The 115,343-nt window shown below is 63.8% G+C and carries 93 protein-coding genes, 2 tRNA genes and 1 pseudogene (1 of these 96 cut by a window edge); 45 read left to right on the top strand and 51 right to left on the bottom strand.

The features are described 5' to 3' along the window. Positions 1 to 76: 76 nt before the first annotated feature. The gene (locus RMET_RS23820) at positions 77 to 1,048 is read right to left on the bottom strand and encodes a quinone oxidoreductase family protein (RefSeq protein WP_017515032.1); all 972 of its coding nucleotides are present in this window, start codon (positions 1,046 to 1,048) and stop codon (positions 77 to 79) included. A 325-nt stretch (positions 1,049 to 1,373) separates the two neighbouring features. On the opposite strand from RMET_RS23820, the gene RMET_RS23815 reads away from it, so the two are divergent. The 3 genes from RMET_RS23815 (at position 1,374) to RMET_RS23805 (ending at position 5,798) form a co-directional block, all read left to right on the top strand. Then, positions 1,374 to 2,024: a response regulator transcription factor gene (locus RMET_RS23815; protein ID WP_011519065.1), complete on the top strand. Its 651-nt coding sequence runs from the start codon at positions 1,374 to 1,376 to the stop codon at positions 2,022 to 2,024. Beyond that, positions 2,021 to 4,972, top strand: coding sequence for an ATP-binding protein (locus RMET_RS23810; RefSeq protein WP_011519064.1), 2,952 nt, complete (start codon positions 2,021 to 2,023; stop codon positions 4,970 to 4,972). The genes RMET_RS23815 and RMET_RS23810 overlap by 4 nt, the downstream gene beginning before the upstream one ends. A gap of 328 nt (positions 4,973 to 5,300) precedes the next feature. Next, positions 5,301 to 5,798, top strand: coding sequence for a YMGG-like glycine zipper-containing protein (locus RMET_RS23805; protein WP_011519063.1), 498 nt, complete (start codon positions 5,301 to 5,303; stop codon positions 5,796 to 5,798). A gap of 58 nt (positions 5,799 to 5,856) precedes the next feature. Here the strand turns inward: RMET_RS23805 and RMET_RS23800 are convergent, their stop codons facing one another. The 3 genes from RMET_RS23800 to RMET_RS23795 form a co-directional block, all read right to left on the bottom strand. After that, positions 5,857 to 8,091, bottom strand: a complete 2,235-nt coding sequence (locus RMET_RS23800) for a phosphocholine-specific phospholipase C (protein ID WP_029310198.1) — start codon at positions 8,089 to 8,091, stop codon at positions 5,857 to 5,859. 35 nt (positions 8,092 to 8,126) lie between these two features. Then, complete coding sequence (locus RMET_RS32775) at positions 8,127 to 8,327, bottom strand: hypothetical protein (RefSeq protein ID WP_080710395.1); 201 nt, start codon at positions 8,325 to 8,327, stop codon at positions 8,127 to 8,129. A 157-nt stretch (positions 8,328 to 8,484) separates the two neighbouring features. Next, the gene (locus RMET_RS23795; protein ID WP_029310199.1) at positions 8,485 to 8,931 is read right to left on the bottom strand and encodes a hypothetical protein; all 447 of its coding nucleotides are present in this window, start codon (positions 8,929 to 8,931) and stop codon (positions 8,485 to 8,487) included. 222 nt (positions 8,932 to 9,153) lie between these two features. Here RMET_RS23795 and RMET_RS23790 point away from each other — a divergent pair, with 222 nt between their 5' ends. From RMET_RS23790 to RMET_RS23770, 5 genes are all read left to right on the top strand, one after another. Then, a complete protein-coding gene (locus RMET_RS23790) occupies positions 9,154 to 9,489 on the top strand; it encodes a hypothetical protein (RefSeq protein ID WP_011519059.1) in 336 nt (111 codons plus the stop codon). 53 nt (positions 9,490 to 9,542) lie between these two features. Continuing rightward, positions 9,543 to 9,935 (top strand): DUF3302 domain-containing protein, encoded by a 393-nt coding sequence (locus RMET_RS23785; RefSeq protein ID WP_011519058.1) that lies wholly within the window; start codon positions 9,543 to 9,545, stop codon positions 9,933 to 9,935. Continuing rightward, positions 9,936 to 11,114, top strand: coding sequence for an HlyD family secretion protein (locus tag RMET_RS23780; RefSeq protein WP_011519057.1), 1,179 nt, complete (start codon positions 9,936 to 9,938; stop codon positions 11,112 to 11,114). Between the two features lie 18 nt (positions 11,115 to 11,132). Further along, entirely contained in the window at positions 11,133 to 12,563 is a 1,431-nt protein-coding gene (locus RMET_RS23775; protein WP_011519056.1) for an efflux transporter outer membrane subunit, read from the top strand. 89 nt (positions 12,564 to 12,652) lie between these two features. Continuing rightward, the gene (locus RMET_RS23770; protein WP_011519055.1) at positions 12,653 to 13,048 is read left to right on the top strand and encodes a hypothetical protein; all 396 of its coding nucleotides are present in this window, start codon (positions 12,653 to 12,655) and stop codon (positions 13,046 to 13,048) included. Between the two features lie 53 nt (positions 13,049 to 13,101). On the opposite strand, the gene RMET_RS23765 is transcribed toward RMET_RS23770, so the two are convergent. From RMET_RS23765 to RMET_RS23755, 3 genes are all read right to left on the bottom strand, one after another. Beyond that, positions 13,102 to 15,327: a TonB-dependent receptor gene (locus RMET_RS23765; RefSeq protein ID WP_011519054.1), complete on the bottom strand. Its 2,226-nt coding sequence runs from the start codon at positions 15,325 to 15,327 to the stop codon at positions 13,102 to 13,104. A gap of 327 nt (positions 15,328 to 15,654) precedes the next feature. Further along, a complete protein-coding gene (locus RMET_RS23760; RefSeq protein WP_011519053.1) occupies positions 15,655 to 16,500 on the bottom strand; it encodes a DUF3626 domain-containing protein in 846 nt (281 codons plus the stop codon). A 176-nt stretch (positions 16,501 to 16,676) separates the two neighbouring features. Then, entirely contained in the window at positions 16,677 to 17,333 is a 657-nt protein-coding gene (locus RMET_RS23755; RefSeq protein WP_035822587.1) for a GntR family transcriptional regulator, read from the bottom strand. Between the two features lie 150 nt (positions 17,334 to 17,483). Here RMET_RS23755 and RMET_RS23750 point away from each other — a divergent pair, with 150 nt between their 5' ends. Genes RMET_RS23750 through RMET_RS23740 form a run of 3 tightly spaced genes read left to right on the top strand, consistent with a single transcriptional unit; the run spans position 17,484 to position 20,345 of the window. Beyond that, the gene (locus RMET_RS23750; protein ID WP_011519051.1) at positions 17,484 to 18,236 is read left to right on the top strand and encodes an SDR family NAD(P)-dependent oxidoreductase; all 753 of its coding nucleotides are present in this window, start codon (positions 17,484 to 17,486) and stop codon (positions 18,234 to 18,236) included. Positions 18,237 to 18,250: 14 nt separating this feature from the next. Beyond that, positions 18,251 to 19,444, top strand: coding sequence for an acyl-CoA dehydrogenase family protein (locus tag RMET_RS23745; RefSeq protein WP_011519050.1), 1,194 nt, complete (start codon positions 18,251 to 18,253; stop codon positions 19,442 to 19,444). 43 nt (positions 19,445 to 19,487) lie between these two features. Next, entirely contained in the window at positions 19,488 to 20,345 is an 858-nt protein-coding gene (locus RMET_RS23740) for an IclR family transcriptional regulator (protein ID WP_011519049.1), read from the top strand. On the opposite strand, the gene RMET_RS23735 is transcribed toward RMET_RS23740, so the two are convergent. The 3 genes from RMET_RS23735 to RMET_RS23725 are packed head-to-tail and all read right to left on the bottom strand — an operon-like array spanning position 20,255 to position 23,022. After that, positions 20,255 to 20,605, bottom strand: a complete 351-nt coding sequence (locus RMET_RS23735) for an AtuA-related protein (protein WP_011519048.1) — start codon at positions 20,603 to 20,605, stop codon at positions 20,255 to 20,257. The genes RMET_RS23740 and RMET_RS23735 overlap by 91 nt on opposite strands. 29 nt (positions 20,606 to 20,634) lie before the next feature. Beyond that, positions 20,635 to 21,990, bottom strand: coding sequence for an acyclic terpene utilization AtuA family protein (locus RMET_RS23730; RefSeq protein ID WP_011519047.1), 1,356 nt, complete (start codon positions 21,988 to 21,990; stop codon positions 20,635 to 20,637). A gap of 45 nt (positions 21,991 to 22,035) precedes the next feature. Further along, positions 22,036 to 23,022: a Bug family tripartite tricarboxylate transporter substrate binding protein gene (locus RMET_RS23725; protein WP_011519046.1), complete on the bottom strand. Its 987-nt coding sequence runs from the start codon at positions 23,020 to 23,022 to the stop codon at positions 22,036 to 22,038. A 448-nt stretch (positions 23,023 to 23,470) separates the two neighbouring features. Here RMET_RS23725 and RMET_RS23720 point away from each other — a divergent pair, with 448 nt between their 5' ends. Together RMET_RS23720 and RMET_RS23715 are read left to right on the top strand one after the other, a co-directional pair. Then, the gene (locus tag RMET_RS23720) at positions 23,471 to 23,839 is read left to right on the top strand and encodes a DUF2946 domain-containing protein (RefSeq protein ID WP_011519045.1); all 369 of its coding nucleotides are present in this window, start codon (positions 23,471 to 23,473) and stop codon (positions 23,837 to 23,839) included. An 85-nt stretch (positions 23,840 to 23,924) separates the two neighbouring features. Next, positions 23,925 to 26,060 (top strand): TonB-dependent copper receptor, encoded by a 2,136-nt coding sequence (locus RMET_RS23715; protein ID WP_035822590.1) that lies wholly within the window; start codon positions 23,925 to 23,927, stop codon positions 26,058 to 26,060. A 78-nt stretch (positions 26,061 to 26,138) separates the two neighbouring features. Here RMET_RS23715 and RMET_RS23710 read toward each other — a convergent pair whose 3' ends face one another. Then, positions 26,139 to 27,434, bottom strand: a complete 1,296-nt coding sequence (locus RMET_RS23710; protein WP_011519043.1) for an O-acetylhomoserine aminocarboxypropyltransferase/cysteine synthase family protein — start codon at positions 27,432 to 27,434, stop codon at positions 26,139 to 26,141. Positions 27,435 to 27,845: 411 nt separating this feature from the next. Here RMET_RS23710 and RMET_RS23705 point away from each other — a divergent pair, with 411 nt between their 5' ends. Continuing rightward, the gene (locus RMET_RS23705; protein WP_029310200.1) at positions 27,846 to 31,853 is read left to right on the top strand and encodes an ATP-binding protein; all 4,008 of its coding nucleotides are present in this window, start codon (positions 27,846 to 27,848) and stop codon (positions 31,851 to 31,853) included. A gap of 650 nt (positions 31,854 to 32,503) precedes the next feature. Then, on the top strand, positions 32,504 to 32,662 hold the full coding sequence (locus tag RMET_RS33715; RefSeq protein WP_155877862.1) for a hypothetical protein: 159 nt from the start codon (positions 32,504 to 32,506) through the stop codon (positions 32,660 to 32,662). A gap of 35 nt (positions 32,663 to 32,697) precedes the next feature. Here RMET_RS33715 and RMET_RS23700 read toward each other — a convergent pair whose 3' ends face one another. From RMET_RS23700 to RMET_RS23685, 4 genes are all read right to left on the bottom strand, one after another. After that, positions 32,698 to 33,534: a FadR/GntR family transcriptional regulator gene (locus tag RMET_RS23700; protein ID WP_011519040.1), complete on the bottom strand. Its 837-nt coding sequence runs from the start codon at positions 33,532 to 33,534 to the stop codon at positions 32,698 to 32,700. Between the two features lie 464 nt (positions 33,535 to 33,998). Next, positions 33,999 to 34,334: a TraR/DksA family transcriptional regulator gene (locus RMET_RS23695; protein ID WP_011518936.1), complete on the bottom strand. Its 336-nt coding sequence runs from the start codon at positions 34,332 to 34,334 to the stop codon at positions 33,999 to 34,001. Between the two features lie 16 nt (positions 34,335 to 34,350). Beyond that, a complete protein-coding gene (locus RMET_RS23690; protein ID WP_011518937.1) occupies positions 34,351 to 35,214 on the bottom strand; it encodes a universal stress protein in 864 nt (287 codons plus the stop codon). Between the two features lie 14 nt (positions 35,215 to 35,228). After that, entirely contained in the window at positions 35,229 to 36,707 is a 1,479-nt protein-coding gene (locus RMET_RS23685) for a SulP family inorganic anion transporter (RefSeq protein WP_011518938.1), read from the bottom strand. Between the two features lie 413 nt (positions 36,708 to 37,120). On the opposite strand from RMET_RS23685, the gene RMET_RS23680 reads away from it, so the two are divergent. Both RMET_RS23680 and RMET_RS23675 read left to right on the top strand, forming a co-directional pair. Then, the gene (locus tag RMET_RS23680) at positions 37,121 to 37,681 is read left to right on the top strand and encodes a recombinase family protein (RefSeq protein WP_003124096.1); all 561 of its coding nucleotides are present in this window, start codon (positions 37,121 to 37,123) and stop codon (positions 37,679 to 37,681) included. 2 nt (positions 37,682 to 37,683) lie between these two features. After that, positions 37,684 to 40,650 carry a Tn3 family transposase gene (locus tag RMET_RS23675; RefSeq protein WP_001138070.1) on the top strand — a complete coding sequence of 989 codons (2,967 nt, stop codon included), beginning with the start codon at positions 37,684 to 37,686 and terminating at the stop codon, positions 40,648 to 40,650. On the opposite strand, the gene RMET_RS23670 is transcribed toward RMET_RS23675, so the two are convergent. The 3 genes from RMET_RS23670 to czcI form a co-directional block, all read right to left on the bottom strand. Further along, entirely contained in the window at positions 40,647 to 40,988 is a 342-nt protein-coding gene (locus RMET_RS23670) for a hypothetical protein (RefSeq protein WP_029309750.1), read from the bottom strand. The genes RMET_RS23675 and RMET_RS23670 overlap by 4 nt on opposite strands. 11 nt (positions 40,989 to 40,999) lie before the next feature. Further along, complete coding sequence (locus tag RMET_RS23665; protein WP_011519039.1) at positions 41,000 to 42,295, bottom strand: TolC family protein; 1,296 nt, start codon at positions 42,293 to 42,295, stop codon at positions 41,000 to 41,002. A gap of 97 nt (positions 42,296 to 42,392) precedes the next feature. Beyond that, positions 42,393 to 42,770 carry a cation efflux protein, CzcI family gene (gene czcI, locus RMET_RS23660; RefSeq protein WP_011519038.1) on the bottom strand — a complete coding sequence of 126 codons (378 nt, stop codon included), beginning with the start codon at positions 42,768 to 42,770 and terminating at the stop codon, positions 42,393 to 42,395. A gap of 146 nt (positions 42,771 to 42,916) precedes the next feature. On the opposite strand from czcI, the gene RMET_RS23655 reads away from it, so the two are divergent. Beyond that, positions 42,917 to 45,289 (top strand): heavy metal translocating P-type ATPase, encoded by a 2,373-nt coding sequence (locus RMET_RS23655; protein WP_029309749.1) that lies wholly within the window; start codon positions 42,917 to 42,919, stop codon positions 45,287 to 45,289. A 53-nt stretch (positions 45,290 to 45,342) separates the two neighbouring features. Here the strand turns inward: RMET_RS23655 and RMET_RS23650 are convergent, their stop codons facing one another. From RMET_RS23650 to RMET_RS23620, 7 genes are read right to left on the bottom strand one after another with little or no spacing between them, the layout of a single operon-like run. Further along, positions 45,343 to 46,233: a polysaccharide deacetylase family protein gene (locus RMET_RS23650; RefSeq protein WP_011519036.1), complete on the bottom strand. Its 891-nt coding sequence runs from the start codon at positions 46,231 to 46,233 to the stop codon at positions 45,343 to 45,345. A 7-nt stretch (positions 46,234 to 46,240) separates the two neighbouring features. Continuing rightward, entirely contained in the window at positions 46,241 to 47,293 is a 1,053-nt protein-coding gene (locus tag RMET_RS23645; RefSeq protein ID WP_011519035.1) for a bifunctional UDP-4-keto-pentose/UDP-xylose synthase, read from the bottom strand. Between the two features lie 11 nt (positions 47,294 to 47,304). Beyond that, a complete protein-coding gene (locus RMET_RS23640; RefSeq protein WP_011519034.1) occupies positions 47,305 to 48,231 on the bottom strand; it encodes a formyltransferase in 927 nt (308 codons plus the stop codon). Next, positions 48,219 to 49,220: a glycosyltransferase gene (locus RMET_RS23635; RefSeq protein WP_011519033.1), complete on the bottom strand. Its 1,002-nt coding sequence runs from the start codon at positions 49,218 to 49,220 to the stop codon at positions 48,219 to 48,221. Before RMET_RS23635 ends, RMET_RS23640 begins: the two co-directional genes overlap by 13 nt. Beyond that, positions 49,199 to 50,374: a DegT/DnrJ/EryC1/StrS family aminotransferase gene (locus RMET_RS23630; protein ID WP_008648543.1), complete on the bottom strand. Its 1,176-nt coding sequence runs from the start codon at positions 50,372 to 50,374 to the stop codon at positions 49,199 to 49,201. Before RMET_RS23630 ends, RMET_RS23635 begins: the two co-directional genes overlap by 22 nt. 5 nt (positions 50,375 to 50,379) lie before the next feature. Next, the gene (locus RMET_RS23625) at positions 50,380 to 50,751 is read right to left on the bottom strand and encodes a DMT family transporter (protein ID WP_008648542.1); all 372 of its coding nucleotides are present in this window, start codon (positions 50,749 to 50,751) and stop codon (positions 50,380 to 50,382) included. Next, positions 50,748 to 52,490 carry an ArnT family glycosyltransferase gene (locus RMET_RS23620; protein ID WP_011519032.1) on the bottom strand — a complete coding sequence of 581 codons (1,743 nt, stop codon included), beginning with the start codon at positions 52,488 to 52,490 and terminating at the stop codon, positions 50,748 to 50,750. The genes RMET_RS23625 and RMET_RS23620 overlap by 4 nt, the downstream gene beginning before the upstream one ends. A gap of 347 nt (positions 52,491 to 52,837) precedes the next feature. Here RMET_RS23620 and RMET_RS23615 point away from each other — a divergent pair, with 347 nt between their 5' ends. Both RMET_RS23615 and ilvD read left to right on the top strand, forming a co-directional pair. Further along, a complete protein-coding gene (locus tag RMET_RS23615; protein WP_008648539.1) occupies positions 52,838 to 53,698 on the top strand; it encodes a hypothetical protein in 861 nt (286 codons plus the stop codon). Between the two features lie 331 nt (positions 53,699 to 54,029). After that, positions 54,030 to 55,892: a dihydroxy-acid dehydratase gene (gene ilvD / locus RMET_RS23610; RefSeq protein WP_011519031.1), complete on the top strand. Its 1,863-nt coding sequence runs from the start codon at positions 54,030 to 54,032 to the stop codon at positions 55,890 to 55,892. A 140-nt stretch (positions 55,893 to 56,032) separates the two neighbouring features. Here the strand turns inward: ilvD and RMET_RS23605 are convergent, their stop codons facing one another. From RMET_RS23605 to RMET_RS23595, 3 genes are all read right to left on the bottom strand, one after another. Further along, positions 56,033 to 56,332 carry a hypothetical protein gene (locus RMET_RS23605; RefSeq protein ID WP_008648536.1) on the bottom strand — a complete coding sequence of 100 codons (300 nt, stop codon included), beginning with the start codon at positions 56,330 to 56,332 and terminating at the stop codon, positions 56,033 to 56,035. Positions 56,333 to 56,487: 155 nt separating this feature from the next. Next, positions 56,488 to 57,402, bottom strand: a complete 915-nt coding sequence (locus RMET_RS23600; protein WP_011519030.1) for an amino acid ABC transporter substrate-binding protein — start codon at positions 57,400 to 57,402, stop codon at positions 56,488 to 56,490. 193 nt (positions 57,403 to 57,595) lie between these two features. Next, entirely contained in the window at positions 57,596 to 59,686 is a 2,091-nt protein-coding gene (locus tag RMET_RS23595) for a 3-hydroxyacyl-CoA dehydrogenase NAD-binding domain-containing protein (RefSeq protein WP_011519029.1), read from the bottom strand. A gap of 324 nt (positions 59,687 to 60,010) precedes the next feature. On the opposite strand from RMET_RS23595, the gene RMET_RS23590 reads away from it, so the two are divergent. Further along, positions 60,011 to 61,243, top strand: a complete 1,233-nt coding sequence (locus tag RMET_RS23590; RefSeq protein ID WP_029309893.1) for a TetR/AcrR family transcriptional regulator — start codon at positions 60,011 to 60,013, stop codon at positions 61,241 to 61,243. Between the two features lie 47 nt (positions 61,244 to 61,290). Here RMET_RS23590 and RMET_RS23585 read toward each other — a convergent pair whose 3' ends face one another. The 8 genes from RMET_RS23585 to RMET_RS33710 all read right to left on the bottom strand — a co-directional run bounded on the left by RMET_RS23585 (position 61,291) and on the right by RMET_RS33710 (position 70,157). After that, positions 61,291 to 62,268: an ABC transporter ATP-binding protein gene (locus RMET_RS23585; RefSeq protein WP_011519027.1), complete on the bottom strand. Its 978-nt coding sequence runs from the start codon at positions 62,266 to 62,268 to the stop codon at positions 61,291 to 61,293. Between the two features lie 112 nt (positions 62,269 to 62,380). Further along, positions 62,381 to 63,358 (bottom strand): ABC transporter ATP-binding protein, encoded by a 978-nt coding sequence (locus RMET_RS23580; RefSeq protein WP_008648527.1) that lies wholly within the window; start codon positions 63,356 to 63,358, stop codon positions 62,381 to 62,383. Positions 63,359 to 63,398: 40 nt separating this feature from the next. Beyond that, entirely contained in the window at positions 63,399 to 65,126 is a 1,728-nt protein-coding gene (locus RMET_RS23575) for an ABC transporter substrate-binding protein (protein WP_011519026.1), read from the bottom strand. Between the two features lie 74 nt (positions 65,127 to 65,200). After that, complete coding sequence (locus tag RMET_RS23570; protein ID WP_011519025.1) at positions 65,201 to 66,127, bottom strand: ABC transporter permease; 927 nt, start codon at positions 66,125 to 66,127, stop codon at positions 65,201 to 65,203. Next, the gene (locus RMET_RS23565) at positions 66,127 to 67,083 is read right to left on the bottom strand and encodes an ABC transporter permease (protein WP_008648520.1); all 957 of its coding nucleotides are present in this window, start codon (positions 67,081 to 67,083) and stop codon (positions 66,127 to 66,129) included. Before RMET_RS23565 ends, RMET_RS23570 begins: the two co-directional genes overlap by 1 nt. A 210-nt stretch (positions 67,084 to 67,293) precedes the next feature. After that, positions 67,294 to 68,433, bottom strand: a complete 1,140-nt coding sequence (locus RMET_RS23560) for an acyl-CoA dehydrogenase family protein (RefSeq protein WP_011519024.1) — start codon at positions 68,431 to 68,433, stop codon at positions 67,294 to 67,296. Between the two features lie 83 nt (positions 68,434 to 68,516). Beyond that, entirely contained in the window at positions 68,517 to 69,701 is a 1,185-nt protein-coding gene (locus RMET_RS23555; protein WP_011519023.1) for an acyl-CoA dehydrogenase family protein, read from the bottom strand. Positions 69,702 to 69,959: 258 nt separating this feature from the next. After that, on the bottom strand, positions 69,960 to 70,157 hold the full coding sequence (locus RMET_RS33710; RefSeq protein WP_152560216.1) for a hypothetical protein: 198 nt from the start codon (positions 70,155 to 70,157) through the stop codon (positions 69,960 to 69,962). 307 nt (positions 70,158 to 70,464) lie between these two features. Between RMET_RS33710 and RMET_RS23550 the strand changes: the two genes are divergently transcribed. The 10 genes from RMET_RS23550 (at position 70,465) to RMET_RS23505 (ending at position 80,843) form a co-directional block, all read left to right on the top strand. Beyond that, on the top strand, positions 70,465 to 71,565 hold the full coding sequence (locus RMET_RS23550; RefSeq protein ID WP_011519022.1) for an acyltransferase family protein: 1,101 nt from the start codon (positions 70,465 to 70,467) through the stop codon (positions 71,563 to 71,565). A gap of 206 nt (positions 71,566 to 71,771) precedes the next feature. Next, complete coding sequence (locus tag RMET_RS23545) at positions 71,772 to 73,010, top strand: GTP cyclohydrolase II (protein WP_008648510.1); 1,239 nt, start codon at positions 71,772 to 71,774, stop codon at positions 73,008 to 73,010. Next, complete coding sequence (locus RMET_RS23540; RefSeq protein WP_011519021.1) at positions 73,007 to 74,314, top strand: URC4/urg3 family protein; 1,308 nt, start codon at positions 73,007 to 73,009, stop codon at positions 74,312 to 74,314. Before RMET_RS23545 ends, RMET_RS23540 begins: the two co-directional genes overlap by 4 nt. A 149-nt stretch (positions 74,315 to 74,463) precedes the next feature. Next, entirely contained in the window at positions 74,464 to 75,156 is a 693-nt protein-coding gene (upp, locus tag RMET_RS23535; RefSeq protein ID WP_029309611.1) for a uracil phosphoribosyltransferase, read from the top strand. Beyond that, on the top strand, positions 75,156 to 75,818 hold the full coding sequence (locus RMET_RS23530; protein ID WP_035821386.1) for a TetR/AcrR family transcriptional regulator: 663 nt from the start codon (positions 75,156 to 75,158) through the stop codon (positions 75,816 to 75,818). The genes upp and RMET_RS23530 overlap by 1 nt, the downstream gene beginning before the upstream one ends. A gap of 83 nt (positions 75,819 to 75,901) precedes the next feature. Next, entirely contained in the window at positions 75,902 to 77,182 is a 1,281-nt protein-coding gene (locus RMET_RS23525) for an amidohydrolase family protein (protein WP_011519018.1), read from the top strand. 107 nt (positions 77,183 to 77,289) lie between these two features. Beyond that, positions 77,290 to 77,376, top strand: a tRNA-Leu gene (locus RMET_RS23520). A 372-nt stretch (positions 77,377 to 77,748) separates the two neighbouring features. After that, complete coding sequence (locus RMET_RS23515) at positions 77,749 to 78,639, top strand: hypothetical protein (RefSeq protein ID WP_011519017.1); 891 nt, start codon at positions 77,749 to 77,751, stop codon at positions 78,637 to 78,639. A gap of 118 nt (positions 78,640 to 78,757) precedes the next feature. Further along, positions 78,758 to 78,834 (top strand) — tRNA-Arg (locus RMET_RS23510). 596 nt (positions 78,835 to 79,430) lie between these two features. Further along, on the top strand, positions 79,431 to 80,843 hold the full coding sequence (locus RMET_RS23505) for a DUF1254 domain-containing protein (protein WP_011519016.1): 1,413 nt from the start codon (positions 79,431 to 79,433) through the stop codon (positions 80,841 to 80,843). Between the two features lie 70 nt (positions 80,844 to 80,913). Here the strand turns inward: RMET_RS23505 and RMET_RS23500 are convergent, their stop codons facing one another. Beyond that, positions 80,914 to 83,013: a TonB-dependent receptor family protein gene (locus RMET_RS23500; RefSeq protein ID WP_029309959.1), complete on the bottom strand. Its 2,100-nt coding sequence runs from the start codon at positions 83,011 to 83,013 to the stop codon at positions 80,914 to 80,916. A 133-nt stretch (positions 83,014 to 83,146) separates the two neighbouring features. Next, positions 83,147 to 85,558 carry a 5-methyltetrahydropteroyltriglutamate--homocysteine S-methyltransferase gene (metE, locus tag RMET_RS23495; RefSeq protein WP_011519014.1) on the bottom strand — a complete coding sequence of 804 codons (2,412 nt, stop codon included), beginning with the start codon at positions 85,556 to 85,558 and terminating at the stop codon, positions 83,147 to 83,149. Between the two features lie 121 nt (positions 85,559 to 85,679). On the opposite strand from metE, the gene RMET_RS23490 reads away from it, so the two are divergent. Then, positions 85,680 to 86,603: a LysR family transcriptional regulator gene (locus RMET_RS23490; RefSeq protein WP_011519013.1), complete on the top strand. Its 924-nt coding sequence runs from the start codon at positions 85,680 to 85,682 to the stop codon at positions 86,601 to 86,603. 16 nt (positions 86,604 to 86,619) lie between these two features. On the opposite strand, the gene RMET_RS23485 is transcribed toward RMET_RS23490, so the two are convergent. Beyond that, positions 86,620 to 86,925 carry a hypothetical protein gene (locus RMET_RS23485; protein ID WP_011519012.1) on the bottom strand — a complete coding sequence of 102 codons (306 nt, stop codon included), beginning with the start codon at positions 86,923 to 86,925 and terminating at the stop codon, positions 86,620 to 86,622. 168 nt (positions 86,926 to 87,093) lie between these two features. Here RMET_RS23485 and RMET_RS23480 point away from each other — a divergent pair, with 168 nt between their 5' ends. Then, entirely contained in the window at positions 87,094 to 87,564 is a 471-nt protein-coding gene (locus RMET_RS23480) for an Lrp/AsnC family transcriptional regulator (protein WP_008649534.1), read from the top strand. Positions 87,565 to 87,577: 13 nt separating this feature from the next. On the opposite strand, the gene RMET_RS23475 is transcribed toward RMET_RS23480, so the two are convergent. Beyond that, entirely contained in the window at positions 87,578 to 88,516 is a 939-nt protein-coding gene (locus RMET_RS23475) for a DMT family transporter (RefSeq protein WP_011519011.1), read from the bottom strand. A gap of 126 nt (positions 88,517 to 88,642) precedes the next feature. Here RMET_RS23475 and RMET_RS23470 point away from each other — a divergent pair, with 126 nt between their 5' ends. Next, positions 88,643 to 89,113 (top strand): Lrp/AsnC family transcriptional regulator, encoded by a 471-nt coding sequence (locus tag RMET_RS23470; protein ID WP_008649536.1) that lies wholly within the window; start codon positions 88,643 to 88,645, stop codon positions 89,111 to 89,113. A gap of 16 nt (positions 89,114 to 89,129) precedes the next feature. On the opposite strand, the gene RMET_RS23465 is transcribed toward RMET_RS23470, so the two are convergent. Next, complete coding sequence (locus RMET_RS23465) at positions 89,130 to 89,735, bottom strand: uracil-DNA glycosylase family protein (RefSeq protein ID WP_011519010.1); 606 nt, start codon at positions 89,733 to 89,735, stop codon at positions 89,130 to 89,132. 66 nt (positions 89,736 to 89,801) lie between these two features. Between RMET_RS23465 and msrA the strand changes: the two genes are divergently transcribed. Beyond that, positions 89,802 to 90,308, top strand: a complete 507-nt coding sequence (msrA, locus tag RMET_RS23460) for a peptide-methionine (S)-S-oxide reductase MsrA (RefSeq protein ID WP_011519009.1) — start codon at positions 89,802 to 89,804, stop codon at positions 90,306 to 90,308. Between the two features lie 291 nt (positions 90,309 to 90,599). Here the strand turns inward: msrA and RMET_RS23455 are convergent, their stop codons facing one another. The 5 genes and pseudogenes from RMET_RS23455 to RMET_RS34465 all read right to left on the bottom strand — a co-directional run bounded on the left by RMET_RS23455 (position 90,600) and on the right by RMET_RS34465 (position 96,864). Then, positions 90,600 to 91,064 (bottom strand): tyrosine-type recombinase/integrase, encoded by a 465-nt coding sequence (locus RMET_RS23455; protein WP_267880296.1) that lies wholly within the window; start codon positions 91,062 to 91,064, stop codon positions 90,600 to 90,602. A 41-nt stretch (positions 91,065 to 91,105) separates the two neighbouring features. Further along, positions 91,106 to 92,635: pseudogene (locus tag RMET_RS32765) on the bottom strand (IS3 family transposase). A 129-nt stretch (positions 92,636 to 92,764) separates the two neighbouring features. After that, complete coding sequence (locus RMET_RS23440) at positions 92,765 to 95,323, bottom strand: pre-peptidase C-terminal domain-containing protein (protein ID WP_011519008.1); 2,559 nt, start codon at positions 95,321 to 95,323, stop codon at positions 92,765 to 92,767. A gap of 1,023 nt (positions 95,324 to 96,346) precedes the next feature. Further along, the gene (locus RMET_RS34470; RefSeq protein ID WP_322790415.1) at positions 96,347 to 96,493 is read right to left on the bottom strand and encodes a hypothetical protein; all 147 of its coding nucleotides are present in this window, start codon (positions 96,491 to 96,493) and stop codon (positions 96,347 to 96,349) included. A 71-nt stretch (positions 96,494 to 96,564) separates the two neighbouring features. Next, positions 96,565 to 96,864: an SOS response-associated peptidase family protein gene (locus tag RMET_RS34465; RefSeq protein WP_322790416.1), complete on the bottom strand. Its 300-nt coding sequence runs from the start codon at positions 96,862 to 96,864 to the stop codon at positions 96,565 to 96,567. Between the two features lie 695 nt (positions 96,865 to 97,559). On the opposite strand from RMET_RS34465, the gene uvrA reads away from it, so the two are divergent. Next, positions 97,560 to 103,439, top strand: coding sequence for an excinuclease ABC subunit UvrA (gene uvrA / locus RMET_RS23420; RefSeq protein ID WP_011519005.1), 5,880 nt, complete (start codon positions 97,560 to 97,562; stop codon positions 103,437 to 103,439). 40 nt (positions 103,440 to 103,479) lie between these two features. On the opposite strand, the gene RMET_RS23415 is transcribed toward uvrA, so the two are convergent. After that, positions 103,480 to 104,223 (bottom strand): TetR/AcrR family transcriptional regulator, encoded by a 744-nt coding sequence (locus RMET_RS23415; protein WP_011519004.1) that lies wholly within the window; start codon positions 104,221 to 104,223, stop codon positions 103,480 to 103,482. 292 nt (positions 104,224 to 104,515) lie between these two features. Between RMET_RS23415 and RMET_RS23410 the strand changes: the two genes are divergently transcribed. From RMET_RS23410 to RMET_RS23400, 3 genes are all read left to right on the top strand, one after another. Continuing rightward, positions 104,516 to 105,673, top strand: coding sequence for a porin (locus tag RMET_RS23410; protein ID WP_011519003.1), 1,158 nt, complete (start codon positions 104,516 to 104,518; stop codon positions 105,671 to 105,673). A 179-nt stretch (positions 105,674 to 105,852) separates the two neighbouring features. Next, the gene (locus RMET_RS23405; protein WP_049799842.1) at positions 105,853 to 106,407 is read left to right on the top strand and encodes a winged helix-turn-helix transcriptional regulator; all 555 of its coding nucleotides are present in this window, start codon (positions 105,853 to 105,855) and stop codon (positions 106,405 to 106,407) included. 104 nt (positions 106,408 to 106,511) lie between these two features. Next, positions 106,512 to 106,925 (top strand): hypothetical protein, encoded by a 414-nt coding sequence (locus RMET_RS23400; protein ID WP_011519001.1) that lies wholly within the window; start codon positions 106,512 to 106,514, stop codon positions 106,923 to 106,925. Between the two features lie 34 nt (positions 106,926 to 106,959). On the opposite strand, the gene RMET_RS23395 is transcribed toward RMET_RS23400, so the two are convergent. Then, positions 106,960 to 107,724: an SDR family oxidoreductase gene (locus RMET_RS23395; protein ID WP_011519000.1), complete on the bottom strand. Its 765-nt coding sequence runs from the start codon at positions 107,722 to 107,724 to the stop codon at positions 106,960 to 106,962. Between the two features lie 103 nt (positions 107,725 to 107,827). On the opposite strand from RMET_RS23395, the gene RMET_RS23390 reads away from it, so the two are divergent. The 3 genes from RMET_RS23390 to RMET_RS23380 all read left to right on the top strand — a co-directional run bounded on the left by RMET_RS23390 (position 107,828) and on the right by RMET_RS23380 (position 111,057). Next, positions 107,828 to 108,742: a LysR family transcriptional regulator gene (locus RMET_RS23390; protein ID WP_011518999.1), complete on the top strand. Its 915-nt coding sequence runs from the start codon at positions 107,828 to 107,830 to the stop codon at positions 108,740 to 108,742. Positions 108,743 to 108,940: 198 nt separating this feature from the next. After that, entirely contained in the window at positions 108,941 to 110,308 is a 1,368-nt protein-coding gene (locus RMET_RS23385) for an MFS transporter (RefSeq protein WP_035821629.1), read from the top strand. Between the two features lie 191 nt (positions 110,309 to 110,499). Beyond that, on the top strand, positions 110,500 to 111,057 hold the full coding sequence (locus tag RMET_RS23380; RefSeq protein WP_011518997.1) for a hypothetical protein: 558 nt from the start codon (positions 110,500 to 110,502) through the stop codon (positions 111,055 to 111,057). Here the strand turns inward: RMET_RS23380 and RMET_RS23375 are convergent. Together RMET_RS23375 and RMET_RS23370 are read right to left on the bottom strand one after the other, a co-directional pair. Then, positions 111,046 to 111,513, bottom strand: coding sequence for a hypothetical protein (locus RMET_RS23375; protein ID WP_011518996.1), 468 nt, complete (start codon positions 111,511 to 111,513; stop codon positions 111,046 to 111,048). The two genes, RMET_RS23380 and RMET_RS23375, sit on opposite strands and share 12 nt — an antisense overlap. Before the next feature lie 102 nt (positions 111,514 to 111,615). After that, positions 111,616 to 112,044 carry a RidA family protein gene (locus RMET_RS23370; RefSeq protein WP_011518995.1) on the bottom strand — a complete coding sequence of 143 codons (429 nt, stop codon included), beginning with the start codon at positions 112,042 to 112,044 and terminating at the stop codon, positions 111,616 to 111,618. Positions 112,045 to 112,166: 122 nt separating this feature from the next. Between RMET_RS23370 and soxR the strand changes: the two genes are divergently transcribed. Then, a complete protein-coding gene (gene soxR / locus RMET_RS23365; RefSeq protein ID WP_011518994.1) occupies positions 112,167 to 112,676 on the top strand; it encodes a redox-sensitive transcriptional activator SoxR in 510 nt (169 codons plus the stop codon). 24 nt (positions 112,677 to 112,700) lie between these two features. Here soxR and serA read toward each other — a convergent pair whose 3' ends face one another. Continuing rightward, positions 112,701 to 113,906, bottom strand: coding sequence for a phosphoglycerate dehydrogenase (serA, locus tag RMET_RS23360; protein WP_029309631.1), 1,206 nt, complete (start codon positions 113,904 to 113,906; stop codon positions 112,701 to 112,703). A 291-nt stretch (positions 113,907 to 114,197) separates the two neighbouring features. Between serA and RMET_RS23355 the strand changes: the two genes are divergently transcribed. Then, positions 114,198 to 115,154 carry a SphA family protein gene (locus RMET_RS23355; RefSeq protein WP_011518992.1) on the top strand — a complete coding sequence of 319 codons (957 nt, stop codon included), beginning with the start codon at positions 114,198 to 114,200 and terminating at the stop codon, positions 115,152 to 115,154. A 110-nt stretch (positions 115,155 to 115,264) separates the two neighbouring features. After that, positions 115,265 to 115,343, top strand: the 5' end (the start) of a protein-coding gene (locus tag RMET_RS34255; protein WP_231138570.1) for a phage integrase family protein. It continues 629 nt past the right edge of the window; only the first 79 of its 708 coding nucleotides appear in the window; its start codon is at positions 115,265 to 115,267; its stop codon lies beyond the right edge, outside the window.

Here is a 115,343-nt window from a genome sequence, read left to right as displayed (position 1 = left end):
CGCCCGAGCCTCAATTTGAGCACACCTGAAGGCCGTGTTGGGTGGCGTGGCAAACGCCGGACGCCACCCCGTACGGCTACGGCACCAGCACCGTGGCGCCACTGGTCTGGCGCGATTCCAGCGCCTGGTGGGCCAGCGCAGCCTCTGCCAGAGCGAACGTCTGGCGGGGCTCGTTGTGGATCTTGCCCGCCATGACCATGTCGAACACCTCCGCCGCCATCGCCAGCATGTGGGAGCGCGGCGTGGCGTAGTGGATCATGGCCGGGCGCGTGACCCAGAGCGAACCCTTGCGGGCGATCACCCGGCTGTCGATCTCGACCGGGCCCGAGGTCGTGCCATTGCTCACCAGCGTGCCGCGCACCTGCAAGCTGTCGAGCGACGCCTCGAGCGTGGATTTGCCGATGGAATCGAACACCACCGGCACACCCTTGCCATCGGTGAGCGCCTTGACGCGCTCGGCGATGTTCTCCCGCGAGGTGACGATGGTATGTGTGCAGCCATTGGCCTTGGCGATCTCGGCCTTTTCGTCGGAGCTGACGGTGCCGATCATCGTCACGCCAAGCGCGCGCGCCCACTGGCAGGCAATCAGACCCACGCCGCCGGCTGCGGCGTGATAGAGGATCGTCTCGCCACCCTTGAGGGGATAGACCTGGCGGAACAGGTACTGCGCGGTCATGCCTTTCATCATCAGCGTGGCGGCCGTGCGGTCGGCAATGCCATCCGGCAGCGGAATCAGCACGTCGGCAGGCATCACGCGCACGTCCGAGTAAGCGCCCTGCGGCCCGAGCAGGTATCCGACGCGGTCACCAACGCGAATATCGGTCACGCCGGGACCCACCGCCTCGACTACGCCCACAGCGTCGGAGCCCAGTCCGTTCGGCAGCTCCAGCGGGTAGTGGCCGGTGCGGAAGTAGATGTCGATGAAGTTCACGGCGATATAGGTGTGCCGCACCCGCGCCTGACCGGGACCCGGGTCTCCGACTTCGACGTTCTCGAACTTCAGGACTTCGGGACCACCGGTCTCGTAGAAACGAACAGCCTTTGCCATCTTGATGTCTCCTGTGAATCGCCCACCGCGCGGCCCATTAGCGGCCCATTGCCGGTGCCATCGAGCCGGCGGTTTGAACGCGATTGTCCTGCCCTGGCGGGTCCACTGCCTGACAATGCGCGACAGAATCGTGCAAAACGCGCCAGCGCCAGGTGTGGGACGAATGGTCAAGCGACTGCCCCCATCCATCAAATGGGCGCACCCGCCACTTGGTAAAATCGGGAGCCCCATGTGGGCGAGGTGCCGAACCGGACCGCGCTCCCGCATGTTGTAGACGCAGAAACCCTCCCGGATCTTGTCCGGGGTGCGGAAAAACCCAACGTACATGCCACCAGACACCATCTCCGTCGTGATCGCGGATGATCACCCGGCGATTCAGCTAGCCGTCAAATCCACCCTTACCGAGATTCCGACCGTCCAGATTGCCGCGATGTGCGCGTCCGGCGGAGAGCTTTTCGCGGCTGTGGAAGCACATCGGCCCGATCTCATTGTTACGGATTTCACAATGGGCCGTTCCGAAGGCAACGATGATGGCCTTCGCCTGATCCAGCGGCTGCGCCAGTCCGGCCCCGACACGCCGATCGTCGTCTTCACCATGCTGACCAACGGCGGCCTGCTCACGCGCATACAGGAATCAGGCGTCGCGGGCATCGTGGGCAAGGACGAGGAGCCGGCCATCCTGAGGCAGATCTGCATGGATGCGGTTTCCGGAAATGGGCTGCGCCTGTCGCCAGGTATCTCGGCGAGGATGGCAAGTGCCGGCGCAATGGCCGGCGGCGGTATCAGCCCGCTCTCGCCCAAGGAAATCGAAGTGGTGCGGATGTTCGCCGCTGGCAGCCCACTGACCGAAATTGCCGGATACCTCCATCGCACGCTGGCCACGGTGGCAACGCAGAAGCGTTCGGCCATGCGCAAGCTGAACATCACCAGTAACGCCGACCTCGTCACGTACGCGCGCGACAACGGCCTGACATGACACCGGACACCGTCGAGCCGAACCGGAACCCGGACGCAGACTCGACCCGGCCTGCGCCGCCAGACCTCCGCGCCGTCAAACGCAATCTCCAGCGGGAACGCCGCGTATTCTCGATGGTGGTGCTGCTTCTGGGGCTGCTGGTCGTTGCCATTGCCTCGACAGCCGTGCTCGTGCGATTCAATGGCTCGCTGCGCGCCCAGGAGCAAATGACCCGCCTGTACGAGCAGGGCGTGGTCGATGCGGTACTGGAGCGCCGGAGCACGCTGGCCGCGAGCAACCTGATTCTGGAACTGCGTGCCAACGGCACGCTTCCCGTTGCAACGGGAGGGCGAACCGGTCTCTGCGCGAAGGTGGATGCGTCCGCACCATCCGACGACGTGCTGCAGCAAAGCTGCGACCAGTCCGTCCGCGCATTGCTCGCCGCCAGCCAGCGGCCCTCGATCGAGATGATCTCGATCGGCAGCGGCGCTACGTATCGCTATGAAGCCCCAGATGCATCGGGCGCGGCATCGCAGACGGTGTTGCCACCGATGTCTCCGGGGGCCATCACGCAAACGGTCCTCACCAGCTTTCGTGATCGCGATATCGATGTCCTGCAGGCGGCCCGGGAAAAGCGTGTCGAATGGTTCGGGGTACCCGGCAGTGCACCGGGCGCCGATCCGGAGATGGTTGGCGCATCGCTGGTGGCGAAGGGTAGCCAGCTTTACGCGATCGCGCTCACTCGTATCCCGCTGCACGTGCTGCTGCGCGATGCCGGGCCCAACCTTCCGATCCCGGAACCGATCGTGTTCGACGGCGTCGGTGCGCCGCTGGTGCCGGCCGCTGCCCGGACCAACGCGCAACGGCTCGACGCCCGGCTGGAGTCGAAGGCGGACGGCATGTTCCACTGGGTCCCCGGCTACGGCTGGGCGCTGCGCCGGCCGCCGCTCGTATCCGACGTCGGCCACCTGATCTTCGCGCTCCCGATCGGGCATCAGCTTCAGGGCATGGCCGACGAACTGATGGTGATTGGCGCGATCGCCGGCGCGCTGCTCGCCTTGCTGTTTGCGATGTACCGCTACTGGAACTATCGCTTCCTGACCGGCACCTATGCCGAAGCAGCGCGTGCCCAGCGGCTGCTGCACCAAGCCCGCCTTGCCAGCGACGCTGCCGCCAGCGCCCGGGTGGCGTTCTTCGCATCGATGAGCCACGAGATACGGACACCGCTTGCCTCGCTGCTGGGCAACATGGAACTCGTTGCCAGAGGCCCACTGCCGCCGGATCAACGGACACGGGTCGGCGCCATGCAGGTATCGGCCGAAGGGTTGCTGCAGATCGTCAACGACGTGCTCGATTTTTCCCGAATCGACGTGGGCGAACTAAGCATCGAGCCGCAACCGATAGCCGTGACCGATTTGCTCTCGCGTATCGCCGTCGCCCATGCGCCGCTGGCCGCCGGGCGCGGCTTGCGCTTCATCACGGTGTACGGCCGGGACATCCCCGCGCGGCTCGACCTTGATCCCGTGCGGCTGACCCAGATCGTCAACAACCTGCTTGGCAATGCGTTCAAGTTCACGCAGGCCGGCAAGGTAGTTCTGCGCGCGCGCTGGGCAGATGGGGCATTGGAAATCATCGTCGCCGATACCGGCATCGGCATTCCGGACGAGTACAAGGACCGCCTGTTCCAGCCGTTCTCACAGGTGGCTGACAATCGGCTCGCCCAGGCCCGTGGAACCGGGCTCGGACTGTCCATCTGCTCGCGGCTTGCGGAACGGATGGGCGGGCGTATCTCGCTCGACAGCATTCTGGGCGTGGGCACGCGTGTGACGGTTTGCGTGCCGCCACGCATCGCCGACGCAGCGCCAATGGCACGGCCGGGCCTGCCGCCGAGCCGCACGCTGGTGCTGTCGCGCGAACCCGAATGCCTGGAGGGAATGCTCAACCAGATCGACTGGGGCACCTGCCAGCCATCGGCCAGGATGGATCTGGACCGCCCGGTCGACGCGGAGAGCTATGACTGTCTGCTGGTCGCCGACGGCTTCGATCCGGATCGGGTGCTGGCCTGGTGGCCAAGGCCGGCTTCGATCGTCTGGCTGAAGCAGTTGGGCCCGGTGGTGGCCACGGTGCGACCCGATGGCGGGCGCGAGGTGTCCGCCTACAGTCTTGTCGGTATCCATGCGGCTGCGTGCGCGGTCATCACTGGCCTCCACCCGGTCACGTCTGACGATGACGGGGGTACGGGTCAATTGCTGTCGCCACTGGCTGGCCGTCTGTTGCTGATTGCCGAGGACAATTTGCTGAACCGCGATCTACTGCGGGACCAGCTTCTCGCGCTCGGTGCCAGGGTAATTGCCACCGGCGACGGCACCGAAGCCATGGCGGCGCTCGCGGAGCATCGGGTGGATGCCGTGCTGACCGATATCGACATGCCCGGCATGAGCGGCTTCGATCTATTGCGCGAGATACGGCAGGCCAGCATCGACATTCCGGTCTATGCCGTCAGCGCAAGCGCGCGGCCAGAGGACGTTGCCGCCGGGCAGGCCAAGGGCTTCACGGGCTATCTGACCAAGCCTGTCTCGCTTGCCATGCTCGCCTCGGTTCTTGCACGCGCCGAATGGCCCCGCGATGGCCAGGGCAACGACGCGCCCAATGACGAGGGGCTCCCGGAACTGCCCCGGATTCCCGGGCCCCATGTCGAGGCGTTCCTCGCGCAGACCCAGGCTGATCTCGATGACCTTGACGAAATCCTCGCGACGCAGGACCTGGCAGCGCTAACGCGCCTGCTGCATCGGATCTCGGGAGGGCTGGCGGTGCTCGGTCGTTCGCAACTGGCCGAACTGTGCGAAGACCTGCGCGGCTACGTTGCCGATGCGCCTGGCTGGAACGAAGAAATCGCGCTCCAGTCCGAGTACCTCGCCACGCAACTCAGACTGATCCGGCAAAGGCACCAGCGCTTGCCCATGGGTTGACCACATGGGTTGACCACATCGGTTGAACACATCGGCTGCCCCCATCGGCTGATCACTTTCTAATTTCTATGATTGTGACCCCGTCGCCGCGACGCCACTATTAAGGGGACGGGTGACGGCCTCCTCTTGCTGCCACCCGTTTTGGGTACTTCCCCAAGCAAGACCTCGCAGTTTGCCCGCCCCCCGGCGGGCATTTTTTCTTTCAGCCTGGAACGGGCGTGGTGGATTGCCGCAGGATGGCGCGACTTTCGGATTTGAGGCGTGCAGCGTCAAGACTCCCTCGACGCCCCCCCGACGGCCCGAACCCGGCACCTGATCAGGAGAGTTCATGAGCAATCGTCCAGACTTCGCGCTGGCCGCGTGTACGGCAATCGTTCTGATATCAGGCGCGCTACCCGGCCTGGCGCGCGCGCAGATGATCCCGCAGAAACCCATCGCCTATCCGGCGAGAGGGCAATCGTCCTATCAGCAGAGCAACGACGATGGCGCGTGCTATAGCTGGGCAAGACAGCAGACAGGCATTGATCCGCTCCAGATCGCAAGCTCGCCGGTGCCGGTCATCGTGCCCGGTGGCGAGCGCGTGCGCGGCGCGGCCGGTGGCGCTGCCGCGGGTGCGGTCGTGGGTGCGATCGCCGGTGACGCGGGGAAGGGCGCCGCGGCGGGTGCGGCGGCAGGGACAATCGCCGGTGGCGTGGCGCATCGCCAGCAACGCCGTCAGGCGGTAGCCACCAGTGCGCAGATTCAGGCGAACAATGGCTGGGCCGTGACGTCGTACTGGCAAGCGTGGCGCGCCTGCATGACGGGCCGCGGGTACTCGGTGCAGTAACTGGCGCGGCGGCGTGCGTTGGCAAGCGGCGGCTTACGGACCACCGCTTGTCGACGCGTTACGCCTCGCTCATGGCCGGATCGCTGGTGGCGTGCTTGCCAGTCTCCACACGGCCAGAGAAGCGGCGATAGAACGACGCATCACTGCTGCACGTCACGGCGAAGTCATACCACTGCCCGCTGGCCTGCAGCTCCCAGTGCTGGGTGGTGCTGGCGCCGGCGGCCACATTCGCGGTCCACGGACCGTCCTGGCGGTAGGCCACTGGCGTCACGGTGAACACGCACGGCTGGCCGCCCTTGTTCATCAGGTCCACGTAGACATTGCCATTGGCTACGTCGTAGCACACGCGGACTTCCGGCGCGGCCTGCGTGCCGGTCAGGCGGTTCAGGTCGCCCTTGAAATGCCGATGGAAGCCGTTCGGGCCCAGCACCCATAGGTCGTACTTGCCGAAGTTGTCACGTGCGGCGTCCCAGGTGTCCGACAAGGTCTTGCCCGCCTCGATGGCATAGCGGCGCGGGATGCGATCAAGCTTGAAACCGTCGTACACGTGGAAGACGGCAGCCTGCGTGCCCGAGTTCGCGAATACCAGTTCGACCTGACCGGAAGCACGGCAACGCGCGCTGGTATGCAGCTCATACGGCAAGGCCCGCGACGGACGCGCACCGGCGGCCTGCAGCGGCAACTGCATGTCGCGTGGCACCGGCACCTGCTGCAGCTTCTGCTGGTCCGCGCGCAGCTTGTCGGCAAGCTCTCGCGTGGTGCGGCCGCCCAGCGTGGGCATGGGCTCGTTGTTCGGCGTCTTGAAGTTGAACGCGCTGGTCAGGTCGCCGCAGACCGCGCGGCGGAACGGGCTGATGTTCGGCTCGCGCACGCCGAATCGGGCCTCAAGGAAGCGCAGCACCGACGTATGATCGAACACCTGCGAATTGACCCACCCGCCGCGGCTCCACGGCGAGATCACATAAAGCGGCACCCGCGGACCGGGGCCGAAGACGCGGCCATCCGGCGCGGGCTGGCCCGTGCTGCCGGCCGGCGCGCCTTGCGTGAAGTACTCGGCGGTCAGGTCCGCATCCGCCAGCGTGGTCTTGCCCGCATAGGTGCCATCCGGGTTCTTCGACGGTGCCGACGGCGAGGGCACATGGTCGAAGTAGCCGTCGTTCTCATCAAAGTTGATCAGCAGAACGGTCTTGCTCCAGACGTCCGGATTCGCAGTCAGGGCGTCCAGTACCTCCTGCAGGAACCACGCGCCTTGCACTGGGCTGGATGGCGACGGATGTTCGCAGTAGATCGACGGTGCGTTGATCCACGACACCTGCGGCAGCTTGTTGTCGAGAACCGCCTTCCTGAAAGCGTCCAAATACTGGTCCGGCTTGTCGCCCGGCAGCGTGTTCGCCACGCCCTTGTACAGCGGATTGGCGGTATTGTCGGTGGCGGCGTCATAGGCGTGATACGGCACTGCCTGGCCGGTATTGGTGTAGGGCTTGCCCGGCGAGCCGCCGCTGGAGACCGGAAAGCCCGATGCCAGGTTCGCGCGCCGGAACGTCTGGAACGCGCCAAGCATGTTGTCGCCCCATTCGTCGGGCATGTTCTGGTAGCTGATCCAGCTCACGCCGGCTTCTTCCAGCCGCTCGGCATAGGTCTTCCACGTATAGCCGATGTTTGCGTCGGCCGGCACGCCATTGATCGCATCCCACTCGTTGTTGACGAAAGCCACGTTCTGCGGCGTCGCGCCGTTGGTCCCCGAGATATGGAACGAGCGGTTCGCGTCGGTGCCGGTGTGCATCGAGCAGTGATATGCGTCGCAGATCGTGAAGGCATTGGCCAGCGCGAACTGGTACGGGATCTCTTGCTCCTTGAAGTAGCCCATCGACGTGTCGGTTTTGGCCACTGGCCAGCGGGACATGCGACCGTTGTCCCAGGCCTGCTGGCTGTCCGCCCACGCGTGCGGCGTGCCCGACGTGCGTTGGGCGTTGTTGGCCGTGCCATCGAGGTGGTAGGGCGTGATGACGGTGCCGTTAGCGCGCTCCTGCTGCCAGACCTTGCGGCCATTGGGCATCGGAATCGTGATCCGGTCACCGAAGCCACGCACACCGTTGAGCGTGCCGAAGTAGTGGTCGAACGAGCGGTTTTCCTGCATCAGGATCACCACGTGCTGAACGTCGTTGATCGTTCCCGTGACGTTGCTGGCGGGAATCGCCAGCGCACGGCGGATGCTCGGCGGAAATGCAGCGAGGGCGGCGGCGGAAAAGGCGGCACCGGTGCTGGCCTGCAAGAACTTGCGGCGCGAATTCATCATGTCATCGAGTGAGGGTTGAGCCGTGCGCGCGTTCAGGGCGCGCAGCGCATGTCCGGCTTGGCCGGCTCGGTGGGGTTGGGAGCGCCGTCGGGTGTAGAGGGCTGCTGAGGGGGCGAGACAGGCTGCTGAGGCGAGCTGGCTGGCGGGCTGTCATCGTTACCGCCGCAGGCGACAGTGCCGATGGCCACCAGGCTGGCGACCAGCAGCGCCCGGATCAAACGCATACGTTGCATGGGGTCCTTGGCATGAGGAATGTCTGGGGTGCTTTGAAAGCCCCGCAAGCCTAAGGACCGAAGATGACGCTACCGTGACTACATGTGTGTCAGGCAGGGCGATGCATCGATACGGCGATACGCCGCGTCGATGCATCGGGAAGGCACGTGGTTCGTGCTAGAGCACCGCGCACGCTTCCGGCGTGGCAACGATGGTCATGCTTGGGCGCGCATCCTCGCGCAACAGCACGCACAGATAGCCCGTCGTGAGGTCATCGGGTCCAGGCTTCTCGCGCCACAAGGGCGGCAGCGCCACGGCGGTAGTGTGCGGCGCGCCAGTGTCGCTGTCGCTCCACGTAATGGCAATGGGCGCTTCCGGCTTCTTGCCGAGGAAGCAATAGGCTGGCATCGATTGCGATTGGCGGGGTGCGGGTCCGGTCTCACACTGGCCGGCGTGCACGGCCAGCACGTCGTGATTGGTGCGATTGACGAGCACGACCTTGGTCCAGGGCCAGGGCTCCTGGAACGGGCTCAGGGTTTCGGCGGTTGGCACTGCGCACGCGGACAGGGCGCCGATGGCTGCCACGGCCATCAGGCGCGTGGCGATCGAGCGGAAAGCATTCATTGGGCGCTGCATATCGGGGGGAACCTGGGCTACACCCGAGCGAGTTACGACGGCGCACAGGGTAGGCCGTACCACCACGCCACGACTATCAAAGAAATTAGAAAAACAGCGCGGCACCGGTGTCCAGTCAATGTCGCGCCCACGCACTTTCTAAGTTCTTTGATAGCCGAGATCGGCACGTCGCCCCTAAGGTGTGCGCTTCTTCCGAACGAACCTCCAGACATGATCAATCACTGCCGTCCGGCCGTCCGGGTCTTTGGTATTGCGCTGCTGATCGCGGGCGCTGGCCATGCTTATGCGCAACTCGCGAGCGACATGGCATCGCCAGCATTGCCTGACTGGTCGCACGTATGCCAGGGCGCCGGAGTGGCCGCGAAACCCGCTGGCTGCCATGCCTCCGATGCGCCCGCCGGCAGCAAGTACAACCTGCTCTACGCAAACGACACATCAGAGGGCGATGAAGGTGAGGCCCCCTACCTCCCCGCCAACCAGCCGCCCCGGCACGCGCACGAAGATGCCAGCCGGGACGCGCCGCGTGACAACGCCTCCGGCAACTGACCGGTCGGCGCATCGCGCCCGAGCTTTCGAGCTTCAGACAACAAGACGATTCGATGAAACTGCGCCCCTATCTGTTGGCAGGCATTCTCCTGCTTGCATCGACCGAACCTGCTTTTGCGTCCGCGCTCCGTGGCAAGACCCTGGAGACCGTGGCGAATGCCATTTCCTGGGTGGTACTGATCTTCGTGCCGATGGCGGGGATCTACCTGTTCTGGATGCTGCATATCTGGCCCGAGAAGATTGCGCATCGCAAGCGGCATCCGCAGAAGGAGGCGATCCATTCGCTATGCCTGCTTTCTCTGTTTTTCGGGGGCCTGCTGTGGCCGCTGGCCTGGCTGTGGGCCCATACCAAGCCCGTGTTCTACCGGGCGGCCTACGGCACCGACCAGGCGCCGGAAGACACTGAAGCGCCCGGCGAGATTCGCGCCGGAAAGGAGCCGATCTGAATGGATGCGCTGATACTCGGTGTCTACGCGCTGGCCGTCTGGCTGGTCTTCTTCAAGTTCAAGTGGCTGCCGTGGAACACCCCGACCATGGTGATCGTGGTCACCATCCCGGTGGTGGCGATGACGGTGCTGGTCCTGACGCTGAACGTGGTGGCGCCGTCCTCGCATGACGTGCGGGTGGTCGGCAAGGTCCTGCAGGTGGTGCCGCAAGTGAGGGGCCGCATTGTCGAACTGCCGGCCGAAGGCAACCGAAGCTACAAGAAGGGCGACGTGCTGCTGCGTATCGATCCAACGCCATATCAGGCGTCGGTCAGGCAGCTCGAAGGCAGGCTGATGGCCGACGATGCGGCGCTCGCCGAAGCCGAAGCGGCGGCACGTCAGCTAAGTGAATCGGTGCGTGGCGCTGCGGGGCGGGTGAGTGCCGTTCAGGCCAGGCTGTCGCTGGCCCGCAGGCGGGTCAGCGAGCACGATGCGCTGCTTTCCGCCGGTGCCGGGTCGAAGTTCGACCGTGAGGAAGCCAGCGCTCGCGAGCATGAACTGGAAGGCGATCTGCTCAGTGCCCAGGCCGCGGAGGAAGAGGCCCGGCAGAAGCTATCGGCCAAAAGCCAGGGAGAGTTTGTCGCGATCGCCACCGCGCGCGCCAAGCGCGCCGAGACCGAAGTCATGCTCGAGAACGCCCGCTGGGAACTGGAGCAGACGGTCTATCGGGCGCCGTCGGACGGCCGCGTCGTGAACTTGCAGGTGCGCGTCGGCACTATGCTCGTGCCGTTCCCGTTCTCCCCGGCATTCAGCTTCGTGGAGGATCAGCAGGAGGTCCTGGCCTTCTATCATCAGAACGAGCTCTACAACGTCAAAACGGGCGATCTCGCTGAAATCTACCTGCCAACGGCCCCGGGCGAAATCATCAAGGCCCGCGTCGATTCGATCGTCTGGGCCCAGTCGCAAGGCCAGTTCGCACAGGGCGGCATGATTCCGAACACCGGGGCCACGGATGTGGTGCCGAACCGGTTCGCGGTCAAGCTTGCGCTCCGCGACGAATCGAGCGGACTGACGCTACCCGTCGGCGCGGTGGGTGCTGGCGCGATCTACACGGAGCGCATGGAGATGTTCCATATCATCCGCATGGTCTTCCTGCGCGTCAGTTCCAAGCTGAACTACCTCGTGTTCAAGCTGCACTAGGCCACGGGAGACAAGCTTATGTCGTCATCTCAGATCAAGAAGTCCCTGCTGCTGGCGCTGCCGGTTGCCATGCTTGCCGGGTGCGCCCTGCAGACCCCGCCAAAGGGCGAGGACCTTCGCCAACAAACCGTTCCCTCGCTCGAAGGGCGGGCCGGGTGGGCGAACCCGACCTCGGGCGACGCTGTCGCCGATGGCTGGCTTGCCGCGTTCGACGATGCCGAACTGCAACGGCTCGTGCGGGAAGCCATCGCGCACAACGGCGATCTGCGACTTGCGGAGGCGCGTGTGCAGCAGGCGCAGGCGCTCGTTGCCATCGCACGGAGCGGGCTGCTGCCAAGCGCTGGCGTGAAGGGCAGGGCGGGCAACTCGGAAACGCAGATCCTCTCCATCGGCGCAAGCTGGGAGGTGGACCTCTGGGGGCGCATTCGCGCGGAGTCCCGCTCGGCCGAATCGCAGTACGCCGCCACACAGGACGACTATCTCTGGGCGCAGCGCGTGATTGCGGCGACCACTGCCAAGGCATGGTTCTCGCTGATCCGATACACCGTGCTCGAAGACCGGTTGCGGCAATCCGCCACCATTCAGGAGGAGCTGGTGCGAATCGTCGGCCAACGGGTGACCATCGGCATTGCGCCGGAGACCGACCTGCTGGAAGCCAGGAACACCCTGCACGCACAGCGCGACGGCATCGAGAAGACCGCACTGGCCAGGAGCCAGGCCGCGCAGGCGCTGGAACTGCTGCTGGGCCGCTACCCGGCCGGAGACATCGCGACGGCGCCGACCCTGCCTGCCATGCCGCCCGCGCCGAACGCGAGCCTGCCGGCGAATGTGGTCGAGCGTCGCCCCGACCTGACTGCCGCCGCGCATCGCGTTGCGGCGGCGTTCGATATGCGGCAATCGGCGGAAGCGGCACGTCTGCCACGCATCTCGATCAGCGCAGCCGTTACCGGTATCCGCAGCGATGTGTTCCTGCTCAATCAGGCCGGTAGCCCGGTCAAGGGTCTGAACGGTGCCTTCTTTGCCCCGATCTTCATGGGTGGCGAGCTGAAGGCCCGTGTGGACTACTACACGGCAGAGCAGAAGGCGGCACTGATCGCCTATGGCAACAGTGCGCTGCGGGCACTGGGCGAGGTCGAAACCGGGCTACGGGCAGAGTCTGGCTATGCCGAACGCACCAGGCAACTCCGCGAGCGCGTGAACGAGCGTCGGGTGCTGGTGCAGCGAGAGGAAACACGCGTGACGATCGGCGCGTCGGACACACGGAGTCTGCAGCAGCAGCGGCAGACGCTGGTGGCGGCCGAGATGGATCTCGTGAACGTGGAGGCCGATCACCTTGATCAGCGCGTGGCGTTGTTGCTGGCGCTGGGCGGGGACTGGAGGCCGGAAACCACAGCCACAGCTACAGCTACAGCTACAGCTACAGGTACGGGGACGGGGACGGGGACATAAGAACCTGGGCACTGTGACTAGTCACAGTAGACGCCTTCACGGCGACCTTTCATCATGCGGGCAGGTTTCCAGACGACGAAGTCACCCCCATGCACCCCCGCAAGTGGCACACCAATCTGCTGATCCTGTTCCTGGCAGGCTGGTCGCTGGTATCGCTCGTCGGGGTATCGGTCCTGATGATCCGCGCCCCGGTGCCGGTCGATCCGGCCGATTGCCTGTTGTTTCTCTGGACGCCGATCCTGATCGGCTGGGCGTCCTGGCTGCTGTTCCGGCAGCACCGCTATCAGGCGCTGCCGCTATGCATCGTGCCGGCGATGTACATCATGACGGCCGTTCGCTTGTCGCAGGGCCGGCTAAGCTTCGTGAACTGGCGCGTCAACGTGTGGAACCTGACCAGCTTTCCCCTCGGCTATGGCCTGTGCGCGGCGTTCTTCCTGGCCTGCGCGTTCTATGCCGCGCACCTCGCGGCCAGGGCCTCCGCCTGAATCCATTGCGGGTCAGGCGGAGACGACTGGCGAAGCAAGCCGTGAAGGGCAGCTTACATGTGGACGTTGAGGGTCAGCACTGCCGAGCGCCCCGGTGCCCACGTGGCGTAGATCGGGTAGGCCGACGAGTAGTACTTCTTGTCGAAGATGTTCTGCAAGTTCAACTGCAGGTCCATGGTCTTGTCGAGGCGATACGTCGCAACGGCATCGAAGCGGGCGTACCCCGGCGTCCACTTGCGCGTGGTCGCCGTGACGGACGCGTAGGTCAGGCTCGAGAACGTGGCGCCACCACCGATCGACAGCTTGGGCAGCACGTCGTAGTAGGTCCACAGCACGAAATTGTGCTTGGGCACCATCACCATCGGCAGGCCCGAGGCGGTCGGGTTCGCCGGGCCGGCGTCGGTCGTGATCGCGTCCAGGTACGAATAGCCGCCGAACACGCGCCACTGGTTGGTCAGGTTGCCGGCAAAGCCGAGTTCGGCGCCGCGCACGCGCTGGCTGCCAGCGTTGACCGTGCCACCCAGGCCATCGCTGACGCGCGCGTTGGTCTTGTCGGTCTGGAACAGCGCGGAAGTCAGCGAGAGGCGGCGGTCCAGCACATCCCACTTGGCGCCCACTTCGATATTGCGGCTGCGTTCCGGCGACAGGTTCTGGTTGGTCGCGGTGATCTGGTCGGTGCCGCCACCCAGACCGCTATTCGCGCCCGGCGGATTGGCCGACGTGCCATACGAAGCGTACAGGCTGACCGTCTGCACCGGCTTGAACACCAGGCCAAGCTGGTAGCTGAACAGGTTCGAGATATTGTTCAGGTCTGGCGCGCCTGCCTGCGTGGAGGAGACATCGAAGCGGTCGAATCGCGTGCCGGCATTGAACAGCCAGCGCTCGCTGAGCTTGATGCTGTCGAAGAGATAGGCCGATGCCACGTTGGTATGCGTGTAGGTCGGCGCGCCCGGGAATCCCTTGTCGCCATTCAGCACGATGCTGCCGGTCCACGGTGCGTTGGAATTCCATCCGCCAATGGGCGTGCAGTTGTAGGCGACCGTGCATGGCCCGCCCGAGCGAATATTGTTGCCGGCGTTGTCGCTCACGAGGTAGCCCTCGTACGTGCTGCGTTCCCAGCTGAATTCCATCCCGGCGGACAGGCTGTGTTCCATGCCGAACAGCGTGGCCTTGCCCGAGACCTCGGTCTGGTTCGCCACGCTATTGGTCGCGTACTTGCCGCTCTTGGCCTGCAGTTGCAGGATGTTCGGATTGGTGCTGAGGAACTGCGGATTGGTGGCCACATAGTCCAGTGTCGAGCGGCCGAACATGGTGGTATTGCGCAGCTTCCAGTTCTCGTCGAGGCGATGTTCGACGCGGATCTCGCCCGTATCGGTCTGGCCCCGGCGGTAGTCCCGGTTGCTCAGGCCATAGAACTGCGAGCGCTCGATGCCGCTGTTCGCGCCAGGCGTGCCACCGGTCGATCGGAACGGCACGCTGAAGTCCGGCATGTCGTAGCTGTTCAGGTGGTAGTAGCTCACGTACACCGTGGTGGGCGAGTTCAGGCCGAACGCCACCGACGGCGACACGCCCCAGCGCTTGCTGTAGACGTTGTTGCGGCCGGGCTGGTTGGCGTCGTATCCCATCACGTTCAGACGTACCGCGGTCTCGTCATTGATCTTGCGGTTCATATCCACGGTCGCGCGCTTGTAGGCTTCGGTGCCCAGGCCAAGGCTGGCATTCGTGAAATCGTCGAGACGGGGCATCTTGGTCACGATGTCGATGCTACCGCCCACCGCGCCACGGCCCGCGTACACCGAGTCCGGCCCCTTGACCACGCTGATCTGCTCGACGGCAAACGTCTCACGGTTTTGCACGCCAGAGTCGCGCATGCCATCGACGAAGATCGAGTTGCGCGATTCGAAGCCACGGATCACGGGGCGATCCGCGGACGGATTCGCCGCGGCATCGCCACCCAGGAACGTGACGCCGGGCACCGTCTTCAGTGCTTCGGCGAATGTTGTCGCGTTGGTCTGCTTGATGACCTCCTCGGGGATGACCGTCACCGAGCGCGGCGTGTCCAGCAATGGCGCCACGAACTTGTATGACGGCAGTTCCTTGGTCTGCATCGGCGAATCGGCCGTGACCACGGCCGTCGGCAACGTCGCCTCCGTGGGTTTCGCGGACGGCGGGTTATCCGTGCTCTGGGCAGATGCGGACTGGGAGGCTGCAAATCCGGAGCAGCAAAGGGCACACGCGTACGCGACCAAGCGTACACGCGATGTGGCGTGGGCTGACATGACGATGGGAGGGAAGAGGAAAAACAAGAGGCGGCTTGCCCCCGATAAGGTGTCTAATACACGACAAATCGAGGTATTAAGTGCGAATCATTATTGTTTACAGCCGAATTGTATTGGGGATGTCACAATTTGTAAACGTTCGCTAAAAACCCCCCATGCCACTCATGGGCTCTCGGCGATGTCTCACCGGGGTCGTCATCGGGAATTCGCCGTGCCGAAAAGGCAGCTTGCCGAAAGGAGCCTTCGTGATCTCCAGGCCTTATCCCCCGGAGGGACAGTCACCATCTGGCCGATGCCTTCAAGGGCTTGCGGCTTATGGCTTATGGCTTACGGCCGATTGCGGTTGCCGAAACGCGCCAGGCAGTGCCAGGCTTTCTTGAGCATCTGCGGATCGTGGCGACCCGCGCGCGCCGCTTCGCCAATGCGCGCGGGCGTCAAGATGCCATTGCCCGCCAGTGACGCCGCGAGTTCGGCTACGGCCTCGCCGCGGTAGGCGATGTCACGGGTCAGTTGATCCGCATCCGCGAGAAATCCGGCATGCCATTCGACGCGACAGGGCAATGCGTGCGCGAGGGCCTCGACCTCGGTATTGCGATATGAGGGATCGAGCACGATAGCCTCGACGTCCTGTGCGAGCAGCACGGGGCCATGAACATGTGCTTCCACATAATGGTCAAGCGGATCATCGTGGCCTGCGACGGATGCCAGCCGTTCCGCCAGCGCAAAGCGATCAGCCACCCCAAAATGCGTCGGCTCGTAGACGCTGTCCGGGTGACAGAACGTGGCGCGGGCCAGCACCCCGGCGGTAAGCCGCAGGTGCGCCGAGCCAAAACGTGGCGCGGCGCCTGCCCCAGCGCGTTCGATATTGAGCGCGCCATAGCGTGGCCGATCGGACGGCGAGGCCGTGTCATAGGCCCGTCCGAAGATCCGGCTCTCCCAATGCCATCGGTCCCCGCCGGGATACGCGGTCAAGCCGCCATTGCTCGTGCCGGTTTCGAACTGGGATCGATAGACGCCATCGTCAGCCATTGCCGCCAGCAGCGGTCGCCCCTCAAACATCCGGTCCGGATGGAAATTCAGCGTGACCCGCCAGGTCGGATCGATGGGACTGCCGCCGCATTGCCCGGCGACATGGGCCAATGCACGATCTGCGGGCGAGCTTTCGGAAGGCATATGGATCGAGGCTGGCGGTGAGGCAGGGGGCGGGATTCGATTCTAGCGTAGCCCTGTCACGCAACCCCTTCGCCGGCGGGCTGAGTTCACCGCCACCGACGGCGTGATCTGCGGTCCCAGTCCAGTCGGTCGATCTGCGACTTCTTCATTCGGCGAATCGTCCGGAGCCGCCAGTGCTACTGACCCAGGATCGCGCCACGCACGTTCTGCACGTGCGCGGCGCCAGCAGCTTCGGCGGCGTCGGGTTCGCCCGCCTGCACGGCCGTGGCGATACGTTTGTAGTCATCCAGCCGCATCTGCCGCAATGACGCCAGCCGATGCTGCGCATGGACGATCGGCATCTGGATAGTGGGAAAGAGCCGGCGCAATTCGCGGTTATCGCCCATATCCAGCAGCGTGCGATAGAAATGACGCCTCGCGGTGGAGAACGCTTCGCCGTCGTGGGCCTTTTCGGCGGCCACGAGCGCCTGCACCGATGCGCGCAGCGCCTGCGCCAGTGTCCGGTCACTGCTTCCCCGCGTGGCGGCGCGCGCGAGCAGGCCAGTCATGCGCTCCGCCACATCGAGCACGTCGAGTGTCTCCTGCAGGCTCAGGCGCCGGATGATCGCGCCGCGATGGCGCGGCAGGTCGACAATGCCCTCCGCAGCCAGCCGCTGCAGCGCTTCGCGCACGGAATTCCGCCCCACGCCGAATTGCTCGACAAGATCGGTTTCCACCAGCCGCTGGCCAGGCACAAACGTGCCGAGTTCCAGGCCATTCATGATCCCGAAGAACACCGAGTCCGATGCGCTGCGGCTTGCTGGGCCTGCGGTGGCGGGCGAATCGATCGACATGGCGTGGGATGGAAAGGTCGGATGTGGCACAGGGCGCGATTCTAGCGGAAAGGTTGTGGCAATACCGGCAGGAGAGCCGCCCCATCCATTGACATGGGATGAAATCATCCTACAATTTGCCCCTACTATGCAATCGGAAGGAGACAGGGGATGAAGGAGACACTGCTCGGACTGGACGGCAAGCGGGCGCTGGTCACCGGCGCCTCGAGCGGGCTCGGCGCGCATTTTGCGCAACGGCTGGCCGCGCACGGCGCGGAAGTGGTGCTTGCGGCACGGCGAGTGGATGCGCTGCAATCGGTCGCGAAACAGCTGGAGCCGTATGGCCGCGCCCGTTGCGTGGCGCTCGACGTCACCAGCGCATCGTCGCGCGCGGCGATGGTGGAAGAAGCGGGCCCCATCGACATCCTGGTCAACAACGCCGGGCTGGTTCGCGAGGGCGCTGCCCTCAAACATTCCGAAGAAGACTGGGACGTGGTGCTGGACACCAACCTCAAGGGCATGTTCTTCATGGCGCAGGCGCTGGCCTCGGGGATGCGCGAACGCGGCGGCGGGAGCATCATCAACGTGGCGTCGATTCTCGGACTGCGGCAAGCGGGCGGAGTCGTGTCCTATGCCGTGTCCAAGGCAGGCGTCGTGCAACTGACGCGGACACTGGCGCTGGAATGGGCACGCCACGGCATTCGCGTGAATGCCCTCGCGCCCGGATACATCGATACTGAAATCAATCACGACTTCTGGCAGACCGATGCCGGCAAGGCGCTCATCCAACGCATTCCGCAGCGCCGGTTGGGGCAGCCCGATGATCTCGACGGCCCGCTGTTGCTGCTGGCATCCGATGCCTCGCGCTACATGACGGGCGCTGTGCTGCCGGTCGACGGCGGGCATCTGGTCAATACACTTTGAGAGGAATGGCATTCATGTTCACACCCTGTCCCACCGAACGCAGCCGCGACATCGCGGATCGCGTCGAGCGCTTCGTGCGCGACGTGGTCGCGCCGTACGAACAAGATCCGCGCTGCAGCGCTCACGGCCCCACCGAGGAACTGGTGCTGGAGCTTCGCGCCAAGGCACGTGCCGCTGGCATCATGACGCCCCACATCCTGCCCGACGGCGGGCACCTGAGCCAACTCGAGACCGCCGCCGTGCTCAAGCGCTCGGGCCTGTCGCCGCTTGGTCCGGTCGCCGTCAACACCATGGCGCCCGACGAGGGCAACATGTTCCTGCTCGGCAAGGTGGCCACCGCCGCGCAGAAGGCGCGGTTTCTTGAGCCACTGGTGCGCGGCGAGGCACGCTCGGCGTTCTTCATGACCGAACCGGCGGAAGAGGGCGGGGCGGGATCGGACCCCTCGATGCTGAGCACCACGGCAGTACGCGACGGCAACGACTGGGTACTCAACGGTCGCAAGAAGTTCATCACCGGCGCCGAGGGTGCCCGGGTGGGCATCGTGATGGCGCGTACCGGCGACGGCGAGCGCGCGCAAGCCACCATGTTTCTGGTCGACCTTCCGCATCCCGCCATCCGCACCGAGCGCGTGATCGACACAATCGACAGTTCGATGCCCGGCGGCCACGCGCAAGTGCTCATCGATGGATTGCGCCTGCCGGCCGATCAGGTGCTGGGCGAGGTCAACGAAGGGTTCCGCTATGCGCAGGTACGGCTGTCACCGGCCCGGCTTTCTCACTGCATGCGCTGGTTCGGCACGGTCACGCGCGCGGACGAGATCGCGCGGGCCTATGCCACCACGCGCAAAGCGTTCGGCAAGCTGCTGATCGACCACGAGGGCGTGGGCTTCATGCTGGCCGATAACCTGATCGACCTGCAGCAGGCGGCGCTGATGATCGACTGGTGCGCGGGTGTGCTCGACACCGGCTCGGCTGGCACGACGGAAAGCTCGATGGCGAAGGTGGCCGTCTCCGAGGCGCTGTTCCGTGTGGCGGACCGCTGCGTGCAGATTCTGGGCGGCAATGGCGTTTCCCGCGACACTATCGTCGACCAGGCCTTCCGCGAGTTGCGTGCGTTCCGGATCTACGACGGCCCGACTGAAGTCCACAAGTGGTCGCTGGCAAAGAAGATCAAGCGCGACACGCTGCAATCGTCGCACCATGGCTGAGCGCATGGGTGACGCCATGGCGGCCCGCTAGGCCCATCGCATCATGGCGACGCGATCCTCCCCGGTCCAGCGCGCGCTTGCCGTGCTGCGGGCGCTCTCCGACCCCGAAGTGCGACGCATGAGCGACGTAGCACGCGCGACGGGCCTGGACCCGGCCACCACGTCGCGCCTGCTCGACCTGCTGGTGCAGGAGGGCTTCGCCACCCGCGATGCCAGGCGTCACTATGGCATCGGCCCGGAGGTGTTCCAGCTTGCGGATGTCGGGCAGCGGCGTGTGGACCTGCGCCAGCTTGCGCGACCCGCTCTGGAACGGCTCCAGGACGCGTTCGGCGATACGGCGGTGCTGACAGAAACCAGCCGTGGAGAAGCCGTGTGTTCGGAGGTGATCACGGGCACGTATCCCGTTCACGCGAACTACGTGACGGTGGGCACTCGGCGCCCACTCGGGGTTGGCGCGGGCAGTCTGGCGGTGCTGGCTTGGCTGCCACCGGCCGAGCGCGCGCGACGCCTGCAGCAAACGGCCCGCAAGCTGGCCAACTACCCGCAGCTCGATGCGGCATCCATTGCTGCCGAGGCGGACGCCGCGTGCGCGCGCGGCTACGTGCTGTTTCTGGATTGGGTGGTGGAGGGGATGGGCGGTATCGCCGTGCCGATCCTCGACTACGACGGCTGGCCCATCGGCGCGTTAAGCGTGGCGGCCCTGAGTACCCGCATCCGCAGCCGTGAGGCCGCCATGGCACGCCTGCTACGACAGGAAGCGCGCCGCATCACCAGCGCATGGACGCGCGCCGTAGTGCCCGCAGGGGGCACTCAGCGTGCCGGCCCGCGAAGCAGGGGGGCCAGCGCATCCGGAATCTCCACCTCGAAGCGCAGCACCGCGCTGGCCAAGGCCTTGCCGTAGTTGTCGATTGCCAGGCTGCGGGACACCCCACCACCGAGCGCGCCCTCGGCCACGAAGTTGAGGACCTGCAGGCCATCCACGTCAAACCTCGTGACCAGCCCCGTGATCAACGCGCCATAGTGCGCCTTGAACGCGTCGGCCGTCAGTTGCTGCTTGATATGCGGATAGAACTCCGGCGCGTAGGCAATGACGGCCGTGTTCGAGGTATTGCCCTTGTCGCCGGAGCGGCTGTGGGCGAGGCGGCGCAGCGGAACGCGCATGATGATGTCTCCCGATCAGGTTGTCAGGGTCAGACGAACTGGACCCGCGACTGGATCAGCGCGCGCGGCACCAGGGCCGACCACACGCCGATAATCTCGCGCGTGCGGTCCTGATGGGGCACGCGCTTGCCAGTGGAGGCCAGTCCGCAAACAGCCATGCTGTCGATTTCCCGCCCCACCTTGGCCGCTTCTTCCTTCGTGCGGGTACGGGCCGCCACACGTACCGCGATCTCGTTAGGCTCGCACGCCGGTTCTGGCGATGCCACGCCGTGCACGGCATTGACGCCGAGGAAGTCGATACGCAGTTCGTCGGCCTGCAAGGCTGCCATGGCAAAACGCTCCTCGAGAATGCGCTTTGCCAGCTTCGCCTTTTCCAGGCATCCCGGGCCGGCATAGAAGAACATGTCCTCGCCGATATGCCCTTCGGTGCAGCCCAGCGACACCTTGAGCGTATCGGTACGCGGCAGGCCGCTCACGCCGCTGATGCGCACGCGGTCGGGGCCAACCTGCTCCAGCACGGCTGTCGAGAAATCCACGATGACATCCGGCGTGATATAGCGCCGCGGATCGTGAACTTCATAAAACATCTGCTCCTTGACCGTTTGCAAGTCGATGCGGCCACCGCTGCCCGCCACCTTCGCGATCACGGCGCTGCCATCGGCCTCCACCTCGGCGATCGGAAATGCGAGGTTCCACGGCTCGGGCACGTCCTTGTAGCCCGGATCGCCGAAGTACCCGCCGGTCACCTGTGCGCCGCATTCGAGCAGATGGCCGATGGCGCTGCCCCGCGCCAGCAGGGCGACGTCGTCCGGCTGCCAGCCGAAATGATGGATCATCGGCGCCAGGAACAATGACGGATCGGCAACCCGCCCGGTGATTACGATTTGCGCGCCAGCTCGCAGTGCCTCGACGATCGGGCCCGCGCCCTCGTACGGCTCCGCGCTGATCAGCGTCTCCCGCAGCGTCGATACAGGGGCGCCGGTTTCGAACAACGTGAGGTCGAGTTCGCAGATACTGCCCGTGAGATCGGTCGTGGTGACGGCGGCAATCTTCACGCCGGACAGGCCGAGTTCCTCGCACAGTTCCGCTACGCGCCTGGCCGCGCCAAGCGGGTGAATCCAACCCTGGTTGCTGATAATGCGTGTGCCATTGGCAATGCAGTGGGGCAACACCGCACGCATCCGGTCGTCCAGATACGTGTCGTAGCCGCCAAACGCGGGATCGCGCCGCTTGCGCACCTGTGCGGCCGATACCGTTGCCTCGGCCATGGTTTCAAAGCAGAGGTAGTCGAGCTTGCCGAGACGCGCGGACCGTTCCGCCGGCTCGACCCGGTCTCCCCACCAGCCAGATCCGGAGCCGATGCGAAGCGTAGTCTTCTGGGTCATGACTTCAAGTGTCCTGGTTTGACGATGGCGCGAGGGGCGTGCCGCTCATTGCGCCTTGATGCCGGCGCTCTTGATCACGCGCGACCATTTTTCGGTATCAGCCTTGATTTCGGCGGCAAACGCGGCGGAGCCTTCGCCGCCCGGTTCGGCACCAAGCTGCTCGATGCGTTTGCGCACGTCAGGCATCGCCAGCGCCTTGTCGACCGCCTGCTGGAGCTGGCGCACGCGCTCCGGCGGCGTGCCCGCTGGCGCCAGCAGGCCGAACCACGAATTGACTTCGTATCCGGGCAACCCGGATTCGCGCACCGTCGGCACGTTTGGCAGTACCGATGCCCGCTTGATGCTGGTCACCGCGAGCGCCTTGACCTTGCCGGCCTGGATCTGCGCAAGCGCGGAAGGCAGGTTGTCGAACATCAGGTTGACCTGTCCCGCAAGCAGGTCGGTCATCGCGGGGGCAGCACCCTTGTAGGGTACGTGCTGCATGGTGGTACCAGCCATCGCGTTGAGCAGTTCGCCCGAAAGGTGAGGGGAGCCCCCGGTACTGGTCGACGCGTAGTTGATCTTGCCGGGCTCCCGCTTGGCCAGCGCAATCAGCTCGCCGACTGAGTTCGCGGGCAGCGTGCTGTTGACCAGCAACACGTTCGGGGAATTGGCGACCAGCGTGACGGGCGCGAAGTCCTTCGCGCTCTCATACGGCATCCGGGCGTAGATAAACTGGTTCGTGACCTGCGTGCCAAGCGTGCCCATCAGCAGCGTGTAGCCGTCTGGCGTCGCGCGCGCGACCGCCTCGGCGCCGATATTGCCGCCCGCGCCGGGCCGATTGTCGACGATGACCGACTGCCCGAGCACTTCGCCCGACTTCTGCGCGATCAGGCGCGCGAGGATGTCGGTCGTGCCCCCCGGGGTGAACGGCACCACGAGCCGGATCGGCTTGGTCGGGAACGCTTCGGTGGCACCGGCCGGAGCGCTGGCCGCGATGCAGAGAAGGGGCAGGACGGCGGCCAGCAGGCGCTGGCGCGGGAAGGTGATCATCGGCTGTCTCCTGTTTGCAGGCATTGGTTTCATCGACGGAAACTCTATGCGGCACATGGTAGGAAGCAGCCGGAAACGGCGTCAATCAATCGGCCGAAATTTTCAATGGATGAAAATTCGCCGGTCACTGATGGCAAGCGTCTGGCGCATCGCGAACAGCGCCTGCGCCCTCATGTCAGCCCGCTGAGTGCCTAGGATCTGCCGGATGCGACAAGGGGTCGCATCCATCCGATATCGTGGCACTGATGCAGGTCAAGGCCGGTATAGTCGCGACTCCACATCATTCAGGACGGCGGCTGATTGCACACGGGATGCTCAGGTTTGCATCGCCTTGCCATCTAACAATCAGCCTTGCGAGCATATCGCTCGCGCCTTCCGTAGTCGGTGACTTGTCGCCGCAGCTGGACATGCACCGTCGTACGAAACACCACCGCTTCGAGTTTTCCTGATGCGCCGACAGTCGTCTCTTCGCACTGCCTGGCTGGGGATTCTCGCCATTCTGCTGGCCACGCTCATGCCGCTCGCGTCGACGCTTGTGAGCGGCGCAAAGCTGCCCGTCGATACGGTCTGCAGCGCGGCCGGGCACCAGAGCGGCGGCCAGAATGAGGCTTCGCTCGAGGATTCGTTCGCCGCGCACTTCAAGCACTGCGGCTATTGCGGCCTGCTCGCGCAATTGCCTGCGCTGGCAGCCACGTCGATCGACACCGCTTCGGCGATCGTCGTCACGGCCGCTGCCGTGCTGCCCCGCCTGCCCGCAGGGGTGCGGCACCAGCGCTACCTGCGCCGCCCATCGCGCGCGCCGCCTTTCAGCATCTGAACACGCCTAAACCGTCCTTCTGATTCTTATCACGCCCTCGCTCGCGATGTCATCACGAGCGGGTGGGTGTCATTGCGCTGTTCAAATGCTTACCCCAAACAAAATCCAGCGTGCCTGCGCGCTGTCCCCGTTCGATCGCGATCGCTATTCGCATCGCGCATCGGTCCTGGTGCTGTCGCTCGTTGCCTGCGCACCCTTTGCCAGCCGTGCCGCTGAGCACACGGAACATGCCGAGCACACCAGCAACGACGCTGCGGCCGAAGTTGTCCTGCCGACTGTCGAGGTCTCCGCGAGTCCCCTCAATATCCCGATCGTGGTCGTGACGGACCCCAAGGCGCCGCGACAGCCTTTGCCCGCGAGCGACGGCGCCGATTACCTGAAAACCGTGCCCGGGTTCACCGCGATCCGCAATGGCGGCAGCAATGGCGACCCCGTCCTGCGCGGCATGTTCGGGTCCAGACTCAATATGCTGGCCAACGGTGCGCCGAGCCTGGGCGCATGTCCCGGCCGGATGGACCCGCCCACCTCGTACATCGCCCCGGAGAGCTACGACAAGGTCACCGTGATCAAGGGCCCGCAGACCGTGCTCTACGGCCCAGGCGCATCGGCCGGCACTGTGCTGTTCGAGCGCGAGGCGCCACGTTTCGACAAACCGGGCGTGCACATGGATGCGAGTCTGGTGGGCGGATCGAATGGCCGCAATGACGAGAACCTCGAAGTCACCGCCGGCACCCCGGAAGTCTACGGGCGCCTGAATGCCAACAAGTCGTACGCCCAGGACTATCGCGACGGCAACGGCAATACCGTGCCTTCGGCCTGGAGCAAGTGGAATGCTGACGCGGCGGTGGGCATCACTCCCGATGCCAACACGCTCATCGAGCTCGCCGCCAGCACCGGTGACGGCAACGCCCGATACGCCGGGCGCGGCATGGACGGCGTGCGTTTCAAGCGCGACAGTTTCCAGTTGCGCTTCAAGAAGCAGAACATCGGCGAATTCCTTCGCCGCGTCGACGCCGAGGTGTATTACAGCGATGCCGACCATCGCATGGACAACTACACCTTGCGAACACCGCCTCCCGGCAGCATGGCCATGGCTTCGGACGTGCGCCGCCGTACCGCAGGCGGTCGCATCGCCGCGACATTCGACCTCGGTGAGAACGTGCAATGGGTGGCGGGCTTCGATGCGCAGTCGAATAACCTCGATACACGCTCGGCCATGGGCGTGCTGAGCCCGTCGTCGATGCCGTGGAATCCGTCGGCGTCGCTTTCGAACTATGGTCTCTTCAGCGAACTGACCTGGGAGATCAACGACGCACGGCGCGTGGTTGCCGGGGCGCGGCTGGATCGCTCGGGCGCCACGGACGAGCGCGCCACGGTCAGTGGGTCGATGGGCATGATGAAGATGACGAATCCCACCGCGGATGAGACACGCAGTCAATTGCTGCCGAGCGGTTTCCTGCGCTACGAGCACACGCTCGCGGAAACGCCGATGACCTGGTACGCGGGACTCGGGCACACCGAGCGCTTTCCTGACTACTGGGAGCTGTTCTCGCCGAAACGTGGCCCGTCTGGGTCGACAAACGCGTTCACAGGCATTGAGCCCGAGAAGACCACCCAGCTCGACATCGGCGCCCGCTACCGCACCAAGACGCTCGACGCCTCGATTTCGGCGTACGCCGGCTACGTCAACAACTTCATCCTGTTCTCCTATGGCTCCGGCGCGACCGCGAACCTGTCGCAGGCCAGCAATGTCAACGCGCAGATCATGGGCGGTGAGATCAGCACGTTCTGGTTCCCCAGCGCGAGCTGGAAGCTGGGCGGGTCAGTCGCCTATGCCTGGGGCCGCAACGTGGACAGCGGGGCCCCGCTGCCGCAGATTCCGCCACTCGAGATGCGTCTGAGCGCCGATTACTCGTGGCGCGAGTGGTCGGTTGGCGGTTTGTGGCGTGTCGTGGCGCCGCAGCGTCGCTATGCGCTGCACGAGGGGAATGTGGTCGGTCAGGATTTTGGGCCGAGCGCTGGCTTTGGCGTGGTCTCGGTGAATGCGCAGTACAACTTCAACAAGAGCGCGCAGTTGTCGATCGGCATCGACAACCTGTTCGACAAGGCCTACACCGAGCATCTGAACCTCGCCGGCAACGCCGGCTTCGGCTACGCCGCCTCCACGCCAATCATGTCACCGGGACGGACGTTCTGGGGGCGGTTGCGCATCAAGATCTGAGGGCAGGGCGGCAAGAGTAGAAAGTGGGCGGAGAAGCGTGGCTTCCCGCCCACCAATGCCGCGCGACAGCGCCGACGGTTATACCGCCTGCAGCGCCTGGTCGATATCAGCCAGCAGGTCGTCGATGTGCTCGATGCCAACGCAGAGGCGAACCGTATCCAGTCCCACGCCCGTCTGTGCCAACTCTTCCGGGGAAAGCTGGCGATGCGTCGTGGAAGCAGGGTGCGTGGCCAGCGACCGCACATCGCCGATGTTCACCAGGCGCGTGAACAGCTGCAGCGCATCCAGGAACCGGGCACCAGCCGCCCGCCCATCGCCATCGGCGGCCTTGACACCGAACGTGAGCAGGCCCGAAGCCTTGCCATTCATGTACTTCTTGGCGAGCGCGTAGTCCTGGTTGTCCTCGAGCCCCGCGTAGTTGACCCAGCCCACCTTGGCGTGCTGGCTAAGATGCCGGGCGACCGCGAGCGTGTTGTCGTTGATCCGATCCATGCGCAGGCCAAGCGTTTCGATGCCTTGCAGGATCAGGAAGGCATTGAATGGCGATAGCGCCGCGCCCATGTTCCGCAGCGGGACCACGCGAGCCCGGCCGATGTATGCCGCGGGGCCGAAGGCTTCCGTATACGTCACGCCGTGATAGCTGGCATCCGGGGTATTGAGCTTCGGAAAGCGAGAGGGGTACTTCGCCCACGGGAACTTGCCCGAATCGACGATGGCTCCGCCAATGCTCGTGCCATGACCGCCGAGGTACTTCGTCAGCGAGTGAACGACGATATCGGCGCCATGCTCGAACGGCCGAAGGAGATAGGGCGTGGCGACGGTATTGTCGACGATGACTGGCACACCATGCCGCTTTGCGATCGCCGCAATCTTCGCGATATCCGTCACGTTACCCGCCGGATTACCGATCGACTCCACAAACACAGCCTTGGTCCGATCGTCGATTAGTGCCTCGAAGCTTTCCGGGCACCGGTGATCGGCAAACCGTGTCGTAACGCCAAACTGCGGCATGGTATGCGCCAGCAGATTGTAGGTGCCGCCGTAGAGCGCCGAGGAAGCGACGATATTGTCGCCGGCCTCGGTGATCGTCTGGATCGCCGCGGTGACCGCCGCCTGGCCGGATGCGACCGCCAGCGCCCCGACACCGCCTTCCAGCGCCGCGATCCGCTTCTCGAGCACGTCGGTCGTCGGGTTCATGATCCGGGTGTAGATATTCCCCGGCACCTTCAGATCGAACAGGTCCGCGCCATGCTGCGCATTGTCGAAGGCGTAGGCCGCCGTCTGGTAGATCGGAACTGCCACTGCCTTAGTCGTAGGGTCAGGGCTATATCCCGCGTGGACCGAACGCGTTTCGAATTTCCAGTTTTCAGACATTGATCAAGCACTCCCAGGTTTCACCAAAAGACAGCCTTCTCGCGGTGGCTTAGCACCTCCGTAGATCAGGGGCATGTTACCCGGAGAGGTGGTACCAAGGTGAAATACGAATCACTCATATGCATATGCCATGCACAGCATGTGGGTCGGGATTCAAATGGATATTGGGATTTTTCACCGCAAAACTAGGAAATTTCTGCCTCCGATTGACAGCTCCCCTGCGCAGAATTTGGCTTTATCCACCAGGCATTTAGCCACCATCGGACCCGCTTGCCAGGCCCGATCCGTGGGAACCCCGAAATCGTTTCTCACGCGCTGAATGCAAAGCCAGGGACCGACGCTTCTTCGTCGAGCACACCCACGATTTTCAATCCATTCCTTCAACCCGCTCCTCTTCCTGGGCATGACCTCATGAAAGAGACACTTCGCCACGCCGCCTCCCAATGCCGGCGCTGGACGCTGTCCGTCCTGATCCTCGGTCTGAGCCTGATGCAGCCCGCCATGGCGCTGCCGGCGAAACTGACCGTCGGCATGCTCGACAACGGCTGGCCTCCGTTCACGATGCTCAATGCCGGGCGGGCCGAAGGCATCGGCATGGATTTCCTTCATGAGGCTCTGCGCGGACACCAGATCACGTACAGCGTGAAGGGGTATCCCGACATGACGGCCCTTCTGGCGGCGTTGTGCAAGGGCGATGTGGACGTGGTGCTCAATGTTGCCATCACGCCGGCACGACGTCGGTGCCTCTCCTTCTCCGAGCCATACTTTGATGGTGATGCCGTGGTGGTCGGTCGTCCGTCCGCCGCGTTGGAAGAAGACCTGCTTGCGTCCATGCAAACCGGCCGCTTCGCGATCGAGCCCGGTTATTACATGGAGGGCATTCTGCGCCAGCGTTATCCGAAGGCGCGCATGGTGCCCATCAAGGACACGACCGATGGATTGCGCGCCATCGTGAACGGGCGGGCCGACTACTACGCCACCGTGCAGCCAGTGGCCGAGTATGCAATGGTTTCACCTGAGTTTGCGGGACTGAAGGTCCTCTCGCGCTACCGGGAGCCAACAGGAGCCATTCACTTTGCGTTTCGATCCAACGCGACGGAACTGCGTGACGCGACCGATGCCGGCCTGGCGGCGATTGATCCAGCTCGCCGCGCTGCCTTGCTGGCACACTGGATAACCTCGCAGGTGGCCTCGCCCGACAAGCCCCAGAAATTCTTCCTGACCGACGAGGAGCGTGCGTTCCTGAAGTCGTTGCCAACCTTGACGGTTGGTGTCGACGCGGGGCTCGCGCCCTACACGTACCTGGACGAGAGTGGCCGCGCCAGCGGCATAGCGATTGACTATCTGAGTTACCTTGGCGAGACCCTGGGCGTCCGCTTCCGACGCCAGCCGACGACTGACATCCAGCAGACCGTCGAGGCGCTGCATCAGGGCAAGATCGATCTGATGGCCGTAGCGGTGCCAGAGGACCCCACGCTGCGCGGCTTGCCGGTATCCCGTCCGTACTCGACGTTTCCAGTGGTGGTGGCGGGCAGAAACTCGGCCTTGCCGCTCGCACACCTGCGCGACCTCACCGGAAAGCGAGTTGTCGTCACCGACTCTGGCGGGGTTGGCGATTTCACCCGGCACGAGGTACCGGGCGTGAAGCTGGTGATCGCCCCGAATGTCCACGCCGGACTCGACATGGTGGCGCAGGGGAAAGCCGATGCTTATGTCGACGATATCGTCTCGACCGATATCGAACTGCGACGCAATTTTGCCGGCAAGCTACGCGTGATCGGTTCGGGCGAGCACATGCTCAACAGCGGCTTTGCGGTCAACCCCGCGCTAGCCGGGCGACTGCTGCCATTGATCAATCGCGCACTCTCCGTGCTACCGGAGGACCGCCGGCTGGATATCCAGAATCGCTACGCCGGCACCAGCTATGTGCTGGAAACGTCGTGGCTGAATGCGCTCTGGCGGGCGAGTCCAATCCTGATCGGGATGATGGTCATCCTCCTGATCCTGCTTCGTTCCCAGCGCCTGTACCGCAAGGAGGCTTCCATTCGTCGCGAGGCCGAACGGGAGCTTTCGACCCAGTTGCGCTTCCAGTCGACGCTGATGGATGCCATCCCCCTGCCCATTGTGGTCAGTAACAAGGACGGCCGGTATCTGCGGTTGAACGCATTCTCCGAGTGGATCACGGGGCGGTCATGGGCCGACATCGTAGGTCACACCACCACGGAAGTACATTTCTGGGGCGAGGCGAACAGCGCGCGGGTGGAGGAGGCGAGCCAGCGGGCCATCGACACAGGCAGGCTGGTGCAACTCCAGTTGCAACTGCAGGACAAGGAGGGCGTGGAGCGGCATTTCCTTCTCTATATCAAGCCCTTTGTCGGCGAAAACAATGTCGAGGGACTGATCAACACCGGCGTGGATGTGACGGAAATCCGCCAGGCGGAGCTCGAGGCGCGCGAGGCACAGGGCCGTCTGGCCGACGTCACGCGCTACCTGCCGATCATGGTGTTCCAGGCACGCCAGTCGGGCCACCTAGGCCGGGGACCGATATGGGTGAGTGGCAATACCACGGATCTGTTTGGCGTCGACGCCGAAACCCTGGCGGTCAATCCCCCCACGATCGAAGCTTGTGTGCATCCCGATGACCGGATGTCCCTGCGTCGCGCCATCGCCAGGGCGCGGCGGGAGCTTCAGGTTCTGAACCACGAAGTGCGCCTGCGCAAGCTGGAAGGGTTTCGCTGGACGCGTTTGCAGGCCGTGCCCCGTATCGAGATCGACGGCAGCGTGCTCTGGAATGGCTATTGGCGTGACACCCAGGCCGAGCATGAACGCGCGGCTGCGCTGGCCAGCGCCAAGGAATCCGCGGAGGCGGCATCCCGTGCCAAGGATAGTTTCCTGGCCATGATGAGCCATGAGATTCGCACGCCGATGAACGGCGTACTGGGGCTTGCGGAACTGCTTTCCCATACGTCCCTGACGCCGGAACAATCCGCCACGGTCGGCATGATGGGGGATTCGGCGAGCGCGTTGCTCCAGATTCTCGACGATATCCTGGACTACTCGAAGATTGAAGCCGGCCGCATTGACATTGAATCCCGGCCATTGGATATCCGCGAGCTTTGCGATTGCACCATCGGTGTGCTGGCGACACGCGCGCATGAGAAAGGCCTGCATCTGCGGCTGCATGTGGGGGCGGATGTTGCCGCCGTGGTACTAGGCGACAGCGTGCGCCTGCGCCAGGTCCTGTTTAACCTGCTCAGCAACGCCATCAAGTTCACCGAAAGCGGCATGGTGTCGGTGTCCGCCGAGGTGGTACAGGAAACGGAGACCGCGCAAACCCTCCGGTGGCGCGTGACCGATACCGGTATCGGCATCGAGCCGCAGAACCAGAGCCGGCTGTTCGATCCTTTCGTGCAGGCCGACACGTCGACCACGCGCCGTTTCGGCGGCACGGGCCTTGGCCTGGCAATCTGCCGGCGTCTGGTGCAGTTGATGGGTGGGCGCATCACACTGAAGAGCGAGCCCGGCATCGGCACCCAGGTCGAGGTCGAGTTGAGCCTCCCGGTCAAGGAAAGACGCTATTCAAAGCCGCCGCTGGCGGGCATCCAGTTCGGGGTCCGCTTGCGGGATTGCGCGGTGGGCCAAGCGCTGACGGACTTCCTGTCTGCCGCTGGCGCGACCAACTCTGCAAGCCAGGACGAGCGTGACAAGCCGCAGATGCTGTTCCTCAACGACGGCGAGTATGCGCCGCCGTCGCCGGTCGGGCAGGCCAGCCCCATCGTCGTGCATGTCACGGAAAAACCCAAACTGGCGGGCTACCGGCTGACAGAATCCGATGTCCGCCTGAGCAGCAATCCCGTGAGCTGGCGCGCGATCAACGCGGTGACGGTCGCCGCCATGCAGGGCCGGGCGCACACTGTCGCTACCCATGCGCAGGCCAAGCCGAAGCCTGCTGCGCACGCAGTGACGCGAGAACAGGCGCTGGCATCCGGCAGGTTGATCCTGGTGGCGGAAGACCACGAAACCAATCGTATCCTGCTGCAGCATCAGCTAAAGCTGCTCGGTTATGCCTGCGATGCCGTGGTCGACGGGCAGCAGGCACTCGAGGCCGCCGAGAAGACGGCCTACGCGATGCTGATCACGGATTGCCACATGCCGAACGTCAACGGCTATGAACTGGCAAGACAGCTTCGCGCCCGCGAAGCCGAAGCCAAAACGGAAGCCGGAACGGACGCCCATCGCCTCCCGATCGTCGCAATCACGGCCAGCACCGAAGCCGAAGAAGTCCAGCGCTGCAGAGAGGCCGGGATCGACGAATGCATGTTCAAGCCGACACAGCTCAATGCCTTGCGCGCGTGTCTCCAGAGATGGAACCCGGACAATCAGGACGCCGACGGGCGCAAGGGGTCCGGCAAGGCCTGAAAGTAGCTGGGTTACGGCGGCTGCATGTCGCTCCCCGGAGGCGCCGGTGAACCGGCGCGGCAGCGCCACGATCGATCAACGCCACGCGGTCTACTGCCTCTGTCGTGGTGCATCAGTTTGCGCAGACGGAGCCGGGCTGGGCGCTGGCGACTCGTAGACGTCGGAGGCCGGCACGTTCATGCGTGGTGGCGCGGGGGCAGGGGGCATGGCGTGATTGCGTTGCGGAGCATTGCACCCGGCGATCAGACCCGCCGCAACGGCTCCGAGGCTCCATCGCACCAATGGAAGAAATTCCATGCCTGCCTCCTCCTTGTCAGACTCGTGCTACCAGCATAGTCATTTTCCGGCGATGAGGCTGGCCCCATCGCCGGCGTGGGCTCACATGAAGCAAGAACGCAAGAACGCAAGAAATTGCCTAAAGTATCCAGCATGGCTGCCGTTGATGGATAAACAACGATCCACGTTCGGGGGTGATCATGCAGGGGACAAGGCTATCTTTGTTGCTCGCCTTGATGGGCTCGATCTCTTTGGCTGGACCAGCGTGGGGTGGCACCATCCAGTTTCGCGGCGCGATCACGGAACCTTCATGCCAGATGACCCAGGTCGGCCAGTCGCGAGGGATATCGGCCACGTGTAGCGAGGCCGGAAGGATGATGACCCGAACGCTGAGCGATGTCCGCGAACTGCCTCGCGATACGCGTATCGGCCCCAACCGGCTAAACGTAACAGCGGTATTCGGCGCCAGCGCCAGCACCAGCACGACCGATACCCGGCCAGCCGGCTACATCGTCACCATCACCTATCTGTAGGACGCCAGAGCATCGTGCACGACCGACGAGGCTGATCAAGCCTTGTCGGCCGTCTCACTCGGTTTCAGCCATGTCCGCCGAGTCATCTCGGAATCCAGGACCAGCCTGCCATGCACACGGCCGTTCATGCGCGTAACGTAATGCGTGCACTCTTCCATGTGCGCCGACATCAGCGAGCGCACCGCCTCCGCATCGCGCGCGCGCGCAGCCGCCACGATCCGCCGGTGGAACACCACGTTGGCGGCCCCGAAACGTTCGTGCTCGCACGCCGGAGTCTCGTTGCCGAACACGACTAGCTGGCGAATCATCTCGTTGATGAGTTCGCAGCAAAAACGCAGCATCGGATTCGGGTTCGCCGCGGCCAGGATGTCGTGGAAGGTCAGGTCCTCCTGTCGCTGGTCCAGCATCTTGGTGCCGGCGGCAGCCTGTGACGCCGGGTCGCACAAGTCGATCGTGCGCTCGAGCGCCAGAAAATCATCCTCGGTCAAATGCGGAATCGCGCCGGCGGCCAGCTCGGGCTCCAGGAGCCGGCGGACCGTGTAGACATCGGCAATGCCAACGTCCTTGAAGAAAAGATAGTTCTGCATGAGCTGGAAGGTGCGGTCCAGCGGTACTTCAACGATCGTGGCACCGCCCGAGGGCCCGGTGCTGACACTGATCAGCCCCTGGACTTCCAACGACTTCAGCGCCTCCCGAATCGTGCTCTTGCTGACCGAGAACATCTGCTGAAGCTTGATCTCGTGAGGCAGCTTGTCGCCAGGCTTGAGGTTGCGCTGGGTAATCAGCCGCTTCAGTTCTTCAGCCACGAGGTCCGCACGTTTTTGCTTGCGGATTCCAATGGCACCTTCCTTCGCTTCGCGGAACATCGACATTGCGCAATCCTTCACGTTTGCTGGACCTGCATGCCTCGCCCAGTCGATCACTGGGCGCCATTCTATCCATCTGGGGCCTGGCTGCGGCATCCGGACGAAAGGGCGCGCCAGCCTGGTCCGACGAGGACCCTCGTCGAAAGAGCGGGGCTGCGTAAACCCTGACCCCGCATTCATTGACAAGGCGTTTTCCAGCCTCCTAAGATGATTCTATTCTATTTATGATGATAAATAGGATAAATGCAATCGACCTGCCTCTCGCTGCGTCGCGCCAGGAGGCGGAATAAAGCTGGACGGGGCAAGGTGCCACATACGGCGCCCAACGCTTCGCCTCAACACGATCCCCACCTAACGAGGAGTGAGCCGTGAACCGTCGTGATTTGCTGAAGTTGGGGTCGCCTCAGAAAACGGAAAATAAAGCACGTTAAGGCAAAACGGCTCCGCCGTTGGGCATCAATACGGCTTTGTCATTGACGCGCTGTCGCGCATTCCTGGCAGAACACAACAGCAGGATCGGCGTTCAACAGTTCCGGCTCCAAATCACTGTGACAGGCGCAGCACAGCCCATAGGTGCCAGAGTCGAGGCGGGCCAGCGCAGCTTCGACCTTGCGCTTGCGAATGGTCAGCCGCTCCCGCAATCCTTGGGCAAGAGCCTGTTGTTGGAGGGCGTCGATACGCGACACCCTACCGACACAGGATTGATCCAGCTCGACCGGCGCGGCGGACTGTTGAGCCTGCTGGATTGCCTCAACGGTTTCCCTTTGCTCGATCAGCAGTCGAGCGCGGAACTGTTCCATGTCCATTGAGGCGACTCCTTCGCTATCGCAGTAGAAGCGTGGGGATGGTCGAGGAACGCAGCAGGTCAGCGGTCTTGCTGCCGAACATCAAAGTGCGCAGCGGCGAGTGACCGAATGCGCCCATGATGAGCATGTCGATGGACTGCTCCTTGACCGTCTTGGCGATGATGCTTTCCGCATCGCCGGGGATCAGTGAGGCGGTGACGTCGAAGCCAGCCGATTCCAAGGTGGTCTTGGCCCAATCAAGCTGCTTGGGTGCATCCTGGCTTTTCTTCCCCGACATCAGCAGGATGATAGGCAAACCTCGGAACAGCGGGCTGCCAGCGACCATTTCGACGCCACGCCGGGTCACGACACCGCCGTCGAAGGCGATCATCACGCGCTGCGGCTCTTTGAAGCCTTCGGTCACGGTCAGGATCGGTTTGTGCAGCGAACGTACCACCCGCTCCACATTGCGGCCCAAGTCGCGCTGTGTGGCTTCTGCGGCTTCGCCACGGCGTCCGAGTATCAGCAGGCGCACGCCGTCTTCCTGTTCGGCCAGCGTTGCTTCAAGTTCGCCGTGCCGCTGGCGAACATCGACCAGCGCGGCACCGGCAGCGGTGGCCCGTTCGCGCAGTCGGTTCAGGAAGATGCGGCCTTGCTCGCGAGCATTCTTGGTGCGGGCCTCGTCTTCGGCGGTGAGCTTGGTCAGCAGATTTTCCTGGGCGTCAATGCCGATGGCACCGCTGTGATCTTCGCCCGATCCCTGCTCGGGGTGGCGGTCGATGACGTGCAGAAACTCCAGCGGCGCGTCCATTCGGCGAGCGGCCCATGCGGCGTAGTCGGCCACGTAATCGGCGAAGTGGGATTGATCCACGCAGGCCAGCACTTTGTTTTCGTTCTTCATGATCCTGTTTCCTCTCAGTGGCCCATCAGCATGTCTTCGGCACCGTCTTTGTCATGCACGGCGAACTTGTCCACCATTGTGGCGCTGGCCTCGTTCAAGCCGATGACTTCGACCTCGGTGGCTTCACGGCGGAACTTGATGACCACCTTGTCTAAGGCGCTAACAGCGGTGATGTCCCAGAAGTGGGCGCGACTTACGTCAATGCGCACTTTCTCGATGACTTCCTTGTAGTCGAAGGTATTGATGAAGCGATCCGCCGAGGCAAAGAACACTTGGCCGGTAATGGTGTAGGTGCGCACGCGGCCTTCGTCCTCGGTGCGAGAGGTGACGCGCAGAATCTGGCCCACCTTGTGCGCGAAGAAGAAGCCCGACAGCAGCACTCCGATTAGCACGCCCTTGGCCAAGTCGTGGGTGCCAACCGTCACTACCACGGTGGCCAGCATCACCATGCTGGAACTTTTTGGGTGCTCGCGCAGATTGCGGATCGAGGCCCAGTTGAAGGTGCCGATAGACACCATGATCATCACCGCGACCAGTGCGGCCATCGGAATGCGGGCCACCCAGTCACCGATAAACACCACCATCAGCAGCAGAAACACGCCAGCGGCCAGCGTGGAGAGTCGGCCACGACCGCCGGATTTTACGTTGATGACCGACTGGCCAATCATGGCGCAACCTGCCATGCCGCCGAGGAAGCCGGTAGCAATGTTTGCCACACCTTGACCCACGCATTCGCGGTTCTTGTTGCTGTTGGAGTCGGTCAGGTCATCGACGATGGAAGCCGTCATCATGGATTCCAGCAAGCCGACGACCGCCAAGGTGGCCGAGACAGGGAAGATGATCTTGAGCGTTTCGAGGTTCAGCGGCACATCAGGCAGCAGGAACACCGGCAGACTGTCAGGCAGTTTGCCCATGTCGCCCACAGTGCGAATGTCGAGGCCGAGGAAGATCGCCACTCCGGTCAACACGACGATGGCAACCAGCGGCGACGGCACGGCCTTGGTGATGTAGGGAAAGCCGTAGATGATGCCGAGACCTGCCGCCGTCATGGCATAAACGTGCCACGTCACATTGGTCAGCTCGGGCAACTGCGCCATGAAGATCAGGATGGCCAGCGCATTGACGAAGCCGGTGATGACCGAGCGAGAGACAAAGCGCATCAATGCGCCCAGCTTGAGCCACCCCGCGAGAATTTGCAGTACGCCGGTCAACACGGTGGCAGCCAGCAGATATTGCAGGCCGTGGTCTTTGACCAAGGTCACCATCAGCAGCGCCATTGCACCTGTGGCCGCAGACACCATGCCAGGGCGACCACCGGCAAAGGCAATGATCGCGGCAATGCTGAATGAGGCGTAAAGACCGACCTTCGGATCAACGCCCGCAATGATCGAGAAGGCGATTGCCTCGGGGATGAGCGCTAGCGCGACGACGATGCCCGCTAGTAAGTCGTTTCGGACATTGGAAAGCCAGTCCTGGCGTAAGGATTTCATCATTCTTCTATTCCGTTGTGGTTGCCAGCCAGTGGTGGCAGTTGGGGCGAACGCAAGCGCGTCTTCCCGGCCAGCGGAATAGAGAACGAACCCCGAGTAATCCAGGGCCAGCAAGACGCAGTGAATCGGACGTGCAGCCTCGTGCGAGCGTGGTGTGTATTGAAGCTGGCTCGCAGCGAGAAAGAGGCTTACACGGGTAGGAACTCCGATAGTTGGCTTGCTGATTCTTTGGGAAAAGGCATTTTACCTTCTTTGCGGCGGCGCAACAATAATAATGTCAGTCTGAGCTATACCCTAACTTGGCGTCAGACCATCCGGCGCTAAATCGTCAGAATAGAGTTGCCTTCCGAATTGATTGACATACGCCGTCAAGGGTCATAGATTTCTTCCTGACACATTTCCCTCAGGAGGATACCTTGCACGGTCAGCGCATCGGTTACGTCCGCGTCAGCAGCTTCGACCAGAACCCAGAACGGCAGCTCGAACAGATCCAGGTGGATAAAGTGTTCACCGACAAGGCGTCGGGCAAGGACACACGGCGGCCCGAACTGGAACGGCTGCTCGCCTTCGTGCGCGAAGGCGACACGGTCGTGGTGCACAGCATGGATCGTCTGGCGCGCAACCTCGACGACCTGCGCCGCCTGGTGCAGGGCCTCACCCAGCGCGGCGTACGCATCGAGTTCCTTAAGGAGCATTTGACCTTCACCGGCGAGGACTCGCCGATGGCGAACCTGATGCTGTCGGTAATGGGCGCGTTCGCCGAGTTCGAACGCGCCTTGATCCGCGAGCGGCAGCGCGAGGGCATCGCGCTCGCCAAGCAGCGCGGGGCCTACCGTGGCAGGAAGAAATCCCTGTCGTCTGAGCGTATTGCCGAACTGCGCCAACGTGTCGAGGCTGGCGAGCAAAAGACCAAGCTGGCTCGTGAATTCGGAATCAGTCGCGAAACCCTGTATCAATACTTGAGAACGGATCAGTAAATATGCCACGTCGTTCAATCCTGTCCGCCGCCGAGCGCGAAAGCCTGCTGGCGTTGCCGGACACCAAGGATGAGTTGATCCGTCACTACACGTTCAGCGAAACCGACCTCTCCATCATCCGGCAGCGGCGCGGCCCGGCCAACCGGCTGGGCTTCGCCGTGCAGCTCTGTTACCTGCGCTTTCCTGGTGTCATCCTGGGCGTCGATGAGCCGCCGTTTCCGCCCTTGTTGAAACTGGTCGCCGACCAGCTCAAGGTCAGCGTCGAAAGCTGGGACGAATACGGGCAGCGGGAGCAGACCCGGCGCGAGCACCTGGTCGAACTGCAAACGGTGTTCGGCTTCCAGCCCTTTACCATGGGCCACTACCGGCAGGCCGTCCAGTTGCTGACCGAGATGGCCTTGCAGACCGACAAGGGCATCGTGCTGGCCAGCACCTTGATCGAGCACCTGCGGCAGCAGTCGGTCATTCTGCCTGCCCTCAACGCCGTCGAGCGGGCGAGCGCCGAAGCAATCACCCGCGCCAACCGGCGCATCTACGATGCCTTGGCCGAACCGCTGTCGGACGCGCATCGCCGCCGCCTCGACGATCTGCTCAAGCGTCGGGACAACGGCAAAACGACCTGGCTGGCCTGGCTGCGCCAATCGCCCGTCAAACCGAATTCGCGGCACATGCTGGAACACATCGAACGCCTCAAAGCGTGGCAGGCGCTCGACCTGCCTTCTGGCATCGAGCGGTCGGTGCACCAGAACCGCCTGCTCAAGATCGCCCGTGAGGGTGGCCAGATGACGCCCGCCGACCTGGCCAAGTTCGAGGCGCAGCGACGCTATGCCACCCTGGTGGCGCTTGCCATCGAGGGCATGGCCACCGTCACCGACGAAATCATCGACCTGCACGACCGCATCCTGGGCAAGCTGTTCAACGCCGCCAAGAACAAGCATCAGCAGCAATTCCAGGCGTCCGGCAAGGCGATCAACGCCAAGGTGCGGCTGTTCGGCCGCATCGGCCAGGCGCTGATCGAGGCCAAGCAGGCGGGCCGCGATCCGTTCGCCGCCATCGAGGCCGTCATGTCCTGGGATGCCTTCGCCGAGAGCGTCACCGAAGCGCAGAAGCTTGCGCAGCCCGAGGACTTCGATTTCCTGCACCGCATCGGCGAAAGCTACGCCACGCTGCGCCGCTACGCGCCGGAATTCCTTGCCGTGCTCAAGCTGCGGGCCGCTCCCGCCGCGAAGGACGTGCTCGACGCCATCGAGGTGCTGCGCGGCATGAACAGCGACAACGCCCGCAAGGTGCCCGCCGACGCGCCGACCGAGTTCATCAAGCCGCGCTGGCAGAAGCTGGTCATGACCGACACCGGCATCGACCGGCGCTACTACGAACTGTGCGCGCTGTCGGAGATGAAGAACGCGTTGCGTTCCGGCGACATCTGGGTGCAGGGGTCGCGCCAGTTCAAGGACTTCGAGGACTACCTGGTGCCGCCCGCGAAATTCGCCAGCCTCAAGCAGGCCAGCGAATTGCCGCTGGCCGTGGCCACCGACTGCAACCGGTACCTGAACGACCGGCTGACGCTGCTGGAAACACAGCTTGCCACCGTCAACCGTATGGCGACGGCCAACGAGCTGCCGGACGCCATCATCACCGAGTCAGGCTTGAAGATCACGCCGCTCGACGCGGCGGTACCCGACACCGCCCAAGCGCTGATCGACCAGACGGCAATGATCCTGCCGCACGTCAAGATCACCGAACTGCTGCTGGAGGTGGACGAATGGACGGGCTTCACTCGGCATTTCGCGCATCTGAAATCGGGCGACCCGGCCAAAGACAAGAACCTGTTGCTGACCACGATCCTCGCCGACGCGATCAACCTGGGCCTGACCAAGATGGCGGAGTCTTGCCCCGGCACGACCTACGCCAAGCTGGCTTGGCTGCAAGCCTGGCACATCCGCGACGAAACCTACGGGGCGGCGCTGGCCGATCTGGTCAACGCACAGTTCCGCCATCCCTTCGCCGAGCACTGGGGCGACGGCACCACCTCATCGTCGGACGGCCAGAACTTCCGCACCGGCAGCAAGGCCGAGAGCACCGGCCACATCAACCCGAAATACGGGAGCAGCCCAGGGCGGACGTTCTACACCCACATTTCTGACCAGTACGCGCCATTTCACACCAAGGTCGTGAACGTCGGCGTGCGCGATTCGACCTACGTGCTCGACGGCCTGCTGTACCACGAGTCCGACTTGCGGATCGAGGAGCATTACACCGACACGGCGGGCTTCACCGATCACGTCTTCGCCCTGATGCACCTCCTGGGCTTCCGCTTCGCGCCGCGCATCCGCGACCTGGGCGACACCAAGCTCTACATCCCGAAGGGCGACGCCGCCTATGACGCGCTGAAACCCATGATCGGCGGCACGCTCAACATCAAGCACGTCCGCGCCCATTGGGACGAAATCCTGCGGCTGGCCACCTCGATCAAGCAGGGCACGGTGACGGCCTCCCTGATGCTCCGAAAGCTCGGCAGCTACCCACGCCAGAACGGCCTGGCCGTGGCGCTCCGCGAGCTGGGCCGCATCGAGCGCACGCTGTTCATCCTGGACTGGCTGCAAAGCGTGGAACTGCGCCGCCGCGTGCATGCCGGCCTGAACAAGGGCGAGGCGCGCAATGCGCTGGCCAGGGCAGTGTTTTTCAACCGCCTGGGTGAAATCCGCGACCGCAGTTTCGAGCAGCAGCGCTACCGGGCTAGCGGCCTCAATCTGGTAACGGCTGCCGTCGTGTTGTGGAACACGGTCTATCTGGAACGGGCTGCGCACGCGCTGCGTGGCAACGGCCATGCCGTTGATGACGCGCTGTTGCAGTACCTGTCGCCGCTCGGTTGGGAGCACATCAACCTCACCGGCGATTACCTCTGGCGCAGCAGCGCCAAGATCGGCGCGGGCAAGTTCAGGCCGCTACGACCGCTGCAACCGGCTTAGCGTGCTTTATTTTCCGTTTTCTGAGGCGACCCCAACTTGATTTCGCCGGGGAATTCCACCGCGCTGCGGATGCGGCCCGGGCCGGCGGCGCGGATGTCCAGATTGGCGTTGCGGATCTGTTCCGGCGTCAGTTCGATCAGTCCGGGCGGCTCTTCGGCTTGTTGCGGCGTCTTCGCGGATTCAGCCGAAGCGTTCGACGCGGGCTGGCCGTGCGCGGCTTCGCCCTCCTCGTGCGCGTGGTCGTCGCCACGGCCGGAGAGCAGCAGGGCAAGCGCGGCGATCAGGCCGGCGATCACGATGCCAGCGATGGTGATGGCCTGTTTTCGAGTCAAGGTCATGTTGGTTCCTGTCAGCGGCCGAGGATGCGGTCGATCGTGGTAGCGGCTTGCCAGCTATTGGCGACCACACCGAGGTAGCGGATGCGTGCCTGGAACAGCGTGCGCTGGGCATCCAGGACTTCGAGGTAATTGAACTTGCCGGCTTCAAAGCCTTGCGACGCGGCCTGGTAGGCGCGCTCGGCGGCTGGCAGCACGGTTTCGCGCAGGCTCAGCGCCGAGGAACGGGAGACTTCGAGTTGGCTCGAGGCCTGTTGCAGGTCGTGATCCAACCGAAGGCGTGTTGCGCGGAGTTCGTCGGCGGCCTTGTCGGCCTGACGGATGGCTGTGTACAGATTGCCTTGGTTGCGGTCGAACAGCGGCAGCGGAATGGCGACGCCCAGCACGGGGTAGGTGCCGCGCTCCGGCGAACTGTTGTCGCGCTTGGCGCCGACGCTCACCGTCACGTCCGGGTACTGACGACTGCGCTGGACGTTGATTTCGGCCTGCCGGCGATCGAGTTCCCGCTCGCTGGCTAGCAGCGCGGGGGCGCCGTCGAGCGATTGGCGCAGCATTGTTGCCTGAGGGCGGGCGGGCAACGCATCGAGGTTGCCATCGGCCTCGGTGAAGCGTGGCGACGGATTGCCCCATAGCGTGGCGAGCGACTGCCGTGCCGCCACCAGTGCGGCGTCGGCCTCGGAGCGTTCAATCTGCGCGTTGGCCAGTTCGACCTGTGCCTTGGTTTCCTCGACTGGCGAGATCTTGCCAGCCGCCACGCGCCGCGCCGCGGCGTTCGCACCGCGCGTGGCGATGTCGACCGAACCGGCCGCAAGCCGCACGCGCTCCTGCGCGACCAGCACGTTGAAGAACGCGCCGATCACGCTGGCCCGCAGGTCGGCCTGCGTGGTGCCAAGCTGTGCCTGGGCCACGTCGCGCGCGCGGTTTGCGGCGCCAATCCGCGCGCTGCGCTTGCCGCCCAGTTCGATTGGAAGGTTGACCTGGCCAGTGGTGGCGCGTGTGGCGGCGCGGGTGTCTTCCATCTGCACGGCGATCTCGGGGTTCGGGATCACACGTGCCTGTGTGATGCCGCCTTCGGTCGAATCGAGTTCGATGCGGGCGGCGGACAGCGTCGGGTTCTGCGCGGTGGCCAGCGCCAGCGCGGCTTCCAGCGTCAAGGCGCTGGGCGGTTCCTGAGCAGGTACTTGGACCCATACCGGGGCCGGTGCAGGGGCCGCCGTGCCCTGCGCCGATGCGACAGGACTGACGATGGGGCCCAGCGACAGGCAAAGGAGCACGGCCGCCAGACCGGGCGGCGAAAGGAAGTTTCTCATCGAGTTTCACCAATGCAAACGGGAGAAAATCGGCGAGACGACAAGCGCGCCGTTCAGGGGCGCGTGGATTGGAAAGGGGCTCTCCGCGTCTCGCCGGCTAGGCGAGACGGGACCACTGAGGGCGGTCCGGAACGGGGGAGGGGATTGAGCCGAACGCGCTGGCGCGTGGCTGATAGTGCACAGTGACGAACGGGTAGTCCCCGGTCATCGCCAACTCGGAGAACAGGCCGTGCGAGCCCGGGAAATGACAGGCATTGCAGTCACCGTCCGGGAGCTTGGCCGATTTGCTGTCTTTCGCGTCTTGCGCTTGCCGGTCGCCGTCGGCGGCTTTGTGCTCGTGCGTGTGGTGGCCAAAGTGCCACTGCCTCGCATCGACCGAGGTCGCCTTCTCGTGCGCGCAATAGGCCGCCGCGCCGGCCCAGGCGAACTGGAGCGGCAGCAATATTGCGAGAAATACAAGCAGTAGGCGGCGCATGGGGGGCGATTATAGGCGTTTAGCGAGCGGGCAAACATTACGTTCATGTCATGTTTGCGCCGCTCCAAAGATTTCCGGCAGGCGCTTGACCCTGTAGCGACTAAAGGGTCTTCAATGGCAGGGAACAAGAATCAATGGAATTTGACATGGCTCGCACCACCCCTGATAACGTCCTGCCGTCATCCTCGGCCGCGCACGGTCGCGGGCATGACCACGATCATCCGCATTCCCGCGACCACAGTCACGACCACAGTCACGAGCACGGTCATGGCCACAAGCATGATCACGATCATGCACATGAAGCGGCGCCCGAAGCGGCGCAGCCCAATGCGTGCTGCGGCTCGGCCTGCGGCGCATCGGTTTCGGTGAGCACGCCGGTTGCCGCCCCGGCTGGCACCCGTGCGGCGGCCTATCGCATCGAGGCGATGGATTGCCCGACCGAGGAGACGCTGATCCGCAACAAGATCGGCGGCATGGCTGGCGTGGCGGCGCTCGATTTCAACCTGATGCAGCGCGTGCTGACGGTTCACCACACGCTCGACTCACTGGACCCAGTGGTCAAGGCGATCGATTCACTCGGGATGAAGGCCGAACCGCTGTCCGACTCGGGCGCGAAGGCCGCCATCGCCGAGCCCGGCAAACCGTGGTGGCCGCTGGCGGCTGCCGGTGCGCTGGCCGTGGGCGCCGAGGTGGCCGAGTGGTTCCAGATTGCCACGCCGTACCTGCCCGCCGTGCTGGCGCTGGCCACCGTGCTGTTCGCCGGTCTTGGCGTCTATCGCAAGGGCTGGATCGCAGTGCGCAATGGCAATCTGAACATCAACGCATTGATGAGCATCGCCGTCACGGGCGCGATGCTGATCGGCCAATGGCCTGAGGCGGCCATGGTGATGGTGCTGTTCGCGCTGGCCGAGCGGATCGAGGCAGCCTCGCTGGATCGCGCGCGCAATGCTGTGCGCGGGCTAATGGCGATGGCGCCGGAGCAGGCCACCGTGCGTCAGGCCGATGGAAGCTGGCAGCCGGTGGACGCGCGTCAGGTGCCCCTTGGCGCTACGGTGCGGTTGCGCCCTGGTGAACGTGTGGCACTCGACGGCCGCGTCCTGAAGGGGCAGTCGGCACTGGATCAGGCCCCGATCACGGGCGAGAGCGTTCCGGTCGACAAGTCCGTGGGAGACAGCCTCTTCGCCGGTTCGATCAACCAATCCGGCGAACTCGAGTACGAGGTGACCGCGCCCGCCGATGATTCGACGCTGGCCCGCATCATCCACGCCGTGGAAGCCGCGCAGGGCAGCCGTGCGCCCACGCAGCGCTTTGTCGACCAGTTCGCGCGCATCTACACGCCGGTGGTCTTTGCGATTGCGCTCGCAGTCGCAGTGATCCCGCCGCTGTTCATGGGCGAAGCCTGGCTTGCCTGGATCTACAAGGCACTGGTGCTGCTGGTGATTGCCTGCCCTTGCGCCCTCGTGATCTCGACCCCGGTCACTATCGTCAGCGGACTGGCCGCTGCGGCGCGGCGCGGCATCCTGATCAAGGGCGGCGTCTACCTGGAGCAGGGGCGCCAACTGTCCTGGCTGGCGCTCGACAAGACGGGCACGCTGACGCATGGCAAGCCCGCGCAGACCGATATGGCGCAACTCGTCGACGACGTGCCAGAAGCTCGGGCGATTGCCGCAAGTATCGCGGCGCGTTCCGACCACCCCGTCTCGCTCGCGGTGGCCCGCGCGGCCGAAACCGATGGCGTGGCGCGTTTCGAGGTACAGGATTTCGCGGCGCTGCCGGGCCAGGGCGTGCGTGGCACCGTCAACGGTGTGGCGTACTGCCTTGGCAACCATCGCCTGATTCACGATCTCGGCGCCTGCTCTCCTGCGCTCGAAGCCCGGCTCGAGGCCATCGAGCGGCAAGGCAAGACCATCGTTTTGCTGGCCGCGATGGACACTGCAGTGCCGCGCGCGCTGATGCTGTTCGGTGTGGCCGACACGGTGCGCGAAACCAGCCGCCAGGCCATCGAGCAACTACATGAACTCGGCGTGAAGACGTTGATGCTCTCCGGCGACAATCCGCACACGGCCCAGACCATCGGGGCGCTTGTCGGTATCGATGAAGTACGTGGCAATCAGTTGCCGCAGGACAAGGCCGATGCGATCGCCGCGCTGACCGATCAGGCGCACACCCACGCCGGCCGCGTCGGCATGGTCGGTGACGGTATCAACGATGCGCCGGCACTGGCGCGGGCGGATATTGGTTTCGCGATGGGCGCGGCCGGTACGGATACGGCCATCGAGACTGCGGACGTGGCGCTGATGGACGACGACCTGCGCAAGATTCCGGCGTTCGTGCGGCTGTCGCGCCAGACTTCGACCATCCTGAAGCAGAACATCACGCTCGCGCTGGGGATCAAGGCCGTGTTCCTGGTCCTGACCCTGATGGGCATGGGCACGATGTGGATGGCCGTGTTTGCCGATATGGGTGCGAGCCTGCTGGTGGTATTCAACGGGCTGAGGCTGACGCGCAAGGCCGTTTGACGGCCTGTGGCTGAGTCGAGGATCGCGCTCCCCTGCATGGGGAGCGCGAGAAATCAGGGCTGAATAATCAGTTCGCCGCTTCGGCCCGGGATTTCACCCCAGGTAACGGGCATTTGCGGCAGGTCGCTGCGATCGATGTGCTGGTAATACGTTGCCATCGACACAAGCTGGTGACCTTGCGCGCGCCAGCCTGACAGCAGTCGCTTGAATACCGGCGCCAGCTTTCCGCCTTCCAGCTCTGTATGGAGCGTGAAAATGTGGTCGCCGTCGCCCTCGGTCAGCTTGAGCACGGCTTTGTGCACGTTGTCTTCGGTCAGGTCGTCCACACCGATCAGCTCGTCGAGCGTCGGCAGCGTGGTCGGCATCTGCACGTGGCGGCAGGCCTTGCCATCGACCGTCGGAATGTAGGGCGCCGTCCCGCGGCCATCGGACGCGTAGACCATGCCCCAGTCGTCGATCTGGCGAAACGCCTCGTTGTTCATCTGCCAGCCGGCCGCGCCATGCGTCGTCGGGGCGGCACCGAAGATATCGGTGAAGCGCTCGAACGATTGCTGCATCTGTCGGCGCGTCCAGGCCGCATCGCGCTCGCGCACGTTGTCCTGCCAGTAGACGTGGTCCCAGGTGTGGATGCCGCACTCGTGGCCCGCTGCGGCGGCCGCACGCATTTCGGCAGCGCCCTTGCGGCCGATGTCGGGCCCCGGCAGCAGCACGCCGTACATCAGCGTGCGCAGGCCGTAGTTCGACACCACGGAAGTCCGCGAGACCTTCTTCAGGAAACCGGGACGGAACACCCGGCGCAGCGCCCAGCCCGTGTGATCCGGGCCGAGGCTGAACAGGAACGTGGCTTCCGCCTCGGCGGCGGACAGCATGGACAGCAGCGCGGGCACGCCTTCGCGCGTGCCGCGCAGCGTGTCCACGTCTACCTTGAGCGCAATGCGTGCCATGAAGCGATCAGTTGTCCGCGTCCACCAGCGTGCGTGCCTCGACGACCTTGTCGCGATACGCCTCGAAGATGCGGCGCAGCGCCTGCTCCATCGACACCTCCGGCTTCCAGCCCAGTTCCCCGATCGTGTTGTCGATCTTCGGCACGCGGTGCTGCACGTCCTGATAGCCCTTGCCGTAGAAGTCGCCCGACGACGTCTCCACGATCTTCGTCTTGCGCGCTTCCTCGGCGTACTCCGGATACTCGGCCGCCATCTTCAGCATCATCTCGGCCAGCTCACGCACCGAGTGGATGTTGCCCGGGTTGCCAATGTTGAAGATCTTGCCGTTGGCCACGCCGTCCTTGTTCTCGATGATGCGCATCAGCGCCGAGATGCCGTCCGAAATATCGGCGAACGCACGCTGCTGCGCGCCACCGTCCACCAGCTTGATCGGCTCGCCACGCACGATATGGCCCAGGAACTGCGTGACCACCCGCGACGAACCTTCCTTCGATTCGAAAATCGAGTCCAGCCCGGCGCCGATCCAGTTGAACGGACGGAACAACGTGTAGTTCAGCCCTTCCTGCATCCCGTAGGCGTGGATCACGCGGTCCATCAGCTGCTTGGAGCAGGCGTAGATCCAGCGCGGCTTGTTGATCGGGCCGTAGATCAGCGGCGAGGCTTCCGGGTCGAACTCTTCGTCGGCGCACATGCCGTACACCTCCGAGGTCGACGGGAACACCAGATGCTTGCCGTACTTCACCGCGGCGCGCACGATCGGCAGGTTGGCCTCGAAGTCCAGTTCGAACACGCGCAGCGGCTCGCGCACGTACGTGGCCGGCGTGGCGATGGCCACCAGCGGCAGCACCACATCGCACTTGCGGATGTTGTACTCGATCCACTCCTTGTTGATGGTGATGTCACCCTCGAAGAAGTGCATGCGTGGGTGGTTCACCAGATCGCCCAGGCGGTCCGACGACATATCCATGCCGTAGACCTCCCATTGCGTCGTTTCCAGGATGCGGCGCGTCAGATGGTGGCCGATGAAGCCATTGACGCCAAGAATCAGGACCTTTTTCATCGGTTTTCCTCTTAGGACTTCGCAGTAATGATGTTTTGGAATACTTGTACAGATACCGGGCTCGCGTTGTCGGCGTTCGGACCTTCGAGCAACTGCGTCACGCGGATGGCTCCGCCGTCGCCGCCGACCGCCACGATACGTCCATCCACGACATGCAGGCCAGGCTGCAGGCCCGCCGGCACGCTCGACGATTCCAGACGGCGTGCCTGGGCGACGATGAAGCGACGACCGCCGATATCGGTGAATGCGCCCGGATAGGGGGGCGCGACCGCGCGGATCAAATTGTAGACCGCTGCTGCCGGTTGGCTGAAATCGATACGGCCGTCCTCGGGTTTGCGTCCCGAGAAATAGCTGCCCTCGGAGAGCACATTGGGACGCTTGGGCGTCTGGCCGGCCATCATGGCGGGCAGCGCGCGCCACAGCGTTTGCTCGGCGGCGACGGTGACCTTCTCGAAGACCTCGCCGGCCGTGTCGTCCGGCAGGATTGGCACCGACGTCTGGTCGACGATATAGCCGGCGTCGGGCTTGGCTTCCATCGCGTGCAGCGTGGCGCCGGTTTCTTCCTCGCCGCGCAGCACGGCCCAGTTCACCGGCACGCGACCGCGATACTTCGGCAGCAGCGAACCATGCATGTTGAAGGCGCCCTGCGGCGCCACGGCCAGCAGGTCAGCCGGGATCATCGACCGGTAGTAGAACGAGAAAATGACATCGGGCTTCGCGGCGCGAACGGCTTCGGCCAATGCCGGGTCGGTCGGGTCCTCGCCATAGAGGAACGACAGGTTCAGTTCAGCGGCCGTGTCGGCCACGCGGCGGAACCAGATGTTCTCGTCGGGTCGGTCGCGGTGCGTGACGACCAGCGCCACGTCCACACCGCGCGCGTGCAGCACGCGCAGGCAGCGGTCACCGACGTTATGGTAGGCAAAGACTACTGCGCGCACGAGGCCTCCGCTGCGTTGTCGGTCTTCGGGTCACGGGGGTCACGCTCAAGCACCGCCTGGATGCGGTAGCGCGGGCGGTCGCGCACTTCCTGATAGATCCGGCCGACGTACTCACCCAGCAGGCCGATGCCGAACAGCATGATGCCGACCAGGAAGAAGTTGAGTGCGAACAGCGTGAACACACCCTGGACTTCAGAGCCGAGCAGGAAGCGGCGAATCAGCAGGATCACGAACAGTCCGGCCGAAGAGATCGACAGCACCGTGCCGATCGCCGAGAACCATTGCAGCGGCACGATCGAGAAGCCGGTGACCAAGTCGAAGTTCAGGCGGATCAGTTGGTAGAGCGAATACTTTGACTCGCCAGCGTGGCGCTGCTCGTGGCCGACCTCGATCTCCACCGGGTTCGACGAGAACGTGTAGGCCAGCGCGGGAATGAACGTGTTGACTTCGCGGCACGCATTGATCGTGTCGATGACGTTGCGATCGTAGGCGCGCAACATGCAGCCCTGGTCCGTCATCTTGATCTTCGTGATCTTCTCGCGCAGGCGGTTCATCGCGCGCGACGCGTAGCGGCGGAACGCGGAGTCGTTACGCTGGCGGCGAATCGTGCCGACGTAGTCATGGCCCTTGCGCATCTCGGCCACCAGCCGGGGGATTTCCTCGGGCGGGTTCTGCAGGTCGGCGTCGAGCGTGATCACGATGCGTCCGCGCGTGTGCTCGAAGCCGGCCAGGATGGCCATGTGCTGGCCAAAGTTGCCGTTGAACAGGATGACCCGGGTCACGTCCGGGCGCTTGTGGAACTGCGCGGCCAGCATCTGCGGCGAGCGGTCGACGCTGCCGTCATTGACGAAGATGACCTCGTAGGATTCGCCCAGGCTGTCCAGCGCCGGATAGACGCGGTCGAACAGCGCCTGCAGGCCACCCTCCTCGTTGTAGACGGGGATGACGACCGAGACCTCGACGGAGCTTAGAGAGAGAGGCGTTTGCATGTTTCGCTTAGAGTTGCGCAAACCCGCTCCACGTCGGCTGTCTGCATGGCGGGGAACATCGGCAGCGTGACGATGCCGCGGCCAATGCGCTCGGCATGCGGCAGCATGCCTTCGCGCCAGCCCAGGGAGCGGAAGTAAGTAAACAGGTGAACCGGTGGGTAATGCACGCCAGTGCCGATGCCTGACTCGCGCATCGACTCCATGACGTGCTTGCGCGCTTCCGCGGCGCCGCCACGCAGGCGGTCGGTCGGCAGCACCACCTGGAACATGTGCCAGTTGGTGGTAGCCACGTCCGGGTCGCGCGGCAGCGGCAGTTCGATACCGAGATCGGCCAGTCCGGCGTTGGCGGCGCAGCGGAAATAGGTCTCGGCCAGTTCGGCGCGGCGTGCGGTGATCGCGTCCAGATGCTGGAGCTGGGCCAGCCCAATGGCAGCGTTGACGTCGGTCAGGTTGAACTTGCCGCCCGGCTCCTCGACGTCCATGCCGTCCATGCCGGTGCGGATCACGCCTTGCAGCCGCAGGCGCTCCGCGCGCTGCGCTTCCTCGGGCGAGTTCATGACGAGGCAGCCGCCCTCGATCGTGGTGATGTTCTTGTTGGCCTGGAAGCTGAAGCTGACCAGATCGCCAAATGCGCCGATGCGCTGGCCGCGCCAGCGCGAGTCGATAGCCTGCGCGGCATCTTCGATCACACGCAGGTTATGGCGCTTCGCGATGGCGTAGAGGCGGTCCATGTCGACCGGCAGACCGGACAGGTAGACCGGGATGATGGCTCGCGTGCGCGGCGTGATGGCGGCTTCTACGGCATCCAGGTCGATATTGCGCGTGCGCGGATCGATATCGACGAAGACCGGACGGGCGCCAACCGTCAGGACCACGTTTGCCGTGGCGACCCAGGTGATTGGCGTGGTGATGACTTCGTCGCCGGGGCCGATGTCGGCGATGCGCAGCGCGATTTCCATCGTTGCCGAGCCGTTGGAGAACGTGCGCACGGGGCGGCCGCCGAACAGATCGGACAGCGTGGCCTCGAACGCCTGCACCTTGGGTCCGGACGTGATCCAGCCGGATGCCAGCACCTTGCCGACTTCGGCTATGGTGGCATCGTCAATATTTGGGCGGACGAACGGCAGGAAATCCTGCGGAGCGGAAGCAGTCATGATCGTCAGGAGCGGGCAATCAGGAAAACGCCAGCCAGTATCAGCAGGATGCCGGCGACGCGCAAGGGGCCAATCATCTCACCGAACAGCCACCACGCCGCCAGGGCGTTGACCACGTAGCCGAGCGAGAGCATCGGGTAGGCAATCGACACGTCCACACGGGACAGGCCGACAATCCATACCGCCACGCTTACCACGTACAGGGTCAGGCCGCCGATGACCGGCCATTGGGTCAGCACGCGGAAAGCCGTGGTGAACAGCGTGGCGCGATCGATCGTGATCGCGCCCACGGCGTTGACACCGGCCTTGAGCAGGAGCTGCGCGCAGGCGTTGAGCAGCACGCCGGTAAAGATGAAGGCGAAGGTCGATAGCGTCATGGCGCGGTTCTGGAGTCCTTGGGCGACGGTGCCGGCGCGGCCGGCGGCGGGAAATTGCTGACTACCACGCGGCGCACGTCGCGAGCCACCACGTACATCGGCAGGTGGTTGGCCGCCAGACTATCGTAGGTGTCCGGAGACATGATGCCGAGGGCCGGCTGGCCGTCACGCCACTTGGCGATGAAGCCGTCCATGGTGGGAATCCACTTGTCCGGCTCCTGCTGGGTGCCGAATTCGAGTTCGTCCGGGGCCGCCACCATGACCAGCGTGTGGCCCAGGTAGAACGGCAGCGTGTGATCCAGAACACCCACGCCATAGAGCGGCATGTCGTCCTTGAGCACGGCCTTGATGGCCGGCACCAGGTCGACGCCTGATGCCCGGCGCCCCATCACTTCGTGGCCCATGAGGGCAATGGTGCAGGTCAGGAAGAAGGCGAGCGAGAAGGCGGTGATGCTTGGCAGCAGACCATAGGCGCGCAGCAGGCGGCGCGCCAGCACCATTCCGATCAAAAGTACGGCAAACGCCACGCCAACGTAGATGGCGAAGACGCGGAACACGGCATTGGGGTTGGTCTCGTTGCCGAGCGTGGCGACGAACGGCGAAGCGACGATGCCGGCCACCGACAGCACCGTGACCGCATTGATCTGCCGCAGCCACGACCGTTCGTTGATCTGTTCCAGCGCCACGGCGACCAGGATGGCCAGCGCCGGGAACACCGGCACGATATAGCCGGGCAGCTTCGAGCCGGACAGGCTGAAGAACACGAAGATCGCCGCGAACCAGATGAATGCCAGCAGGGCGGGCTGGAACGGCTTGGCGCCCATGCCGCGCACCGCGCCAGCGCGCTCGCTCACCGCGGTCCACATGCGCGGGGTCAGGCCCAGCCAGGGCAGCGTCCCGGCCAGCAGCAGCGGTACGAAATACCAGATCGATCCCTTGCGCGAATGCACGGTCGAGGTATAGCGATCCCAGTGCTCGTGGATAAAGAAGAAATGCGGAAACTCGGGGTTGCGCGAGGAAATCAGCCAGAACCAGGGCACGGTGACCACGAGCATGGCGAGGATGCCGCTCACCAGGTGCAGGCGGCCCCACAGGGCAAGGTTGCGTGTCACGAGGGTGTAGACCACCAGCACCAGGCCGGGCAGGGCGATGCCCACCAGACCCTTGGTCAGGATCGCCACCCCCATGGCCGCCCAGCAGGCCAGCATCCAGCCACGGCGGGCCGCCGGCGACGCATCGGGGTGCTGGGCCAGCAGCATGAAGGCCAGCACGCACGCCAGCGCACCCGAGAGGGTCATGTCCAGCGAATTGAAATGGCCGGTGACGCTCCACATCGGCATGGCCAGCAACGCCAGCCCGGCCAGCAGCCCGGCACGCGCGCCATACCAACGGATTACGGCCATCATGGTGACCACGAGACCAACAAGGCCGGACAGCGCCACGGCGAGCCGGGCTTGCCAGTCTCCGACGCCGAACAGTTCGTAGCCGATCGTCGTCACCCACATATGGAAGGGGGGCTTCTCGAAGTACTTGAGTGCGTTATAGCGAATCGTCACCCAGTCGCCCGTGGCGAACATTTCGCGCGAGATTTCTGCGTATCGGCCCTCGTCCGGGCGTAGCAGGTGGCGGGCATCGAGCGTGCCGAACCAGACCAGCAATACCGCGATGACGACCAGCACCACTGGGGCGATCATGCCCGGGGGCAGCCCGTCGTGACGCGAGGGCGAGGAACTACGCATAAATCTCCTGAAATGGCCGGAAGCCGGACGCGATACGACGGCCGGCGTGTGGCGAACTCCCCACAACGCGACAAGACCCGACTTGGTGGACAACAGGCTTTGAATAAGCCCCAGGAACCGGCAATACCGATCGGGCTCCCGAGCGCCCGGCATCGCCTGGGCCCGGCCGCGAGGGGCACGGGCGCGCAATGGTAGCACGACAGCACACCGGGGTCGTGGTTTCGGCCGGATCGGCCATGTATCAGACATGAGTCCGGCCATTTCTTTCAAGGGCATTTCGCGCAATACTCATGACTCGTCGGCCGGCTGCGCCGGAGGATGCCGACGCTCGAACCCGGGTGACCTCGATGAAATCGGCCTTGCTATCGATCTTGCTGTTAGGAGTGCTTGGTAATGCACTGGCGGATTCGGCCGAGCCGATGGCCGCGCCTGTGACCGATGGCGCATCCGCCGCCGAGGCGGCGCCCGTCGGTCCCCAGCTCTGCGACGCGCCCTGGTTCCGGTCCGGCGCTCGCGTCCAGATGGAAGGCGATGGCACCATGCCGATGTCCATCACAATGACGCTGCGTGACGTCATGCGCACCGCGCGGGGCTGTAGTGCCCAGCTCGAAGTAAGGTCGAAGTCGGCGCTTTCCGCCCTCATGGGGCCGCCGGTGGTGATGGATCAGGTCCACGAGATCAATATCGACCGAAACTCCACCCGTACCCGGATCGACAGCCGGAATGCCACGATCAACGCCCAGGCCCGATACGCCCGGATGTTCGGTGGGGCGTCGTTTACAGGCAGCGGGGTTTTCAACTACGCCGGCATGACGATTCGCGAGAACACGACGCTGGAAGGCGAGACCTTCCAGTCCGCCGTCGACCTCAAGATCTATCCGCTCGGGTCCGACGACATGGTCGGCACCATGCAGGCGCAGCACGCCTCGATCATCGTTGGCTCGCGCCACGTGGGCCGCAAGCAGATGATCGACACGGTGCTCGGCCGCAAGGAATGCATGCCGATTACCTATGAGAAGCGCACGTCGCTCGGGCCGTTGATGATTGGCGACGAACTGCTGCAACTCGAACCGAGCGTCCTGCACGTGACTGACTGGTACTGCCCGACCGAGGCGTTCGTGCTACGCACGGAGATCCGCCAGAACAACAAGGTGCAGAAGGTCAATGTCACGGCGCTGGAGCTGACCGGGGATGAGGACTCCCATTGACATCGACACGGTCATTGAAACGGTCGCGGGCGCTTCCGTGACCACTGACTGATTGCACTGGCAATGCCCGCCATCCTTGATGGCGGCGACGTCTTATCTGCCTGCCACCCAAGTCCGGTCTGTCTGGACGCTCGTCCATTGATATTTTTTTCGACCTTGTTGTGGCGAAAAAATATATTGGACGTCTCACCGGTGCTCCCGCATTATTTCGCCTTTCCGCCATGCGCAAATGTGCGGCTGGCGGCCATGGCTTGCCCGGCCGCCGCATACCGGCGCCCTGGCTGGCCTGTGTCCAATTACAACCCCACAACTGCAAGATCCGAGGAAAGAGATGCCTGAGTACCGATCACGAACTTCGACGCACGGCCGGAACATGGCGGGTGCTCGCGCCTTGTGGCGCGCCACCGGGATGAAGGATGGCGATTTCGGCAAGCCCATCATCGCCGTGGTGAACTCGTTTACCCAGTTCGTGCCGGGCCATGTCCATTTGCGCGACCTCGGCGCGCTGGTTGCGAAGGAGATCGAAGCGGCCGGCGGCGTGGCCAAGGAATTCAACACGATCGCGGTGGACGATGGGATCGCCATGGGCCACGGAGGCATGCTCTATTCGCTGCCCTCGCGCGAGCTGATCGCCGACTCGGTGGAATACATGGTCAACGCGCATTGCGCCGACGCCATGGTCTGTATTTCCAATTGCGACAAGATCACCCCGGGCATGCTGATGGCCGCGATGCGGCTGAACATTCCCGTGGTGTTCGTCTCCGGCGGCCCGATGGAGGCCGGCAAGGTCAAGTCCCCAACGGACGGCCAGGTGATCGCAAAGATCGACCTGATCGACGCCATGATCAAGGCCGCGGACCCGAAGGTCAGCGACGCTGAAGTGGCCGAAGTGGAGCGCAGCGCCTGCCCGACATGCGGTTCCTGCTCGGGGATGTTCACGGCGAACTCGATGAATTGCCTGACCGAGGCGATTGGCCTGGCGTTGCCGGGCAACGGCACGATCGTTGCCACCCACACATGGCGCAAGGGCCTGTTCGAACAGGCGGGCCGCCTGGTCGTGGACCTGTGCCGCCGCTACTACCAGGAAGAGGACGCATCGGTCCTGCCGCGCAACATCGCTACCAAGTCGGCATTCGAGAATGCCATGGCACTGGACGTGGCCATGGGCGGTTCGACCAATACCGTGCTGCACCTGCTGGCGGCAGCCCAGGAAGCCGGTGTCGATTTCACGATGTCCGACATCGATCGCATCTCGCGGAAGGTGCCGTGCCTGTGCAAGGCCGCACCGGCCACCGACAAGTACCACATCGAAGACGTGCATCGCGCGGGCGGCATCCTTGGCATTCTCGGCGAGCTGGCGCGTGCCGAGTTGCTGGATCTGTCGTGCGGCAACGTGCATAGCGGCACGCTTGGCAATGCCATTTCCCAGTGGGATGTCGTTGGTGGTGCGGGCGAGGACGCGCAGAAGTTCTTCCGCGCTGCGCCGGGCGGCATTCCGACGACCGTCGCGTTCAGCCAGGCGGCCACCTTCGAGTCACTGGATACCGACCGAAAGACTGGCTGCATCCGGAACAAGCAGAACGCGTATTCGAAGGACGGCGGTCTCGCCGTGCTCTACGGCAACCTCGCGGAGAAGGGCTGCATCGTCAAGACCGCTGGCGTGGACGAATCGCAATGGGTCTTCTCCGGGCGCGCCCGTGTCTTCGAAAGCCAGGACGAAGCCGTCGACGCCATTCTGGGCGACAAGGTCGTGGCTGGTGACGTTGTCGTGATTCGTTACGAAGGTCCCAAGGGTGGCCCGGGCATGCAGGAAATGCTCTATCCCACGTCGTACCTGAAGTCGAAGGGCCTGGGCAAGACCTGCGCGCTGTTTACCGACGGTCGGTTCTCCGGTGGGTCGTCCGGGCTGGTCATCGGACATGCCTCGCCGGAAGCCGCCGAAGGCGGCACGATCGGCCTGGTGGAGGACGGCGATCTCATCGAGATCGACATTCCGCAGCGCAAGATGCACCTGGCGGTGTCGGACGAAACCCTGGCGCGCCGTCGCGAAGCCATGGAGGCGCGCGGTGACAAGGCGTGGGAGCCGGTGGATCGTGTGCGCGTAGTGTCCCAGGCATTGCAGGCGTACGCTGCGCTCGCTACTTCGGCGGATCGCGGCGCGGTGCGCGATATCTCCCAGCTCAAGCGCAAGTAAGGCGCGCGCGGCGCGAAGCAGGTCGTTTCGTCCTGCTTCGCCGTGCGCCGCTGAATGGTCGCTGAATGGCACAAAAAAAGCCTCGCATCTGCGAGGCTTTTTACTTGCGCGGACCCGATTCGGGCCCGTGCGCGGGGTGCTCAGTTGTTCGAGGCTGTCGGCTTCTTGGTCGCCTTCTTGCTGCTCTTGCTCGACTTCTTGGTCGTGTCGGTCGACTGGGTCGACTGATCGGTCAGGTCGGCACGCGTGCTCTTGTTCGCGCCCTGCGAATACGGGTCGAACTTGTCCCCTGACTTGGCGCCCTCGCTATAGGTATCGAACTTCTGCCCGGCCTTCGCGCCTTGCGAGTACGGGTCGAACTGCTTCTTGTCTTGCGCGACGGCAGCCACGGAGGCAGTGGCCAGACCCAGCGCGATAGCGGTGGCGATAAGCTTGTTCATGGAATTCTCCTGAGTGATGCCGCTTTCCGGCGGTTCGCGTTATTTCGCTTGATGCACGGGTTACCGGGAGGTAAAGACGCGCTCAAGCCAGTGTGTCCAAGGCCGGTTGGGCCGTCAACTCAGGGGTTTTCCGGGGGGAGCCCCCCGGAATGCGCTTATTCCGTCACAACGTCGGAGGGGTGCTTCCACGCCTGCAGGACTTCCGTCGACGGGGCCAGCGCCAGATTGGTGCCGCGCGTGCCGATCGGCTGCTGGAACCAGCGCTTCTGCATGGCCGCGACGTCCGGGCTGGTGAAGGTCTTGGCCAGCGTCTGGTCGACCAGACGCTTCCATTCCGGATCGGCTTTCGACAGCATCAACGCGTTCTGTTCGACCGACAGCGCCGGGCCGACGATCACATACTGCGACGGATCCTTGGACTTCGCGCGCAGGCCGGCCAGCAGCACGTCATCCATGACGAACGCTTGCGCGCGGCCGGTTTCCAGCAGCAGGAACGATTCGCCGTGGTCCTTCGCGTAGACATCGCGGTAGCCGTACTCGGCCTTCAGGCGGCGCACATGGCGGTCACCGGTGGAGCCGGCGCTGGTCACCACGGTCTTGCCACGCAGGTCATCGAACGACTTGATACCCGAGTCGGCGCGCACGAGCATGCGGACGGTCGACACATAGTGCGACACGCTGAACGCTACCTGCTTCTGGCGCTCCAGCGTATTGGTATTCGGTGCGCAGTCGAGATCGACCAGGCCGTTGACCACGGCCGGAACCCGGTTCTGCGGCGTCAGCGGCAGCCAGCGCACCTTGATGGTCTTGAGCCCGAGCTTCTCCTTGGCGGCTTCGGCCACGCGCAGGCAGAGGTCGACGGCATAGCCGGCCGGCTGTCCCTTGTCGTCGCCGAACGAGAACGGCAGGGCGGATTCGCGGTAGCCAAGCGTGATCGTTCCGCTGTCGCGAATGCGATCAAGGACCGGGCTCTGGGGATTCTGGGCGTGGGCGGCCGGCACCAGCGCGGCAGCCAGGGCGATGCCGGCCAGCAGGCGTTGAAGAGACGAAACAGACACAATCGACGGCATGTTCGGGGTCAGGCAATGAAAGAGTGCGAGGGTATACCCGGGCCGTTCCCGTTAGAAGAATTTCTTTTTCATAAGCTAATGCCGGGCGCCGAAGCGGAAAGGGCGTTGCCCCCCGCTTCGGCACTCAACGCTGCCTGTCGCGCCGGACGGACCAGATCGGCAGGATAGGCAGGATCGACCCCAATCGCTCGGGTCAATCGAAGCTCTTGCCTGCTTCGGCCAGGCGCACCAGCAGCGGCGCAGGCTGCCAGGCCGGGTCGGCGCCCGGTTCGGCGGCGAAGCGGCGCAGGCTCCGCACGACGTTGGGCAGGCCCACCATGTCGGCGTACAGCATCGGGCCGCCGCGCAGTCGGGGGAAGCCGTAGCCGTTGAGATAGACCACGTCCAGATCGGAGGCACGTGCGGCGATGCCTTCCTCCAGAATGCGTGCGCCTTCGTTGACGAGGGCGAAGATACAGCGCTCCACTACCTCTTCATCGCTGATAGCGCGCGGCGTGATGCCCTGGGCGCTGCGGAATTCGGCGATCAGGGCTTCAGTGGCCGGGTCCGGGATCGGGTCGCGATTGCCGGCTTCATAGCGATACCAGCCGGCGCCGGTCTTCTGGCCCAAGCGGCCGGCCTCGGCCAGCTTGTCGGCCACCGACGGACGAAGCGGTACGCCGGCCTCGGCAGCCTTGCGCTTGCGCGTGGCATAGCCGATGTCCAGGCCCGCCAGATCGCCCATGCGGTATGGGCCCATGGCCATGCCGAATTTTTGCAGCGCCCCGTCGATCTGCTGCGGTAGCGCGCCGGCGTTGATCAACGCGCCGGCGGCGGCTCCGTAGCGCGCCAGCATGCGATTGCCGATAAAGCCGTCGCACACGCCGGAGACCACGGCGATCTTCTTGATCTTCTTCGCCAGCGCCATGCAGGTGGCCAGCACGTCGGGCGCGGTCTGCGCGCCGCGCACGATTTCCAGCAGGCGCATCACGTTGGCCGGGCTGAAGAAGTGCAGGCCGATCACGTCGGTCGGCCGCTTGGTGAACGAAGCGATGCGGTCGAGATTCAGGTACGACGTGTTCGACGCCAGGATGGCGCCGGCCTTGCATGTCTTGTCCAGCGTTTCGAACACGGTCTTCTTGACGTCCATGTTCTCGAACACGGCCTCGATGACCAGATCCACATCGGACAGGTCTGCATAGCTCAGCGTGCCGGTGATCAGCCCCATGCGCTGCTCGACCTGCTCGGGCTTGAGCTTGCCCTTTTTCATCGAGTTTTCGTAGTTGCGGCGGATGGTTGCCAGCCCCTTGTCCAGCGCTTCCTGCTTCATCTCCAGCAGTACGACGGGAATCCCGGCGTTAAGGAAGTTCATCGTGATGCCGCCGCCCATGGTGCCGGCACCGATCACGCCAACCTTCCTGATCTCGCGCAGCGGCGTGCCGGCCGGCAGATCGGCGATCTTCGACGCAGCATGCTCCGCCTTGAAGATATGGCGCAGCGCGCGCGACTCCGGCGAGGCCATCAGGCTCATGAAGCCTTCGCGCTCCACGCGCATTCCTTCGTCGAAAGACTTGGTCAACGATGCGGCCACGGCTTCCAGCGCCTTCATCGGTGCGATCTGTCCCTTGGCTTGTTGCGCCACGCTGTTGCGGGCGAACTGCAGGAAAGACTCGCCTTGCGGGTGGCTGACGCTCAGTGCGCGGGTGCGGCGCGGTGGCGTCTTCGCTGCGATGAGCTCCTGGGCGAATGCCACCGCGGCGGCAACCACGTCGCCATCGGCCACACGGTCGATCAGCGGCGTGCCCGCGAAACTCTTGGCGGGAGCCGGGTTGCCGAGGGTCACCATGTTGACGGCCGGCTCCAGGCCGATCAGGCGCGGCATGCGCTGCGTGCCGCCGCCACCGGGCAGCAGGCCAATCTTGACTTCCGGAAAGCCCAACTGGGCGTCCGGCAGCGCAACGCGAAAGTGGCAACCCAACGCCAGTTCCAGTCCACCGCCCAGGCACTGCCCGGCGATCGCGGCAACCACCGGCTTGGCGCCGCCCTCGATCTGGTCGATCACGACGCGCAGATTGGGCTCGCGCGAGGCGTTGGGCGTTCCGAACTCGGTGATGTCGGCACCGGCTGAGAATGCGCGGGGCGTACCGGTCAGCACGATGGCCTGCACGGCCGGGTCCGCGTTGGCCCGATCCACCGCATCGGCGATGGCCGTGCGCAGTGCCGCGCCAAGACCGTTGACCGGCCCCTTGTTCATCGAAAGCACGGCAACCGGGCCGCGAAGTTCGTAGTTGACAATGTCGCTCATGAGAAGTCTCTCTGCACGGGAGGTCGTGATGGGTGTGGGGCAAGGCGGCGCGCGATGCGGGCGACGCCTTGACGCCGGGGGCGGATGTGGCTCGGCAAGCGTAGCAGCACCACTGGCTTCCTGCAAACCACGATTTCTAAAAATACATCGCGTATCAGAAAACTTAATGCTATCAATCAAGAGCGTACATACCATGTGTTCGATAACCGGAAAGTATGTGCCGATCCTCGACCGGCGCGGAACCGCTCTTCGCCCACGAGTCACTCACATATAATCCGCAGCACCCAACCTGCAGGCCCGCGCCCCCTGCGTGCCCAACCGCTTATGCTCACGGACCAATCGGAAGCTCGGCAGACCCGCCGTTACGTCGAAAAGCGCGAAGTCATTCTCGATACTGCTGCGGCACTGTTCAACCGCAAGGGGGTGCGCGGCACGACCCTGGCCGACGTCGGGCAACAGGTGGGGCTCAGCACCAACAGCGTCACGTACTACTACCGAAAAAAAGAGGATCTGGTCCTGGCCTGCCTGATGCGCGCCATCGCGGAGACGAGCGGTCTCGTCGATAGGGCGGCGCAAGCGGATAGCCCCAGCGAACGCGCCCGGGCCTTCATCACGCTGTTCGTGGCACGGCTGGCGCGGACCGCAGTGGGCGAGAAGCCCGAACTGATGAGCCTGCGCGAGATTCGCGCCTTGCCCGAGAGCCATGTGGAGGTCGCCTTCGCCGCCTTTAACGACATGTTCCGGCGCGTCCGTGGGTTGCTGTGCGACGCCTTGCCCAGTGATCCCACTCAGCGCAGCGCGCTGGGTGCCCGCGCGCACCTGCTGTGGTCGCTGACCAGCGGAGCTGCCGGCTGGATCGATCGATATGAAACCGATGACTATCCAAAGATCGCGCAAACGCTGGCGGACATCGTCCTGAATGGCATCGCGGGGCCAAAGTCGGCGTGGCAGGCGGAGTGCGACGTGACGGCGCTGCTCCCGGCGCTTGCGCAGCCGGAGACGACGCAGCAGGCCTTCCTGCGAGCCGCCACGGAACTGCTGAACGAGCAGGGATACCGTGGGGCGTCTGCGGACCGGATCTCCGCAAGGCTGAACCTGACCAAGGGCGCGTTCTATCACCATAACGAGAACAAGGACGACCTGATTTCGGCGTGCTTCGACCGCATGTCCACGGTGATCCGGAACACCCAGACGCTGGTCGACGACCTGCCCGGCACGGGATGGGACAAGCTCTGCGCGGTATCGCGCGCGCTGGTGCATTACCAGTTCTCCAGCCAGGGACCTCTGCTGCGGCTGACGATCTATGGCGCCTTGCCAGAGGAGATGCGGATCGCGAAGATGCGTGACATGGCGCGACTGTCCACCCGTTTCGTCCGCCTCCTGGTGCAGGGAATGCAGGACGGCTCGGTGCGCCCACTGGACCAGGCGATTGCGGCGCTGCAAGTGCATGGCATGATCAATGCGGCCGTGGAACTCCGCCGCTGGGTGCGCGATGCCGACGCCGACAATGCCGCCGACCTGTTCGTGCGTCCGATGATGGTGGGGTTGTTGCGTTAAAGTCCGGCCATGCGGGCCAATCACCCGACAGCCCACCCACCACCCACTCACTCGGCCAGGTGACAGGCAACCATCTGCCCGTCGCCTCGGTCGCGCAACGGCGGGTCGTCGTTGTGGCATTGCGGCATTGCCATCGGGCAGCGCGCGTGGAAGCGGCAGCCTGAGGGCGGATTCATCGGGCTCGGCACTTCGCCTTTCAGTACGATTCGCTGGCGCCGTCGCTCGGTCTCCACATCGGCGACCGGCACGGCCGACAACAGCGCCCGGGTGTAGGGATGCAGCGGAGAGGCGTAGAGCTGACGGCGCGTGGCGATCTCCACGATGCGGCCGAGGTACATCACGGCAACGCGATCGCTGATATGCCGTACCACCGCCAGGTCGTGCGCGATGAACAGATAGGACAGGCCGAGCGTGCGCTGCAACTCCATGAACACGTTGACCACCTGCGCCTGGATCGAGACGTCCAGGGCCGACACGGGCTCGTCGCAGACAATCAGGCTCGGCTCCAGCGCCAACGCGCGTGCGATGCCAATGCGCTGACGCTGGCCGCCGGAGAACTCGTGCGGGTAGCGGTCCGCCATATAGGGCAGCAGGCCCACCATGTCCAGCAACTCGCTCACGCGCGTCTGCACGGCTTGCCGGTCGCCGGCCATGCCGTGTACCTCGAGCGGTTCCGCAATCAGGTCACGGACCTTCATGCGCGGATTCAGCGATGCGAACGGGTCCTGATAGACCATCTGCACGGAGCGCCGGAACTGCTTCTGCCGCTGACCCTTGAAGCCAGCCAGGTCCTCGCCATCGAACAGGATGCGGCCGTCACTGGCTGGCAGCATCTTCATGATGGCCAGACCGGTGGTGGATTTGCCGCAGCCGCTTTCGCCGACCAGCCCCAGCGTCTCGCCGCGATTGAGCGTGAACGAGACGCCGTCGACGGCCTTCACGGTGCCAACCTGGCGTTTGAACAGCACGCCTTGCGTAACCGGAAAGTGCACCTTCAGGTTTTCGACGCGAAGAATCGGATCCACGGCTGAAGCGACCGGGGACGGCGAAGCCGCGGTGACAGCAGGGTCTGGACATGCGCTGCCGGGGCGGCTTGGGGGCGCGACGCTCTGCGAGGGGCACGCCGCAAGCGGTGTTTCAGTATGCGTCATGGAGGAAGCAGGCGTTGAGGTGTTGATGGGAGATCTCGCGCAGCGGGGGCGGCGCCTGATCGCATGTCTCGTTGGCCAGCTTGCAGCGCGGCCGGAACGCGCAGCCCTGCCCGAGCGCGGTCAGATCTGGTGGCTGGCCGTCGATCGGCACCAGCGGCTGGCTGGTGTCGCCATCCAGACGGGGCACACAGGCGATCAACCCGCGCGTGTATGGGTGGGCTGGGTGGCGGTAAAGCGCTTCCGCCGAGGCCATCTCCACCAGGCGGCCGCCGTACATCACCGCGACGCGGTCCGCGTATCGCGCCACCACACCCAGGTCATGCGTGATCAGGATCAGCGCCGTACCGGACTTTTGCGCGAGCGTCTTCAGCAGGTCCAGGATCTGCGCCTGCACAGTGACGTCGAGCGCGGTAGTCGGCTCGTCGGCGATGATCAGCTTCGGCTTGCAGGCCAACGCCATCGCGATCATCGCGCGCTGCCGCATCCCGCCCGAGAATTGGTGCGGATACGCCTGCACGCGGCTGCGCGGCTCGGGGATCTGCACCTGGGCCAGTAGCGCGACGGCCTCGTCGTAGGCGTCGCGCCAGGGGCGGTGCTCGTGGATGCGAATTGGCTCCGCGATCTGCTTGCCAACTGTGAGCGCCGGATTCATCGACGACATCGGCTCCTGAAAGATCATCGCAATCCGGTTCCCCCGGATGGCGCGCATCTCGGCGGGCTTGAGACGGAGCAGATCCTTGCCTTCGAACCGGATCTCACCGGACGCGATCTCGCCCGGCGGTTGCGGAATCAGGCCGAGAATCGACAACGCGGTCACGCTCTTGCCCGATCCCGATTCTCCGACGATCGCGAGCGTCTCTCCCGCGTTCACGTCGAAGGAGACCCGGTCCACGGCGGTGACCACGCCCCGGTCGGTACGAAAGCGCGTGGTCAGGTCTCTCACCTGCAGAATGGGCTCTGTCATGGTTACGCTCAGGTGGTTGGAGGGGCGGGTTTGCGGCGGATCAGAAGCCAAGCTTCTTCTTCATCTCCTGATCGATCCATGCGCGCGCGTAGATCGGGCCGCTACGCACGGCGCCAGCGCGCAGTTCGCCGTCGTAGTTCTTGACCCACGGCCACCAGGCGGTGAATACGTAGGGCGTCGGCAGCCAGATGTACGGCGCTTGCGCGACGATGTCGCGGGTCATGGCGCGGATCGCCTCCTGGCGCTTGCCTTCGTCGCGGATCTGGAAGGCCTGGTCGACGCGGGCCGTGAAGGCCGGATCATTCCATTGCGAGGCGTTCCACACCTGTCCGGCCACGAAGCTCTTGCGCAACGTGGTGGTCGGATTCGTATGGCCATTCGCCATCATGTAGCCAGGCGCATTGGTCTTCGTGGTCATCGCGGACAGGTACGCGCCGTACTCCATCGGCTGGATCTCGATCTTCACGCCGACCTGTTCCAGGTAAGCGCCGATCAGCGGCAGCATCTCCATGTGGTCCTGGTTGCAGGCGCATACCTGAACCTTGAACTTGAAGCCCTTCGGATAGCCGGCCTCCGCCAGCAGCTTCTTCGCCTTCTCGGGGTTGTAGGTGAACAGCTCCTTCACCGAATCCGGCATCGTGCTCAGCGGCTCGAAGTAGCCACCGTAGTCGGGATGCTGCGGGTAGGCGAAAAGCTCCGCGTTGCCGCCGTAGTACTGCTTGACGATCTCCTGCTTGTTGACCGCCATATTGAGAGCGCGGCGCACGCGGATGTCGTTGAACGGCTTGGTATCGACGCGCAGCGCCAGGTACTGGCCGGTGTACGAGAGCCACTTCGACCATTTGAGTTGCGGTGCGCTCTTCTTGAGCTCGTCCACGGCAGTCCAGCGCACCAGTTCCAGCACATCGAGCTTGCCGGTGCGCAGCATGGTGTTGCGCGTGGCCTCATCCTTGACGGTGCGCAGCACCATCTTGTCGACGAACGGCAACTTGTAGTCCTTGCCGCCGATTTTGTCCGTGTCCCAGTACTGCGCGTTCTTTACATAGGTGGTGGAGTTGCCCTGCGTGAACTGGTTCAGCGTGAACGGGCCGGTGCCGGTGACGTTCTTCCAGTTCGCGGCCCCGGCGGTGGCTACCTCCTTGGGCATGATGCCGGAGTAGTAGCCCCAGCCGAAGCGATAGTCCCACTCGGCATTGAATTCCTTGAAGCGGAAGATGACCGTGTACTTGTCCGGTGCTTCGACCTTGGTCAGGTAGTCGTAGTAGCTGGGGATCTTCTTGGCGCTTGCGTTCATGCGGCCGTAGCTGAACAGCACATCTTCCGACGTCAGCTCCCGTTCTTCCATTACGCCCGGCTTCGCGGGGAAGCGGACGTTTTTGCGCAGTTTGACCTCGAGCGTCAGCGGGTCGATCCACTTCCAGCTTTCGGCCAGCTCGCCCCGGATCGCGTCCGGCGGCAGCCAGGCATCGGCCTGGAAGGCGTACTTTCCGCCGTTGCGGCGCGACTTTGAGAGATCCGCGGCAAACAGTTGTTCATAGACCTGACCGGTGTCGTAGTTCTGCTTCCAGTTCCAGTCCGCCAGATCCCAGGACAACGCCGAGATGGTGGGGTAGACCGATCCGACCTCAAGCGTGCCACCGTACTTTGGCGCATCCGCCTGCGCGGCCGCGATGCCGCAGGCCAATGCCGCCGCTGCAGCCGCCACGGCTTTCGCCGCCATCAGTGGCCAGTTCGTCCTGCCGACATTCGCCTTGATAATGGGCACCATCTCTTGCTCCTTACAGGGTCTGAAGAGTCGTGATTCGGCGGGCCACATTGCCGGCCGGTGTTGGCGGGCGCGTTTCAGCGGCCGCCGCGTAGGCGTGGGTCGAGCAGGTCGCGCATGGCATCGCCATAGACGTTGATGGCGTAGACCACCACCGTCAGGCAGATGCCTGGCGCAAGCGCGAGCCACGGCCCCTGGAACATGAAGGTGCGCCCGTCGCCCGACAGCATGCCGCCCCAGGTCGGGGCGGGCGGCGGCACGCCGAGGCCCAGGAATGACAGTCCCGATTCCGCCAGGATCGCGGTGCCGACGCGGGTCGTGAACAGGACGATCACCGGCGGCAGCACGTTGGGCAGGATGTGCCGCCACAGGATGCGGCTGGTGGAGGCGCCGATCGATTGCGCCGCGTGCACGTACATGTTCTCGCGCACCGATACCACGGCCCCGCGCACGATTCTGGAGCCGCCGATACCGAGCAGCAGACCCAGCGTGCAGACGATTTGCCAACTGCCCGGGCCCAGCACCGAGACCACGACGATCAGGATGATGAGGTCCGGAAAACTCATCCAGGCGTCGACCATTCGCTGCACCACCAGGTCCAGCTTGCCGCCCAGATAGCCGCACAGGATGCCAAGCACGAGGGAAACCAGCGTGGCCAGCGTGGCCGCCGAGAGGCCGATCACCACCGACAGCTGCGCGCCATACAGGCAGCGGGAGAAGATGTCACGGCCGAGATTGTCGGTGCCGAAGAGATGCGCCCATGACGGTGGTTGCAGCCGCGCCATCATGTTGATCTCGTTGACACCGTATGGCGCGAGCCAGCCGGCAAAGACGCCGCAGAACAAGAAGATCGCGCAGATCACGGCGCCGGCCGCGCCGAGCGGTTTGTCGCGGAACAGTCGGCGCATCATGGGAAACCGGGAGCGCCTGCGCGAGGCGGGAGGCGCCTGGGCCGTCACGAGCGAAGGGGACACGGCGCGTGGATCGACGGAGGGGTGTGCCATCAGTGGTGCCTCACTTTGGGGTCGAACAGGCCGTAGCTCAGGTCTACTAGCAGATTGATCAGCATCACCGCCACGCCGACCACGAGAAAGACACCAGTGATGACCGGATAGTCCCGCTGGTGCACGGCATCGAGCAGCAACAGGCCCATGCCCGGTACCGCGAAGATCTGTTCGATGACGACGGCGCCACCGATCAGCAGCGGTGCCTGCAGCCCGATGAGGGTCACCACCGGAATCAACGCATTGCGCAGCGCATGGCGGAAGATGACCTGTCGTTCGTTCAGTCCCTTGGCCCAGGCTGTGCGGATATAGTCCTGCCGCAGTACCTCCAGCATCATGGTGCGCGTCATCCGCATCGTGATGGCGGACAGCGCCATGCCCAGCACGATGGCTGGCACCAGCATCTGTTTCACGTGCTGCACCGGGTCTTCGAGAAAGGGGATGTAGCGCACGTCGGGGGACCAGCCCCACCACACTGACGGGAACACGATCACCATCGTGCCGAGCCAGAAGCTGGGGACGGCCAGCATCAGGATGGAGAACGACCGCGCCACGTAGTCGACGGCGCTGTCCTGGCGGGTGGCCGACACGATCCCGATGGGCAGCGCCACCGTCAGTGCCACGAACAGGGCCAGCACACCTAGCGAGAAGGTGGCCGGGATTCGGGCCATCACCATTTTCAGGACCGGCTCGCTTTGCCAAAGGGACTGCCCCAGATCACCGTGCAGCACGATATTGGTGACCCAGCGCAGGTATTGATCCCAGATAGGACGGTCGAGCCCTAGCGCGTGGACCAGTTGCTCGCGGGTGAGGGCATCGGCGCTGATGTCGTTCTGACTCAGCATGAGATCGACCACGTCGCCGGGCACCAGGCGCACGATGGTGAACACGATGATGCTGGCGAAGAGCAGCGTCGGTATCAGTGCCAGCAGGCGACGCACGAAGTAGGCGCTCATGGCAAGCCCCTGAGCGATGCTGGCTGGATTCCGGGCGGCGATGTTGCTGCCGATGTCGTTCCCGGGGTGGCGCGTACAGTCGATACCGCAGACATGTTGCCTCCTTGTGAGCGATCGGCCGGCATGGGCGTATGCCGACATCCGCGCGATCGCTTTCGCCTCGGTGTTGCGTCGTGCCCCGCCAGCGTCGTGGCGGGAGGGCTGGCCAGATCAGTAGCCGCGCATTCCTGCCCAGCGGTTGAGCTGCCAGTTGGCGTCGCCCAACCACTCCTGGGCTGTGCGTGCGCGCTTCATGTAGAACCCGATGTCCAGTTCGTCGGTCATGCCGATACCGCCGTGCATCTGCACGCCCTCCTGCACTGCCAGGGTGGCGGTGGTGCCGGCCTTGGCCTTGGCGACGCAAACTAGCGGCTCCGGCCCATCCGAACGGCCAGCGTCCAGCCGCTGCTGGCACTGCAGCACCGCGGCACGCGCGAGTTCGATCTCCGCGAACAGATGTGCGGCACGATGCTGCAGGGCCTGGAACTCGCCGATCTGCTTGCCGAACTGGCTGCGCTCCTTCAGGTAGGCGAGCGTGCGCGCGAACGTGGCATCTGCAATACCGACCAGTTCGGACGACAGCACCGCGCGGGCGATGTCGAGTACCTTGTCGAGCATCGCGGCGCCGTTGCCGGCGCGGCCCAGCAGCGCATAGGCCGGAACTCGGACGCCCTCGAAGGTGACGCGTGCCGCATTGGTGGCATCGGCGATCACGCAGCGTTCGACGCGGACGCCGGCGTTGTCGCGCGGCACGAGGAACAGCGAGATGTCGCCATCGGGCCCCGCCTGCGCGTCTTTCGCTGCGACGATCAACGTGTCGGCCACATGGCCGTCGACGACGAACACCTTGCTGCCGTCGAGCATGTACCCGTCGCCATGGCGTCGCGCCAGCAGGGTGATGCGCTCTGGCCGGTGTTTGCTCCCCTCGTCCAGCGCGAGCGCCGTCAGGTGGCGGCCCGATGCCATCTCCGGCAGCAGCGCGCTTCGCTGCGTGTCGCTGCCGAACAGCCCCAGCAGTGAGGCGCCAAGCACCGAGGTGGAAAGGAACGGCAACGGCGCAAGCGTGGCCCCGATAGCTTCGGCGATGATGCCGGCCTCGACCACGCCGAGGCCACTGCCGCCATAGGCTTCGTCGATCAGCACGCCGGTGAATCCCAATTCGGCGGCCTGGCGCCAGAGATCCCGGGAGAATCCGACGGGGTCATGCGTGTCGCGCAGCGTGCGCAGCGCGGAAATCGGGGCGTTGTCCTTCAGGAAGGCGAGGGCGCTGTCGCGCAGCATTTCCTGCGTGTCGTCGAATACGATGGGCATGGCGGCTTTGACGGTCCTTGGGCTTCGAGGGCTTCGATGTCTTTGGGCTGCGGTAGGCGTGGCGGTACGGGCGAGCCGGTACGTCAGGCGCCCGGGAGGCCGAGCAGGCGCTTGGCGACGATGTTGAGCTGCACCTCGCTGGTCCCGCCCTCGATCGAATTGGCCTTGGTGCGCAGCCAGCTCCGCGCCAGGGCGCCGTCCTGGCTGCGTTCGCCTTCCCACTCCAGGGCGTCAGTGCCGCCGACGGACATCAACAGTTCATAGCGTCGCTTGTTCAGTTCTGCGCCGTAGTACTTCAGCACGGAAGAGAACGCTGCCATTCCCTCGCCTTGCTTGGCCAGGTCGCGTGCCCGCTCGCCGGCGGCCGCAAAGGCGGCTTCGTCAATCTCGAACTGGGCAATCTGGGCACGCAGCATCGGATCGTCGAGGCGGCGTTGCGCATCCACGCCGATGACTTTCGCCGCGTGGCGACCCATGGGCTCGCGGAAGCCACGGCTGCCAATGGCGCTGATCATTTCGCGCTCGTGCGTCAGCAGATACTTGGCGATTTCCCATCCACGGTTCGGCTCGCCGACCAACTGGTGGCACGGCACCTTCACATCGTCGAAGAAGGTCTCGCAGAAGGGAGATTTGCCTGAGATCAGCACGATGGGCCGGGTGGAGACCCCGGGGGTTTCCATGTCGAACAACAGGAAACTGATACCCGTGTGCTTCTGCGCCTGGAAGTCGGTGCGCACCAGGCAGAAGATCCAGTCGGCCTTGTCGGCGTACGAAGTCCAGATCTTCTGGCCGTTGACGATAAAGTGGCCGTCACGCTCTTCAGCGCGCGTTTGCAGCGCCGCCAGGTCGGAGCCGGCATTGGGCTCCGAGTAGCCCTGGCACCAGCGGATCTCTCCGCGTGCGATCTTGGGCAGGTGCCCCTGCTTTTGCGCCTCGGTGCCGTACTTCAGCAGCGCCGGGCCCAGCATCGAGATGCCGAAGCTCTGCAGCGGCGTCCGGCAGTTCAATCGGGCCATTTCGGCGCGCAGCACCCGGGCCTGCGCCGGACTGAGCCCGCCGCCGCCATATTGGGTTGGCCACTCCGGAACGGTCCAGCCCTTTTCGGCCATGCGTTGCAGCCACAGGCGCTGCGCATCGGACTGATAGCGGAACTTGCGCCCGCCCCAGCAGATGTCGTCCTCGTTGCGCACCGGTTGGCGCATCTCCGCCGGGCAGTTCGCTTCCAGCCAGGCATGCGCCTCCTGCCGAAATGTCTCCAGTCCGTCCACAATTGTCTCCTTGTTGCGTCCCTGGGAAGCCGTGCCACGCGGGCATCGGTCTGCCGGAAAATCGGATCAAGGTTGTTCCATGCCACAGTCTTATTTTTCTAAAACACTTGCAGAAGGTGGCGGGTACGGCAACTTTTATACAAGCCGACCCAAAGGGCGTCAATACTCCAAAACCTAACCCGAGTGGCTTGCCGAGCGCGAAGCCGTGGAGGTCGGATGCGACCCGTCGCTCGAGGGTGGCGCGACGCGGAGTGCGAATCATGTCAGCGAGTGCGGTAGAAAATAGCTTAACTTCTGCGAAGATTGATCGAAGCGCTCATCATGCTTCGCAATCCCGGAAGTTTCATTGCCTCGATCGATCCGGTGGCAGGCACCGCCAGGAGCGGGTACTTCGGCCCGATTCAGGTCTCTTGTCGAGAGAATATTGACGACATTCCTGGCATTCTTCTTTTCCATACCATTCATACGAATTTTTTATGGAGACGAGAAAGCTCGTCCGAACGGTGTGGTTAGTGCTCGCAGGGATAGGACAACCATGTCCATACCTGTATGTCTGCATATGAGAAACGTGACCGGTTTCTCCAAATGCCACCGGCAATTTGTGCTTTCTTTTCATAAGCTAGTGCCAGTGGCGGAAGTTCAGTCGAAAGCGATGCGACGCATGAGGGCAGTACACCTGCTTACATGCGTTACCCACTCTCCACATTTTGAAACGCAACAATGGAGGTACAATGCGCCCCACTTTGTATCTCACATATAACAAATGAGCCCCCGGCCTTCTCGTTTGGCGTGTGTAGACGCGCTGAAGGCGGTCAGCTCGCAGCTGATCGTGTTGCACCATCTGGCCTTCTATGGGCCGATGTCCGATGCCGCCCAATCTCTGGCCCCCGGCCTGATCGGCTGGCTGTCTGACTACGCGCGCATCGCGGTGCAGGTGTTCCTGGTCATCAGCGGATTCCTTGCCGCGCGCAGCCTGGCTCCCGCCGGACGCCTGACCGCCCAGAGCCCGCTTTCCACGGTATGGCGCCGCTATCAGAAACTGGTCGTGCCCTACACCGTGGCGATGCTCGTCGCGATCATCGGCGCCGCCATCGCGCGGACGTGGATGCATCACGACTCGATACCCGCCGCGCCGCACCTGACGCAGGTCATCGCGCACATCCTGCTGCTGCACAACATCCTCGATGTGGACGCGCTGTCCGCAGGCGTCTGGTATATCGCGATCGATCTGCAACTGTTCGCGCTGCTGGTATTCGCGCTCTGGCTGGCGCGCGCGGTGTCACGCGATACGTTGCCGCTGGGCGTGCCGACGGTGGCCGCGCTAGCGGTGGCCTCGCTGTTCTGGTTCAACCGTGATGCCACCTGGGATATCTGGGCGATCTACTTCTTTGGCGCCTACGGCATGGGCACGCTCGCGTACTGGGCGTCGAACCCCGATCGTTCTCCGGTGGCCCTGATCGCGCTTGGCGCGGTTGGCGTGGCGGCCCTGACGATGGACTTCCGCCTGCGTATCGCCGTCGCGCTGGTCACGGCGCTGGTGCTGGCCATCTCCCGCCGCGGGGGCTGGCTCGAGCATTGGCCGGGTGGCCGCGTCACCGCATACTTCGGCAAGATCTCGTACTCGGTCTTCCTCGTGCACTTTCCGGTCTGCCTGGTAGTGAACGCCTTGGTGTTCCATTTCGCTCCGGGCCAGCCGATGCTCAACGCTTTGGGGATGTTGCTGGCGTGGGTCGCCAGCAACGTAGCCGGCGCTGTATTCCATCGCTATGTGGAGGCTGCCAGCCCGCTGCGCTCGGTGATCGACTTCGTCAAGGAAGGGATTCACACCCGCAAGTGGACGCGGGGCGAAAAGCCCCAGGCCTGAGCGGCCGGCGTCAACCTCGTCAAATCAATGCTGGTGCGTCCGCACCAGCATGTACCGCCTTCGTCATGCATCCCGCACCCGTCCGGTGCGTGCGGAATGTCACTCACGGTAACAACCCCAGTTGAGGGTTGGCATGGCCATTGCCTAGTATGGATATATAAACCTGACCAACTGGTCAGGTTTCGATCCGGGGAGACGAGGCTGCCATGTCCGATCATATCGTTCTGACCTCGCACACACGCCGCGACAAGCCGGCCGAGCCGATTCACTGGGGCGCACCCACGGCGGCCGAGCGGGGGCCGGTCATTGCCAGCCTGACAGACCCCGCGCAGCGCAACGTTATTGGTACCCACGCTGGCGCCTATGCGATCTATCGCGCGCTGGCAGTGGCGGCGGGCAGCCTGCAGCGCGCGCATCGTCCCGACCTGACCGATACATCCCCGGCCGAAGCCATCGGCCCGCACCCGCAGTGGGGCGATCCGGACAGGATCGTGTCGCTGGATCCCTGGGGCCACCTGGTCTCCACCGTCTTCGCCGACCGCATCGCCGCCGGGGTGGACATCCGTCCGACCATCGCCATCACGCGTGCACATATCAACATGCCCGAACTCATGGCCGCGATCTCGGCCGGACGGCTCAAGCCCGACGGCGACATCCTCGAGGCCAATGGCGACGTGCGCGTGACCAAGGCGGCGGTGGACCCGGTCTGGTACCTGCCCGGCATCGCGCGCCGCTTCAATATCAAGGAGAGCGTGCTGCGCCGCAGCCTGTTCGAGCAGACCGGCGGCATGTTTCCCGAACTTGTGACGCGACCCGATCTGAAGGTGTTCCTGCCTCCGATCGGCGGCATGACGCTCTATTTTTTCGGCGATGTCACAAAGCTGGGCCAGCCCGATACCCGCGTCGCCTGCCGCGTGCATGACGAATGCAATGGCTCCGACGTGTTCGGGTCGGACATCTGCACATGCCGCCCGTATCTGGCGCACGGTATCGAGGTTTGTATCGAGATGGCGCAGCAGGGTGGCGTGGGCCTGGTGGTCTATAACCGGAAGGAAGGCCGCGCGCTTGGCGAGGTGACGAAGTTCCTGGTCTACAACGCGCGCAAGCGCCAGGTGGGCGGCGACCGCGCCGAAACCTACTTCGAACGTACCGAATGCGTGGCCGGCGTGCAGGACATGCGGTTCCAGGAATTGATGCCGGATGTATTTCACTGGCTCGGGATCAGGAGGATCGATCGCTGGGCCTCGATGAGCAACATGAAGCACGGCGCGCTGACGGCGCAGGGTATCGAGGTGGTGGAGCAGGTGGCGATTCCCGAGTCCCTGATCCCGGCCGATGCGCGCGTGGAAATCGATGCGAAGGTGGCGGCGGGTTATTTCTCCAGGTACACGCCGCCCGACGCCAAGGAACTCGCCCAGGCAAAGGGCAGGGGGTTGAAGGAATGAATGAATTTCCGGAAGGAGGCAGAGCAGGACGCGACGATGGCATGGGCAGCGGCTGGCATAGCCCCGTTCCACCCGATCATCCCGCGGCTGCGCTGCTCAGTGCGGAAGCCGTGCGAACGCGTTGCGCGGTGGTGACGGACTTCGTGGCCTCGGGGGAATCCGAGTTGTTCACGTGGCACCCGGACCGCGTTCACGCGATCGCCGACTATGTGGCCGCGACGATTCGCCGCCGCTATCCGACGTTGCAGGTGCCGTATCACAGCCGCTGGCGCCATTTTGAAAGTGGCGGGCCGGGGCAGGCCACGATCAACCGCTGGCAGATCCTGTGCGAGCGCGCGGGCATGTCGGGCCCCGAGCATCGCGAGGAGCGCGCGCGGATCGGCATAGATCTGGTGATCCCGAGCGTGCTGCTCGATGCGGGCGCTGGGCCCGACTGGCGCTACCGCGATGCGGCCAGCGACATGATGCTGACGCGCTCGGAGGGGCTCGGCGTGGCCAGCTTCGACCTGTTCGCGCGTGGCGGCTTCTCCGCCGGGCAAGGCGATCCGTTACGTTCCGACGCCGACCGCCTTTGCCGCATCGACGCCTCGACCATTGCCTCGGCGTTCCAGGTGGCGCAGCACAACCCGCTGGTCGGCCTGGAAGGCCGCGCGGGACTTCTGCGCCGGCTCGGGGAGGTGATGCAGGACACACCGGCGGTGTTTGGCAGCCCGGCACGGCTCGGCAACCTGTATGACTATCTGGCCTCGCATGCGCGCGAAGGCCGGATCGAAGCGAGCTTCGTGCTGCGCACGCTGCTGGTGGCGCTGGGCCCTGTGTGGCCAGGCCGGCTGCAGATCCAGGGGATCTCGCTCGGGGATTGCTGGCGGCATCCGGCGGCTCCCGAGGGTATGGTGCCGTTCCACAAACTCACGCAATGGCTGACCTATTCGTTGCTGGAGCCGCTGGAGGATGCGGGGCTGACCGTGACCGGGCTCGATGCGCTGACGGGTCTGCCCGAGTACCGCAACGGTGGCCTGCTGTACGACTTCGAACTGATGGTGCCACGCGATGCCACGTTCGCCAGCCGCGCGCACGCGGTGGATGAGCCGGAGATCGTCGAATGGCGAGCGCTGACCGTGACGGGGCTGGATCTGATCGCTGATGGCGTGCGGCAGGCGCTCGGTTTGAGCGAAGCGGACTTTCCGCTGGCGCGTGTGCTCGAGGGCGGCACGTGGGCGGCGGGGCGGCGTGTCGCGGCGCAGCGGCGTCCACCGGGCGGGCCGCCGCCGTTCGCAATACAGAGCGACGGCACTGTGTTCTAGCGCGTCGCGCATGGATCGAACGCACGGAAGCAGGCAGTAGACAACGGACAGCAGACAACGGAAACGATTCGCTGGCAGCCCCAGACGTGGCGGGCCCAAGGACCGCCTTGCCCGAACTTCACGAGAGTTTGTCACTCAAGGAGCGCACCATGAACGATCTGCCAGCCGCGGCTGCGGCCACGGAGACCTATGTCAACCCCGATAAGGCCACGTCGCCTTCGGTCATGGTCGTGAATCATCCACTGGTGCAGCACAAGGTCACACTCGTGCGCAACGAGGACACCACCACCGACAACTTCCGGCGCCTGGTGCGGGAGATCAGCCAGCTCCTGACCTACGAGGCGACGCGCGACCTGGCGATGGAGATCATCTCGATCCGCACGCCGATCGCGCCCATGCAGTCGCCGGTGCTGTCCGGCAAGAAGCTCTGTCTGGTATCGATCCTCCGTGCCGGCAACGGCTTTCTCGACGGGATGCTGGAACTGCTGCCGGCTGCTCGCGTGGGTCATATCGGCCTGTACCGCGACCCCGAGACACTGGAGCCGATCGAGTACTACTTCAAGATGCCCGAGGACATCGGCGAGCGGATGGTGATCGTCGTCGACCCGATGCTGGCTACGGGCAACTCGGCCATCGCCGCATTGAATCGTCTCAAGGAAGCGGGGGTGACCACCATGAAGTATGTCTGCCTGATTGCATCGCGGCCCGGATTACGCGCGCTGCAGGCAGCGCACCCTGATGTCTGCATCGTCACGGCGGCCATTGACGAGCAACTCAACGAGCACGGCTATATCGTGCCCGGTCTCGGCGATGCCGGTGACCGGCTCTACGGCACCAAATGATGGGCGCGCCGGCGCTTGCGCCGCCCGTGCGCGAATCGGGAGGCCGTATCCGGCAGGAGAATGAGGCGCAGATCCTGCGCGCCGCGGAACACGTGTTCGCGCGCGCGGGGTTCGCCGGGGCCACGATGGCCGACATCGCGCTGCACGCCGGCATGCCGAAGTCGAACCTGCACTACTACTTCCGGACGAAGCAGGCGCTGTACCGCGCCGTGCTGGCGCACACGTTGCAGCTCTGGCTATCGGAGACCGATATCATCAGCGCCGACCATGCGCCGCGCGTGGCGCTGGAGCAGTACATCCGCGCCAAGATGCGGCTGTCGGCCAGCCATCCGGACGCGTCTCGCGTGTTCGCCAACGAGTTGCTGCACGGCGCCCCTGAGATCGGCGGCGTGCTGCGTGAAGCGTTGCGCGAACTGGTGACGCGCAAGGCCATGGTGATTCGCTCATGGATTGAAGACGGTCAGATGGCCCGTGTCGACCCCTATCACCTCTTCTTCACGATCTGGGCCGCCACGCAGACGTACGCGGACTTCGATGCGCAGGTCTGCGCCGTGCTGGGCGTCAGCCAGCTCGACACCGAGGACTTCGAACGCGCCACCGAGCACCTGGTGGCATTGCTGCTGCGTGGCTGCGGGCTGGATCAGGAAGCCTCGCTGGCCTGAGCCAGCATCTAGCATGGCAGTTGCCATGCAGTCTTCGTCTACCATTGCCACGTCACCGCCACCGGGATCACAAGGGACGCCTCATGTTCGACACCATCCTGCGCCACTGCAATATGCCTGACGGACGTACCGATATCGATATCGGCATTGCCAACGGGCGGATCGCGGCGGTGGAGCCACGGATCGCGGCAACGGCGGGCGAGGAGATCGACGCTGCTGGACAGCTTGTCTCGCCGCCGTTCGTCGATGCGCACTTCCATATGGACTCCACGCTGTCATACGGCCTGCCGCGCGTGAACCAGTCCGGCACGCTGCTCGAGGGCATCGCGCTGTGGGGGGAGCTGAAGCCGCTGCTTACGCAGGATGCCATCGTCGAGCGCGCGCTGGCGTATTGCGACTGGGCCGTCTCCAAAGGGCTGCTGGCGATCCGTTCCCACGTGGATGTGTGCGATCCGCGCCTGCTGGCCACGGAGGCGCTGCTGCACGTGCGTGAGCGCGTCAGGCCCTACCTGGATCTGCAACTCGTGGCATTTCCGCAGGACGGTCTGCTGCGCGCACCGGATGCGCTCAACAACCTTCGCCGCGCGCTGGACCTTGGCGTCGATGTGGTGGGCGGCATTCCGCATTTTGAGCGCACGATGGCCGACGGCGCGGCGTCGGTGAAGATGCTCTGCGAGGAAGCCGCCGAGCGCGGGTTGCGCGTGGACATGCATTGCGACGAAAGCGACGACCCGATGTCGCGCCATATCGAGACGCTGGCGAGCGAATCGGTACGGCTGGGTTTGCAGGGACGCGTCACGGGTTCGCATCTGACGTCGATGCATTCGATGGACAATTACTACGTCTCCAAGCTGCTGCCGCTGATGCGAGAGGCCGGCGTATCGGCCATCGCCAATCCGCTGATCAACATCACGCTGCAGGGGCGGCACGATACCTATCCGAAGCGGCGCGGCATGACGCGCGTGCCCGAGATGCTTGCCGCCGGCATTCCTGTGGCCTTCGGTCACGACTGTGTGATGGACCCCTGGTACAGCCTTGGCTCGGGCGACATGCTAGAGGTGGCCCACATGGGTCTGCACGTCGCGCAGATGACGGGGCAGGACGCCATGCGCGCGTGTTTCACCGCTGTGACAGAAACGCCGGCACGTATCCTGGGTCTCGAAGGCTATGGGATCTCGCCGGGCCGCCGCGCGGATCTGGTGCTGCTGCAGGCGCGGGACCCGGTGGAGGCGCTCCGCCTGCGCGCAACGCGGCTGCTGGTAATGCGGGCAGGGAATGTCATCGCCCGCACGGCGCCGGCCACCGCAATGCTGGCGCTCGCGGGTCGACCGGCTCAAGTCGACTTCCAGTTACACCGGGCATGACGATGTGGAGCGTTTTTTGAAGAATCGATGAATTTTGTGTTGACAGAGATCGGCTTGCTCAGCATAATCTCTTTCTTCGCATCGCAGCAGCAATGCAGCGAAACGAAGCCCAGATGGCGGAATTGGTAGACGCACTAGGTTCAGGTCCTAGCGGTGGCAACACTGTGGAGGTTCGAGTCCTCTTCTGGGCACCAAATTCAGAAAAGCCCCGCGCAAGCGGGGCTTTTTTCGTTTCTCCGCCCGGAAAGAAAGGCCCTTGAGGGCCTTTCGCGAGGACGAGACAAGGTTGCGCATGCAAGCGCAACCCGGGGTCGCGCATGGGTGACCGAGTCCTCTTCTGGGCACCAAATTCAGAAAAGCCCCGCGCAAGCGGGGCTTTTTCGTTTTTCCGCCCGAGGCTTAAGAGGACCGGCTCCAGGAAGAATGACTGACACTGTCAGGCAAAATTCTCAGGGCGTGCCGCTCCCGTCCGGCAACCCGCATTACGGTCTAACTGACACGCCGGCTTTGACCTATGCTCCAGTTTGATCGGGCACGATTCAATAACGCCCGGCAAGGTGGTTGCCATGTCCGTACTGTTCACGTGCGGGAGAGGGGAGGGCGCCGGGCATTGTCCCGGCTGGGAGCGCTGTGTCGCCGCGCACCCAGGGCACCATTCCTGTCTCCATCTGGGCTTCCTGATCGTGCTGCTTGCGAGCGCCGCGGCCTGCGCCGAGGAACTTGCGAGCGGGCCGCCAGGCGCGGATATGCCGCCGTCGATTGTCCAGGACAAACGCGACGCGGGCACGCCGCCTGCGGAAGCCGCCACACCGGAATCCCCATCGCTCGAGCCACCTCGCATGGTGGCCATGGACGACGATCCTGATCAGCCTGCGCCTGTCAACGTGCTGGCTTCGGAGCAGATGTCGGTGCCCAGTGGAGAGCATGAGGTCGTGGGCAGCGCGGGACCGATCGATCGCCAGGTCGAAACGTACCGGGCCGGCACGCGCCCGGCGATGCTGCATCTCGATGACATGACAACGGCAACCGGGTTCGTCGATGGCGGCACGCGCACCATGGCACTGGCGATGGATACGCCGCTGTCGCGCAACAGATCCGGTCCCACCCTGCAGTCCCGTGTCGAGATGGCATACCGTCCTGGCATGGCGCCGGTACCCGGCAACTGGGACGCGCCACCGGGCGAGGCCAATGCCACCGGGCTGGCCGTGCGGCTGTATAGCTCCGCGCCCACGCGCCTGAATGGTGTCTACCCCTTCGTTGAAGCGGACTGGTGGCAAGACAATCGCGCACGCACCATCAACATCAACGGCACGCGCATCGACACCGATCTGCTGCGTGGTCTACTGTCCTTCAACGTCGGCGCGCACAGCAATTCGACCACCGGCCTGAAACTATGGGTCAAGGCGCGCGCAGGACGCAACGCGGGCGGAACTCTGGGTGCCAGATACCGCTGGTAAGGGATGGCGGAAGCAGTGTCGCGGTAGTGTCTGACGAGGGAGTATCTGGTATTCGAGAAATAATTTTCACGAAGTACTTGCGCGCGATGCGAATTGCGATACAATTCGGGCCTCGCGTGCGGCTGTAGCTCAGTTGGATAGAGTACTTGGCTACGAACCAAGGGGTCGTGGGTTCGAATCCTGCCAGCCGCGCCACCTATTAAAAGGGCTTCCAGAAATGGAAGCCCTTTTTCATTTTGGGTTGCTGCGCGAGGGTATGTCTGGCTCGATTGTGTTCAGTGGATTCATCTGAAGACGATGACCGACTCGTATGTGGTGGCCGCTGCGGCAATCGATGGTGCAAAGCAGCGGCTGCGATGGATGGCACAGTCGCCGTAAGGTCGTTCTGTCGGGGCTTATACGCCCAGAGACTAGCCGCCGGCCCTTCGATGCCAAATGGCATTTCGCTTGCCTGAGAACCTGTGCCCTAAAGGCCGCGTCGCACAATCAGAAAACCCTTGGATCGGCATTTGGGTTTGTGCGCCTCGTGTAGATGTCGCTTTCGCCGGAACATCTGTGAACGCATTGGCCCACAGGGCACGAACTGGCAAGCACCCAAAGTGTACAGCGGCCTTTCACAGCCCCCCAAAAAATCCAACCCCAATGTACGTTTCCCCGCGCAACCACTCGCCGGGGCCATTGACAGCCGCCAACCCGGAAGCACATTATTCGTCCCTATCAGATGCGCCTCCGGAGCAACTCGCGCCCCTGCTGATGCCCGGAAGGCCGCCATTCCCATGGGAAACGGGGTCATGAATTCATCCATCCGCAGATTGGCGGGCGCAGTTGCGCTTGCCGTTTTCCTTTCCGCTTGCTCGTCCACGTCGGAGCGTTCGGTAGCCGATTCGGCCGTCGAACAGCCGCCATCCGACCAAGCGATGAAAACCCTCTCGGCCGAGGTGTTCACCTACGCCTATCCGCTCGTCCTGATGGACGTTACGCGTGAGGTGGCGACGGCCAAGGTGCCGGTCAATACATTCGGTCACAAGCGCGCCTTCCCGGACGCGGCCTTTACCGACGTTGTCAGCCCGAATGGCGACACCTTGTATTCGTCGGCGTGGCTGGACCTGTCGAAGGAGCCGATGGTGCTGTCCGTGCCCGATACCAGCGGTCGCTATTACCTGATGCCGATGCTTGATGCCTGGACCAATGTCTTCGCGTCGCCGGGCAAGCGCACGACTGGTACGAAGCGCGGGGTTTTCGCAATCGTCGGCCCGAACTGGCAGGGGCAGTTGCCCAAGGGTGTGAAGGAGATCCGGTCGCCCACCGATATGGCCTGGCTGATTGGTCGGATTCAGACCAATGGCAAGCAGGACTATGCGAACGTGCACCGGCTGCAGGATCAGTTCCGCCTGGTGCCGCTGTCGGCTTGGCGCAAGGGCAGCCGTACCGCAGTGCAGCCCGTGCCGCGCGCAGCGATGATCGATACGGAGACGCCGCCGGCCGAGCAGGTGGCGGCGATGGACGCCCAGGCATTCTTTACCCGTCTGGCCGCGCTGCTGCCCGCCAACCCGCCCGCAGCCGATGACACCGCGATGGTCGAGAAGATGCAGCGCATGGGCATCAAGGCCGGTCAGCCGTTCAAGACAACTGTGCTGGAGCCGTCGACGGCGCGCGCCGTGCAGGAGGGTGCATCCGCCGCGCTGACGATGATCAAGGCCAATGGGCGCAAGAGCGCTGCCGGCAATATGGGCTGGCGTGTCCAGCGCGATATCGGGGTATATGGCACGGACTATGGCCGCCGCGCCGTGGTGGCGATGTTCGGTCTGGGCGCGAATCTGCCCGAGGATGCGATCTACCCGACCGCGCGCGCCGATGCGATGGGCCGCCCGTTCGATGGTGGCAGCCGCTACGTCCTGCACTTCGACAAGTCACAGTTGCCGCCGGTGAAAGCCTTCTGGTCGCTGACGATGTACAACGAAAAGCAGGCATTCGTTAGCAACTCGATGCAGCGCTACGCGATCGGCAGCCGTGATCGCCTGCGCTACAACCGCGATGGCTCTCTGGACATCTATATCCAGTACGAACGGCCCGACGAGCGCAAGGTATCCAACTGGCTGCCGGCGCCGCCCGACGCCTTCAATCTGATGCTGCGAGCCTACTGGCCGGACCAGGTGGTGCTCGATGGAAAGTGGATGCCGCCCGCCGTCCAGCGCGTGAACTGATTTCCCGCGCCACGCCCGGCAAGGGCGTGGTGAGGCCCTCATCCGAGCGCAGTGAGCGCAATGCCTACCCTTAGAACTTGTACTTGATCCCCGCGTAGAACGCGCGGCCGCTGCCCGGATAGAACACCGACGTATTGGCCGTCCGCGCATCCGTGACGGTGCTGAAATCGCTGATATAGCGTTTGTCCGTCAGGTTGCGGGCATCGAGGAACAGCGTCACGCCACGCTCGAACTCGTAGCTCGCCTCGATACCGAACAGCACGTAGCTTGGCACCTTGAGCGTGTTGGCGTAGTCCACCCATGCACCGGTCGGCACCCAGTCGATTGTGCCCGCCACGCGCAGGCGCGAGTTTCGGCTATAGGCCAGCGTCGTGCGCAGCACGTGCTGCGGCACCCCGGCGATCCGGTTGTTGCCATAGACCGGATCGTTGTCGAAGCGGAAGTCACTGTAGTTCCAGAGTTGGGACACATTGACCTTGTCGCTGCTGCCGAACACGTTGCGTAGCACGTCTACATTCGCGCCAAGCTCCACGCCTTGCAGGGTCGTCTTGTTCGCGTTGAACGTTGACGCGGGGATGTCGGGGCTGACCGTGTACTGCAGCAGCTGGTCGCGCACCAGAGAGCGGTACAGCGTCAGATCCCAGCCGAAACGGTCCTGCTGGCCGCGCGTGCCGAGTTCCAGCGTCCAGCCGTGCTGGGCGGCCAGTGGCACGAACTGCTGTGTCATGCCGATCGTCTGGTTCAGGTCCGTGAAATCGGGGACATCGGCGCTACGGGTGATGTCGATGAACGCCTGGACGTTCTTCTTTGGTTCCCACAGCACGCCAAACTTCGGATTCACGCCGCTATAGCTCGTGGCGTCCGACTTCGGCGTTGGATTGGTAGGCAGGCCACCATAGTCCTTGTACTCGCGGCGGTTGCGGTACGCCTTGGCGCCAGCCATCAGCGCCACGGTGGGCAGCACATAGAGGCGGTCTTCGAGATAGAGCTCGTAGTTGTAGGCATCCTGCGCCGAATTCAGCGTCTGCGCGCCACGATTGCCATTGACGTTGACGTACTGGCGCGCGTCGTTGTTGCCGCCAAAGAATCGCATCCCGGCGATCAACTGGTTACGCATGCCGCCAAGCGCGAATTCGCCCGTGTAGCGGGGCGCGAAGCCATAGGTCCAGTAGTCCTGGTCGATCACCTGGAAGATCGGGTGATACAGGCTCTTGTGGATCGCCCAGGTAGTGAAGTCGATCTGGCCGCTGTCGAGCTTGATGGTGGTGACATTGGCCAGGCGCTCGGTGCGCGTGTTGCGTGCCTGGTCGCCCGCCAGCGCGCTCGGCGATGCCATGCGCGGATTGTTCAGCGCATCGTTCAGAGAGAGCGTGCCGGGCAGCAACTGATCGACGATATAGGCGCCAAAGTAGAAGCGCGTCTCCACCGCCGGGCTGAACCGGTAGCCGACATTGGCGTTGAGCTGCTCGTACTGGCCGCGTTCATGATTGCGATAGCCGTCGGAATGGCTGACCGTGGCGTTGACCAGGAAGTCCCAGTTGCCGATCTGCCGTGACACCTGGCCACTGCCGCGCACGGTGCCGAAACTGCCCCCATCCAGGCGGACCATGTTTGGCGCGTCGGCGGTCAGCGCGGTGGGCGTAGTGAAGTTGATGGCGCCGCCCAGGGTGGTGCTGCCATACGCCAGCCCGTTGCCGCCCTTGTAGACTTCGGCGGCCGAAAGACCGAGCGGATCGATCTGGTAGAAGTCGCCGCTGCCGTCGGCAAAGTTGGTCGGCACGCCGTCCTGCAGGATTTCCAGGCCACGCGTGTGGTAGCCGCGCGCAATTCCCGAGCCACGGATCGACAGCCGCAACTCCTGGCCGTAACGTTCCTGTACGTAAACACCCGGTGCATCCTTGAGCACATCGCGCAGGTCGCTGGCGTACGTGTTGCTATAGGAGTCCGCATCAACAAAGCCCACGGATCCAGCCGACTGGAACAATGACTGGCGCTGCTGCGCGATGCCCGGGGCGGTCAACGAACCCGCCGCGGCAGCCGTGGCGGTGACAGGAGGAAGGGTTGGAATCTCGGCAGGAACGCTTGCCGGAACGGTTTGGGCGAAGGCCACACCAGACAGTGCGGCGGCAGGAAGCGCCGCTGCGCGGCGCCATTTTTTTTGTCGTTGCATTGCTTGCGGTCGATAGGCCCACGCCGAGGATTCAACGTGGGCCAGATATGCTCTTATTTTGGCTCGACCGCAAGGATACGGAGGGGAGAATCCGTGCGCCATGCGACACAGCGACGCAACGGACCTTCTTGCCTTATATCGAAAGTTGTCCCGCGCAGTTAGGGTCGCAGGCAGTACCGTGAGCGTGCGCCGCTGCCGCGCTGCGCGCACTTCCGGGGGCAGGCTGGGTCACACGTTTCCAAGTCACGGGTGGCTGGCTTGCCAGCTTGCCGCGCAACTGGCGCGTTGCCGTGATCATGTTCGCCAGCGCCGCTTCCGTTTCCGGCCAGCCGCGCGTCTTGAGACCGCAGTCCGGGTTCACCCACAGCCGCTCTGGCGGAATCACTTCGCACGCCCGCTCGAGCAGCCGGGTGATGGCTTCCACCGTCGGCACGCGCGGCGAGTGGATGTCGTAGACGCCCGGTCCGATTTCATTCGGGTAGTCGAACTCCCCGAAGCCTTCCAGCAATTCCATCGCCGAGCGCGAGGTCTCGATCGTGATCACGTCGGCATCCATGGCTGCGATGGCCGGCAGGATGTCGTTGAACTCCGCGTAGCACATATGGGTGTGGATCTGGGTCTGGTCCGATACGCCGGCGGCCGACAGCCGGAAGGCATTGACGGCCCACTCGAGGTACGCGGTCCAGTCGTCGCGGCGCAGGGGCAGGCCTTCGCGCAGTGCCGGTTCGTCGATCTGGATGATGCGGATGCCGGCCGCTTCCAGATCGCGTACCTCGTCGCGGATCGCCAGGGCCAGTTGACGCGCCGTGGTGGCACGCGGCTGGTCGTCGCGCACGAATGACCATTGCAGCATTGTCACCGGGCCGGTCAACATGCCCTTCATCGGCTTGTCGGTCAGCGACTGTGCGTAGCGTGCCGTGTCCACGGTCATCGGCTCGGGGCGATACACATCGCCATAGATCACCGGCGGCTTGACGCAACGCGAGCCATAGCTTTGCACCCAGCCGTTCTCGGTGAATGCGTAGCCGCAGAGTTGTTCACCGAAGTACTCGACCATGTCGTTACGCTCGGCCTCGCCATGCACCAGCACGTCGATGCCAAGTGCTTCCTGCTTGCGCACCGCCAGTTCGATCTCGCCACGGATGCGCTGCAGGTAGTCCAGCGCGCCGATCTCGCCACGCTTGTATGCCGCGCGGGTTTGCCGGATCGCCGTGGTCTGCGGGAACGAACCGATCGTGGTGGTGGGCAGCGCGGGCAGTTGCAGCGCCTCGCGCTGGCGTTCGATGCGGATATCGAAGGCGCTGGCGCGATCGGCCATGTCGGCGGTGACAGCGGCCAGGCGACCTTGTACCCGCTGGTTGACCACGCGGCGCGACGTGCGGCGCGATTCGCGTGCTGCGTCTGATGCCGCGAGCTGCGTCGCCGCTGCGGCTTTGCCCTGATTCAGCGCCACGGCCAGCGTGCGCAGTTCCTCGAGCTTTTCTGTAGCGAAGGCCAGCCACGATTTCAGTTCGGGATCGAGGCGTTGTTCGGCATCGAGCGATACGGGCACGTGCAGCAGCGAGCAGGACGGGGCGATCCAGAGACGGTCGCCGAGTTGTGCGTGAAGCGGGGCGAGCGTCGCCAGCACGGCACGCAGGTCCGCGCGCCAGATGTTGCGGCCGTCGATCACACCTGCCGACAGCACCGCGTTGGCGGGCAGCACCTGCAGCCAGGTTTCCAGTTGCTCGGGCGCGCGCACCAGATCGACATGGAAGCCATGCACCGGCAGCGCGGCGGCCCGTGCCGCATGGGGAGCGGCGGTGTCGAAGTAGGTAGCCAGCAGGACCTTCGGACCCGCGTCGGCCAGATCGACCAGATCGACCAGATCGACATAAGCGCGATCAATGGCGTCGAGCCACTCGGCGTCGATATCGAGGCACAGTACCGGCTCGTCGATCTGCACCCATTCGATACCGCGCTCGCGCAGTTGCGCCAGGATGCGGCGGTAGGCCTGCACGACCTTGGGCAGCAAGGTGAGGCGATCGAACCCGGGGACGTGCGACTTCGACAGGTACAGGTAAGTGACCGGGCCGATCAGGACGGGGCGCGTAGCCAGGCCCAGTGCCAGGGCTTCATCGACTTCATCGAGGAACCATGTGGGGCCGCCATCGAACGTGCTGTCCGCATCGAGTTCGGGGACGAGGTAGTGGTAGTTCGTATCGAACCACTTGGTCATTTCCATGGCCGGCTGGGCGGCATTGCCGCGTGCCAGTTCGTAATACTGGGCCAGCGTCAGCGATGCGGCGTCAAAGCCGAAACGCTTCGGCAGCGCGCCCAGCAGTGCGGTCAGTCCGAGCATCTGGTCATACCAGGCGAAGTCGCCGGCAGCCACGGTCGCCAGGCCGGCATCGGCCTGCAGCTGCCAGTGACGACGTCGCAGCGTGGTGCCGGTTTCGCGCAAGGCGGCTTCGGGCGTTTCGCCGCGCCAGAACGCTTCCTGCGCGAATTTCAGCTCACGACGCGCGCCAATGCGCGGAAATCCGAGGATATGTGTGCGTGCCATCCGTTACTCCCAAGTCCGGTATCTGATATGGCGCACAGTTTCGGATTGCGGGTAAAATGAATCAAGCGATAAGTTCTAAACAAAGAGTGAATGAAATTCATATCAAAAACGAGGCTGGGCAATGATTGAAGTCCGCCATTTCCGCTCGCTCGTGGCCATCGCCGAATCGGGCAAGCTGGCAACGGCCGCTGAACGCGTGCACGTGAGCCAGTCGGCGCTCTCCCATCAGATCAAGGCCATCGAGGCGCACTATGACATGCCGCTGTTCGATCGCACGCGCCAGGGATTGCGTTTCACGCCCGCAGGGGAACGCCTGCTGGCCCTGGCACGCGAGGCGTTGGCGGCGATCAGCGCGGCCGAGCGCGATCTGCTGCGCCTCAAGGGCGATACGCGCGGGGAGTTGCGCGTGGTACTCGAATGCCACACCTGTTTCGACTGGCTGATGCCTGTGATGGACGAGTTCCGTCGCCGCTGGCCCGAGGTGGAGGTGGATCTGGTTGCCGGATTCCACGCAGACCCGCTGGCACTGTTGAACAACGGCAAGGCGGATATGGTGATCGGATCGAAGCCGCCGGTAAAGCGGGGGCTGACCGTGGCGCCGTTGTTCCGCTTCGAGATTCTGGCGGTGATGGCCAACGAGCATCGGCTGCGCAGCAAGCGGCGCATCGAGGCACAGGACCTGGCGGGAGAAACGCTGATTACCTATCCCGTGCCGGAGCAGCGGATCGATCTGATCCGCGAGGTGCTGGAGCCGGCCGGTATTCGTCTGCAGCGGCGCACCGCGGAGCTTACGGTGGCGGTGCTGCAACTCGTGGCCAGCCGGCGTGGCGTCGCCGCGCTACCGAACTGGGGCGTGAAGAACTACGTCGATCACGACTACGTGCTGGCCAAACGCATCGGCACGAAGGGGCTGTGGAGCGAGCTATACGCGACGGTGCCGGCCGCCATCGCCGACCGGCCCTATGTGGACGATTTCGTGTCGATCGTGCGCGATATCTGCGCGGCCGAACTCGACGGGATTGAACTGCTGGGGACGCCGGCCTAGCGGCTCAGGCTCAGGCTCAGGCGTGGGCGGCCTCGGCTTCGACCTCAACGCAACCCACCAGAAGCATGTCGACGTCATCAGAGAACTCGGCGTCGACAACCTCGACTTCAACGCCGTAGCCGACTCGGCGCACGAACAGATGCAACAGGTCAGCCGCCGGCGCTTCGCAGCAGAGGTTGACCATGTGGCCGCGTTCGCTGTCGACCTGAAGTTGGCGCAGTGCGAGCCCCGTGCGACGGGCGCTGGCAAGCACCCATTCCAGGCTACCGAAGACGTCGGCGCGGTCGAGGCGGAGGGCGAGCTGGAGGGTGGGCAGGGGCATGGCAGGGTCCGGAAGCAAGGCGTAAGTGATGCGTAAGCAGTTCGGTAAATTTACCAGTGCACCCGCAAAATTGGCTTCTGATTTTTCTGTGTGGACCGCCAATTTTCAGAATGAATATCTTCGTTGGTGTAGATTTGAGGTTATTTCATCTTCACTGGACGATTTTCCGTGAACAACCCGCTCAAACTCGATGAGATCGATCGTCGCATCCTGCGCGAGTTGCGCCGCGACGGCCGTATCTCCAATGCGAAGCTGGCCGAGCGTGTCGGCCTGTCCGCCACGCCTTGCTGGAACCGGGTCAAGGCCCTGGAGGACGCTGGCGTAATCAGTGGCTATGCCGCGCTGCTGAACCAGAAGGCGCTGGGCTTGCCTGATACGGTGCTGATCGAAGTCACGCTCGATCGCCACGACGACGAGATGTTCAATCGCTTCGGCGAGGCGCTGGCGCAGTTGCCTGAAGTGCTGGAGGCTCATCTGCTGACGGGCGAGTACGACTACCTGATCAAGGTGGCGGTGGCAGGTACGGAAGGCTATGAGGAATTCCTGCGCCACAAGCTCTACAAGCTTCCCGGCCTGCGACACAGCCACTCGACTTTCGTGCTGCGCACGCTGAAGCGCGAGCCGTCGGTCGAACCCTGATCCTGGCTGGAACCTAGCGGGCAGCCAGCCTGCCGAGCCGGGGCGCGAGCGCGGTGGTCACCACGCCCATCCCGATCAGTGCGAGGCCGATCGACAGATCGAGCGAGATCTGTTCGTGCCATGCCACGGTCGACAGCACCAGCCCGATCACCGGAACACCAAGCATGGCAATCGAGGTGGCGGCCGGCGGCAATGACTGCGTCACGTTCAGCACGACGATAAAGGTCAGCGCGGTGGCGAGCGGTCCCGTATAGGCGATCACCGGCCAGATGTCGACCATTGCGCCCAGGTCGGGCGCGCCATCTCGCAACCAGGCGAGGGCAATCAGCGGCACGGTTGCCACGGCGCATTCCCAGGGAATCATGTCCGCGCCGAGCCGGATTGCACGATTTGCGCGCAACTGAATGATGCTGACCGACCACGCCAGTGATGCACCGAGCAGCATCGTCAGGCCCATCACCGTGTGCAGTTCCCAGCCTCCGAGCGCCGGCGCGACGATCACGGCGATGCCGGCGTAACTGAATGCGGTCGCCAGCCATTGCAGGCGCGATGGCCGTTCGCCGAGCACCAGCGAGGAAAGCGGGATCACCCAGATGGCGGTCGCATACGCAATCACCGATGCGCGGCCCGGCGGCACGTACTGCAGCGCCCACAACGCCAAGGCCGTGAATGCGCCCATCTGCAGCAGGCCGACGCCGATCACCAGCGGCCATTCCTGCCGCGAGGGCAGGCGGAGCCTGCGCAGAGCGCCGAGCACGAGGAAGCTGATCAGCGCGGCCGAGCCGAACCGGCAGGCGGCGAACCAGAGCGGGCTGATGTGGGCCAGTCCCATCTTCATGACTGGCCAGTTACCGCCCCAAATCACGACTGCACCAATCAATGGCAGAAAAGACCGGAATCCGGTGGTTGCCGGAGCGCGGGAAGAAGCGGTGGATGGGACGGTAGCGGACATGCGAAGCGAGAGAGATCGTTTGCGAAAAGTCTACGATTCATCGCCCGGCATCAGTAACCGGATCGCACTGCTGCAGTCGTTCAATACGGCATAGAATGCTGAGAGGTAAAACTTTAGAGGCATGACATGCTGGACATTGAACTTGATGCCACCGACATCCGGATTCTCGGCGAACTGCAGCGTGATGGCAGCCTGACCAATGTAGAGCTGGCCAGCCGGGTCAGTCTCTCGCCCTCGCCATGCCTGGCGCGAGTGAAGCGTCTGGAGAAAATCGGCGTGATCTCGCGGCGCGTCACGCTGCTCGACGCGCGTCGGCTGGGCCTGAAAGTCGTGGTGTTCATCTCCGTGTCGCTCGACAAGCAGCGGCGCGAAACACTCGATACGTTCGAGCGGCGAATCGCCGCGTTGCCTCAGGTGATGGAGTGCTACCTGATGTCAGGAGATGCCGACTATCTGCTGCGTGTAGTGGTGCCCGACGTGGAAGCGCTCGAGCGGTTGATCATCGACCAGATCACTCGCATCCCCGGCGTGGCGAGCATTCGGTCGAGTTTCGCGCTGAAGCAGGTGCTGTACAGCACGGCGCTGCCGCTCGGTTAGGTCGAATCCCGCAAATTCATAGCCTGGCGCGCACGGCCGCCCGCAGCGCTGGCAGCAATTCGGCTTCGAACCAGGGCTGCTTGCGCATCCAGCCGACAACGCGCCACGAAGGGTGAGGCAGCGGAAACAGATTGGGGCCGAAACGGCGGAAATCGCGCACGATCTCCGTCATCGTGGCGCCGACTTCGCCTTGCAGGTAATAGGCTTGGGCGTAGCTGCCAACGAGCAGGGTCAGACGGTCTTCCGGCAGGAGCCGCAGGATGGCGTCGTGCCAAAGCGGCGCGCACTCGCGGCGTGGTGGCAGGTCGCCGCTCGGGCCTTTGCCGGGGTAGCAGAAGCCCATCGGCATGATCGCCACGCGGGATGCATCGTAGAACACGTCGTGGCTCAGACCCGTCCATTCACGCAGGCGGTCGCCGCTGGGGTCATCAAACGGAATGCCGCTGGCGTGTACCCGTGATCCCGGCGCCTGGCCGATGATCAGGATGCGAGACGTGGCGCTGAACTGCACGACGGGCCGCGGGCCGGCAGGCAGATCGGCGGCGCATCGGGTACAGGATGCGATGTCACGCCGCAGGCTCGTGACGATAGCCTGCGCGCGCTGTGGGGACTTTGTGGCCATGAGCGGATTCGACGCGGTGTGCGTATATTACTGGCCTCTACGCCACGCGATGCAAAGGACCAGAGTATGACGACGCAAATCGAAACCGCAATCCTCGCCGGCGGCTGCTTCTGGGGGATGCAGGACCTGCTGCGGCGGTACCCCGGCGTGCTGTCGACCCGGGTGGGCTACACCGGCGGCGACGTGCCGAATGCCACTTATCGCCACCACGGCACACACGCCGAGGGCATCGAGATCGCCTTCGATCCGAGCCAGATCAGCTATCGCCAGATCCTGGAGTTCTTCTTCCAGATCCACGACCCAACCACCAAGAATCGCCAGGGCAACGATGTGGGGACGAGCTATCGCTCGGCGATCTTTTACCTGAACGACGAACAAAAGCAGACGGCGGAAGACACCGTGGCCGACGTGAATGCGTCCGGACTATGGCCTGGCAAGGTCGTGACTGAAATCGCACCGGCCGGACCGTTCTGGGATGCCGAGCCGGAACACCAGGACTACCTGGAGCGGTATCCGAACGGCTATACCTGCCACTTCATCCGGCCGGGCTGGAAGCTGCCGAAGCGAGGTTGAGGCAGGGCTGGAGGTCTGCCTGCGGCCGGTGAGGTTTTCGACAATCTTGTCCGTATCCTGTCAGGATGACTGTACGTTTATACAGTATAGTTATGCCGACCACGCGGTCAGTGAGGCGCAGCGAAGGTGAGATATCCCTTCAGTTTCCACCTCCAACTATCTGATTAGAGAGGACAAATTGTCAGATTCCGGCACCATTCGCATTCGCTCAGGACGGTACGTGGAAATCCCTTGTGGATCAGTGCGTTAGCGGAGGGTGTCCAGAATTCGTCCAAAATCTGTTCAATACTCTCAGCGACCGACAACCTTTACTTCAGCCCACTCTCGCCCTCGACTGTCACGGTAGAGCGCGGTCATCGCGGCTGACTTATGGCCAAGAAGGGCCTGCGCAAATTCGGGGCCGTACTCTTCCGAGTACAGGTGGGCAGCCAATGAGCGGATCTCGTGAAATGATGGGGGTGTCCTCCCGGTGGGGACCTTGATCTTTGCGGGATCCCGGAACTTCGCAAAGGCGTCGCTGAAAGACGCAAGCTTCGGGCTGTCACCGGGTTTGGCGACGCCCTTGTGGCGCACGTGGGGAATGATCGATTTCGACAGGATGCTGTCGCGGCACCCCCGGATGGCATCCTCGATCGTCATGTTCAGCGCCGTCAGCCCAACAGAGATGGGGATCTTGAGCTTGGTCCGGCCCTTGCTCTTCTGTTGCTCGACGTAAAGGAAGCCACCCTTCACGGCATCAAAGCGCATCCGCTTGATGTCCTCACGGCGCGGGGATGCGGCAAGAATCTTGGACTGGTTTATGCCGCCATTCCGAGACTCTCCCGGTATTCGATCGGGCTGAGGGAGCCGAGGGAGACCTTGATCCGTCTTGCGTTGTACCAGCGGATGTAAGAGTCAACTACCTCGATGAACTGCTAAATGGTTGTAGCCCGCCAGTCACGAGGATAGTACAACTCGGTCTTTAGCCGCCCAAAGAAACCTTCACAGGCGGCGTTATCCAGCGAGCATCCTTTGCGTGACATCGAACGAATGAGCCTGGCATCGCGCATCCGTGAGAGCCATCCGGGCCAGCGATAGTGAGCGCCGCGATCGGAGTGGACCACAGGCCTTTCATCGCTGTTGGCCACTGATTCGATGGCCGCATCCAGCATGGTATTTACGAGTTCAGCGTCCGGCCGCGTGCCGATAGCCCAGCTTACGACAAGACCGTCGAAGCAGTTGATCACAGGCGACAGATAGACCTTGCCTGCCGGAATCTGGAATTCGGTAATGTCGGTGAGCCACTTCTCGTTCGGCGCAGCAGCCTGGAAATCGCGGTTGATGAGGTTCACAGGTGTCCCCTAGGTAGGAGCCGTAACGACGGCGCCTGGTGACAGCAAGAGTAAGGCCTTCCTGCTTCATCAAACGCCGCACGACTCTCTCCGAGAGGAAGACTTGGTGTCTCGCCAGTGCCGCGCGTATCCGACGATAGCCATAGCAGCGGTGATTGAGCTCAAAGATGCTCGCGATAGCGCAACGTGTGCTTGCGTACTTGTCGGAGACGAGCAGGCGTGCACGGTGATAGAAGTAGGAGCTGCGAGCAAGTCCCAACGCGGCCAACAGCTCCGGCAACGCGTAGGTTTGGTGCAGGGCGTCAACCAGCATCGTCTTCTCCCGGTTGCTCAGGAGCTGCGGGTCGACGCCCACTTCTTTTTTATTAGTTCATTCGCCTTCTTGAGGATGTCGTGTTCGAGCTGCAGTTTCCGAATGTCGCGTCGAAGTGATTCGACCTGTTGCTCCAGTCTCGCCCGCTCATGGTCCGGCGCGGGCTTGCTTTGGCGTTTCATGGATGCTGGAGCCTCTGGCCCGAGTAGCTGGTTCTTCCAGTTATACAGCGTCGGCCTGCTCACGCCTGCTTTCTGGGCAACCGCGCGAGCGCTTTCCTCTCTGATGCATAGTTCGATGACTGCCGCCTGTTTCGTTTCCTGCGATTTCGGGACGCTGCCAGCTACTCTGCCGACTATGCGCTTACCGAGTTTGGGGTGCAGTTCTTCGATCCAGGCTGCAAGCGTCCCCCGACACGGGTATCCCAACGCCCTCAAGGTTGCAGCAGCGCAACGGGCGTGGCTCAGATAATGATCGACGGCCGCCTTCTTCTGCTCGGACGAATACCTTGACTGCGAACGAACATAGCCAGACCGTAAATCACGACACTGTTCGAATTCGCGATGCCAGGATTTAAGGGCGTTCTTGGTCGGGTATCCCAACTGTCGAGTGGTCGCTCCGATGCGCTTACCCAACTTCAAGTAGAGCCGAACCGCTCGAAGACGGTCTTCATACGAGTACATGAACTACCTCCAGGTAGTCCAAGTTTTTGTCCGCACCCCCTAGCGATCGGCGATCAGCCTTCGGCACACCCTTGACTTCAGAAGCGAGCCGTTGTCACGCTGGCCATATCGTCGATCGCCAAATTCAACTTAGTGGGCTACCGGCATCTTGCCGGCTTGTGTCAGGCTTTGCACTTGTGCCGCGGTGAACCAACTCACGCGACTCCCAGTTTGCAGACTCATGCATGCATCGCTTCCGAACACCATAAACTCTCCTCTGTTGTCATTGGTATTAGAGGCCCAAATTGCTTTGCCGGCTGGTGTGTACATAACAAGGTTCCCGTCCGTTGCCTGCATATTGAGATGTGCGCCTTGATTGTCCACGCTATTCGTGTTCGAAGCCCAGACGGCCTTGTGTGCCGTATCGTAGATCACGAGGTTGCCGTCCCCTTGCATAACGAGGCTCACGCTTCCGGCCGTCAGGGTCACACCAGAATTTAGCTTTCCTCCGGCGGCAATCTTTTTCACCTCTGTCAGAGCGACGCCGGTTACGCCACCCCATCGTTTAACAACGGTCGATCCAAGCGATGAAATGAAATTCAGGGCGTCTGACGACAAATTATTGACAGCAGTGTCCAACCCCTGAATCTGCGCTGCACTCAGCACTGATACTTGTGCCGACGTCAATACGGCCAACTGCGACGGCAGCAGCCAGTTTATTCGGCTTCCCGTGCGCAAACTCAAAGTGCCATCGCTGCCGAACACCATGTACTCCCCGCCAAAGTCATCGGTACCTGAGGCCCAGACTGACTTGCCGGCCGGGTTGCGGATTACAAGGTTTCCGTCTGCCTGCATGTTAAGAGCGGAGCCTTGGTTGTCCACGCTATTGGTAGTTGAGGCAAAGAGGACTTTGTGCGCCGCGTCGTAGATCACAAGGTTCCCGTCCGCTTGCATGGTGAGCGTCATGCCGCCCGCGCGCAGCGATTCTCCGGCGTTTAGCTTCGCTCCAGATGGCAATATAGCGGCGTCAGTGAGAGCTGCTCCCGAAGCGCCGCCATAACTCTTCACGAGGCTTGTGCCGGCCGAGACGAAGACGTTCCATGCCCCAGGAGACAGCAGCGAGATATTGAATCCCATTGCCTGAGTCCTTTCCTTGGTCAACGTGGATATCTGGTCGGCCGCCAATACCGGAGCATAGATAACGGCCAAAGTATAGGATCCCAAGCTGCCATACTTTGTGTAACCCCATGGCAAACCGATCTTCGGGTCGGGGGTCAGAGGTGACCCGCGACCAGTTCCTTCCACTTTTACGTAGTACGTCCCAGCTGCAATTTGGGGTAATGCGATACCTGCGCTGAGTGAGTCGGCAGTGGTTGGGTTGTCTTTGACAATCTGAATTGAATTGCCGGCACTATCGAGAAGGCTCAGTTTGATGTCCAGATTCGGGCCCACGGCGGCAGGGTCCGCCTGAATAGTAAGCGGGCCTTCGGGCACCGTAATGCGAAACATGTCGCTATCTGTTGACGAGCCGATTATGCCGGAGACCCGTGATGACGGACGGCCATCGCTATTCGTGCCATCGATTCCAAGCGGAAAGGCGGCTCCGATTGTATCTCCAAAATCGTCCGATATTAATTTCAAACCATAAGCGTTAATAATCGCTAGCTCGTCTTCATGGTTGTTGGCGTTTTTGTAGTCCCCGTGCGACCATGTCGTGAGCTTTCGGATAGAGTTGGCGTTAGGATGCTGAGACATTAATGGCAGCCAACTGGAGAAGCTATCGCCAGGGTAGTAGGTCGCGGTAGCGGTCCCCATGTGGGATAGTCCGAGTGTGTGTCCAGTTTCATGGGAAATGGCGTCGGCTATTACCGCCGCGCGATCAGATGCGGCAACAGCGAGCTTGTCATAGAAAACTTTCGCCGCCTTGTTGTAGTCGCTTTGGTCTGGCTGTCCGGGTGTGTCTATCGAATTGAACACGCCTATGGGTGCTTCACCCCCTGAGTCGACACTATATATGTCCCGGGTGATGTATATTTCTTGCCCGTAAATTCCATCTTGGGCATCCGCCCTCACAAGTTTGTCGCGAGCCGGCTCTTCTGTGGTGACATCTACGTCGAAGATGGCAAAGTCTTCGGCGACGCGTCGAAAAACTTCTTGAATCACGAGCCTTTCTTCCGTGTTGAACGTGGAAGGGTCGCCATCCAGGTCAAATGCGGGATAAGTTTCAACGATTGGCGGAACGGCTGTTGGATAGCGAAGAGTGCCGCCTTTGAAATTGAGGTAAATAGTCTTGGTGGAACCACTTCGGCTATGCAAAGCAAAAACATTACCCGGGTCGGCTGAGCTACTCTCGGTGAGGACCTGTAATCGCGATAGAGTATTTGGCGCAACGACTTGGGCTTGCCGGGCGTTGTCACGGTAAACAAGCTTTGCGAGACTCGTCACGAAAAGCGTGGGGTCGGTCAATAATTTTTGTCTCAGTTCCTCTGCCGTCATACCGTGCAGCACGGCAAACTCGCTTAGGGAATTGCCCAGATGGTCAATGGCCTTTTGGCCTGAATAGTATTGAACCGATCGTGCGGTGTTGCTCGGGCTTCCGCTTGCCGTAGCAGATCCATCGCCTCCGTCGTCGCCGCCACAGGCCGACAGAACTGCGGCGACACAGATTAGCAAGATTGGCTGGAATACCCGTCTGGGGTGTTTCTTCATGATGCTCCTTGTGTGCAAATCACGATAGCGACTTTTGCCTCACACAATGAGCGAGCGATGTATGCTGTTCAATCGGACGGTTCTGGAACCGGGGGTGGGCATTCGGAATTACCCCGGCAGAGGCTAATTCCCTTGGCTCAAGCCGGCGACTTAGGTCGCATCTGCTGTTGCCACAGCGGTAGTCGCGGGAGAGGCGTTGGCAAATGGAGGGGCCCAAACAAGGGGCGTGAGCGGGGTGGCTAGCTAGTTTCGCTGACGGCACCCATCGACGGCACGAACCAGATCGGCAGGGCTCGCGTCTGGTACTTCGGGGCCGGTCAAGGCCTTGAGAACGCACTCGTCGGCCGCGCTGTCTCTGTCTGTGCGATTCAGGTGAGCGAAGACGTAGAGCGCCAAGATGATGATGGCGATGGCTGCGCCATACAGAGGCTTGCGCGAGGTCATTTGGATATGGCCACGTGGCTTGAAAGCGATCAAAAAACGCCCACACCTAGAAGGAAGTGGGCGTTGCGGGAGGTATGCCAAACAGATACAGGGGATCAGAGGATCCTGTAAATTCAGTTTGATCCCGCGCCAGCATCACTTCAACGTGATGCTTCTGAATTCTGGGCCCGAAACGTCGGCCACTTCAGAGCTGTGCCGGGCGAGGTTAGGCGGCGAGGCGGAGGCGTCGCGGGATTGATCCCTTGCTGCCGCTGGCGGGGAAAGACCGTCCTCAAATGCCTTGTAGTGACGACCGACCTCTCTGAGTGAACGCAGTGCCAGGATGGCAGAAGCAGCACAGACGATTTCGATTGCGATAAGAAGGATAGCCACAAGGACTCCAAATCGGGCAGACGCATGTCGTGCCCCAGACTCGGTGAACACAGGCCAATCATTTCATTTCACGCGTCGCGGAGACTCGCGACTAGTCCGCACCCTGGGCGATCATTTCTGAAAGTGCTGACGGATGTATCTCATCCGTTGCCCACCCATTGCCGGTGTGCCTTGAGCCGTGGGCCGTGGCATCTGCGACTTGGGCTCTTACGCGATCGCCTTTTGCCGAGGGGGCATCGGCGCCGCCTCGGCGACCATGGTGTCTGGCGGATAAAGGCGCAGAAATGTCCGGGCCACCTCAGGATCACGGCATCCCAGCCAGTCGTCCCATTCTTCGCGCGGCAGGATCACCACGGCGCGCCATCCGTCCACGCGCGCCACAATCCCGCGATTGCAAACGGCTCGCCCTCCGGCCGTCCGATCCTTCACCGCACAGCCTTGCCCGTTTCCCAGTTTGGCTCATAGAACCCTGTGGCCGGGATCAGGCAAAGCTGCCCGGCTTTCCAGTGCTTGGCGAACGAACTGAGCTTCCCGCTCGTTTCCATCTGGGCGTTGGCCGTTGGGTAGTAGCGCACGCCAGGCGGGATCTTTGCCTTGGGCACCATGCTGAATGTGCCCAGCACCGCCTCGCGCGAGCCATCTTCCGCGGCGCGGATGATTGGGGCAGGGTAGTCAGGCCACGCTTCGGCCTTCCATTCGCCGGCCGGCGGCTCGACGCCGAACACGTCGCGCAAGACTTGACGCTGGATCGGAGCGTAATTTACTCACATGGGCTAGTCCCTCCTGTTGCACTTCCGAGTGTACTCGCGCGCGGAGTGCGGCTCGAAAGTCTCCTCAATCCTGGCGGCGTGCTCAAGGACACAGGGCTCGCCTGCCAGGGCTGCACGAAGACTCTCCAACACCTGCAGTGTCGAGATATGGCAGTGGCTGGCCATGGTTCGCTGGAGTTGATCTACGTGAACCACGAGGATGCGGAGTCGGTGGATGTCCCAAAGCAGGGCGCGCGTCTCCGGCTCCGGGCACTGAAAGTACAGGGCGCGTAGATCAGCGGCCGTGAGCTTGGGCAAGTTGTAGCGGCCGTCAGTGCCAATAGGGAATCGCGGCATGGCTATACTGTATATTTGTACAGTATAGCCACTAATGTAATGCGTCGCCCGCATTGCCGGATGGGCCCGTGAGCGGACCTACGACGCGCTGACCCGTTGCCTCCAAGGGTAGGCTCGAAGGGGGGCGCGACAACCGTGGGAGGTTTGCTGCGGACCAGGACGTACACTGTATGTTCATACAGTAGTATGATGCTGAAATCGTCAAGGCGGTGTAGTGCGTTCGTCCAAAGCCCCCTTGTAAGTGATTGATTTTATTGGTGTGCGATGGTCGATTTTGGTGGCATACAAGATCGTCATTTTTTGCACCTAACCCCATGATTCGAGAGGACAAATTGTCAGATTCCGGCACCATTCGCATTCGCGGCGCCCGTCAGCACAACCTCAAGGACGTTGATCTCGACTTGCACACGGGCCAGATGACCGTGGTGACCGGGCCGTCCGGTTCGGGAAAGTCGAGCCTGGTGTTCGACACGCTCTACGCCGAGGGCCAGCGTCGCTACGTCGAGACGTTCAGTGCCTATGCGCGCCAGTTCCTGGATCGCATGGATCGGCCGCAGGTCGACAAGGTGGATGGTGTCCCGCCAGCTATCGCGATCGACCAGACGAACCCGGTGCGTAGCTCGCGGTCCACGGTCGGCACGATGACCGAGCTCAACGATCACCTGAAACTGCTGTTCGCGCGCGCGGCGGAACTGTTCGACCGGCAGACCGCGTTGCCGGTCCGGCATGACTCGCCAGAGACGATTTATGCGGAACTGGTGGCCCGGACGAGCGCGGGGCAGCCGTTTGCCGATGCCCGGCTGGTGCTGACGTTCCCGGTCGAGCTGCCGGAATCGGCCACCGAGGAAGAAGTCGCCCAATGGCTCTCGGTCAGCGGATACACCCGGGTGCACGGCCAGCGCGTGGTCGAATCGGCGACCGGAAACCGCAAGGTGCTCGACGTGGTGGCGGACCGTTTCCGTATTGGCAACGTTGAGAAGGCGCGGGCGCTCGAAGCCATCGAGGCCTCGCTCAAGCGTGGCAGCGGCCGTGTCAGCGTGCATGTGGTGACGGACGAGGGTGAAGGGCCGGTCTGGAAGTTCTCGACCGGGCTGCATTGTCCGGAAAGCGATATCCGCTATGCGGACCCGCAGCCGGCGCTGTTCTCGTTCAATTCCGCCTATGGCGCGTGCGATGCCTGCCGTGGATTCGGGCGCGTGATCGGTGTCGATCTGGGGCTGGTGATTCCTGACGTCCGCAAGTCGCTGCGCGATGGGGCGATCAAGCCGATGCAGACCCCCGCGTGGAAGGAGTGTCAGGACGATCTGATGCGCTACGCGGCCAAGGCCGGCATCCCGCGCGATCTGCCGTGGAACCAGCTCAGCGAGGCCGAACAGCACTGGGTGATCCACGGGTCCCCCGACTGGAACGGGCAGTGGAACAAGCAGTGGTACGGCGTGATGCGGTTCTTCAGCTACCTCGAGTCGAAGGCCTACAAGATGCATATCCGCGTGTTGCTGTCGAAGTACCGCAGCTACACGCCTTGCGAGACCTGCGGCGGTGCCCGCCTGAAAACCGAGGCGCTGCAGTGGCGCCTGGGGAGCGCCGGGAACGCCAACGCCGTGCTGCCGCCGGCGGACCGGTTCCTCCCGCGCGGCGTGGACTGGAGCCGCTCCCAACTGGAAGCGCTGCCCGGCCTGACCGTGCACGACCTGATGCTGATGCCGATCGCGCGCATCCGCCGTTTCTTCGACGACCTGACGCTGCCGTCGGCGCTGCTCGACGATGCGCTCAAGCTGCTGCTGGCGGAGGTCCGCACACGGCTCAAATACCTGTGCGATGTGGGTCTGGGTTATCTGACGCTGGACCGCCAGAGCCGCACGCTTTCGGGCGGGGAAGTGCAGCGGATCAACCTGACCACGGCGCTTGGCACGTCGCTCGTCAATACGCTGTTCGTGCTCGACGAGCCCAGCATCGGCTTGCATCCGCGTGATCTGAACCGCATCGTGGAGGCCATGCATCGCCTGCGCGACGCCGGCAATACGCTGGTGGTGGTGGAGCATGACCCGTCCGTGATGCTGGCCGCGGATCGCCTGATCGACATGGGACCGGGGCCGGGCGAACGTGGCGGCACGATCATCTTCGACGGAACGCCGGAGGCCATCCGCAAGGAGCGGACCCTTACCGGGGACTACCTCGGCGGACGCCGCCGCGTGACGGACACGTCGGACTGGCAATTGCGCCCGATCGACGCCGCCACGCCGCGCCTGCGGTTGGAAGGCGCGCGCGAGCATAACCTCAAGGACGTCACGGTCGAGATCCCGCTCAATCGCCTGGTCTGCGTGACCGGTGTGTCGGGCTCGGGCAAATCGACGCTGCTGCAGGACGTCCTGTATCCGGCCATGGCACGCCATTTCGGCAAGGCTACCGAGTCGCCGGGCGTGTTTCGCGAACTGGTTGGCGCGGACCAGGTCGATGACGTGGTCTTCGTCGACCAGTCGCCGATCGGCAAGACCGCTCGCTCGAACCCGGCCAGCTACGTTGGCGCGTTCGACGAGATCCGGAAGTTGTTTGCCAAGGCGCCGCTGGCACTGCAACGCGGCTATACGGCTGGCACCTTCAGTTTCAACTCTGGCGATGGCCGTTGCCCGACCTGTGGTGGTTCAGGGTTCGAGCATGTCGAGATGCAGTTCCTCTCGGATGTCTACCTGCGTTGCCCCGATTGTGATGGCACGCGCTATCGCGCTGAGGCGCTGGAAGTCAAGATCGAGCGCGCCGCGCGCGGTCAGGCGCCACGCGCGCTGAGCGTGGCCGACGTGCTGGAACTGACGGTCAGCGAAGCCACGGCCCTGTTCGAGAGCGATCCTGCCGTGTTGCGCGTGCTGGCGCCGATTGCGGACGTCGGCCTGGAATACGTCAAGCTGGGGCAGCCCGTGCCGACACTGTCTGGCGGCGAGGCGCAGCGCCTCAAGCTGGCCGGCTTTCTGGCGGAGGCGGCGCAGGCCCAGCCGGTCAAGAACCGCAAGGCGGTGGTGTTGCCGAAGCGCCTGTTTATGTTCGACGAGCCCACCACCGGGCTGCACTTCGACGATATCGCCAAGCTGATGCGGGCTTTCGGCAAGCTGCTCGACGGCGGCCATTCACTGATCGTCATCGAGCACAACCTGGACGTGATCCGTGCTTCGGACTGGATCGTCGATTTGGGTCCGGAAGGTGGCGACGCCGGCGGCGAGGTGGTCTGCGTGGGGACCCCGGACGACGTCCGGGCGTGTGCCGAATCGCATACCGGCCGCGCGCTGATCCACTATGACGCGGCACTGGGCGAGGGCGGGACGTTGGCGGCGGAGCGCGCCGAGATCGCGGAACATGGCCTGCCGCTGCAGGCGGCGGTGCAGGCCGCGCGGGCACGCCGCGCCATTGAGGGCGAAAACGTCGTGCGTATCGTGAATGCCCACGAGCACAACCTCAAGTCGCTCAACGTCGATATCCCGCACGGCAAATTCAATGTCATTACCGGGGTATCGGGTTCGGGCAAGTCGACGCTCGCGTTCGACATCCTGTTCCACGAAGGACAACGCCGCTATCTGGAGTCCCTCAACGCCTATGCGCGTTCGATCGTGCAGCCGGCCGGGCGGCCCGAAGTGGATGCGGTCTATGGCATTCCGCCCACGGTGGCGATCGAGCAGCGTCTGTCGCGTGGCGGGCGCAAGAGTACCGTGGCCACCACGTCGGAGGTTTGGCACTTCCTGCGGCTGCTCTACGTCAAGCTCGGCATCCAGCATTGCGTGCACGACGGCGCGCCCGTGACTTCGCAGAGTCCGGCATCGATCGTCGCCCAGCTGATGCGCGATCATCGCGGCCAGCACGTGGGTTTGCTGGCGCCGCTGGTGGTTAACCGCAAGGGTGTCTATACCGATCTGGCCAAGTGGGCCAAGGCACGTGGCAACACGCATCTGCGCGTTGATGGCGAGTTCCTGCCGGTCGATCCGTGGCCACGCCTGGACCGCTTCCGCGAGCACACGATTGAGTTACCGGTGGGCGATATCGTCGTGTCGCCGGACAATGAGGCGGAACTGCGCGCGCTGCTGGAGCAGACACTCGAACTCGGCAAGGGGGTCATGCATCTGCTGGCCCCGCTCGATGGATTGCACGACGCGATGCAGGGAGGCAAGAACACCGGGCACGTGGGCGAAACGAAGGTGTTTTCGACCAAGCGTGCCTGTCCGGTCTGCGGCACAAGCTATCCGGAGCTTGATCCCCGCATGTTCTCGTACAACAGCAAGCATGGCTGGTGCAACACGTGCGTGGGCACGGGTCTGGCGCTGACACGCGAGCAGCGTGCCGCGTTTGACGATACCGTGCTCGGTGGCGATGACCGTGGCCGTGAGCAGAGCCTGCCGTCGGAAGAGCAAGAGCCGGAGGGCGTGGGTGACGCGGCGTGTCCCGATTGCAGCGGGACGCGTCTCAATCCCGTGGCGCGTGCGGTAACGTTCGATACCAATGCGATTACCGATGTGGCGCAATGGACGGTGTCCGATACCCGTCGCTGGGTGGACGGTTTGCGCCTGAAGGGGCGCGATGCCGAGATCGCGCGCGACGTGGTGACGGAGATCGCCAGCCGCTTGCAGTTCCTGGAGGAGGTGGGGCTCGGTTACCTGAGCCTGGACCGTGCCGCGCCGAGCCTGTCTGGCGGCGAGGCCCAGCGTATCCGCCTGGCCGCGCAGCTCGGCAGCAATCTGCAGGGCGTTTGCTACGTGCTCGATGAGCCGACGATCGGCCTGCATCCGCGCGACAACCAGATTCTGCTCGATGCCTTGCGCAAGCTCGGCGACAAGGGCAATACGCTGGTGGTGGTGGAGCACGACGAAGACACAATCCGTCGCGCCGATCACATCATCGACATCGGCCCGGGCGCAGGCAAGCGCGGTGGCAGCCTTGTGGCGCAGGGCGGCGTGGAAGCGCTGGCGGCGGCCAAGGATTCGACCACCGGGCAGTTCCTGGCCCATCCGATGATCCATCCGCTGCAGGCGCGCCGTCCGGTCACACCCGCGCGCGCGGGCAAGCCCGCGGATCCGCCGCAATGGCTGACCGTCCACGGTGCCAACCTGCACAACCTGCGCGATGTCACCGCGCGGATTCCGTTGACGCGGTTGGTGACGATTACCGGGGTGTCCGGGTCCGGCAAGTCGACGCTGGCGCGTGATGTGCTGATGACGAACCTGCTCGACGCCGTCGGGCGATCGGTGATGTCCTCGCCGGCCACGCGCCGCGCTCGGGCCGTGGCCGAGAAGGCCGGCAAGCCGACGGCGACCAAGTCGCTCAGCGTGGAGCACGCGTGGCATGGCTGCGAGTCGATCAGTGGCTGGGAATCGATCGACCGTGTGCTCGAAGTCGATCAGACCCCGATCGGCAAGACGCCGCGCTCCTGTCCGGCGACCTATATCGGTGTGTGGGACGCCATCCGCAAGATGTTCGCGGAAACGCTCGAAGCCAAGGCGCGCGGTTATAGCGCGTCGCGGTTCTCGTTCAATACCGGCGAGGGCCGCTGCCCGGCGTGCGAGGGCCAGGGCGTTCGGACGATCGGCATGAGTTTCCTGCCGGACGTGAAGGTGCCATGCGATGTCTGCCATGGGCAGCGATTCAACCCGGAAACGCTGGCGGTGACCTGGCGTGGCAAGAATATCGGCGAAGTGCTGACGATGGAGATCGACGAGGCGGTGGAGTTTTTCTCGGCCACCACGCAGATCGCGCATCCGCTGCAACTGATGAAGGATGTCGGGCTGGGCTACCTGACGCTGGGCCAGCCGTCGCCCACGTTATCGGGCGGTGAGGCGCAGCGCATCAAGCTAGTCACCGAACTGTCGAAGGTCCGTGACGACATCACGCGCCGCGGCCAGAAAGCGCCACATACGCTGTATGTGCTAGACGAACCGACGGTGGGCCTGCATATGGCGGACGTGGCGCGCCTGATCAAGGTGCTGCATCGCCTGACCGATGGCGGGCACAGCGTGGTGGTGATCGAGCACGATCTTGACGTGATCGCCGAGGCCGACTGGATTATCGACCTCGGGCCGGAAGGTGGCGCGAATGGCGGCACGATCGTTGGCGCGGCGGATCCCGAGGCATTGTCCCGCATTCGGGCCAGCCACACCGGCGCGGCGCTGGTGCCGGTGCTGGCACGCGCTGCGCAGGGTAGCGAAAGGGCGACGGGCTGAAGTCGGCGGGAGGGCGAGGCTGGCTGGCCCTGTGGGCCGGCTAGCGCTTTCGGGCGGAACCGGGGGGCGTCGGCCCCTGGATCGCGGCCGCGCAGAAATCAATCAGTTCCTCCATCGGCGGTTCCGAGCGCGAGCGTTTCCCGCGCTCGCGCACCCAATGGGCCAGCGCGTAGACCACGGTGTCGATGAACCAGACCATGCGCAGTTTCATCACGTCGCGCGGCACGTTCGGAAACAACTGGTAGATATGCTCCCGCACGCGGTACAGCGCGCTCATCGCGGTCCGATCCACGAGGCCCTTGCTTAGCAGACCAGGGCTGAACGTGGTCTGTGCCAATACCTGCAGGTAGTTGGTGCCCCAGTCCGTCTGGAGCACCACGTCGACCAGCGGGCGAATCGTGGCATCCACCACGCCGTGAATGTCGATGGGCGTCCCGCGTTGCTCAAGCGCGTCGAGATAGCCGTTCCGGATCCGGTTGATCTCGTGCAGACGGCGGTTGAGCAGATGGCTCACCAGGGCCTCGCGTGACCCGAAGTGGTAGTGCAAGGCGGAGCGGTTCTTCTGGCCGCTTTCCACCACGATCTGCCGTAGTGCCACCTGCTCCACGCCCTGCTCGGCAAAAAGCCGTTCGGCGATCTCGAGGATCCTTCTTGCCGTGTCGGTCAGGCCGTCGCCATTGTCGTCTGTCGCTTCCACACCAGGGCTGCCACGCTTGGCAGCCTTGCCTTGCGCAGGCGGCTTGTGCTCGTCGACGATGATGGTGCGCGCTTGCTTGAGCTTCATCAGAAATGTCCTGCCGTTCCCTGAGCTTCTCGGTGGATGAGTGAAAGCCCGGCAAGGATACGGAAAAATCTGATGTCCGACATCTATCGGGGTGTCGAATTCCGTCCAAATACCCGTCCAGTTGGGGAAAGTCCTAGCTATCTGAACCTTCGGATGGCCTTAGCCTTCGTCCTTGTCAATTTAATACGAGAGATTAAATGACGTGACGTGATCGCAAGATTGCACCTCAGGGCACCGGGTCGGAGGAACCGGAGTCATGGGCCACCACACCAGAGGACGGGGATCCCAAAACATGAAGAAGACGCTGTTCGCCGCCATCGCCGGCGGCCTGCTTGCGCAAGGGGCGCAGGCACAATCGTCCGTGACGCTCTATGGCGTTGTGACGACGAGCATCCAGTACGTCAACCACGTGCAGAACACCAACAACGGCGTGCTGGCACCGGGCAGCGGGTCGGACGTGTTCATGAACTCGTCGGGCATCGCGCAGTCGCGTTTCGGCCTGCGCGGTATCGAGGATCTTGGCGGCGGGCTCCAGAGCCTGTTCGTGCTGGAGAACCAGTTCAATACCGACAACGGACAGATGGGTAACGGCGGCCTGCTGTTCGGCCGTCAGGCTTACCTGGGTCTGCAGAACCAGTGGGGGAAGCTGACGTTTGGCCGCCAGTACACGTCAGCATTCCTGATCATGGGTAGCTTCACGCCGGCGGCGTACGCGCCCGAGTTCGAGCCCGTGGTCGGCATTGCCGGGGCGAACTTCCGCGAAAACAACATGGTCCAGTACCAGGGCACGTTCGGGCCGGTTTCGCTGATGACGCACTGGTCGTTCGGCGAGCGCACCGGTACGTTCGCGGCCGGTTCGGCGTACGGTATCGGCGCGTCCTACCAGTCTGGTCCGTTCGGTGTCGCGGCGGCCTATGACGAAGTCAAGACGTTGAATACCGCACAGGCAACGGGCGCATCGGGTTCGAACGACTACGGCCGCGACATGCGCGCGATGGTCGCGGGCAGCTACCGTCTCGGACTGGTGAAGATGGTCGCCGGCTATCGCTGGGGCAACTCGGTGGCGCCGTCGACCGGCACGCCGACGCTATTGCCGCATCGCGACAACATGTATTGGGCCGGCGTGTCCTGGGACGCCACGGCCGCGCTGCGCCTGACCGCGGCGTACTACTACGACGACATCAAGGACGCGACGATCGCTGGGCAGCACGTCAACCCGAAGAATCCTCAGCAGTACCTGGCGCTGGCCGACTACAACCTTTCCAAACGCACGGATGTCTTCTTCGCGGTGATGTACGCACGCAACGCGTCGCTGAACTGGGACAACATCTCGTATTTGCCGAACGGTCAGTCGGTGGGGTATCTGCCGTCGACCTCGCAGGTCTATTACAAGACGCCTGATGCCAGCGGTCAGTTGGGCGTTTCACTGGGTCTGCGCCACATCTTCTGATCCAACTGAAAGCGAGGGCCTGCGCGGCACTCCACTCCGCGCAGGTATTCTGGCGCCGCAATGGATGTTGCGGCGCCGTTTTTGTTTGTTGCGTTGCGTCTGTCGCCACCATTCCAGATCGTCCGACGTTGCCGAACGTAGGTATCATCATCATGTTTTCGCCAAACGGTCCGGACGATATGCAACGCAAGACTTTCCGCAATATGCAATGCCCGATCGCCCGCAGCCTCGAGCGTGTGGGCGAATGGTGGAGCATTCTGATTCTGCGCGATGCGTTCTATGGCACGAAGCGCTTCGACGAGTTCCAGCGAAACCTCGATATCGCACCGAATATGCTGACGCGCCGGCTCAACGGGCTGGTCGAGGAAGGCCTGCTGGAAAAGCGCCAGTATTCGGAGCGCCCGCCGCGCTACGAGTACGTGCTGACCGATTGCGGACGGGATTTCCGCCCGGTATTGCTGGCGCTGCTGGCCTGGGGCAATCGCAACTTCGCGCCGGAAGGGCCCAGTGTCCAGATCGTCGATCGCGAAACCGGCAAGGTGGTGGAACCGATGCTGGTGGATACCGAGAACGGCGAGCCGCTGCAGATGGGCAGGCGCCATGTGCTCAGGGCAGGGCCGGCGGCCGATGAGTCCACGCGCGCGAGGCTTTCGTCCGCGACCTCTCATATGACAACGGCGGCTCCGACAGCCCCGGCAGCCCCTCTGGCGCAGGAAGCCGGCAAGGTTGCGTGACGCGCCAGTGCCTTCCAGGTTGCTCCGAGAGCATTTCTGACATAGAGTCCAAGGCATAGCACCCGTCTTCCGACGGTTTTTCCGCCGACTCCGGATACGACCTGATGCCACGTCTTTCCTATCCGTGCCTGGCCCTGGCCGCGTTGCTCGCAGCCTGCACCAGCACACCAATGCCTCCTCCCACCCCGCCACAACGCACGCCGCCCACAAGCGTGGCGCCTCCTGCCGGAAACTATGGCGGCGTCAGTCGGGCGCAGATGGAAGCCGCCGGCAACGCCTGCGAGAAGATGGTCGCTAACGCCGTCAAGAATCGATATCCGCAGCCGGGCAGCGTGATGATGATGCCGGACCGCGAGCGGATCTATCAGCAATCCGCCTCGCAAGCCGGCGTGAGCGGCGAGGGCACGTTCGAGCCAGATGGCACCGAGGAGAGCATGTCATTCCGCTATACGTGCCTCTTCAACTTGCGCACCAACCACGTCGATGACGTGCAGATGCGCTACGGCCCGTACTATTGAACGGGCACCGCGCACCTGTGCACCTGCGCGGCCGCTAGACCATTCCCCCATTCGCGCGTAACACCTGGCCATTGATCCAGGCTCCATCGGGGCTGGCCAGGAATGCCACCGCTGCCGCTATATCTTCAGGTGTGCCCAGTCGTTCGAGCGGATTGAGCTTCGCGAGCCGTTCGATCGTTTCAGGTGATTTGCCGTCGAGGAACAGGTCGGTGGCGGTCGGCCCGGGTGCCACCGCATTGACGGTAATGGCGCGGCCGCGCATCTCCTTGCTCAATACGGCGGTCATCGCTTCCACGGCCGCCTTCGAGGCCGCGTAGATGCCATAGCGCTCCATGCGCAAACCAATGACGCTGGACGAGAGATTGATGATCCGGCCGCCATGGCGCAGGCGGCGGGCAGCCTCGCGCATGGTGTGGAAAGCCCCTTTCAGATTGATGTTCATCACGCGCTCGAATGCTGCGTCGTCAGACGCTGCAATTGTGTCGAGCACCATCACGCCCGCGTTGTTGACGACAACGTCGACGCCGTCGAACGTTGCCTCGGCTGCATCGAACATGCGGGCCACCGCGCTGGCATCGCTGACATCGGCCTGGAAGGTCATGGCCCGGCCGCCACTTGCTTCGAGCTTGCGACGCAGATCCCCGGCGGTGTCCGCGCCGTTCGCATAGTTGATGACGACCGCGAAGCCGTCGCGGGCCAGCCGCGCCGAAATGGCGGCGCCGATGCCGCGTGATGCGCCGGTAACGATGGCGGCCTTTTGTGATTCCCCCTGCGACGGCTGCGAGTGGTCTGTAGTCATGGCATTTCCTCGAATGAACTGAATCGGTGAGGGAACGATAGACCTTACGCCATGCTAGATAAACAGGCAGAATTCGGCATCAATATTCGAAAATCCGAACAATATGGACCGGATCGACGCCATGCGCGTGTTCACGCGAATCGTGGAGCGGCGCAGTTTCACCGCTGCGGCCAAGGACCTGGACTTGCCACGGTCGTCGGTGACCGACGCGGTCAAGCAACTGGAATCGCGGCTTGGCGTGCGATTACTGCAGCGGACGACACGCCACGTGAGCCCGACGCTCGACGGCGAAGCCTATTTCCAGCGCTGTCTGCGGCTGCTGGCGGATTTCGAGGAGGCAGAGGCGGCATTCGCGGGCACTTCACCTAAAGGCGTGCTGCGGGTCGACGTGCAAGGGCAACTCGCGCGCCGCTTCCTGTTTCCGGCCTTGCCGGCATTTCTGGCACAGCACCCGGGCATTACGCTGCAAATCAGCGAGGGCGATCGTTTGGTCGATCTCGTCCGGGAGGGCATCGACTGCGTGCTCCGCGTTGGCGAACCGCAGGACAGCGAAATGGTGGCCAGACGCGTGGCCCGACTGGCGCAACTCACGCTCGCCGCTCCCCCGTACCTTGCGCGGCATGGCAGTCCAGTGTCGATCGAGTCACTTGGCAACCACAGGATGGTCGGATTCCGCTCCACGCTAACCGGTGGCCTGCTGCCGCTCGAATTCATGACCGGTGGGGTACGCAGCGAGGTCATGCTGCCGGCGCCGGTGTCGGTGAGCGGCGCGGAAAGCCTGGTGGCGGCATGTCGGCTCGGCCTCGGATTGATTCAGGTGCCGCGCTACCACGTCGAGGAGGATTTGCTCCGAGGCACGTTGGTCAGCGTGTTGTCGGAAATTCCCCCACCGACGATGTCGGTATCGCTGCTGTATCCCCGGAGTCGTCAGTTGTCGCAGCGAGTGAGAGTGTTTCTCGACTGGGTTTCGGCGGAGTTCGCAAAACATCGTGGAAAGAACGGCGTAGAAGTCGACTGAACGGGCGATACTTGCCAGACATCAGTCAACCGCGCGTTGAAGCGAGTCCAGCAGACCTTGGCGTTTTCCCGTATTGTTGCGACTTGGCGATAGTTGACGTTGCAACGAAATCGCCGTTTCCGACACTCGCTCCCGTTCGACACCGTGCAGAACAACGCCAGCCAGCCAGCCTCCGCCGCCGCGCCCCTCGACACCCCGATGACCGCGCGCGAGAAGCGCGGCATGGCCGCCATCATGATCGCGGTCTCGCTGGCCACGCTCGACACGGCGATCGCGAATACGGCGCTGCCCAATATCGCGGCCGACCTGAACAGCACGCCGGCCGCTTCCGTGTGGATCATCAACGCTTACCAGCTGGCCATGGTGGCGACGCTGCTGCCGTTCGCGGCGCTGGGCGGCATTCTTGGCCATCGGCGGATCTATCTCGCCGGCGTGGTGGTGTTTATCGTCTCGTCGGTGATCTGCGCGATGGCGTGGTCGCTGCCATCGCTGGCCGCCGCTCGCGCGCTTCAGGGCATCGGCGCCTCGGCGATCATGAGCGTGAACACTGCCCTGATCAGCGCCATCTTTCCGATTCACCGCCTTGGCCGAGGTGTCGGGCTCAATGCGCTGGTGGTGGGGGTGTCCTTCGCGGTCGGGCCCACCGTGGCATCGGTCATCCTGTCGTTCGGATCGTGGCCGTGGCTGTTCGCGGTGAACCTGCCGATCGGGCTGCTTGCGCTGGCGATCGCCAATCCGTCGCTGCCGAAGACCAAGCGTAGCGACCATGGTTTCGACCCGGTGGCGGCAATTCTTAACGTCATCACGTTTGCCTCACTGATCTTTGCATTGGGCGAAGGCGTCCAGCGCGCGCCGGCCGAATACGTGGTGGCCGCTGCCATCGTGTTCGTCATTGCGTTCATATTGCTGCTGCGCCGCGAGCGTGGTCACCCGGCCCCGATGTTGCCGGTGGATCTGTTCAAGCGGCCGATGTTCGCGCTCTCGACGCTGACGGCAATCTGCTCGTTTGCGGCGCAAGGGCTGGCCTTTGTGTCGTTGCCGTTCTATTTCGAGCATGTCCTGGGTCGCAGTCCGGTGGAAACCGGGTTCCTGCTCACGCCGTGGTCCGCCGTGGTGGCGCTGATGGCGCCGATCGCGGGCCGCCTTTCGGATCGCTATCCGCCGGGGCTGCTCGGCGGTATCGGTCTGGCGATCATGTCCGTGGGCATGGCATCGCTGGCGCTGATGCCGGCTGACGCCAGCGTCCTCAATATCGGTATCCGCATGGCGATCTGTGGCGCTGGTTTTGGCTTCTTCCAGTCACCCAACCTCAAGGCGCTGATGGCAAGCGCGCCGCGCGAGCGTGCCGGCGGCGCCAGCGGAGTGGTGGCCACGGCACGGCTGCTTGGTCAGGCCACGGGCGCTGCGCTGGTGGCGTTGTCGTACAGCATTGCCGACAGCCACGGCCCGACGCTTGCGCTGGCACTCGGCGCAGGATTCGCGGGTGCGGCGGCTGTTGCCAGTGGGCTGCGGCTGGTGACGCCGCAGAGTGCCGATAGCGCCGCGATGCAAACCGCCAGAAAGTAGTCGGGGCATATCGCCGGACGTCTCCGCCGCCTATAGTGGTCCTGAAGGGGACCACATATCGGGACAATGTCTCGCCTGGGACGTCCAACCGCCCGCCAGAGGCAGGAACGCCTGTCGCCCAGACATGGCGTGCATCGTGACCGGCTGGCGGCGCCGTGCCTCCTGCTGGCGCGCGTGCGAGGGAGGTAGCGATGAATCTAGCCGCCATTCTGGTCAGCGCGAGCGTGGCCGCGTCCGTGGCCGTGTCCTCCACGCCTGTCGAACGGCAGTTGCTTGCCATCAGTCCCCACGATTTTGCCCAGCAGTTCAACGCCGTTGCCCATGAGGCCGGGGCAAAGATGGTCCTGCCGGATTTTCATGCCAAGCCGGGCTGGCATCGGGCCAAGACCAGCGAGGGAATTTCGGTGATGGTGCGCGGGGCGCCGACCGGCTATGCAATCGATGAAGTGATTGTGGTGTGCCAGACCGGCGAGCAATGCCTGCAGACGATTTCCACGGCGGCCCAGGCCATCGACTCGACCATCGACCAGACATTGCTGCAGTACTTCGTGGCCGCGCGCATCGCCGAGCAGATCGGCGAGGTGGCACTGGTGATCTCGGGGCTGGTGTATCTGGTGGTCTCGCCGGACGACCAGGACTACGTGGCGCTGGTTATTCGTCCCTATTTGCCGCAGCAGGAGTTGACCGCGAAGACCCAGGCGGCGCTGCAACCAGCGGCCTTGCCGCCACCCGGCGCCTTAACGATGTAGCGGAGGCGTTGCATGGGCCGCGCGCTCATCGCCATGAGAGCGCTCGACATCATCCATCGCGCGTTGTTCGAGTAGGCGCTGCAGTTCCGTTGCGCCACGATAGTAGTGCGCCAGCAGCAGGCGCAACTCTACGTCATCCAGTGGTTCGCGTAGCAAGTCGCCGTACGCGGCGGCAGCCCGCGCTGCCTGCTGCGCTGCGAAATCGATCAGACCCTGTTTGCCGGCGAGGAAGGGCGGAATCTCCCGAAGACTGACCGGAGGGTCGTCGGCATCCTCGTCAGGGATGCCGGCACGTGCCGCCAGTTCCGCGGCCGCGCAATGCTGCAGGTTGGCGCGATGCGCCAGCTCGGCACGCCACTGAGGTTCCGTAGCCACCGCGGCCACGGCTGCCAACGATTCCGCGCACCGCCTGGCACGGAGGCTGAGCCGCGCCAGTGCAGTGGTCAGTGCTTCCATGACGTACGTCTCCGTTGCATCTCCACCTACTGTAGGTGACGCACGCCCGGTTCGCTCGGGGTACGAATCTTGCGTCCGGCAGTCCTCTTCATGGCGGTCCTTTTACTCCGGCAATACAGCGGTGGCCTCGATCTCGAACAACATGCCGTCCAGCGCCAGTCGCGGCACCGGGATTAGCGTGCAGGCGGGGGCCGGCCAGTCACCGAGCATGGCTTGCCACGCGCGGCTGAAGATCGCCAGACGGTCCATCGAATGGTCGACGATGAGCACGGTGATCTTTGCGATATCAGGAATGTCGGCGCCGCCGGCCTGCAGCGCGACGCGCAGGTTGGCAAGCGCCTGTTTCACCTGCTCCTGGAAGCCGGCACGCAAGCCGCCGATCATGTCTTCCCCGCCTTGCCCGGCCGCGAAAATGATTCTTGCCGGGCGCGTCGCCACAGCCACATGCGAATAGCCGTTGAGCTTGGGATCATACAGATCGGGAGGATTCATGAACTGGAGATAGGGAGCGCGGGGCGGTTCGAGCAGCATGGCAAGGTCCTCAGTGGAAAGTCGCGCCAGTATCAAACCTCAAGCACGCTTGAGGTCAAGCTGTTTGTTGGCGAGTTTTCACGCTACGATGGCGCATCGTCCGTGACCAGCTTTCCACCACCATGAAACGCGCCCTCGAAGATCAGGAAGACCACCCGTTGCGATCCGGCGATCCGCTCACCGTTGGTGAAGTTGCCGCGCGTAGCGGCGTCGCGGTGTCCGCGCTGCATTTCTATGAATCGAAGGGATTGATCTGCAGCACACGAAGTGCCGGCAACCAGCGCCGGTATCCGCGCGGGATACTGCGGCGCCTTGCGGTCATACGGGTGGCCCAGCGCATGGGCTTGCCGCTGTCCGTGATTGCCGAAGCGTTCAGCCGCCTGCCGGATGACAAGGCGCCGACGGTTGCGGATTGGCGGCGGCTCTCGGCCGTATGGCGCGCGGATCTGGACGCGCGCATCCGCACGCTGACCCAACTCCGCGATCAGCTCGATGGCTGTATCGGATGCGGGTGTCTGTCCCTGAAGGAATGTCCGTTGCGCAATCCGCAGGACGCGCTGGCGGAAGAAGGGCCCGGCCCGCATTTCGGGGCCGGGCCCTGTGAGCACCGGAAATCGGGCAAGGCGCGATGACCAGCGCGGCGATGGAGCCGCCGGTCAGGGCGCCACGATCACCCGGGTGCGAATGAAGGCGTCATCCTTCATCAGCGCCTCCGCCCAGCCGGCAGGCGGCACCAGGCTGATGTCGGTAATCGCGTAGCCAATATCGCCCTCGGTCTGCAGTTGCTGGGCGACGATATTCGCGCCGATCTCGGCCAGCGCCTGGTTGAAGTGCGACAGCGTGCCCGGCCGGTTGTAGTGGATGTTGAGCACGCGGGCTGGAGCCTGTTGCGGCGCTGGCTGAATCTGGGGCAGGTTCACCGCGCCCAGGGTCGCGCCGGTTTCGAGAAAGTTGACCAGCTTGGTCGCTACTTCCACGCCGATGTTCTCCTGCGCTTCCTCGGTGCTGCCGCCGACATGGGGCGTCAGGATGACATTCGGCTTGCCCTGCAGCGGCGAGACGAACGGATCGGCGTTACTGCGCGGCTCTTCCGGGAACACGTCGATGGCCGCGCCGGCCAGTTGCCCGTTGTCCAGCAATTGCGCCAGCGCCGGGATATCCACCACGGTGCCGCGCGAGGCATTGATCAGGATGCTGCCATGTCGCATGGCAGCCAGTGCCTTGGCATCCATCAGGTTGCGTGTCTGCGGCGTGGCGGGGACGTGCAGCGTCACCACGTCGGCCTGCGACAGGGCATCTTCGAGCGAGTGCACCGGCATGGCGCCTCCGATCGACAGGCGGGGGCGGATGTCGTAGAACACCACGCGCATCCCCATCGCCTCGGCCAGGATGCCGACCTGCGCGCCGATGTTCCCATAGCCGATCACCGCCATGGTCTTGCCCCGGATCTCGAAGGCGCCCTTGGCGGTTTTCTGCCATTGGCCGCTGTGGGCGGCGCGGCTCTTTTCCGGGATGCGCCGCATCAGCATGATGGCCTGGCCGATGACCAGCTCGGCCACGGAACGTGTGTTCGAAAACGGCGCATTGAAAACCGGGATGCCGGCATGGGCAGCCGCGCCCAGGTCCACTTGGGACGTGCCGATGCAGAAGCAGCCGACCGTGAGCAGCCGCTGCGCCTTGGCGAACGCTTCGGCTGTCAGGGTGGTAGCCGAGCGAATGCCCAGCAGTTCGTGATCGCGCACGGCGGCAAGCAGCGCGTCGCCGGCCAGGGCCTTGCCCTGGGTGGCGAGGTCGATCTGGTGGCGGCCCAGCAACTGCTGGGCGCTGGCGTGGATGTTCTCGAGAAGCAGGGCGCTGGCCATGATGGTCGGGCTGAATGCAGGAGAGTTGGAAAGGCACGGGGCGTCCCTATGCAATATGCGATATGCGGGACGCGCATGGGCACACCTTACCACCGACGCTTACCCGTGCTGTTGACGTGGGCAAGGGGATCAAAGCGATTCCGCCAGGACTCAGGGCCCCCGGAGGAGTCGGGACAGCGAAAACATTCAACTCGTGAGATTAGAAAGCTGAATTCGGACCCGGGAGGAATCTGAGACGATGCAGCTTCTGCGCCGGGAGGGGCGCATTGTCATCGTCAAAAGGAAACAAGAATGAAGCGCGCGCAATCGGCCGTCCTGACTGCCGTGGCAGCGGGAGGGCTACTGGCTCCGCTGGCATGTCACGCCACGGAAGGCGCACTGGGTCGCCCCGTGACCGGCACGAGTGTGTCGCCCAATGTGGCCGTTATCCCGTCCGAGCCGGTCTGGATTGCAAATTTGCAACAGCTTTACATGGACGGATCGATCACTGGCGGCCGGGAAGTGCCGATCGCCGGCAAGACCTCGATCGGTCTCGACGCGAAGGTCGCCTTCACGCTGGCCACGCTGATGAAGGTCTGGGATACCGGCGGAGGGGCGTGGAACTTTGCCTCGAGCTTTACGCTGCCCTACGTCTGGATGTCGGTCCATACAACTGCCGGTATAGGCAATTTCTCGCGTGGGACATCGGATCGGGCCTCCAATCTGTACGACATGTACTTCAGCCCGATCATCGCGGGCTATCACTTCTCGAAGACCAGCCATATGGCGCTGAGCTTCAATGTGTGGGCACCCACGGGCCAGTACGACAAGAATGCGCTGGCTAACCCGAGCCTGAACAACTGGACCTTCGTGCCGCAGATTGCATTTACGCATCTGATGCCGGAATACGGGCTCGAATTCAATGCGGTGGGGGCTTTCCAGTTCTATACGCGGAACACCGCTACCGACTATCAGAATGCGCCGCTGTTCACGCTCGACGTGATGGGCGTGAAGAAATTCGGCAAGTGGGGCGCTGGCATCGTGATGGGCACCGTGCAGCAGTTGGGCAACGACAGCGGTCCGATTGCGGATCGCCTGAACGGATTCCGTGGGCGTGACTTCGCCATGGGCCCGATCGTGACCTACGACACCAAACTCGGCGGCAAGGCACCGCTGTCCCTCTCCCTGCGCTGGGTGCCGACCGTCGCCAGCAAGAACCGTCTGGACAGCACGGCGACGGTGATGGGGAGCGCGACGCTGGTGTTCTGAGGTCGCGGGTTGCCCTTGGATGAAGGGGCCCGCCTGGCAAGGTACTGGGTGCGTGATGGCACCGCGACTCGCGGTATCATCGCGCCCTTTGTCGTTTACGTCTTACCGCCTTGCCTCAAGCCGTACCCCGTATTGCCCCGCCGGCACGCCGGCGTCAGCGCCCGCCGGTCACCCCCGGCCGCGCGCTTG

This window comes from Cupriavidus metallidurans CH34 (assembly GCF_000196015.1).
In the GTDB taxonomy this organism is placed as follows: domain Bacteria; phylum Pseudomonadota; class Gammaproteobacteria; order Burkholderiales; family Burkholderiaceae; genus Cupriavidus; species Cupriavidus metallidurans.
This window is presented reverse-complemented; position numbering and strand designations above follow the sequence as displayed.

Excerpts from the sequence above, each read along its gene's own strand:
- RMET_RS23715 (WP_035822590.1), top strand. The coding sequence starts at position 23,925 with ATGCTTACCCCAAACAAAATCCAGCGTGCCTGCGCGCTGTCCCCGTTC.
- RMET_RS23665 (WP_011519039.1), bottom strand. The coding sequence starts at position 42,295 with ATGAGAAACTTCCTTTCGCCGCCCGGTCTGGCGGCCGTGCTCCTTTGC.
- RMET_RS23780 (WP_011519057.1), top strand. The coding sequence starts at position 9,936 with ATGGATGCGCTGATACTCGGTGTCTACGCGCTGGCCGTCTGGCTGGTC.
- RMET_RS23720 (WP_011519045.1), top strand. The coding sequence starts at position 23,471 with ATGCGCCGACAGTCGTCTCTTCGCACTGCCTGGCTGGGGATTCTCGCC.
- czcI (WP_011519038.1), bottom strand. The coding sequence starts at position 42,770 with ATGCGCCGCCTACTGCTTGTATTTCTCGCAATATTGCTGCCGCTCCAG.
- RMET_RS23485 (WP_011519012.1), bottom strand. The coding sequence starts at position 86,925 with ATGCCCCTGCCCACCCTCCAGCTCGCCCTCCGCCTCGACCGCGCCGAC.
- metE (WP_011519014.1), bottom strand. The coding sequence starts at position 85,558 with ATGGCACGCACACATATCCTCGGATTTCCGCGCATTGGCGCGCGTCGT.
- RMET_RS23615 (WP_008648539.1), top strand. The coding sequence starts at position 52,838 with ATGAAATCGGCCTTGCTATCGATCTTGCTGTTAGGAGTGCTTGGTAAT.
- RMET_RS23355 (WP_011518992.1), top strand. The coding sequence starts at position 114,198 with ATGAAGCGCGCGCAATCGGCCGTCCTGACTGCCGTGGCAGCGGGAGGG.
- RMET_RS23710 (WP_011519043.1), bottom strand. The coding sequence starts at position 27,434 with ATGTCTGAAAACTGGAAATTCGAAACGCGTTCGGTCCACGCGGGATAT.
- RMET_RS23800 (WP_029310198.1), bottom strand. The coding sequence starts at position 8,091 with ATGAATTCGCGCCGCAAGTTCTTGCAGGCCAGCACCGGTGCCGCCTTT.
- RMET_RS23620 (WP_011519032.1), bottom strand. The coding sequence starts at position 52,490 with ATGCGTAGTTCCTCGCCCTCGCGTCACGACGGGCTGCCCCCGGGCATG.
- RMET_RS23575 (WP_011519026.1), bottom strand. The coding sequence starts at position 65,126 with ATGGTGCCCATTATCAAGGCGAATGTCGGCAGGACGAACTGGCCACTG.
- RMET_RS23755 (WP_035822587.1), bottom strand. The coding sequence starts at position 17,333 with ATGTCGATCGATTCGCCCGCCACCGCAGGCCCAGCAAGCCGCAGCGCA.
- RMET_RS23385 (WP_035821629.1), top strand. The coding sequence starts at position 108,941 with ATGACCGCGCGCGAGAAGCGCGGCATGGCCGCCATCATGATCGCGGTC.
- RMET_RS23690 (WP_011518937.1), bottom strand. The coding sequence starts at position 35,214 with ATGAAGAACGAAAACAAAGTGCTGGCCTGCGTGGATCAATCCCACTTC.
- RMET_RS23490 (WP_011519013.1), top strand. The coding sequence starts at position 85,680 with ATGATTGAAGTCCGCCATTTCCGCTCGCTCGTGGCCATCGCCGAATCG.
- RMET_RS23505 (WP_011519016.1), top strand. The coding sequence starts at position 79,431 with ATGAATTCATCCATCCGCAGATTGGCGGGCGCAGTTGCGCTTGCCGTT.
- soxR (WP_011518994.1), top strand. The coding sequence starts at position 112,167 with ATGAAACGCGCCCTCGAAGATCAGGAAGACCACCCGTTGCGATCCGGC.
- RMET_RS23475 (WP_011519011.1), bottom strand. The coding sequence starts at position 88,516 with ATGTCCGCTACCGTCCCATCCACCGCTTCTTCCCGCGCTCCGGCAACC.
- RMET_RS23740 (WP_011519049.1), top strand. The coding sequence starts at position 19,488 with ATGGCGACGCGATCCTCCCCGGTCCAGCGCGCGCTTGCCGTGCTGCGG.
- RMET_RS23380 (WP_011518997.1), top strand. The coding sequence starts at position 110,500 with ATGAATCTAGCCGCCATTCTGGTCAGCGCGAGCGTGGCCGCGTCCGTG.
- RMET_RS23695 (WP_011518936.1), bottom strand. The coding sequence starts at position 34,334 with ATGGACATGGAACAGTTCCGCGCTCGACTGCTGATCGAGCAAAGGGAA.
- RMET_RS23545 (WP_008648510.1), top strand. The coding sequence starts at position 71,772 with ATGTCCGATCATATCGTTCTGACCTCGCACACACGCCGCGACAAGCCG.
- RMET_RS23375 (WP_011518996.1), bottom strand. The coding sequence starts at position 111,513 with ATGGAAGCACTGACCACTGCACTGGCGCGGCTCAGCCTCCGTGCCAGG.
- RMET_RS23595 (WP_011519029.1), bottom strand. The coding sequence starts at position 59,686 with ATGAGCGACATTGTCAACTACGAACTTCGCGGCCCGGTTGCCGTGCTT.
- RMET_RS23415 (WP_011519004.1), bottom strand. The coding sequence starts at position 104,223 with ATGAAGCTCAAGCAAGCGCGCACCATCATCGTCGACGAGCACAAGCCG.
- RMET_RS23770 (WP_011519055.1), top strand. The coding sequence starts at position 12,653 with ATGCACCCCCGCAAGTGGCACACCAATCTGCTGATCCTGTTCCTGGCA.
- RMET_RS23530 (WP_035821386.1), top strand. The coding sequence starts at position 75,156 with ATGGGCGCGCCGGCGCTTGCGCCGCCCGTGCGCGAATCGGGAGGCCGT.
- RMET_RS32775 (WP_080710395.1), bottom strand. The coding sequence starts at position 8,327 with ATGCAACGTATGCGTTTGATCCGGGCGCTGCTGGTCGCCAGCCTGGTG.
- RMET_RS23670 (WP_029309750.1), bottom strand. The coding sequence starts at position 40,988 with ATGACCTTGACTCGAAAACAGGCCATCACCATCGCTGGCATCGTGATC.
- RMET_RS23405 (WP_049799842.1), top strand. The coding sequence starts at position 105,853 with ATGCAACGCAAGACTTTCCGCAATATGCAATGCCCGATCGCCCGCAGC.
- RMET_RS23730 (WP_011519047.1), bottom strand. The coding sequence starts at position 21,990 with ATGACCCAGAAGACTACGCTTCGCATCGGCTCCGGATCTGGCTGGTGG.
- RMET_RS23815 (WP_011519065.1), top strand. The coding sequence starts at position 1,374 with ATGCCACCAGACACCATCTCCGTCGTGATCGCGGATGATCACCCGGCG.
- RMET_RS23725 (WP_011519046.1), bottom strand. The coding sequence starts at position 23,022 with ATGATCACCTTCCCGCGCCAGCGCCTGCTGGCCGCCGTCCTGCCCCTT.
- RMET_RS23750 (WP_011519051.1), top strand. The coding sequence starts at position 17,484 with ATGAAGGAGACACTGCTCGGACTGGACGGCAAGCGGGCGCTGGTCACC.
- RMET_RS23410 (WP_011519003.1), top strand. The coding sequence starts at position 104,516 with ATGAAGAAGACGCTGTTCGCCGCCATCGCCGGCGGCCTGCTTGCGCAA.
- RMET_RS23685 (WP_011518938.1), bottom strand. The coding sequence starts at position 36,707 with ATGATGAAATCCTTACGCCAGGACTGGCTTTCCAATGTCCGAAACGAC.
- msrA (WP_011519009.1), top strand. The coding sequence starts at position 89,802 with ATGACGACGCAAATCGAAACCGCAATCCTCGCCGGCGGCTGCTTCTGG.
- RMET_RS23760 (WP_011519053.1), bottom strand. The coding sequence starts at position 16,500 with ATGCCTTCCGAAAGCTCGCCCGCAGATCGTGCATTGGCCCATGTCGCC.
- RMET_RS23570 (WP_011519025.1), bottom strand. The coding sequence starts at position 66,127 with ATGGCACACCCCTCCGTCGATCCACGCGCCGTGTCCCCTTCGCTCGTG.
- RMET_RS23560 (WP_011519024.1), bottom strand. The coding sequence starts at position 68,433 with ATGCCCATCGTATTCGACGACACGCAGGAAATGCTGCGCGACAGCGCC.
- RMET_RS23655 (WP_029309749.1), top strand. The coding sequence starts at position 42,917 with ATGGCTCGCACCACCCCTGATAACGTCCTGCCGTCATCCTCGGCCGCG.
- uvrA (WP_011519005.1), top strand. The coding sequence starts at position 97,560 with ATGATTCGAGAGGACAAATTGTCAGATTCCGGCACCATTCGCATTCGC.
- RMET_RS23635 (WP_011519033.1), bottom strand. The coding sequence starts at position 49,220 with ATGCAAACGCCTCTCTCTCTAAGCTCCGTCGAGGTCTCGGTCGTCATC.
- RMET_RS23805 (WP_011519063.1), top strand. The coding sequence starts at position 5,301 with ATGAGCAATCGTCCAGACTTCGCGCTGGCCGCGTGTACGGCAATCGTT.
- RMET_RS23745 (WP_011519050.1), top strand. The coding sequence starts at position 18,251 with ATGTTCACACCCTGTCCCACCGAACGCAGCCGCGACATCGCGGATCGC.
- RMET_RS23785 (WP_011519058.1), top strand. The coding sequence starts at position 9,543 with ATGAAACTGCGCCCCTATCTGTTGGCAGGCATTCTCCTGCTTGCATCG.
- RMET_RS23820 (WP_017515032.1), bottom strand. The coding sequence starts at position 1,048 with ATGGCAAAGGCTGTTCGTTTCTACGAGACCGGTGGTCCCGAAGTCCTG.
- RMET_RS23600 (WP_011519030.1), bottom strand. The coding sequence starts at position 57,402 with ATGCCGTCGATTGTGTCTGTTTCGTCTCTTCAACGCCTGCTGGCCGGC.
- ilvD (WP_011519031.1), top strand. The coding sequence starts at position 54,030 with ATGCCTGAGTACCGATCACGAACTTCGACGCACGGCCGGAACATGGCG.
- RMET_RS23675 (WP_001138070.1), top strand. The coding sequence starts at position 37,684 with ATGCCACGTCGTTCAATCCTGTCCGCCGCCGAGCGCGAAAGCCTGCTG.
- RMET_RS23580 (WP_008648527.1), bottom strand. The coding sequence starts at position 63,358 with ATGACAGAGCCCATTCTGCAGGTGAGAGACCTGACCACGCGCTTTCGT.
- RMET_RS23605 (WP_008648536.1), bottom strand. The coding sequence starts at position 56,332 with ATGAACAAGCTTATCGCCACCGCTATCGCGCTGGGTCTGGCCACTGCC.
- RMET_RS23500 (WP_029309959.1), bottom strand. The coding sequence starts at position 83,013 with ATGCAACGACAAAAAAAATGGCGCCGCGCAGCGGCGCTTCCTGCCGCC.
- RMET_RS23540 (WP_011519021.1), top strand. The coding sequence starts at position 73,007 with ATGAATGAATTTCCGGAAGGAGGCAGAGCAGGACGCGACGATGGCATG.
- RMET_RS23465 (WP_011519010.1), bottom strand. The coding sequence starts at position 89,735 with ATGGCCACAAAGTCCCCACAGCGCGCGCAGGCTATCGTCACGAGCCTG.
- RMET_RS23630 (WP_008648543.1), bottom strand. The coding sequence starts at position 50,374 with ATGACTGCTTCCGCTCCGCAGGATTTCCTGCCGTTCGTCCGCCCAAAT.
- RMET_RS33715 (WP_155877862.1), top strand. The coding sequence starts at position 32,504 with ATGATGACCCGAACGCTGAGCGATGTCCGCGAACTGCCTCGCGATACG.
- RMET_RS23515 (WP_011519017.1), top strand. The coding sequence starts at position 77,749 with ATGTCCGTACTGTTCACGTGCGGGAGAGGGGAGGGCGCCGGGCATTGT.
- RMET_RS23810 (WP_011519064.1), top strand. The coding sequence starts at position 2,021 with ATGACACCGGACACCGTCGAGCCGAACCGGAACCCGGACGCAGACTCG.
- RMET_RS23650 (WP_011519036.1), bottom strand. The coding sequence starts at position 46,233 with ATGGCACGCATTGCGCTCAAGGTAGACGTGGACACGCTGCGCGGCACG.
- upp (WP_029309611.1), top strand. The coding sequence starts at position 74,464 with ATGAACGATCTGCCAGCCGCGGCTGCGGCCACGGAGACCTATGTCAAC.
- RMET_RS23645 (WP_011519035.1), bottom strand. The coding sequence starts at position 47,293 with ATGAAAAAGGTCCTGATTCTTGGCGTCAATGGCTTCATCGGCCACCAT.
- RMET_RS23590 (WP_029309893.1), top strand. The coding sequence starts at position 60,011 with ATGCTCACGGACCAATCGGAAGCTCGGCAGACCCGCCGTTACGTCGAA.
- serA (WP_029309631.1), bottom strand. The coding sequence starts at position 113,906 with ATGGCCAGCGCCCTGCTTCTCGAGAACATCCACGCCAGCGCCCAGCAG.
- RMET_RS23705 (WP_029310200.1), top strand. The coding sequence starts at position 27,846 with ATGAAAGAGACACTTCGCCACGCCGCCTCCCAATGCCGGCGCTGGACG.
- RMET_RS23395 (WP_011519000.1), bottom strand. The coding sequence starts at position 107,724 with ATGACTACAGACCACTCGCAGCCGTCGCAGGGGGAATCACAAAAGGCC.
- RMET_RS23775 (WP_011519056.1), top strand. The coding sequence starts at position 11,133 with ATGTCGTCATCTCAGATCAAGAAGTCCCTGCTGCTGGCGCTGCCGGTT.
- RMET_RS23440 (WP_011519008.1), bottom strand. The coding sequence starts at position 95,323 with ATGAAGAAACACCCCAGACGGGTATTCCAGCCAATCTTGCTAATCTGT.
- RMET_RS23550 (WP_011519022.1), top strand. The coding sequence starts at position 70,465 with ATGAGCCCCCGGCCTTCTCGTTTGGCGTGTGTAGACGCGCTGAAGGCG.
- RMET_RS23625 (WP_008648542.1), bottom strand. The coding sequence starts at position 50,751 with ATGACGCTATCGACCTTCGCCTTCATCTTTACCGGCGTGCTGCTCAAC.
- RMET_RS23470 (WP_008649536.1), top strand. The coding sequence starts at position 88,643 with ATGCTGGACATTGAACTTGATGCCACCGACATCCGGATTCTCGGCGAA.
- RMET_RS23525 (WP_011519018.1), top strand. The coding sequence starts at position 75,902 with ATGTTCGACACCATCCTGCGCCACTGCAATATGCCTGACGGACGTACC.
- RMET_RS23400 (WP_011519001.1), top strand. The coding sequence starts at position 106,512 with ATGCCACGTCTTTCCTATCCGTGCCTGGCCCTGGCCGCGTTGCTCGCA.
- RMET_RS23795 (WP_029310199.1), bottom strand. The coding sequence starts at position 8,931 with ATGAATGCTTTCCGCTCGATCGCCACGCGCCTGATGGCCGTGGCAGCC.
- RMET_RS23700 (WP_011519040.1), bottom strand. The coding sequence starts at position 33,534 with ATGTCGATGTTCCGCGAAGCGAAGGAAGGTGCCATTGGAATCCGCAAG.
- RMET_RS33710 (WP_152560216.1), bottom strand. The coding sequence starts at position 70,157 with ATGGAAAAGAAGAATGCCAGGAATGTCGTCAATATTCTCTCGACAAGA.
- RMET_RS23735 (WP_011519048.1), bottom strand. The coding sequence starts at position 20,605 with ATGCGCGTTCCGCTGCGCCGCCTCGCCCACAGCCGCTCCGGCGACAAG.
- RMET_RS23565 (WP_008648520.1), bottom strand. The coding sequence starts at position 67,083 with ATGAGCGCCTACTTCGTGCGTCGCCTGCTGGCACTGATACCGACGCTG.
- RMET_RS23390 (WP_011518999.1), top strand. The coding sequence starts at position 107,828 with ATGGACCGGATCGACGCCATGCGCGTGTTCACGCGAATCGTGGAGCGG.
- RMET_RS23765 (WP_011519054.1), bottom strand. The coding sequence starts at position 15,327 with ATGTCAGCCCACGCCACATCGCGTGTACGCTTGGTCGCGTACGCGTGT.
- RMET_RS23370 (WP_011518995.1), bottom strand. The coding sequence starts at position 112,044 with ATGCTGCTCGAACCGCCCCGCGCTCCCTATCTCCAGTTCATGAATCCT.
- RMET_RS23790 (WP_011519059.1), top strand. The coding sequence starts at position 9,154 with ATGATCAATCACTGCCGTCCGGCCGTCCGGGTCTTTGGTATTGCGCTG.